General features: G+C 70.5%; 112 protein-coding genes (2 of these 112 running past the window's edge). 33 read left to right on the top strand and 79 right to left on the bottom strand.

The window, feature by feature from the left end; genetic code table 11:
- Positions 1 to 727: the 5' portion of a thioesterase family protein gene (locus ASH01_RS02570; RefSeq protein ID WP_056770975.1), read on the bottom strand. The gene continues 122 nt to the left of window position 1, outside the view; the window shows 727 of its 849 coding nt (coding positions 1–727); it begins with the start codon at positions 725 to 727; the stop codon falls past the left edge of the window.
- A gap of 141 nt (positions 728 to 868) precedes the next feature.
- Here ASH01_RS02570 and ASH01_RS02575 point away from each other — a divergent pair, with 141 nt between their 5' ends.
- Positions 869 to 2,128 (top strand): DNA recombination protein RmuC, encoded by a 1,260-nt coding sequence (locus ASH01_RS02575; protein ID WP_056772601.1) that lies wholly within the window; start codon positions 869 to 871, stop codon positions 2,126 to 2,128.
- Positions 2,129 to 2,309: 181 nt separating this feature from the next.
- Positions 2,310 to 4,016: a substrate-binding domain-containing protein gene (locus ASH01_RS02580; protein ID WP_056770978.1), complete on the top strand. Its 1,707-nt coding sequence runs from the start codon at positions 2,310 to 2,312 to the stop codon at positions 4,014 to 4,016.
- Positions 4,017 to 4,048: 32 nt separating this feature from the next.
- On the opposite strand, the gene ASH01_RS02585 is transcribed toward ASH01_RS02580, so the two are convergent.
- The gene (locus ASH01_RS02585; protein WP_056770981.1) at positions 4,049 to 5,083 is read right to left on the bottom strand and encodes a 4-hydroxy-3-methylbut-2-enyl diphosphate reductase; all 1,035 of its coding nucleotides are present in this window, start codon (positions 5,081 to 5,083) and stop codon (positions 4,049 to 4,051) included.
- Positions 5,084 to 5,231: 148 nt separating this feature from the next.
- Complete coding sequence (locus ASH01_RS23825; protein ID WP_268807393.1) at positions 5,232 to 5,354, bottom strand: hypothetical protein; 123 nt, start codon at positions 5,352 to 5,354, stop codon at positions 5,232 to 5,234.
- 95 nt (positions 5,355 to 5,449) lie between these two features.
- Between ASH01_RS23825 and xseA the strand changes: the two genes are divergently transcribed.
- Together xseA and ASH01_RS02595 are read left to right on the top strand one after the other, a co-directional pair.
- Entirely contained in the window at positions 5,450 to 6,838 is a 1,389-nt protein-coding gene (xseA, locus tag ASH01_RS02590; RefSeq protein ID WP_056772604.1) for an exodeoxyribonuclease VII large subunit, read from the top strand.
- Between the two features lie 10 nt (positions 6,839 to 6,848).
- Positions 6,849 to 7,139: an exodeoxyribonuclease VII small subunit gene (locus tag ASH01_RS02595; protein WP_056770982.1), complete on the top strand. Its 291-nt coding sequence runs from the start codon at positions 6,849 to 6,851 to the stop codon at positions 7,137 to 7,139.
- Positions 7,140 to 7,191: 52 nt separating this feature from the next.
- Here the strand turns inward: ASH01_RS02595 and ASH01_RS02600 are convergent, their stop codons facing one another.
- Positions 7,192 to 7,869: a DUF4245 domain-containing protein gene (locus ASH01_RS02600; RefSeq protein ID WP_056770984.1), complete on the bottom strand. Its 678-nt coding sequence runs from the start codon at positions 7,867 to 7,869 to the stop codon at positions 7,192 to 7,194.
- A gap of 96 nt (positions 7,870 to 7,965) precedes the next feature.
- Here ASH01_RS02600 and glpX point away from each other — a divergent pair, with 96 nt between their 5' ends.
- From glpX to ASH01_RS02640, 8 genes are all read left to right on the top strand, one after another.
- Positions 7,966 to 8,958: a class II fructose-bisphosphatase gene (glpX, locus tag ASH01_RS02605; protein ID WP_056770987.1), complete on the top strand. Its 993-nt coding sequence runs from the start codon at positions 7,966 to 7,968 to the stop codon at positions 8,956 to 8,958.
- 11 nt (positions 8,959 to 8,969) lie between these two features.
- Positions 8,970 to 9,917, top strand: a complete 948-nt coding sequence (locus tag ASH01_RS02610; RefSeq protein WP_056772607.1) for a carbohydrate kinase family protein — start codon at positions 8,970 to 8,972, stop codon at positions 9,915 to 9,917.
- Between the two features lie 127 nt (positions 9,918 to 10,044).
- A complete protein-coding gene (locus tag ASH01_RS02615; RefSeq protein ID WP_056770991.1) occupies positions 10,045 to 11,772 on the top strand; it encodes a substrate-binding domain-containing protein in 1,728 nt (575 codons plus the stop codon).
- 241 nt (positions 11,773 to 12,013) lie between these two features.
- Positions 12,014 to 13,375: an ABC transporter substrate-binding protein gene (locus ASH01_RS02620; protein WP_056770993.1), complete on the top strand. Its 1,362-nt coding sequence runs from the start codon at positions 12,014 to 12,016 to the stop codon at positions 13,373 to 13,375.
- The gene (locus ASH01_RS02625) at positions 13,372 to 14,532 is read left to right on the top strand and encodes a carbohydrate ABC transporter permease (protein ID WP_327191899.1); all 1,161 of its coding nucleotides are present in this window, start codon (positions 13,372 to 13,374) and stop codon (positions 14,530 to 14,532) included. Before ASH01_RS02620 ends, ASH01_RS02625 begins: the two co-directional genes overlap by 4 nt.
- Positions 14,529 to 15,392 (top strand): carbohydrate ABC transporter permease, encoded by an 864-nt coding sequence (locus tag ASH01_RS02630; protein ID WP_200958933.1) that lies wholly within the window; start codon positions 14,529 to 14,531, stop codon positions 15,390 to 15,392. Before ASH01_RS02625 ends, ASH01_RS02630 begins: the two co-directional genes overlap by 4 nt.
- Before the next feature lie 146 nt (positions 15,393 to 15,538).
- Positions 15,539 to 17,251 (top strand): fumarate hydratase, encoded by a 1,713-nt coding sequence (locus ASH01_RS02635; protein WP_056771001.1) that lies wholly within the window; start codon positions 15,539 to 15,541, stop codon positions 17,249 to 17,251.
- A 14-nt stretch (positions 17,252 to 17,265) separates the two neighbouring features.
- The gene (locus tag ASH01_RS02640; protein ID WP_056771004.1) at positions 17,266 to 17,781 is read left to right on the top strand and encodes a beta-class carbonic anhydrase; all 516 of its coding nucleotides are present in this window, start codon (positions 17,266 to 17,268) and stop codon (positions 17,779 to 17,781) included.
- Between the two features lie 18 nt (positions 17,782 to 17,799).
- On the opposite strand, the gene ASH01_RS02645 is transcribed toward ASH01_RS02640, so the two are convergent.
- From ASH01_RS02645 to glmM, 3 genes are all read right to left on the bottom strand, one after another.
- The gene (locus tag ASH01_RS02645; protein WP_200961743.1) at positions 17,800 to 18,969 is read right to left on the bottom strand and encodes a low temperature requirement protein A; all 1,170 of its coding nucleotides are present in this window, start codon (positions 18,967 to 18,969) and stop codon (positions 17,800 to 17,802) included.
- Positions 18,970 to 19,008: 39 nt separating this feature from the next.
- Positions 19,009 to 21,060: a M3 family metallopeptidase gene (locus tag ASH01_RS02650; RefSeq protein WP_056771006.1), complete on the bottom strand. Its 2,052-nt coding sequence runs from the start codon at positions 21,058 to 21,060 to the stop codon at positions 19,009 to 19,011.
- An 81-nt stretch (positions 21,061 to 21,141) separates the two neighbouring features.
- Complete coding sequence (gene glmM / locus ASH01_RS02655; protein WP_056771011.1) at positions 21,142 to 22,488, bottom strand: phosphoglucosamine mutase; 1,347 nt, start codon at positions 22,486 to 22,488, stop codon at positions 21,142 to 21,144.
- 258 nt (positions 22,489 to 22,746) lie between these two features.
- Between glmM and ASH01_RS02660 the strand changes: the two genes are divergently transcribed.
- Positions 22,747 to 23,913, top strand: a complete 1,167-nt coding sequence (locus tag ASH01_RS02660; RefSeq protein WP_056771015.1) for a hypothetical protein — start codon at positions 22,747 to 22,749, stop codon at positions 23,911 to 23,913.
- Positions 23,914 to 24,058: 145 nt separating this feature from the next.
- Here ASH01_RS02660 and rpsI read toward each other — a convergent pair whose 3' ends face one another.
- Positions 24,059 to 24,562, bottom strand: coding sequence for a 30S ribosomal protein S9 (gene rpsI, locus ASH01_RS02665; RefSeq protein WP_020143190.1), 504 nt, complete (start codon positions 24,560 to 24,562; stop codon positions 24,059 to 24,061).
- A gap of 34 nt (positions 24,563 to 24,596) precedes the next feature.
- Entirely contained in the window at positions 24,597 to 25,040 is a 444-nt protein-coding gene (rplM, locus tag ASH01_RS02670) for a 50S ribosomal protein L13 (RefSeq protein ID WP_020143191.1), read from the bottom strand.
- A 265-nt stretch (positions 25,041 to 25,305) separates the two neighbouring features.
- On the opposite strand from rplM, the gene ASH01_RS02675 reads away from it, so the two are divergent.
- Both ASH01_RS02675 and ASH01_RS02680 read left to right on the top strand, forming a co-directional pair.
- On the top strand, positions 25,306 to 25,947 hold the full coding sequence (locus tag ASH01_RS02675) for a winged helix-turn-helix domain-containing protein (protein WP_056771019.1): 642 nt from the start codon (positions 25,306 to 25,308) through the stop codon (positions 25,945 to 25,947).
- A 5-nt stretch (positions 25,948 to 25,952) separates the two neighbouring features.
- Positions 25,953 to 27,266 carry an MFS transporter gene (locus ASH01_RS02680; protein WP_056771022.1) on the top strand — a complete coding sequence of 438 codons (1,314 nt, stop codon included), beginning with the start codon at positions 25,953 to 25,955 and terminating at the stop codon, positions 27,264 to 27,266.
- Positions 27,267 to 27,444: 178 nt separating this feature from the next.
- Here the strand turns inward: ASH01_RS02680 and ASH01_RS02685 are convergent, their stop codons facing one another.
- From ASH01_RS02685 to ASH01_RS02695, 3 genes are all read right to left on the bottom strand, one after another.
- The gene (locus ASH01_RS02685; protein ID WP_056771024.1) at positions 27,445 to 28,386 is read right to left on the bottom strand and encodes an aldo/keto reductase; all 942 of its coding nucleotides are present in this window, start codon (positions 28,384 to 28,386) and stop codon (positions 27,445 to 27,447) included.
- A 119-nt stretch (positions 28,387 to 28,505) separates the two neighbouring features.
- Entirely contained in the window at positions 28,506 to 34,310 is a 5,805-nt protein-coding gene (gene pulA / locus ASH01_RS02690; protein ID WP_056771027.1) for a pullulanase-type alpha-1,6-glucosidase, read from the bottom strand.
- Positions 34,311 to 34,470: 160 nt separating this feature from the next.
- Positions 34,471 to 35,457 carry a B12-binding domain-containing protein gene (locus tag ASH01_RS02695; protein WP_162263857.1) on the bottom strand — a complete coding sequence of 329 codons (987 nt, stop codon included), beginning with the start codon at positions 35,455 to 35,457 and terminating at the stop codon, positions 34,471 to 34,473.
- 287 nt (positions 35,458 to 35,744) lie between these two features.
- Between ASH01_RS02695 and ASH01_RS02700 the strand changes: the two genes are divergently transcribed.
- Positions 35,745 to 36,026 carry a WhiB family transcriptional regulator gene (locus tag ASH01_RS02700; RefSeq protein WP_020143197.1) on the top strand — a complete coding sequence of 94 codons (282 nt, stop codon included), beginning with the start codon at positions 35,745 to 35,747 and terminating at the stop codon, positions 36,024 to 36,026.
- Between the two features lie 8 nt (positions 36,027 to 36,034).
- Here ASH01_RS02700 and ASH01_RS02705 read toward each other — a convergent pair whose 3' ends face one another.
- The 6 genes from ASH01_RS02705 to ASH01_RS02730 all read right to left on the bottom strand — a co-directional run bounded on the left by ASH01_RS02705 (position 36,035) and on the right by ASH01_RS02730 (position 41,776).
- Positions 36,035 to 36,565 (bottom strand): YbaK/EbsC family protein, encoded by a 531-nt coding sequence (locus tag ASH01_RS02705; protein WP_056772612.1) that lies wholly within the window; start codon positions 36,563 to 36,565, stop codon positions 36,035 to 36,037.
- A gap of 168 nt (positions 36,566 to 36,733) precedes the next feature.
- The gene (locus ASH01_RS02710; RefSeq protein WP_056771032.1) at positions 36,734 to 37,783 is read right to left on the bottom strand and encodes a nitronate monooxygenase; all 1,050 of its coding nucleotides are present in this window, start codon (positions 37,781 to 37,783) and stop codon (positions 36,734 to 36,736) included.
- Between the two features lie 73 nt (positions 37,784 to 37,856).
- Positions 37,857 to 39,539, bottom strand: a complete 1,683-nt coding sequence (locus ASH01_RS02715; protein ID WP_020143200.1) for an ABC-F family ATP-binding cassette domain-containing protein — start codon at positions 39,537 to 39,539, stop codon at positions 37,857 to 37,859.
- Between the two features lie 65 nt (positions 39,540 to 39,604).
- Positions 39,605 to 40,231: a hypothetical protein gene (locus ASH01_RS02720; RefSeq protein WP_156415388.1), complete on the bottom strand. Its 627-nt coding sequence runs from the start codon at positions 40,229 to 40,231 to the stop codon at positions 39,605 to 39,607.
- 16 nt (positions 40,232 to 40,247) lie between these two features.
- Positions 40,248 to 40,856 (bottom strand): hypothetical protein, encoded by a 609-nt coding sequence (locus tag ASH01_RS02725; RefSeq protein ID WP_056771040.1) that lies wholly within the window; start codon positions 40,854 to 40,856, stop codon positions 40,248 to 40,250.
- A gap of 62 nt (positions 40,857 to 40,918) precedes the next feature.
- Positions 40,919 to 41,776 carry a tRNA pseudouridine synthase A gene (locus tag ASH01_RS02730; protein ID WP_056771043.1) on the bottom strand — a complete coding sequence of 286 codons (858 nt, stop codon included), beginning with the start codon at positions 41,774 to 41,776 and terminating at the stop codon, positions 40,919 to 40,921.
- A 127-nt stretch (positions 41,777 to 41,903) separates the two neighbouring features.
- On the opposite strand from ASH01_RS02730, the gene ASH01_RS22805 reads away from it, so the two are divergent.
- A complete protein-coding gene (locus ASH01_RS22805) occupies positions 41,904 to 42,449 on the top strand; it encodes an AMIN-like domain-containing (lipo)protein (RefSeq protein ID WP_056771046.1) in 546 nt (181 codons plus the stop codon).
- 90 nt (positions 42,450 to 42,539) lie between these two features.
- Here the strand turns inward: ASH01_RS22805 and rplQ are convergent, their stop codons facing one another.
- From rplQ to infA, 7 genes are all read right to left on the bottom strand, one after another.
- Positions 42,540 to 43,238, bottom strand: a complete 699-nt coding sequence (rplQ, locus tag ASH01_RS02740) for a 50S ribosomal protein L17, sunset domain variant (protein WP_056771050.1) — start codon at positions 43,236 to 43,238, stop codon at positions 42,540 to 42,542.
- Positions 43,239 to 43,310: 72 nt separating this feature from the next.
- The gene (locus tag ASH01_RS02745) at positions 43,311 to 44,342 is read right to left on the bottom strand and encodes a DNA-directed RNA polymerase subunit alpha (RefSeq protein WP_020143206.1); all 1,032 of its coding nucleotides are present in this window, start codon (positions 44,340 to 44,342) and stop codon (positions 43,311 to 43,313) included.
- Positions 44,343 to 44,500: 158 nt separating this feature from the next.
- Complete coding sequence (rpsD, locus tag ASH01_RS02750) at positions 44,501 to 45,109, bottom strand: 30S ribosomal protein S4 (RefSeq protein WP_045191881.1); 609 nt, start codon at positions 45,107 to 45,109, stop codon at positions 44,501 to 44,503.
- 31 nt (positions 45,110 to 45,140) lie between these two features.
- A complete protein-coding gene (rpsK, locus tag ASH01_RS02755) occupies positions 45,141 to 45,536 on the bottom strand; it encodes a 30S ribosomal protein S11 (protein ID WP_020143208.1) in 396 nt (131 codons plus the stop codon).
- Positions 45,537 to 45,592: 56 nt separating this feature from the next.
- On the bottom strand, positions 45,593 to 45,967 hold the full coding sequence (rpsM, locus tag ASH01_RS02760; protein ID WP_020143209.1) for a 30S ribosomal protein S13: 375 nt from the start codon (positions 45,965 to 45,967) through the stop codon (positions 45,593 to 45,595).
- A gap of 225 nt (positions 45,968 to 46,192) precedes the next feature.
- A complete protein-coding gene (gene rpmJ, locus ASH01_RS02765; protein ID WP_006592630.1) occupies positions 46,193 to 46,306 on the bottom strand; it encodes a 50S ribosomal protein L36 in 114 nt (37 codons plus the stop codon).
- A gap of 155 nt (positions 46,307 to 46,461) precedes the next feature.
- Positions 46,462 to 46,683 (bottom strand): translation initiation factor IF-1, encoded by a 222-nt coding sequence (infA, locus tag ASH01_RS02770; protein WP_013493543.1) that lies wholly within the window; start codon positions 46,681 to 46,683, stop codon positions 46,462 to 46,464.
- Positions 46,684 to 46,943: 260 nt separating this feature from the next.
- Between infA and ASH01_RS02775 the strand changes: the two genes are divergently transcribed.
- From ASH01_RS02775 to ASH01_RS02795, 5 genes are all read left to right on the top strand, one after another.
- On the top strand, positions 46,944 to 48,266 hold the full coding sequence (locus ASH01_RS02775; RefSeq protein ID WP_056771053.1) for a sensor histidine kinase: 1,323 nt from the start codon (positions 46,944 to 46,946) through the stop codon (positions 48,264 to 48,266).
- Positions 48,263 to 48,916, top strand: a complete 654-nt coding sequence (locus tag ASH01_RS02780; protein ID WP_369793445.1) for a response regulator — start codon at positions 48,263 to 48,265, stop codon at positions 48,914 to 48,916. Before ASH01_RS02775 ends, ASH01_RS02780 begins: the two co-directional genes overlap by 4 nt.
- Before the next feature lie 127 nt (positions 48,917 to 49,043).
- Positions 49,044 to 50,228, top strand: a complete 1,185-nt coding sequence (gene alr / locus ASH01_RS02785; RefSeq protein ID WP_082619359.1) for an alanine racemase — start codon at positions 49,044 to 49,046, stop codon at positions 50,226 to 50,228.
- Positions 50,225 to 51,343 carry a D-alanine--D-alanine ligase family protein gene (locus tag ASH01_RS02790; protein ID WP_056771055.1) on the top strand — a complete coding sequence of 373 codons (1,119 nt, stop codon included), beginning with the start codon at positions 50,225 to 50,227 and terminating at the stop codon, positions 51,341 to 51,343. Before alr ends, ASH01_RS02790 begins: the two co-directional genes overlap by 4 nt.
- Positions 51,340 to 52,137: a M15 family metallopeptidase gene (locus ASH01_RS02795; protein WP_200958935.1), complete on the top strand. Its 798-nt coding sequence runs from the start codon at positions 51,340 to 51,342 to the stop codon at positions 52,135 to 52,137. The genes ASH01_RS02790 and ASH01_RS02795 overlap by 4 nt, the downstream gene beginning before the upstream one ends.
- Here the strand turns inward: ASH01_RS02795 and ASH01_RS02800 are convergent.
- Positions 52,106 to 52,450, bottom strand: a complete 345-nt coding sequence (locus ASH01_RS02800; RefSeq protein ID WP_056771057.1) for an iron chaperone — start codon at positions 52,448 to 52,450, stop codon at positions 52,106 to 52,108. The genes ASH01_RS02795 and ASH01_RS02800 overlap by 32 nt on opposite strands.
- A 119-nt stretch (positions 52,451 to 52,569) precedes the next feature.
- On the opposite strand from ASH01_RS02800, the gene ASH01_RS02805 reads away from it, so the two are divergent.
- The gene (locus ASH01_RS02805) at positions 52,570 to 52,791 is read left to right on the top strand and encodes a hypothetical protein (protein ID WP_056771060.1); all 222 of its coding nucleotides are present in this window, start codon (positions 52,570 to 52,572) and stop codon (positions 52,789 to 52,791) included.
- Positions 52,792 to 52,827: 36 nt separating this feature from the next.
- The gene (locus ASH01_RS02810; protein WP_056771065.1) at positions 52,828 to 53,568 is read left to right on the top strand and encodes a hypothetical protein; all 741 of its coding nucleotides are present in this window, start codon (positions 52,828 to 52,830) and stop codon (positions 53,566 to 53,568) included.
- A gap of 75 nt (positions 53,569 to 53,643) precedes the next feature.
- Here ASH01_RS02810 and ASH01_RS02815 read toward each other — a convergent pair whose 3' ends face one another.
- From ASH01_RS02815 to ASH01_RS02955, 29 genes are all read right to left on the bottom strand, one after another.
- Positions 53,644 to 55,059, bottom strand: a complete 1,416-nt coding sequence (locus ASH01_RS02815; RefSeq protein ID WP_235509536.1) for a DHA2 family efflux MFS transporter permease subunit — start codon at positions 55,057 to 55,059, stop codon at positions 53,644 to 53,646.
- A 295-nt stretch (positions 55,060 to 55,354) separates the two neighbouring features.
- Positions 55,355 to 56,788 carry a serine hydrolase domain-containing protein gene (locus ASH01_RS02820; protein WP_056771068.1) on the bottom strand — a complete coding sequence of 478 codons (1,434 nt, stop codon included), beginning with the start codon at positions 56,786 to 56,788 and terminating at the stop codon, positions 55,355 to 55,357.
- A gap of 63 nt (positions 56,789 to 56,851) precedes the next feature.
- Positions 56,852 to 57,706, bottom strand: coding sequence for a type I methionyl aminopeptidase (gene map, locus ASH01_RS02825; RefSeq protein WP_056771070.1), 855 nt, complete (start codon positions 57,704 to 57,706; stop codon positions 56,852 to 56,854).
- A gap of 61 nt (positions 57,707 to 57,767) precedes the next feature.
- Positions 57,768 to 58,337, bottom strand: coding sequence for an adenylate kinase (locus ASH01_RS02830; RefSeq protein WP_056771072.1), 570 nt, complete (start codon positions 58,335 to 58,337; stop codon positions 57,768 to 57,770).
- The gene (gene secY / locus ASH01_RS02835; protein WP_056771074.1) at positions 58,337 to 59,659 is read right to left on the bottom strand and encodes a preprotein translocase subunit SecY; all 1,323 of its coding nucleotides are present in this window, start codon (positions 59,657 to 59,659) and stop codon (positions 58,337 to 58,339) included. Before secY ends, ASH01_RS02830 begins: the two co-directional genes overlap by 1 nt.
- A 178-nt stretch (positions 59,660 to 59,837) precedes the next feature.
- The gene (rplO, locus tag ASH01_RS02840; RefSeq protein ID WP_020143225.1) at positions 59,838 to 60,314 is read right to left on the bottom strand and encodes a 50S ribosomal protein L15; all 477 of its coding nucleotides are present in this window, start codon (positions 60,312 to 60,314) and stop codon (positions 59,838 to 59,840) included.
- 2 nt (positions 60,315 to 60,316) lie between these two features.
- The gene (gene rpmD / locus ASH01_RS02845; RefSeq protein WP_020143226.1) at positions 60,317 to 60,499 is read right to left on the bottom strand and encodes a 50S ribosomal protein L30; all 183 of its coding nucleotides are present in this window, start codon (positions 60,497 to 60,499) and stop codon (positions 60,317 to 60,319) included.
- On the bottom strand, positions 60,499 to 61,155 hold the full coding sequence (rpsE, locus tag ASH01_RS02850; RefSeq protein ID WP_020143227.1) for a 30S ribosomal protein S5: 657 nt from the start codon (positions 61,153 to 61,155) through the stop codon (positions 60,499 to 60,501). The genes rpmD and rpsE overlap by 1 nt, the downstream gene beginning before the upstream one ends.
- A 40-nt stretch (positions 61,156 to 61,195) precedes the next feature.
- A complete protein-coding gene (rplR, locus tag ASH01_RS02855; RefSeq protein ID WP_056752819.1) occupies positions 61,196 to 61,570 on the bottom strand; it encodes a 50S ribosomal protein L18 in 375 nt (124 codons plus the stop codon).
- Between the two features lie 3 nt (positions 61,571 to 61,573).
- Entirely contained in the window at positions 61,574 to 62,110 is a 537-nt protein-coding gene (gene rplF, locus ASH01_RS02860) for a 50S ribosomal protein L6 (RefSeq protein ID WP_028785452.1), read from the bottom strand.
- A gap of 12 nt (positions 62,111 to 62,122) precedes the next feature.
- Entirely contained in the window at positions 62,123 to 62,521 is a 399-nt protein-coding gene (rpsH, locus tag ASH01_RS02865) for a 30S ribosomal protein S8 (RefSeq protein WP_020143230.1), read from the bottom strand.
- 133 nt (positions 62,522 to 62,654) lie between these two features.
- Entirely contained in the window at positions 62,655 to 62,840 is a 186-nt protein-coding gene (locus ASH01_RS02870; protein ID WP_020143231.1) for a type Z 30S ribosomal protein S14, read from the bottom strand.
- A 1-nt stretch (position 62,841) separates the two neighbouring features.
- Positions 62,842 to 63,402 (bottom strand): 50S ribosomal protein L5, encoded by a 561-nt coding sequence (gene rplE, locus ASH01_RS02875; RefSeq protein WP_056752812.1) that lies wholly within the window; start codon positions 63,400 to 63,402, stop codon positions 62,842 to 62,844.
- A 2-nt stretch (positions 63,403 to 63,404) separates the two neighbouring features.
- Complete coding sequence (gene rplX, locus ASH01_RS02880; RefSeq protein WP_056771076.1) at positions 63,405 to 63,785, bottom strand: 50S ribosomal protein L24; 381 nt, start codon at positions 63,783 to 63,785, stop codon at positions 63,405 to 63,407.
- A gap of 2 nt (positions 63,786 to 63,787) precedes the next feature.
- Complete coding sequence (gene rplN, locus ASH01_RS02885) at positions 63,788 to 64,156, bottom strand: 50S ribosomal protein L14 (protein WP_020143234.1); 369 nt, start codon at positions 64,154 to 64,156, stop codon at positions 63,788 to 63,790.
- Between the two features lie 75 nt (positions 64,157 to 64,231).
- A complete protein-coding gene (gene rpsQ / locus ASH01_RS02890) occupies positions 64,232 to 64,522 on the bottom strand; it encodes a 30S ribosomal protein S17 (RefSeq protein ID WP_020143235.1) in 291 nt (96 codons plus the stop codon).
- The gene (gene rpmC / locus ASH01_RS02895; protein ID WP_056771079.1) at positions 64,519 to 64,887 is read right to left on the bottom strand and encodes a 50S ribosomal protein L29; all 369 of its coding nucleotides are present in this window, start codon (positions 64,885 to 64,887) and stop codon (positions 64,519 to 64,521) included. Before rpmC ends, rpsQ begins: the two co-directional genes overlap by 4 nt.
- Entirely contained in the window at positions 64,887 to 65,306 is a 420-nt protein-coding gene (gene rplP / locus ASH01_RS02900) for a 50S ribosomal protein L16 (protein WP_020143237.1), read from the bottom strand. Before rplP ends, rpmC begins: the two co-directional genes overlap by 1 nt.
- A 2-nt stretch (positions 65,307 to 65,308) precedes the next feature.
- Positions 65,309 to 66,133: a 30S ribosomal protein S3 gene (gene rpsC, locus ASH01_RS02905; RefSeq protein ID WP_020143238.1), complete on the bottom strand. Its 825-nt coding sequence runs from the start codon at positions 66,131 to 66,133 to the stop codon at positions 65,309 to 65,311.
- Complete coding sequence (gene rplV / locus ASH01_RS02910; RefSeq protein WP_020143239.1) at positions 66,133 to 66,501, bottom strand: 50S ribosomal protein L22; 369 nt, start codon at positions 66,499 to 66,501, stop codon at positions 66,133 to 66,135. Before rplV ends, rpsC begins: the two co-directional genes overlap by 1 nt.
- 26 nt (positions 66,502 to 66,527) lie before the next feature.
- The gene (rpsS, locus tag ASH01_RS02915) at positions 66,528 to 66,809 is read right to left on the bottom strand and encodes a 30S ribosomal protein S19 (protein ID WP_020143240.1); all 282 of its coding nucleotides are present in this window, start codon (positions 66,807 to 66,809) and stop codon (positions 66,528 to 66,530) included.
- A gap of 15 nt (positions 66,810 to 66,824) precedes the next feature.
- The gene (rplB, locus tag ASH01_RS02920; protein ID WP_020143241.1) at positions 66,825 to 67,661 is read right to left on the bottom strand and encodes a 50S ribosomal protein L2; all 837 of its coding nucleotides are present in this window, start codon (positions 67,659 to 67,661) and stop codon (positions 66,825 to 66,827) included.
- Positions 67,662 to 67,689: 28 nt separating this feature from the next.
- On the bottom strand, positions 67,690 to 67,989 hold the full coding sequence (gene rplW / locus ASH01_RS02925; protein ID WP_056771080.1) for a 50S ribosomal protein L23: 300 nt from the start codon (positions 67,987 to 67,989) through the stop codon (positions 67,690 to 67,692).
- The gene (gene rplD / locus ASH01_RS02930; protein ID WP_056771084.1) at positions 67,986 to 68,621 is read right to left on the bottom strand and encodes a 50S ribosomal protein L4; all 636 of its coding nucleotides are present in this window, start codon (positions 68,619 to 68,621) and stop codon (positions 67,986 to 67,988) included. The genes rplW and rplD overlap by 4 nt, the downstream gene beginning before the upstream one ends.
- Positions 68,618 to 69,271 (bottom strand): 50S ribosomal protein L3, encoded by a 654-nt coding sequence (rplC, locus tag ASH01_RS02935; protein ID WP_056771087.1) that lies wholly within the window; start codon positions 69,269 to 69,271, stop codon positions 68,618 to 68,620. Before rplC ends, rplD begins: the two co-directional genes overlap by 4 nt.
- A gap of 13 nt (positions 69,272 to 69,284) precedes the next feature.
- A complete protein-coding gene (gene rpsJ, locus ASH01_RS02940) occupies positions 69,285 to 69,593 on the bottom strand; it encodes a 30S ribosomal protein S10 (protein WP_009775966.1) in 309 nt (102 codons plus the stop codon).
- Between the two features lie 329 nt (positions 69,594 to 69,922).
- Positions 69,923 to 70,321 carry a thiol-disulfide oxidoreductase DCC family protein gene (locus ASH01_RS02945; RefSeq protein WP_200961744.1) on the bottom strand — a complete coding sequence of 133 codons (399 nt, stop codon included), beginning with the start codon at positions 70,319 to 70,321 and terminating at the stop codon, positions 69,923 to 69,925.
- A gap of 127 nt (positions 70,322 to 70,448) precedes the next feature.
- On the bottom strand, positions 70,449 to 71,753 hold the full coding sequence (locus tag ASH01_RS02950; RefSeq protein WP_056771089.1) for a M18 family aminopeptidase: 1,305 nt from the start codon (positions 71,751 to 71,753) through the stop codon (positions 70,449 to 70,451).
- 68 nt (positions 71,754 to 71,821) lie between these two features.
- Positions 71,822 to 72,553 carry a hypothetical protein gene (locus tag ASH01_RS02955; RefSeq protein ID WP_056771091.1) on the bottom strand — a complete coding sequence of 244 codons (732 nt, stop codon included), beginning with the start codon at positions 72,551 to 72,553 and terminating at the stop codon, positions 71,822 to 71,824.
- A 181-nt stretch (positions 72,554 to 72,734) separates the two neighbouring features.
- Here ASH01_RS02955 and ASH01_RS02960 point away from each other — a divergent pair, with 181 nt between their 5' ends.
- From ASH01_RS02960 to ASH01_RS02975, 4 genes are all read left to right on the top strand, one after another.
- Entirely contained in the window at positions 72,735 to 73,484 is a 750-nt protein-coding gene (locus ASH01_RS02960; RefSeq protein WP_056771093.1) for a DUF2785 domain-containing protein, read from the top strand.
- A gap of 108 nt (positions 73,485 to 73,592) precedes the next feature.
- On the top strand, positions 73,593 to 74,741 hold the full coding sequence (locus ASH01_RS02965) for a WXG100 family type VII secretion target (protein WP_056771095.1): 1,149 nt from the start codon (positions 73,593 to 73,595) through the stop codon (positions 74,739 to 74,741).
- The gene (locus ASH01_RS02970; protein ID WP_056771099.1) at positions 74,738 to 75,229 is read left to right on the top strand and encodes a hypothetical protein; all 492 of its coding nucleotides are present in this window, start codon (positions 74,738 to 74,740) and stop codon (positions 75,227 to 75,229) included. Before ASH01_RS02965 ends, ASH01_RS02970 begins: the two co-directional genes overlap by 4 nt.
- Positions 75,230 to 75,291: 62 nt before the next feature.
- On the top strand, positions 75,292 to 76,122 hold the full coding sequence (locus ASH01_RS02975; RefSeq protein WP_056771102.1) for a class I SAM-dependent methyltransferase: 831 nt from the start codon (positions 75,292 to 75,294) through the stop codon (positions 76,120 to 76,122).
- A gap of 274 nt (positions 76,123 to 76,396) precedes the next feature.
- On the opposite strand, the gene tuf is transcribed toward ASH01_RS02975, so the two are convergent.
- The 8 genes from tuf to rpoB all read right to left on the bottom strand — a co-directional run bounded on the left by tuf (position 76,397) and on the right by rpoB (position 91,106).
- The gene (gene tuf / locus ASH01_RS02980) at positions 76,397 to 77,593 is read right to left on the bottom strand and encodes an elongation factor Tu (protein WP_020143252.1); all 1,197 of its coding nucleotides are present in this window, start codon (positions 77,591 to 77,593) and stop codon (positions 76,397 to 76,399) included.
- A gap of 104 nt (positions 77,594 to 77,697) precedes the next feature.
- On the bottom strand, positions 77,698 to 79,815 hold the full coding sequence (fusA, locus tag ASH01_RS02985; RefSeq protein WP_056771105.1) for an elongation factor G: 2,118 nt from the start codon (positions 79,813 to 79,815) through the stop codon (positions 77,698 to 77,700).
- Between the two features lie 133 nt (positions 79,816 to 79,948).
- The gene (gene rpsG, locus ASH01_RS02990) at positions 79,949 to 80,419 is read right to left on the bottom strand and encodes a 30S ribosomal protein S7 (protein ID WP_020143254.1); all 471 of its coding nucleotides are present in this window, start codon (positions 80,417 to 80,419) and stop codon (positions 79,949 to 79,951) included.
- The gene (gene rpsL, locus ASH01_RS02995) at positions 80,419 to 80,793 is read right to left on the bottom strand and encodes a 30S ribosomal protein S12 (RefSeq protein WP_020143255.1); all 375 of its coding nucleotides are present in this window, start codon (positions 80,791 to 80,793) and stop codon (positions 80,419 to 80,421) included. Before rpsL ends, rpsG begins: the two co-directional genes overlap by 1 nt.
- 384 nt (positions 80,794 to 81,177) lie before the next feature.
- Positions 81,178 to 81,807, bottom strand: a complete 630-nt coding sequence (locus ASH01_RS03000; protein WP_082619361.1) for a hypothetical protein — start codon at positions 81,805 to 81,807, stop codon at positions 81,178 to 81,180.
- Positions 81,808 to 81,841: 34 nt separating this feature from the next.
- Positions 81,842 to 83,398, bottom strand: a complete 1,557-nt coding sequence (dacB, locus tag ASH01_RS03005; protein ID WP_056771108.1) for a D-alanyl-D-alanine carboxypeptidase/D-alanyl-D-alanine endopeptidase — start codon at positions 83,396 to 83,398, stop codon at positions 81,842 to 81,844.
- 207 nt (positions 83,399 to 83,605) lie between these two features.
- A complete protein-coding gene (locus ASH01_RS03010) occupies positions 83,606 to 87,502 on the bottom strand; it encodes a DNA-directed RNA polymerase subunit beta' (RefSeq protein ID WP_020143258.1) in 3,897 nt (1,298 codons plus the stop codon).
- Between the two features lie 121 nt (positions 87,503 to 87,623).
- The gene (rpoB, locus tag ASH01_RS03015) at positions 87,624 to 91,106 is read right to left on the bottom strand and encodes a DNA-directed RNA polymerase subunit beta (protein WP_056771111.1); all 3,483 of its coding nucleotides are present in this window, start codon (positions 91,104 to 91,106) and stop codon (positions 87,624 to 87,626) included.
- Between the two features lie 499 nt (positions 91,107 to 91,605).
- Between rpoB and ASH01_RS22810 the strand changes: the two genes are divergently transcribed.
- Positions 91,606 to 92,118 (top strand): DUF4282 domain-containing protein, encoded by a 513-nt coding sequence (locus tag ASH01_RS22810; RefSeq protein WP_156415389.1) that lies wholly within the window; start codon positions 91,606 to 91,608, stop codon positions 92,116 to 92,118.
- Between the two features lie 105 nt (positions 92,119 to 92,223).
- Here ASH01_RS22810 and ASH01_RS03025 read toward each other — a convergent pair whose 3' ends face one another.
- From ASH01_RS03025 to ASH01_RS03085, 13 genes are all read right to left on the bottom strand, one after another.
- Positions 92,224 to 93,234, bottom strand: coding sequence for an agmatine deiminase family protein (locus tag ASH01_RS03025; protein ID WP_056772626.1), 1,011 nt, complete (start codon positions 93,232 to 93,234; stop codon positions 92,224 to 92,226).
- A 62-nt stretch (positions 93,235 to 93,296) separates the two neighbouring features.
- The gene (locus ASH01_RS03030) at positions 93,297 to 94,259 is read right to left on the bottom strand and encodes a nitrilase-related carbon-nitrogen hydrolase (RefSeq protein WP_056771115.1); all 963 of its coding nucleotides are present in this window, start codon (positions 94,257 to 94,259) and stop codon (positions 93,297 to 93,299) included.
- A 160-nt stretch (positions 94,260 to 94,419) separates the two neighbouring features.
- Positions 94,420 to 95,235 (bottom strand): hypothetical protein, encoded by an 816-nt coding sequence (locus tag ASH01_RS03035; protein ID WP_056771118.1) that lies wholly within the window; start codon positions 95,233 to 95,235, stop codon positions 94,420 to 94,422.
- Entirely contained in the window at positions 95,219 to 95,890 is a 672-nt protein-coding gene (locus ASH01_RS03040; RefSeq protein ID WP_056771121.1) for a hypothetical protein, read from the bottom strand. Before ASH01_RS03040 ends, ASH01_RS03035 begins: the two co-directional genes overlap by 17 nt.
- 24 nt (positions 95,891 to 95,914) lie before the next feature.
- The gene (locus ASH01_RS03045) at positions 95,915 to 97,213 is read right to left on the bottom strand and encodes an MCE family protein (protein ID WP_056771124.1); all 1,299 of its coding nucleotides are present in this window, start codon (positions 97,211 to 97,213) and stop codon (positions 95,915 to 95,917) included.
- Entirely contained in the window at positions 97,210 to 98,448 is a 1,239-nt protein-coding gene (locus ASH01_RS03050) for an MCE family protein (protein ID WP_056771127.1), read from the bottom strand. The genes ASH01_RS03045 and ASH01_RS03050 overlap by 4 nt, the downstream gene beginning before the upstream one ends.
- Positions 98,445 to 99,635, bottom strand: a complete 1,191-nt coding sequence (locus ASH01_RS03055; RefSeq protein WP_056771128.1) for an MCE family protein — start codon at positions 99,633 to 99,635, stop codon at positions 98,445 to 98,447. Before ASH01_RS03055 ends, ASH01_RS03050 begins: the two co-directional genes overlap by 4 nt.
- Before the next feature lie 23 nt (positions 99,636 to 99,658).
- Positions 99,659 to 100,690 (bottom strand): MCE family protein, encoded by a 1,032-nt coding sequence (locus ASH01_RS03060; protein ID WP_056771131.1) that lies wholly within the window; start codon positions 100,688 to 100,690, stop codon positions 99,659 to 99,661.
- Positions 100,687 to 101,718 (bottom strand): MCE family protein, encoded by a 1,032-nt coding sequence (locus ASH01_RS03065; protein ID WP_056771134.1) that lies wholly within the window; start codon positions 101,716 to 101,718, stop codon positions 100,687 to 100,689. The genes ASH01_RS03060 and ASH01_RS03065 overlap by 4 nt, the downstream gene beginning before the upstream one ends.
- On the bottom strand, positions 101,715 to 103,046 hold the full coding sequence (locus ASH01_RS03070) for an MCE family protein (RefSeq protein WP_082619362.1): 1,332 nt from the start codon (positions 103,044 to 103,046) through the stop codon (positions 101,715 to 101,717). The genes ASH01_RS03065 and ASH01_RS03070 overlap by 4 nt, the downstream gene beginning before the upstream one ends.
- On the bottom strand, positions 103,043 to 103,900 hold the full coding sequence (locus tag ASH01_RS03075; protein ID WP_056771139.1) for an MlaE family ABC transporter permease: 858 nt from the start codon (positions 103,898 to 103,900) through the stop codon (positions 103,043 to 103,045). Before ASH01_RS03075 ends, ASH01_RS03070 begins: the two co-directional genes overlap by 4 nt.
- A 10-nt stretch (positions 103,901 to 103,910) precedes the next feature.
- On the bottom strand, positions 103,911 to 104,681 hold the full coding sequence (locus tag ASH01_RS03080; protein WP_056752740.1) for an MlaE family ABC transporter permease: 771 nt from the start codon (positions 104,679 to 104,681) through the stop codon (positions 103,911 to 103,913).
- Position 104,682: 1 nt separating this feature from the next.
- Complete coding sequence (locus tag ASH01_RS03085) at positions 104,683 to 105,651, bottom strand: ABC transporter ATP-binding protein (RefSeq protein ID WP_056771142.1); 969 nt, start codon at positions 105,649 to 105,651, stop codon at positions 104,683 to 104,685.
- 150 nt (positions 105,652 to 105,801) lie between these two features.
- Here ASH01_RS03085 and ASH01_RS03090 point away from each other — a divergent pair, with 150 nt between their 5' ends.
- Complete coding sequence (locus ASH01_RS03090; RefSeq protein WP_056771144.1) at positions 105,802 to 106,278, top strand: DUF4178 domain-containing protein; 477 nt, start codon at positions 105,802 to 105,804, stop codon at positions 106,276 to 106,278.
- Here the strand turns inward: ASH01_RS03090 and ASH01_RS03095 are convergent.
- Entirely contained in the window at positions 106,254 to 107,468 is a 1,215-nt protein-coding gene (locus ASH01_RS03095; RefSeq protein ID WP_156415390.1) for a hypothetical protein, read from the bottom strand. The genes ASH01_RS03090 and ASH01_RS03095 overlap by 25 nt on opposite strands.
- Positions 107,469 to 107,601: 133 nt before the next feature.
- Between ASH01_RS03095 and ASH01_RS03100 the strand changes: the two genes are divergently transcribed.
- From ASH01_RS03100 to ASH01_RS03110, 3 genes are all read left to right on the top strand, one after another.
- Positions 107,602 to 107,970 carry an RNA polymerase sigma factor gene (locus tag ASH01_RS03100; RefSeq protein ID WP_056771150.1) on the top strand — a complete coding sequence of 123 codons (369 nt, stop codon included), beginning with the start codon at positions 107,602 to 107,604 and terminating at the stop codon, positions 107,968 to 107,970.
- A gap of 105 nt (positions 107,971 to 108,075) precedes the next feature.
- Positions 108,076 to 109,467, top strand: a complete 1,392-nt coding sequence (locus ASH01_RS03105) for an FAD-binding oxidoreductase (protein WP_443081028.1) — start codon at positions 108,076 to 108,078, stop codon at positions 109,465 to 109,467.
- Positions 109,467 to 110,594 carry a pyridoxal-phosphate-dependent aminotransferase family protein gene (locus tag ASH01_RS03110; RefSeq protein ID WP_056771155.1) on the top strand — a complete coding sequence of 376 codons (1,128 nt, stop codon included), beginning with the start codon at positions 109,467 to 109,469 and terminating at the stop codon, positions 110,592 to 110,594. The genes ASH01_RS03105 and ASH01_RS03110 overlap by 1 nt, the downstream gene beginning before the upstream one ends.
- 312 nt (positions 110,595 to 110,906) lie before the next feature.
- Here ASH01_RS03110 and rplL read toward each other — a convergent pair whose 3' ends face one another.
- Entirely contained in the window at positions 110,907 to 111,293 is a 387-nt protein-coding gene (gene rplL, locus ASH01_RS03115) for a 50S ribosomal protein L7/L12 (RefSeq protein WP_056771157.1), read from the bottom strand.
- 69 nt (positions 111,294 to 111,362) lie between these two features.
- A protein-coding gene (rplJ, locus tag ASH01_RS03120) for a 50S ribosomal protein L10 (protein WP_056771162.1) crosses the window boundary here: on the bottom strand, positions 111,363 to 111,537 show its 3' portion. 413 nt of this gene lie beyond the right edge of the window; the window shows 175 of its 588 coding nt (coding positions 414–588); its start codon lies beyond the right edge, outside the window; the stop codon is at positions 111,363 to 111,365.

The raw sequence follows: 111,537 nt of genomic DNA on the forward strand, positions 1-111,537 counted from the left end.
CGAGCGTCACCTGCAGCCAGCCCGGCTCGGGCCGACGACGCACGTGGCCGGTGAACTCGAGCGTCGGCGTCCACCCGAACAGGCCGAGCTCGAAGGCCACGGGGGGAAGGGCGTCGAGCGCCATCATGAGCATCGTCGTGTCGGGCTCGCGGCCGTCGCGCAGCCGCAGCCAGCCGCGCATGACCCCGCGCATCGAGGGCTTGCCGAGCGCCCACCCGGCCGTGCTCGGGTCGAGCCGCAGGTCGAGACGCTCGAGGAACTTCGCGTTGGCGAGGAAGTCGGGCGGCGCCTGCTCGGCCGAGACGCACTGCTCGGGCGGCGGCATCTCGGGCGGGCTCGCCTGGCGCTGCACGTCGAGGTCGGTGAGGTTGCCGAACGAGCCGATGGCGCGCATCCGCTCGACGGGCCGGCCGTCGTCGCCGGTCTGGTGGATCGTCATCTGCCCCGTCGAGAGCTTCCGGCCGCACCGCATCACCTCGGTGGTGACGGTGAACGGCCCGGGCTGCGAGGCGGTCATGAAGTACGCCGACAGCACGACGGGGTCGACGTGCTCGGTCGTCTCGGTCGGGTCGGAGGCGAGGTGCTCGCCGAGCGCCCGGAGGGCGGTCGTCATGACGAGGCCGCCGTTGACGGCGTTGCCGATCATCCACTCCTCGTGGAAGGTGCCGTGCCGCTGCGTGGGGTCGTCGCCGGTCTCGAGCCGGGTCGCGTCGTCGTACTCGCTCACGGACAAGGTGTAACAGACGTCCCCGACGCGCCGCCCACCCCGGGCGTATGCCGTCCGCCACGTCCCGCCCGCCGCAGCCGTCTGGGACGTGGCCGGGTGTCGCGTCCCCACGGTGTCGGCGCCGTCTGGGACGGTGCTCGCATGGACCTCACCGCTCTGCTCGTCGGCCTCGTCATCGGGGCACTCGTCGGGGGCCTGCTCGCCTGGCTCTCGGCCCGCTCCGCCCTGCTGGCCCGGTCGGCCGGCGCCGAGGCCGAGCGTGACGTGCTCCGGGAGCGCGTGGCCGACCTCGAGGCCGCCCGCGACGTCGACGACACGACCGCGAGCCTGCTCGCCCCGCTGCGCGACACCATCGGCCGGGTCGAGCGCCAGGTCGGGGCGCTCGAGCGCGACCGGTCGCTCCAGTTCGGCCAGCTGGGCGAGCGCCTCACCGAGGTGAGCCGCTCGACCGAGTCACTCCGCTCCGAGACGGCGACGCTCGCGAGCGCCCTCAACGCCTCCACCGTCCGCGGCGCCTGGGGCGAGGTCCAGCTGAGGCGCGTGCTCGAGCTGGCGGGCCTCATCGCCCGCTGCGACTTCGACGAGCAGGTGACGCGCGTCAGCCGGCACGGCGCGACGGTGCGACCCGACGCGGTCATCAACCTGCCCGGCTCCCGTCACGTCGTCGTCGACTCGAAGGCGCCGATGGCGCACTTCCTCCAGGCCCACGGCGACACCGTGTCCGAGGTCGAGCGTGCCGAGCTGCTCGCCGCCCACGCCACCTCGCTGCGGCGGCACGTCGAGGGCCTGGCCGCCAAGGCGTACTGGACGGCCTTCACCCGCTCCCCCGAGGTCGTCATCTGCTTCGTCCCCGGCGAGGCGATCCTCGCGACCGCCCTCTCCGACGACCCCGGCCTCTACGAGCACGCCCTCTCGCGCAAGGTCGTCCTCGCCTCCCCGGGCACGCTCTTCGCCGTGCTGCGCACCATCGGGGCGATCTGGCAGCAGGACGCCCTCGAGCAGAACGCCCGCGAGCTGCTCGTCATCGGCCAGGACCTCTATGCGCGTCTGACGACCCTCGGCGGGCACGTGACGACGATGGGCCAGTCCCTCTCGCGCTCCGTCGAGCAGTACAACCGGTTCGTCGGCACCCTCGAGTCGCGGGTGCTCGTCACGGCGCGACGCATGCACGAGCTGCACCTGACCACCGACGCGCCCCCGACCCTCGAGCCGCTCGAGGTCGCGCCGCGCTCGCTCAGCGCGGCGGAGCTGACCGACGACCTCGGGCGCACGGCCCGGGACGACGCGTTCCTCGGCCATGCCGTCGGGCGCAGCGGGGCAGTTGGCCAGGGGGGCACAGGCGCCGCCGGCGTCGACTCCCGTCAGGGGTCCGACGACGACCCCCGCGAGCAGTCCGCCTGAGCCGGACCGTCCGGCGCGGCCGGTCGACGCGGGAGCGTGGTCGTCGGCTCGTCGGGGTGGCAGCCGTGGGCGCCCCTGTGCGGCAGGCAGTTCGGGTCGCGGACGGCGATGTCCGATTTGTCCGGGAAGTGGACACCTGCTACGGCGCCGCGGACAATACGCGCGTGGGATTGGGTAGATCGTGACCGGGGCGGGGGGCCCGGGTCCGGAGGACTCCAGCGCGCCGACCCGGCGCATCGGTCCGTACGAGCAGAGCCTGCGCGAGTCGCGGGAGCGTCTCGAGGCGGCCGAGCGCGAGCATGCCCGCCGGCGCCGTCGCACGCGCGTCATCGCGGCCGTCGCGACCCTCGCGGTGGTCGCCGGCGTCGGCTACGGCGCCTTCCGCTACGTCGGACTCCGTGAGGTCCCGACCGCCCTGCCCACCACCGCTGCCCAGCCGACGTCGTGCGCCGACCCGGTCAAGGTCCGGGTGTCCGTGGCCCCGGCCATCGCGCCCGCCGTGGCCGCCGCCGCCGACTCCCTCGCTGCACGGTCGGACGGCCCGTGCGCGGCCTACACGATCGACTCCGAGGAGCCCTTCTCGGTCGCAGGGTCGCTCGGTGGTGCGGGGCGCCCCGACGCCTGGATCACCGACTCGTCCGTCTGGGTCGGGCGTGCGAACGCTGTCTCCGGTTCCCCGGTCACGCCCGGCGAGCCCTTCGCCTCGAGCGCCGTCCTCGTGGCGATGAAGGACGAGACCGCGTCCGGCCTCGGCAGCCGCCTGCGCTGGGCCGACCTGCTCGGCGGTCCGGTGCCGATGCGCATCCCCGACCCGAACCGGTCGGCGATCGCCCGGATCGCGCTCGGCGTCGCGTCGACGTCGCTCCCGGACGCCCGGCTGCGCGCGCTCGCGGCGACGTCCGCGCCCACGGGCACCGGCGGCGTGTCTCTCGCCGGCATCGCGACGGCCGGGCGCAGCGTCGGGGCCGTCGTCTCGCAGGCGCAGCTCGTCGCGTGGAACACCGCCCACCCCGACCAGGCGCTGGCGGCCGTGGCGCCGTCCGAGGGAGCCCCGGCCCTGGAGTACTCCCTCGTGTCGCTGACGAAGGATCCGGACAAGACCGGTCCCGTCACCGCGCTGGAGCACTACCTCACATCGGCGGACACGCGGAAGGTCCTGCAGGACAGCGGATTCCGCACGGCCGATGGCGACCCCAAGGATCCGTCGCCGCTGTACGGCGAGATCCACGTGGCCGGTGAGGCCGAGGGCGCCTCGCTCACGAAGGCCGCCGGCCTCTGGAATGCCGCAGCGAAGAAGACCCAGGCCCTGCTCGCCGTCGACGTCTCCGGCTCGATGCTCGAGCGCACCGACAACGGCACCCGTCTCGCGATCGTGCAGAAGTCGACGGCCCGCGCCGTGGCCGCCGTCTCCCCGACGACGATGGCGTCCCTGTGGATCTACTCGCTCCACGTCGGCAGCCGCGCCGACGACTACCGGCAGCTGACCGACTACGGCAGGCTCGGCGTCAGCAAGAGCCTCGGCGCGCTGGACGACGCCGTCGCACGGCTCGACACCTACGTCGGCGGCGGGAGCGGGCTCTACGACACCATCGCCGCCGCCTACGACCGCGCTCGGTCCGCGTGGCGGCCCGGCTACGCCAACACCCTCGTCATCGTCGCCGACGGCCCCAACGAGGACGACTACGGCCTGACCCTCGAGCTGCTCAAGAAGCGTCTCGCCGCCGCGAAGGACCCGAAGCGGCCGGTCCGGGTCGTCGTGCTCGGCATCGGCGGTCGCGCGGACGCGGCAGCGATGCGCCAGGTCGTGGCGATCACGGGTGGCCAGTACGTCTCGACCGAGACGGTCGAGGACCTCCAGCCGGCCCTGACCACGGCGCTCGGCGGCTGACGGGGCGGCGGGGACGCGAGGGCGTCATCGCGTCAGTGGAGCGAGCCGGAGTCCTCGAAGGCGGCGTCGTGGCGCACCGTGCCGGCGTCCTCGCCCTTGGCGGCCTTGAGGTCACGGCGCAGCTCGTTGGGCAGCGAGAAGAGCAGCGACTCCTCGGCGGCGATGACCGCCTCGACCTCGCCGTAGCCCCGCTCCGCGAGCCACGTCAGCACGTCACGCACGAGCACCTCCGGCACGCTGGCACCGGAGGTGACACCCACGGTCGAGACACCGTCGAGCCACGCCTCGTCGATCTCGTCGGCGAAGTCGACGAGATGCCCGTCCCGGGCGCCGTGCTCGATCGCGACCTCCACGAGGCGCACCGAGTTGGACGAGTTGCGCGACCCGACGACGATCATGAGGTCGGTGTCCTTGGCCATCTGCTTGACGGCGAGCTGGCGGTTCTGGGTGGCGTAGCAGATGTCGTCGGAGGGCGGGCTCTGCAGCGCCGGGAACTTCTCCTTGAGGCGAGCGACCGTCTCCATCGTCTCGTCGACCGACAGGGTGGTCTGCGAGAGCCAGACGACCTTCTCCGGGTCGCGCACGGTGACGTTGTCGACGTCGGCGGGACCGTCGACGAGCGTGATGTGCTCGGGGGCCTCGCCCGCGGTGCCCACGACCTCCTCGTGCCCCTCGTGCCCGATGAGGAGGATGTCGAAGTCGTCGTCGGCGAAGCGGACGGCCTCGCGGTGCACCTTCGTCACGAGGGGACAGGTCGCGTCGATCGTCTTGAGGCTGCGGACCCGCGCCTCCTCGTGCACGACGGGGGCCACCCCGTGGGCCGAGAAGATGACGGTGGCACCCTCGGGCACCTCGTCGGTCTCGTCGACGAAGATCGCGCCGCGCTTCTCGAGCGTGGTGACGACGTGCTTGTTGTGCACGATCTGCTTGCGCACGTAGACCGGCGGCCCATAGAGCTCGAGGGCCTTCTCGACGGTCACGACCGCCCGGTCGACACCGGCGCAGTAGCCGCGTGGCGCCGCGAGGAGGACCTTCTTGGCGGACGTCTGGTCGGCTGGCTCGCTCATGGGCCCATCGTACGGTGGCGCACCGCTCGCCCCCGATTCGCCGCCCGGGCCGCGAGGACGCCGCAGCGGGCGAGGACCGGCCAGGCACCGCTCGACGAACGACCTCGACGCGGGCCCTGGACTCGACCACGTCGTCAGGGTCCTCACGTCAGAAGGCCCGCTTGACGGCATACGCACCCGGGTCCGTGACGAGCCGGTGGACCTCGCCCATGGCGCCTCGTGCGACCCACTCCATCGAGCGGACCGAACCGAGCGCGTAGCGGTCGGCCACCCAGCGCGCAGTCTCGTCAGGCTCGGGGATCACCCGCGCCGACGCCAGGTGCGTCACATCGACCCGGCAACACCTTTAGGGTGACGCGGGTGAGCATGACGAGCCCGCTGCCCGACAAGGCCGCCGACACCACGGCCGAGCAGCCGTGGCCGGTGCGGGTGCTCAGCCTCAAGATCTCCGACTACATCGACCGGATGAGCCAGCTGTGGGTCGAGGGCCAGGTCGTCCAGTTCAACCCACGCGGCGGCACGGCGTTCCTCACCCTGCGCGACCCCGACGTCGACATGTCCCTGTCGGTCTCCGTGCCGATGAACGCCGTCAACGCCATGCCGATCCCGCTCGCCCAGGGCGCCCGGGTCGTGCTCCAGGCCAAGCCGACGTTCTGGACCAAGCGCGGCACCCTCCAGCTCGAGGCACGCCAGATCCGTCCCGTCGGCATCGGCGACCTCCTCGCCCGCGTCGAGATCCTCAAGCGCACGCTGGCTGCCGAGGGCGTCTTCGACGCGGGACGCAAGCGACCGATCCCCTTCCTCCCGCACCGCGTCGGCCTCATCACCGGACGCAACTCCGCGGCCGAGAAGGACGTCGTCGAGAACGCCCGGCGCCGTTGGCCCGCCGTCGTCTTCGAGATCCGCGAGGTCGCCGTGCAGGGCACGTCGGCCGTCACCGAGGTCGTCGAGGCGCTGCGCGAGCTCGACGCGATGCCGTCCGTCGACGTCATCGTCATCGCCCGCGGTGGTGGTGCGCTCGAGGAGCTGCTCCCCTTCTCCAACGAGGCGATGGTCCGTGCGGTCGCCCAGGCCCGCACCCCCGTCATCAGCGCCATCGGGCACGACGTCGACACCCCGCTGCTCGACCTCGTCGCCGACTGGCGGGCCTCGACACCGACCGACGCCGGCAAGAAGGTCGTCCCCGATGCCGCCCACGAGCGCGCCCTCGTCGACGCGGCACGCGACCGCGTGCGCCGCGCGCTCGTGCGCCGGGTGGAGGCCGAGCGGTCCGGGCTGCGCTCCCTCGTCTCCCGCCCCGTCATGGCCGACCCGGTCGCCCTGGTCCGCGCGCGTCGTCAGGAGGTCGCCGCCCTCCGGGCGCGGGCCACGACGCGCGTCGAGGCCCGACTGCACCGCGCCGCCGACCAGGCCGAGCACCTCCGTCGCCAGGTCGTGGCCCTCTCCCCCCAGTCGACCCTCGAGCGCGGGTATGCCGTCGTGCAGCACCGCGACGGCCGGATCGTCATGGACCAGGACGACGTCGGGGTCGGCGAGCTGCTCCGGGTCCGCGTCGCTCGCGGCGACTTCGGCGTACGCCCCGTGACCGCCGGCGCCGAGGACGCCCCGCCGAAGGCCTCGACGCGCAGGACCGCGGCTCGGAAGACGACGAGCGCCCCTGCCAGGAAGGCGGCCTCACCACGCACGCCCCGGGCGGGCAAGCGGCCCGACACCCCGCCGGAGCCGACCGGCGGCGGCGACGCCACGACGCCGTAGGGTGGCGCCCATGGCTGACGCGACGACCACCGACGGCTTCCCTGACATCGCCGGGATGCGCTACGAGGACGCCCGTGAGGAGCTCATCGCGATCGTCGCCCAGCTCGAGGCCGGGCAGGCCCCGCTCGAGGACTCGATGCACCTCTGGCGTCGCGGTGAGGCGCTCGCCGCGCACTGCGCGACGTGGCTCGACGGTGCCCAGGCCGAGATCGAGCGGGCGACGCGTCCGACGTCTCCCGCAGCACCGACCGGCGAGCTGCACGCCGACGACGAGATCTTCGACGAGGACGACGAGTCCTGACCGACCGCCCCTGACCGACGGGCCTCGACCGACGGGCCTCGACGGGGTCGGGTCAGCCGGTCGTGGTCGACGGCGCGGGGGTCACGCCGGGCGCGGGCGTCACGGGCGCGAGGGCCGCGACGAACGCCTTGAGCTCGTCCTCGGGCGCGGTGCCGCTCGCCACGAGCGTCAACCCGCGAGCGCCGTCACCGCGGGCGACGTAGGCGACCTGGCCCGCATCGTTCGCGACGAACTTCTCGAACGTGCGCCCCGAGACCGTCACGGTGCCGGCGGCGTCCCCGTCGTCGACCGAGCGGGCGACCCAGCCCTGGGTCGCGCCCGCCGCCTGCTTCAGGGCGATGTCCTTGCCGCTCGGGGTCGTCCAGACCGTCGTGAAGGTCTGGACCTTCTCGGTGCCCGGCGTAAACGTCGCCACGGTCGGCACCCAGCCGTCGCCGAGGCCCTTCGGCAGCTGGACCGGCCACGACGTCTGCGCCGCGACCTGGCTCGCCTTGCCGGCCGCGTCGACGGCCGGGCGCTGCACCTGGGTGATGCGGGGGACGATCGCGACGAGCGCGAGCACGAACAGCCCGATGACGAACATCGAGCGGAACATGTTGGGGAAGGTCCCGAGCGAGTAGCGGCTCGGCGGAGCGGCCGGCGTGGTGGGGCCTGCGGCCTCCGGTGACTCGGTCGCCGGAGCGGGGGTGGTCTCTGCCGGGGGTGTCGACGGCGTCGACGGGGTGTTCATGCCCCCATGGTCCCCGACTCCCGGACGCGGTCCAAACGCGGGTGTGGCCACCGATAGGCTGGCGCCGACTCGTTCTGCGCCGACGGAGGACCTTTGATGAAGCACAGCCAGCCGGATCGCAACCTCGCTCTCGAGCTGGTCCGGGTGACCGAGGCAGCGGCCATGGCCGGGGGCCGCTGGGTCGGCCGCGGCGAGAAGAACAAGGCCGATGGTGCCGCCGTCGAGGCGATGCGCGCCATGATCTCGACCGTCAGCATGCGCGGCGTCGTCGTCATCGGCGAGGGCGAGAAGGACAACGCCCCGATGCTCTTCAACGGTGAGCAGGTCGGTGACGGCACCGGCCCCGAGGTCGACGTCGCCGTCGACCCGATCGACGGCACGACGCTGACGGCCAAGGGCATGAACAACGCCGTCGCCGTCATGGCCGTCGCCAACCGGGGCGCGATGTACGACCCCTCGGCCGTGTTCTACATGGACAAGCTCGCGACCGGTCCCGAGGCGGCCGAGGTCGTCGACATCCGGCTCCCCGTCGCCGAGAACATCCGGCGCATCGCCAAGGCCAAGAAGGAGACGCCGGCCGACGTCACGGTCGTCATGCTCGACCGGCCGCGCCATGAGCACCTCGCCGAGCAGATCCGCGACACGGGCGCCCGCATCCGCTACATCGTCGACGGCGACGTCGCCGGCGCCGTCATGGCCGCCCGCCCGGGCACCGGTGTCGACCTGCTCCTCGGCATCGGCGGCACCCCCGAGGGGATCATCGCCGCCTGTGCCATCAAGTGCACCGGCGGCGTCATCCAGGGCCGGCTCTGGCCCAAGGACGACGAGGAGCGCCAGAAGGCCCTCGACGCCGGTCACGACCTCGAGCGGGTCCTGTCCACCGACGACCTCGTCGTCGGTGAGTGCTTCTTCGTCGCGACCGGCATCACCGACGGCGAGCTGCTCCGAGGCGTGCGCTACGGCGCGAAGTCGGCGCGCACCAACTCCCTCGTCATGCGCTCGCGCAGCGGCACCATCCGCACCATCGACAGCGAGCACCGCTTCGACCGCCCGGGCTGGTTCGGCAGCACCGACATGATCGAGGAGTGAGGACCGCCACGATGTCCGACCCGACGCCCCCCTCGTCGCCCGTCCGCACCCTCGTCGTCGGCGAGGCCCTCGTCGACGCGGTCACGACCGCCGGCGGCGACACGGCCGAGCACGTCGGCGGCAGCCCCGCCAACGTCGCCTTCGGCCTGGCGGCCCTCGAGCACCCCGTCGACCTCGCGACGTGGATCGCGACCGACGAGCGCGGTCGCCGCATCGAGGACGTATGCCGTGAGCGCGGCGTCGCCCTGACGGCGGGCTCGCAGGGTGCACCCTTCACCTCCGTCGCGCACGCGACGCTCGACGCCACGGGTGCCGCGACGTACGTCTTCGACCTCGAGTGGCAGGTGGCCGCGGTCCCCGGCCTCACGGCATACGGCCACGTCCACACGGGCAGCATCGCCGCCGTCCTCGAGCCCGGGGGCGGTCAGGTGCGCGAGATCCTCGCCGCGGGCCGCGAGCTGGGCGCCACCGTGTCCTACGACCCGAACGCGCGGCCGTCGCTCATGGGGCGTCCCGAGCAGGCCCGTCACACCATCGAGAGCTCGATCGCACTGTCCGACGTCGTCAAGGTCAGCGACGAGGACATCGAGTGGCTGTGCCCCGGCGAGGCCATCGACGACGTCGTCCGCGCATGGGGTGAGCTCGGACCCTCCCTCGTCGTCGTGACCCGCGGGGGCGAGGGCACGGTCGTCCGCGTCACCCGCACCGGCGAGCAGCAGGCGCTCCCGGCGCCCACCGTCACCGTCGTCGACACGGTCGGGGCCGGTGACTCGTTCATGGCGGGGCTCGTGTCGGGCCTCATCGATGCCGGGCTGCTCGGCGGACCGGACGCGCGGACCCGTCTGCAGGCGGCGTCCCTCGCCGACGTCGTGCCCGCGGTGGAGCGCGCGCTGCGCACCGGAGCACTCACCGTCGAGCGCGCCGGGGCCCATGCGCCGACCCGAAACGACATGGCCTGAGGACAATTCGGGCATTCGACAAGAAGGCCAGCAGTCGGGCACCATTCTGCGCGACTCGCCGGGTAGTTTTGGCCGGTGGTTCACCCTGACGCCCCGGTGCCGGGGCGTCCTCATGTGAGGAAACCTCGTGTCCAACCCCACCCCTCCACAACGCCCCGTCGGCCCGTACGAGCAGAGTCTCATCGAGAGCCGCGCCAACCGTAAGGCCCTCGAGGCCAGGATCGCCGCGGCTCGCCGCAACCGCATCATCGCCGCCGTGCTCGGCGTCGTGCTGCTCGCCGGGGCCGGCGTCGGCGGCTTCGTCTGGTGGAAGGGCCGGGAGGTGGCTCCCGTCGCCGCCCTCACGGCTACCCCTGGCAAGTCGTGCCCCGACCGCACCCCGGTCTCCGTCTGGGTGTCCGAGGCGGCCCAGCCCGCGGTGCTCGCGCTCGCCAAGGAGTACCAGGCCGACCCGGACTCCCCGTGCGTCGACTACGTCGTCAAGGGCAAGGCACCGATCGAGGCCATGATCGGTCTGGGCCAGGGGCAGCCGGACCGGCCCGACGCCTGGATCCCCGACTCCCCGCGCTGGGTCGAGCGCGTCAACGAGGCCGCCAAGCTCAACGCCAAACCGGCGGGCGCCTTCGCCAAGAGCCCCCTGGTCATCGCGATGGATCCCGCCCAGGCCGACAAGCTCGGTGACCAGCCGAAGTGGCTCGAGCTCGTCGCGTCGGACAGCCCGATCCGGATGAGCGACCCCCGTTCGACCACGGCCGGCATGCTGACGCTCGCCTCGGCCCTGCCGGAGCTGTCCAACGAGCAGGGACGCGTCGTCATCCCCAAGCTCGCCAAGGGTGCGGCCGCCTCGGTCGACGACCTCTTCAGCGCCTACAACGCCGACCCCGCGACCGCGGCGGCCTTCCCGGTGTCCGAGGCCGACCTCATCGACCACAACCGCCTCTACCCCGACCACAAGATGGTGTCGGTCACCCCGAACGAAGGCACTCCGGCCTTCGAGTTCTCCCTCGTCAACGTCGCGACCGACCCGGTCCGCGACCAGGCCGTGGAGCTGCTCCGTGCCTACCTCATGACGCCGACCGCCGCCAAGATCTTCGCGCAGTACGGCATCCGCTCGACGGCCGTCCCCGTCACCATGCCGACGCCGGCGGGCAGCGTGGGCGACGTCAAGATCGGGCCGAGCCCCGACGCACAGACCGTCACCGCCGCCACCAACGTCTGGCAGTCGGCGACGACCGACTTCTCGATCCTGTCCGTCTTCGACGTCTCCGGCTCGATGAACGACAAGGTCGGCGACACGACCCGCGTCGCCATCACGCAGGAGGCGGCCGGCATCGCCCTGGCGGCCCTGCCCAAGACGACGAAGCTCGGGCTCTGGATCTTCTCCATCGACAAGGGGGGCAAGGGCCAGGACTGGCGCGAGCTCGCGCCCATCGGTCGCCTCGACGACGACTCCCACCGGGCCGTCGTCGCGACCGCGGCGAGCACCCTCGCCAAGAACGTCGGCGGCGGCACCGGGCTCTACGACACGATCTGGGCCGCCTACCAGAAGGTCAAGCAGCAGTACGACCCCAACCGGGTCAACGCCGTCGTCATCCTCACGGACGGCCGCAACGAAGACCCGAAGGGCATCTCGCTCGAGCAGCTCAAGGCCAACCTGCGCGCTGCGAGCGACCCGTCCAAGCCGATCGCCATCACGACCATCGGCATCGGGCCCGACGTCGACCCCAAGGCGCTGTCGCAGATCTCGAAGATGACCTACTCCGACTTCTACGCGGCGCCGTCCCCGGCCGACATGACCACCGTCCTCGCCCGGGCGCTCTTCGACCACGAGTGCAAGAACGGCCGCTGCGTCTGACCCAACGGGCCAGACGACGCCGTCGCCACACCTTTCACAGCAGAAACACGCACGACCCCCGGCCCGCCGGGGGTCGTGCGTGTTTTCCGGCCGTCCAGAGACGGCGTGTCGCGGGTAGGTCACGGGCAGGTCACCCCACTAGACCCGCCTGCGGTGACGCGGTAGGAATGAGGTGTTCCACGTGACCATGGTCACGTTGATCGGTGGGGATCGACGCACAACTCAACGACGAGGAGCGACCATGAGCGGTATCCCAAGACGTGCACTGAGGGCTGGCGGGGTGGTCGCAGCCGCTGCACTCGTGCTGACCGGCTGCCTCCAGAACCCCAACGCCTCCGGCGGCTCCGGCGGGGCAGGAGGAGCCGGTGGCGGGTTCGCTGACGGCGGATCGGCCGACGGCGACAAGGTCGTGACGATCCTCGGCGCCTTCGGCGGTGACGAGGAGAAGAACTTCAACGCCTCGCTCGCGGAGTTCGAGAAGGCCAGCGGCATCGACATCAAGTACACCTCCGACCAGGACTTCACGACGACGATCAAGCAGAAGGTCAGCTCGGGCGACTCCCCCGACATCGGTCTCTTCCCGCAGCCCGGCGGCATGATCGAGATGGCAGCCCAGGGCAAGGTGCAGCCGATCGACACCTACCTCGACTATGACAAGCTCCAGGGCACGCTGCTCCCCGGCTTCCTCGACGCGGGTCGCTACAAGGGCCGCGTCTACGGCGCCCCGATGCGCAACGCCGTCAAGAGCATCGTGTGGTACCCGAAGGCTGCCTACGAGAAGGGCGGCTACAACCAGTCGCCCGACACCATCCAGCAGCTCCGGACGGACGTCGCCGACAAGATTGCCGCCACCGGCATCACGCCCTGGTGCATCGGCTGGGAGTCCGACCAGGCCACCGGCTGGGTCGGGACCGACTGGGTCGAGGAGCTCATGCTCCGCATGTACGGACCCACCGTCTACGACGACTGGACCTCGCACCGGATGCCGTTCAACGACCCGAAGGTCGTCAAGGCCCTCGACGAGGCGGCCAAGTTCAACAAGGACCCGAACATGGTCCTCGGCGGCACGAAGGGCGTGCTCAACACCGCGTTCGGCGACGCCATGACCCCGGCCTTCGCAAACCCGCCGAAGTGCATGCTCCACCGCCAGGGCAACTTCGCCACGACGTTCTACCCGAAGAACGTCCAGGCGGACCTCGACAACCAGGTCGGCATCTACGTCTTCCCGAAGTTCGCCGGCGGCTACGACGGTCAGGCGATTCTCGGCGGCGGTGACCTCGCAGCCCTCTTCAACGGCAACGACCCTGACGCCCAGAAGGTCATGGCGTTCCTCACCTCCGACAAGTTCGGCGGCCCGTGGGCCAAGGCCGGCGGGTGGCTCTCGCCCCACAAGACCTTCGACCTCAGCAACTACCCCAACGAGACGACGAAAAAGATCGCGCTCATCGCCAACAAGGCGAGCGTGCTCCGCTTCGACGGCTCCGACCTCATGCCCAAGTCCATCGGCTCGGACGTCTTCTGGAAGGAAATGGTCAAGTGGGAGAACGGTCAGTCCTCTCAGCAGACGGCTGACAACATCGAAGCGGCTTGGCCCAAGTCATGACCGCCGACACCAGCGCGGCAGCGCCGCGACAGCGAATGCGCACCGGGGACGACCCTGACGCCCACCTGCGGACCAACCCGGCCAAGCTCGTGCTCGGCCTCGTGGGGATGATCGCGATGGTCTGGGGCCTGGCCAACCTCTTCCTCGCCTTCGCCTACTACCCGCAGTGGTTCGGGAACAACAAGTTCATCATCGGCGTGCTCGCCATCATCGGCGGCGTCGGCGGTGCCGCCCTACTGTTCTTCTTCCTCAACATGTTCGTCGAGTCGCTGCCGCGGCGGCTGTCGGAGGGCGCGATCCCCTACGCCTTCCTGCTGCCGGGGCTGCTCCTCGTCGCGCTCATGCTCATCTACCCGACGTTCCAGACGATCAACTACTCGTTCGCCAACTCCGACAGCACGGCCTACGTCGGGTTGCAGAACTACAAGACGATCTTCGCCGACCCCGAGTTCTGGAGCTCGATCGGCAACAACGTCCTGTGGCTGCTCATCGTGCCCGCGATCGTCGTCGCCTTCGGCGTCATCGTCGCGGTCCTCGCCGACAAGCTCTCCGCGACCGGTGAGAAGACGGCCAAGAGCCTCGTCTTCCTGCCGATGGCGATCTCCTTCGTCGGCGCGTCCGCGATCTGGGGCCTCGTCTACGCCTACAACAACCCGGGGCAGACCCAGACCGGACTGCTCAACGCGATCTGGGTCGGTCTCGGCGGCGACCCGCAGACGTGGCTCGCGATCTCGACCGCCAAGCTCAACTCGATCCTGCTCATGGTGATCCTCATCTGGCTGCAGGTCGGGTTTGCCATGGTGCTGCTCTCCTCGGCCATCAAGGGTGTCCCCGAGGACACCATCGAGGCGGCGCGCATCGACGGGGCCGGTGAGGTGCAGATCTTCTGGCGCGTCGTCATCCCGCAGATCCGCGGCACGATCATCACGGTCTTCGTCACGGTCTTCATCACCGTCCTCAAGGTCTTCGACATCGTCTACGTCACGACGAACGGCGCCTATGGCACCAACGTCATCGCGAACCTCTTCTTCAACAAGCTGTTCGCAGCGAGCGAGGCCGGACAGGCGACGGCCATCGTCGTCGTTCTGCTCATCGCGGTGACACCGCTCATCTGGTACCAGATCAAGCACTTCCGCGACGAGGAGGCCAACCGATGAGCCGCTCACTGATGAAGGACGGGCGGCCTCGTAGCCCGTTCTCGATGGTCACGATGGGCGTCCTCGCGCTGCTCTGGACGATCCCGACCATCGGCCTGCTCGTCACCTCGTTCCGCACCCGCGACGACGCCGCGGGCTCGGGCTGGTGGACGGCGCTCTTCAACCCGTTCAGCGCCGACTGGACGACGAGCAACTACTCGGGCGCCTGGACCGGGGCCGACCTCAGCTCGGGCTTCATCAACAGCATCGTCGTCGCCATCCCGGCGACGGTCATCCCGATCATGTTCGCGGCGTTCGCCGCCTACGCGTTCACCTTCATGGACTTCCGGTTCAAGGAGTTCTTCTTCCTGCTCATCATCGCCGTCATGGTGGTCCCCATCCAGGTGGCCTTCCAGCCGATGCTCAACCTCCTCGGGCCGCGCGGCCTCGGCATCAGCGGGGAGTACATCTCGGTGTGGCTGCTGCACACGGGCTTCGGCATGCCGCTGTGCATCTACACCCTGCGCAACTACATGAGCACGCTCCCGCGCAGCGTCGTCGAGTCGGCCAAGATCGACGGGTGCAGCCACTTCCAGACCTTCTGGAGGCTCGTCGCGCCGATGTCGATCCCGGCCATCGCGGCGTTCGCGACGCTGCAGTTCCTCTGGGTGTGGAACGACCTGCTCATCGCCAAGCTGTTCCTCAAGAGCGAGAACACGACCGTCATCGTCAAGCTCCAGCAGCTCCTCGGCACCCAGGGCCAGGGCCAGGAGCTCCTGACGGCTGGCGCGTTCATCTCGATCGTCGTCCCGATGATCGTGTTCTTCACCCTGCAGCGGTTCATGGTCCGCGGCATGACCTCCGGCGCCGTCAAGGGCTGAGGCACCCGCCTCGGCGCTCGCGCACCGACCTGCTCGCCAGTCCCCTCCCGGCCGTCACTAGGCTGGGAGGGGACTGTCGTATGCCGTGGGGCTCGGCGGCATACGCCCGACCAGCTCGAGCCCACCTGTATCGCAAGGAGCGTTTCGTGGCCGACTTCGCCTACGAGGACCTGCTGCCCATCGGCGCCGACGAGACGCCCTACCGGCTGCTGACGACCGAGGGCGTGCGCGCCGTCGACGGGCCGGGGGGGCGCACGTTCCTCGAGGTCGACCCGGAGGCGCTGCGGCTGCTGACCGAGACGGCGATGCACGACATCGCCCACTACCTGCGCCCGGCGCACCTGCAGCAGCTGCGCAACATCCTCGAGGACGACGAGGCCAGCAACAACGACAAGTTCGTCGCGCTCGACCTGCTCAAGAACGCCAACATCGCGGCCGGTGGCGTGCTGCCGATGTGCCAGGACACCGGCACCGCGATCGTCATGGGCAAGCGGGGCCAGCACGTGCTGACGCCGGGCACCGACGAGCAGGCGATCAGCGAGGGCGTCTACGACGCGTACACCCGCCTCAACCTGCGCTACTCGCAGATGGCCCCCCTCACGACGTGGGAGGAGAAGAACACCGGCTCCAACCTGCCGGCGCAGGTCGAGCTCTACGCCGACACGCTGCCCGGCCACGAGGCGCAGTACAAGTTCCTCTTCATGGCCAAGGGCGGCGGCTCGGCCAACAAGAGCTACCTCTACCAGGAGACGAAGGCGATCCTCAACGAGGACGCCATGATGCGCTTCCTCGACGAGAAGCTCCGCTCCCTCGGCACGGCGGCCTGCCCGCCCTATCACCTCGCCATCGTCATCGGCGGCACGAGCGCCGAGTTCGCCCTGAAGACAGCCAAGTACGCGTCGGCGAAGTACCTCGACACGCTGCCCACCTCAGGGTCGCTGACGGCCCACGGCTTCCGCGACACCGAGCTCGAGGAGAAGGTGCTCGAGCTGACCCGCCAGTTCGGCATCGGAGCCCAGTTCGGCGGCAAGTACTTCTGCCACGACGTGCGCGTGGTCCGCCTCCCCCGACACGGCGCGAGCCTCCCGGTGGCCATCGCCGTCTCGTGCTCGGCCGACCGGCAGGTGCTCGGCAAGATCACCGCCGAGGGCGTCTTCATCGAGCAGCTCGAGACCGACCCGGCACGCTTCCTTCCCGACGCCGGCGCCGTCGACCTCGGCGAGCACGAGGACGACGCGATGGGTGTCAGCTCGATCAGCAAGAACGTCGTCGTCAAGGTCGACCTGACGCAGCCGATGGACGACATCCTCGCCGAGCTCGCCCGGCACCCGGTCAAGACCCGGCTCTCGCTCACCGGGCCGCTCGTCGTCGCGCGCGACATCGCGCACGCGAAGATCAAGGAGCGGCTCGACGCGGGCGAGGAGATGCCGCAGTACCTCAAGGACCACCCCGTCTACTACGCCGGCCCCGCCAAGACGCCAGAAGGTATGCCGTCCGGCTCGTTCGGGCCCACCACCGCCGGGCGGATGGACTCCTACGTCGACCAGTTCCAGGCCGCCGGCGGGTCCAAGGTGATGCTCGCCAAGGGCAACCGGAGCAAGCAGGTCACCGAGGCGTGCGATGCACACGGCGGCTTCTACCTCGGCTCGATCGGCGGCCCGGCGGCCCGGCTGGCCCAGGACTGCATCAAGCACGTCGAGGTGCTCGAGTACGAAGAGCTCGGCATGGAGGCGGTGTGGAAGATCGACGTCGAGGACTTCCCCGCCTTCATCGTCGTCGACGACAAGGGCAACGACTTCTTCGCCGAGGTGAGCAAGCCGATGGCCTTCACCATCTCGAAGCGACCCGGACTCCAATGACCGAAAGGACAGATATGAGCGAGAACGCCTCTGCGGGAGCGGGATTCGACGACCTCCTCGCCGCCAACCGCGCCTATGCCGACCGTTTCGAGATGGCCGGCTTCGACGGCATCGCCCAGGCCGGCGTCGCGATCGTCACGTGCATGGACTCCCGCATCGATCCCCTCGGCCTCGTCGGCCTCAAGCCGGGCGACGCCAAGATCTTCCGCAACCCGGGCGGGCGCGTGGCCTCCGAGGCCCTCGAGGCGCTCGTCCTCGCCACCCACCTGCTCAATGTGGACCGCATCCTCGTCGTGCCCCACACCCGGTGCGCCATGGCGTCGAACAGCGAGGCCGAGCTGCGCGAACGTGTCGGTGCGAGCGCCGGCAAGGACGCGTCGTGGATGACGTTCCACGCCATCGCCGACCAGGAGCGCGCCCTGCGCGAGGACCTCGCCAGGGTGCGCACTCACCCGCTCATCGCCGAGGGCGTCGAGGTCGCCGGCTTCATCTACGACGTCGACTCCGGACTGCTCCGGCCCGTCGCCTGACCCGCTCCCGGTCGTGGGTCAGGTGACCGCGCGCGTGGTCCAGACGTGGTGCGCGACGGCGGCGGCCAGCACGAGCCCCGTCGTCAGCACCGTCAAGCCCACCGGCGGGCCGATGGCGGCGACGCCCAGCAGGACGAGCCCGACGACGACGCCCACCCGGGTCTCGACGACGGGCGCTCCCGCCATCGCGTGCATGGCCGTCAGGCACCACACGTAGACGGCCACCGCACCGGCGAGCGCCACCCCCACGACACGGTCCGTCGTGTGCGCCTCGCCCTGGACGAGGTCGACGGCGGCCGCGAGCGCCGCCCCGGTCGCCGCCACCGAGACGAAGACGAGGTAGTGGCCGTAGCCGGTGACGAACGTGCTCCGGATGCCGCCCTCGAAGAGACCCGCGTGCTCGCGCTTGAAGTAGAGCCACCACATGGAGAAGACGATGAGCAGCCCGCCGACGACGATGGCGAGCAGCCCGGCCTCCGCGCCCTGCTCCAGCGCCCCCTGGACCGCCTGCACCGAGGCGAGGATGACCTCGCCGAGCACGATGATCGTCAGCAGGGCGTAGCGCTCGGCGATGTGGTGCGGGTGGAACGGCGTGATGCCGTGCCGCTCGGCCACGATGGGCACGAGCAGCTCGAGGACGACGAGGGCGAAGAACGACACGAGCAGCGCCGTCTGCCCGTTCAGGAGCAGCCGGGCGATCCACAGCACCTGCACGATCGCGATGCCCGACGCATACGTCAGCGCGGTGCGCCGCCCCTCGGGGTGGCCGGCCGCCGCGCGGAGCCACATGGCCACCATCGCGAAGCGCATCACGGCGTAGCCGCCGACGACGAGTCCCGACTGCTCCGTGCTGAAGAGCTCGGGGATGCCCGCGGCGAGCATGAGCGAGCCGGCCATGATGGCGAAGGTCAGCAGGCGGTACGTCACGTCGTCGCAGTCGTACGACGAGGCGAACCACGTGTAGTTCATCCACGCCCACCAGATGGCGAAGAAGACCATGACGAAGTTGACGAGGTCGCCGAGATGTCCTTCTGCGAGGCCGTGGTGCCACTGCGCGGCGGCACTCGCGATCGCGACGACGAAGACGAGGTCGAAGAGCAGCTCGAGCGGGGTCGCGACGCGATGCGGCTCGTGGGGGTCACGGGGCTGCATGCGCCGCGACAGGGGCACGACGTTGACGTGGCTCACGGGCCGAGTCTGCCAGCAGCGCGCCGGCCGGTGCCCCCGTCAGCCGAGACCGCGCCGCTCGATGAGGTGCCGGATGTCGGCGTCGGCGCCCCGGAACTCGCGGTAGGACTCGAGCGGGTCGGCCGCGCCCCCGATCCCGACGACGTGCCGGCGGTAGTGGTCGCCGTTGGCGCGGGTCAGGCCGCCGTTCTCGCGGAACCACGCGACGGTGTCGGCGTCGAGCACCTCGCTCCAGATGTAGGCGTAGTACTGCGCGTCGTAGGCGTACGAGAAGGTGTGCGCGAAGTACGTCGACCGGTAGCGCGGCGGCACGAGCGGGTTCGCGAGCCCGACCGCGGCCAGGGCGGACGCCTCGAAGGCCTCGACGTCCGTGACGCGCGAGGCCTCCTCGACGTCGATGGCATGCCACGCCTGGTCGAGCAGCGCTGCAGCGAGGTACTCGCCCGTCGCGAAGCCCTCTCCGAACGTCTGCGCGGCGACGAGCCGGTCGACGAGCTCCTGCGGCAGCGGCTCCCCCGTCTCGTGGTGGACGGCATAGCTCCCGAGCACCTCGGGCCAGAGCATCCACATCTCGTTGACCTGGCTCGGGTACTCGACGAAGTCGCGGAAGACGCGGGTCCCGGCGAAGTGCGGGTAGGTGACCCGGGCGAGCAGGCCGTGGATCGCGTGCCCGAACTCGTGGAAGAACGTGCGGGTCTCGTCGTAGGTGAGCAGCGTCGGCTCACCCGGACCGGGATTGGGGACGTTGAGGTTGTTGCACACGACGGCGCTCGTCCGGCCCAGCAGGGTGTTCTGGTGGACGAGGCTGTTCATCCACGCCCCACCCTTCTTCGTGTCGCGGGTGTGGAGGTCGAGCAGGTAGAGCCCGAAGGGCGTCCCGTCGGCGTCGTGCACCTCGAAGACGCGGACGTCGGGGTGGTAGCCCTCGAGGTCGTCCCGTTCGTCGAAGGTCAGGCCGTAGAGCAGCCCGGCCGCGTGGAAGATCCCGTCGTGGAGCACCCGCTCGGCCTCGAAGTAGGGCCGCATCGCCGCGAGGTCGACGGCATACCTCGACGCACGGACCTTCTCGGCCCAGAAGGCCCAGTCGTGCGCCTCGACCGGATGGCCCGCCTCGTCCTCGAGCAGCGCCCGCTCGGCCTCGATGTTGCGGGCCGCGGCCGGGGCGAGGCGCCCCAGCAGGTCCATGACGCGCTCGGGGGTGCGCGCCGTGGAGTCGGCGAGCGCCGCGGCGGCATGCGTGTCGTAGCCCAGGAGCCGGGCCCGCTCGGCCCGGAGCCGGACGGTCTCGAGGACGAGGGCCTTGGTGTCGTTGGCGTTGTCGCGGTTGCCGCGGGAGCCCTGCGCCTCGTGGAGCCGGCCGCGCAGGTCCCGGTCGGTGAGCGAGGCGAGGTGCGGGTGCCCGGTCGGCAGGACGAGCGTGAGCAGCCAGGCCCCCTCGTGCCCGTGCTCGGCCGCAGCCGCCGCGGCGGCCGAGATCTCGCCGGCGGTCAGCCCGTCGAGCGCCGCCACGTCGTCGACGAGGACGGCGAGGTCGTTGGAGTCGGCCAGCAGGCGCTTCTCGAACTGGGTGCCGAGGCTCGCAAGCCGCCCGTTGAGCTCACGCAGGCGGTCCTTCGCGCTCTCGTCGAGCCCGGCCCCGGCGACGGTCATCTCGGTCAGGTGCCGCTCGACGAGCCGTCGCGACTCCGGGTCGAGGGCGGCCATCGCCACCTCGTCGTCGTGGACGGCCCGGATCCGGGCGTAGAGGCGCGGGTCGAGCCGGACCGCGTCGGCGTGCGCGGTGAGACGCGGCGCATACTCCTCCTCGATCGCCTGCACGGCGTCGGTGGCGAGGGAGCTCGACGTCCCGAAGAAGGCCAGGCTCGTCCGGCTCAGCGTCTGCCCCGAGCGCTCCAGCGCGACGAGGGTGTTCTCGAAGGTCGCGGGCGCCGGGTCGGCCGCGATCGCCTCGACCTCGGCGAGGTGCTCGGCCATGCCGCGGTCGAACGCCTCGCGGTAGTGCCCGTCACGGATCAGGGCGAAGGGCGGCAGCCCGTGGGGCAGCGGGCTCGGGGCGAGCAGCGGGTTGGCGGCCGGGGTCTCGTCGGGCATGGCCTGAACCCTACGCAGCAGCGGCTCCGCCCTCGACCCGGTTTCGACCGGAAACCCGAGGGCGTATGCCGTCCGGCGGGCTCAGAGCGACAGCTCGGCCCTGACGACCCCGACGAGGCGGTCGGCGAGCGTGCGGGCCTGGTCGCCGTCGGCGGCCTCGACCATGACGCGGACGACCGGCTCGGTGCCGGACTTGCGCAGCAGGACCCGACCGCTCTCCCCCAGCTCTCCCTCGGCCGCACGCACGGCGTCGGCGACGGCCGTGTTGGCCTCGAGGGCCGACTTGTCGACGTCCTTGACGTTGACGAGCACCTGCGGGAAGTGGGTCATGATGCCGGCGAGGTCGGCGAGCGTCCGGCCGGTCGCAGCGACCCGTGAGGCGAGCATGAGCCCGGTGAGGGTGCCGTCGCCTGTCGTGCCGTGGTCGAGCATGACGACGTGGCCGGACTGCTCGCCGCCGAGCGCGTAGCCGCCGGACTTCATCCCCTCGAGGACGTAGCGGTCGCCGACAGCGGTCTGCAGCACCTTGATGCCGGCGCCGCCGAGAGCCTGGATCATGCCGAGGTTGGACATGACGGTCGCGACGAGCGTGTCGCCGCGCAGCACGCCCTGCTCCTTCATGGCGAGCGCGAGGATCGCCATGATCTGGTCGCCGTCCACCTCGTGGCCGGCGGCGTCGACGGCGAGGCAGCGGTCGGCGTCGCCGTCGAGGGCGATGCCGAAGTCGGCGCCGACCGAGACGACGGTCTCCTTGAGGTGCTCGAGGTGCGTGGAGCCGTAGCCGTCGTTGATGTTGAGCCCGTCGGGTTCGCCGCCGATGACGGTCACCTGCGCGCCGGCCTCGCGGAAGGCGCGCGGGGCGACCTCCGACGCAGCCCCGTGCGCGGCGTCGACGACGACGTGCAGGCCCTCGAGCCGGTGCGGCAGCACCGAGAGCAGGTGCGCGACGTAGCGGTCCGCGCCGTCGAGCAGGGGCGTGATGCGGCCGACGTCACCGCCCGTGGGACGCTGCCACTCGTCGCGCAGCCGGGCCTCGATGCGGTCCTCGAGGTCGTCGGCGAGCTTGTGCCCGCCCCGGGCGAAGAACTTGATGCCGTTGTCGGGCATCGGGTTGTGCGACGCCGAGAGCATGGCACCGAGGTCGGCGTCCTGCTCGCCCACGAGGTAGGCGATCGCCGGCGTGGGCAGCACGCCCGCGTCGCGCACGTCGATGCCCGCCGATGCGAGGCCGGCCACCGTGGCGGCCGCGAGGAACTCGCCGGACGCCCGGGGGTCGCGGCCGACGACGGCGACGGGGCGGTGACCGTTGAAGGCGCCCACCTCGCCGAGGACGTGCGCCGCGGCGACGGAGAGGTCGAGCGCGAGCTCGGCGGTGATGTCCTTGTTCGCCACACCACGGACGCCGTCCGTGCCGAAGAGTCGAGCCACGCTTGTGTGCCTTCCCGATGGGTCCGACCCACTGGGCCGGCTGATGTGCTCGCACGACGATACCGCCCCCACGGCATACGGCCATCCGGCGGAGCCCGAAACGGTCACAACGGACATACCCGCTCTGATCGTGCCGGAAAGTGGCAGGGAACTGGCAGGTGGCTCCCATCCACTTCACAGACGCACCCCGCGACGATGTGGCCATCCCGGGGCCCGACACCCGCGGGCCTTCCCGGGTCCTTCCCAGAGAGGCACTCGATGAGCACTCGACGTTCACGGCGACTGGTCGCCGCCACCGCCACCGCCGCCACCGTCCTCAGCGTGGCGACGGCGCTCGGCGCGTCCGCCGCGGCACCGAGCACGTCCGCGCCCGCTGCCGGCGCGTCCGGCGCAGGGGTGACCAACCCGTACTCTCCGGCCTACGGCCACCCCTACCGCCACGGCGCGGTGCCGACCCGCGAGCTCAACACCCAGATGCACCGGTGGGAGGCCCAGACCAAAGGGGCGCGGCCCACACAGGCCAAGACGCTCTCCTACGGCGGCGGCGTCGACGGGATCGGCGTCACGAGCGGCGGCGCCGAGAAGGTCTACCTCGTGTTCTACGGCAGCCAGTGGGGCAGCCAGGGCACCGACGCCGGCGGCAACCTGACCTTCACCGGCGACCCGAAGTCAGGGGCCCCGGTCGTCCAGAAGCTCTTCAAGGGCCTGGGGACGGGCGGCGAGGCCTGGTCGGGCGTCATGACGCAGTACTGCGACGGTCCGCTCGTGGCCAAGGGCGCGACCTCCTGCCCGTCGAGCGCTGCGCACGTGCGCTACCCGACCGGTGGGGCCCTCGCCGGCGTGTGGTTCGACCCGTCGGTCGCGGCGCCCGCGAACGCCACGGCCAAGCAGCTCGGCGACGAAGCCGTCCGCGCCGCAGGGCATTTCGGCAACACCACCGACGCCAGCAACCGCGACGCGCAGTACGTCATCCTCTCCCCGACCGGCACGCACCCGGACGGCTTCAACACCTCGTCCGGGCAGTTCTGCGCCTGGCACGACTACAACGGTGACCCCTACGTCGGGTCGACCAGCCCGTACGGCGACATCGCCTTCACGAACATGCCCTACGTCATGGACATGGGCACGAGCTGCGGGCAGAACTTCGTCAACACCGGCGTCGCGGGCACCGACGACGGCTACTCCATGGTCGAGGGCCACGAGTACGCCGAGACGATCACCGACCAGAACCCGGCCGGCGGATGGACGAACACGACGTCGCGCACCTACTCCGGTCAGGAGAACGCCGACGAGTGCGCGTGGATCGCACCGGGCAGCGCGGGCGGCGCGGGCAACGTCTCGACGACGTCCGGCAGCTTCGCGATGCAGGCCACGTGGTCCAACGACACCAACCGGTGCGACCTCAGCCACGCGACGGTTGGCTGACGCGTCACCGACCCGCCCGGCGGCATACGCCCTCGGGAACGACGAAGGCCCCCGAGGAGTGCTCGGGGGCCTTCGTGCAACCAGCTGAGGCAGCCAGATCAGCGCGACTGGAGCCAAGCGGTGATGCTCGGCGCCAGCCGAAGCATCAGCGCTTGGAGTACTGGGGAGCCTTGCGGGCCTTCTTGAGACCGGCCTTCTTGCGCTCCGGGACGCGGGGGTCACGGGTGAGGAAGCCGGCCTTCTTGAGGGCGGGACGGTTGAGCTCCTCGTCGATGCCGTTCAGCGAGCGGGCGACGCCGAGGCGGACCGCGCCGGCCTGGCCGGAGGGGCCACCGCCGTGCACGCGGACGAGCACGTCGTAGGAGCCGTCGAGCTCGAGGAGCGTCAGGGGCTCCTTGACGATCTGCTGGTGCACCTTGTTGGGGAAGTAGGCGTCGAGGGTGCGGCCGTTGATCTTCCACTCGCCGGTGCCGGGGACGATGCGCACGCGGGCGATGGCCTGCTTGCGGCGACCGGTCGCAGCGCCGGGGGTCGAGACCTCACGGGCGCGCTTCGGCTCGCCGGCGACGGAGCCGTCGGACTCCGAGGTGTACTCGGTCAGCTCGGGCTCGTCGGTGTCGAGGACTTCCTCGTTCACGATGTCAGTCACGTGTCTTGTCGCTTTCTACGCAGCAGCCGGGGGCTTACTGCGCAACCTGGGTGATCTCGAAGGGGACGGGCTGCTGGGCCGCGTGCGGGTGCTCGGCACCGCGGTAGACCTTGAGCTTGGAGAGCTGCTGGCGGGCCAGCGAGTTCTTCGGGAGCATGCCGCGGATGGCCTTCTCGACGGCCTTCTCGGGGCTCTTGGCGAGCAGCTCGGTGTAGGAGGTCGACCGCAGGCCGCCCGGGAAGCCCGAGTGGCGGTAGGCCTTCTTCTGCTCGAGCTTGGCGCCGGTCAGGGCAACCTTGTCGGCGTTGATGATGATGACGAAGTCACCGGTGTCGACGTGCGGTGCGAACTGCGGCTTGTGCTTGCCCCGGAGCAGGACAGCGGCCTGGCTCGCGAGACGGCCGAGCACGACGTCGGTCGCGTCGATGACGTGCCACGTGCGAGTGACCTCGCCGGGCTTCGGGGTGTACGTGCGCAATGGAGTCTGCCTTCGCTTCTGAAAATGGTGGAGCAGTGAATGCCGCTGGGCTCGGTCCGCGTCGCCCGTCTCGTCCACGAGGTGGGGATGACGGGTTCGCCTGACGGCCCGGTGCACAACTTCATCCATGTTACGGGGTCGCGTGCCTGCGCCCAAATCACGGGCACGGACACCGAAAACAGGGCCTGACCTGCACGGATGGCAGATCGAGACCTCCATGCATAGATCTTGTGCACATGAAGTGTGCAGAGGTATTGTGCACACTATGGCTGCACAGGATCCCTCGAACCCCTCCCCGACCGCGTCGTCCGGGCCCTCGGAGGACGAGAACGTCTGGCTCACGCCGGAGAGCGTGCGCGTCCTCGCCCATCCGCTGCGGTCACGCCTGCTCGGGGCGCTGCGCCGAGGCGGCCCGTCGACCGCGACCGATCTCGCCACGCTCCTCGGCACCAACTCCGGCGCCACGAGCTACCACCTGCGCAAGCTCGAGTCGGTCGGGCTCGTCCACGACACCGAGGAGGGCGAGGGCAAGCGCCGGCTGTGGCGCGCGAGCTCCGAGTACCACTCCTGGCACCCGAGCGACTTCGAGGGTGACGAGGACTCCGAGACCGCCCTCAACTGGCTCACGCGCGACTACGCCCGCCACTTCAGCGAGCAGTACGACAAGTGGCTCGACGTCTCGACGACGTGGCCCACCGCGTGGCAGGACGCTTGCGGCTCGAGCGACGCGGCCGTGCTCGTCACCGCCGAGTCCCTCGAGGCGATGCGGGAGGAGATGTGGGACCTCATCGAGCGCTACCGCCGCGTCGGACAGGGCAACCCGCAGGCGCGGCGGATCGCCGTCTACGCCTTCGCCTACCCGCTCGACCTCGACCGACCCCCGACGACGACGACGACGAAGGACTGAGCCCGATGAGCCCACGGGACACCCTGCTCTCCCCCACTGCGGCCCGCCGCGTCTTCCTCGCCCTGAGCTTCACCCGGTGGTTCCCGGTCGGCCTCGTCGTCGGCCTACTCACCCTGTGGCAGCTGGAGCGAGGCCTCACCGTGGCGCAGGCGATGACCATCTCGTCCGCCGCCGGGCTGACGATCTTCGCGCTCGAGCTGCCGACGAGCGGCTTCGCGGACGCCTTCGGCCGCCGGCCGGTCTTCGTCGTCTCGGCCGTCGTCAACGTCCTCGCGAGCAGCATCCTGCTCGTGGCGCACTCCTTCTGGGCCTTCTTCGCGGCCGCCGTGCTCACCGGCATCTTCCGCGCCCTCGACTCCGGCTCCCTCGAGGCGTGGTTCGTCGACACGGTGCACGCCACGACTCCCGGCGCCGACGTCGACGGTGCCCTCGCGGCCCAGGGCACCGTGCTCGGCGGGGCGATCGCCTCTGGGGCCCTCGTATCCGGCGGCCTCGTCTGGTGGCACCCGTTCGCGGGTGCGTCGGCGCTCGTCCTACCCGTCGCCGTCTTCGTCGCCCTCAACGTCGTGCACCTCGTCGCCGTCCTCGTCCTCCTGCGCGAGCCGCGCGGCGCCGAGCACCTCGACGCCTCGGGTGCCCGCCGCGCCCTCGCCTCCGCGAAGGAGGCTCCCGCCGTCGTGCGCGACGGCCTGGGCCTGCTGCGGAGCAACCGCGCGCTGCGCGGCGTCGTCTGCGTCGAGGTGTTCTGGTCGGTGGCGATGATCGTCTTCGAGACCTTCCAGCCGATCCGTCTCGCCGAGCTCGTCGGTGGCGAGGAGCGCGCCGGCGCGATCATGGGCCCGGTGGCCGCCGCAGGATGGGCCGTCTTCGCCCTCGGCGCGGCCCTCTCGGGATGGTCGAGCCGCCGCATCGGCGTCACCCGCACCGCGATCGCCGCCCGCGTGCTCAACGGCCTCGGCGCGGTCGTCATGGGACTCGTCGCGGGGCCTGCGGCGCTCATCGCCGCCTACGGCGTCACGTACCTGCTGCACGGCGCGGCCGGTCCGGCCCACTCCGCGCTGCTCCACCGCGAGGCCCAGGCCCGCAACCGCGCCACGGTCCTGTCGATGAACTCCATGGTCGCCTCCGTGGCCTTCGGCGTCGCGGCCCCGCTCCTGGGCCTGCTCGCCGAGCGCACCTCGACACAGGTGGCCATGGTGACCGCAGGAGCCGTCAGCATCCTCGGCGCCTGGTTCTACCGGCACGCCCTGCACGCCGAGAAGGCCCGCGCGGCCGAGGGCGTCACGACCGGGCCTGCGCTCCACCCCGCCGTCGACTGAGCCGCCCTCAACCCCCACGCGAGTGACCCCGCCGCCACACCCGCCTCCCGGGCCTGTGACGGCGGGGTCACTCGTCGATCGCGGGCGTGCGCCCGGTGGGACGGGGCCACTCGACGGAAGGGTGGGACGGGGCGCTCACTCGAGTGGGACGGGGCGCTCACTCGATGTGAAGCGGGGGTCAGGCGGGCGGGGTGGTGACGGCGTCGAGCTCGGCGAGGTCCTCGGCGGTGGGCTCCCACAGGCCGGCCCGGACGTTGTCGACGACCTGCTCGGGGCGCGTCGCCCCCGCGATCACCGAGGCGACGGCCGGCTGGGCCGCGAGCCCGCCGATCGCGACGTCGATGGGGCGCAGACCGCGCTGGGCGGCATACGCCTCAAGGGCCTCGATCGTGTCCCAGTCGGCGCCGTCGAGCCGGTCGGCCATCCCGGCCAGGCGCGTGCCCTCGGGGGCCGGCTCGCCCCGACGGTACTTCCCGGTGAGCAGGCCGGAGGCGAGCGGGAAGAACGGGAGCAGCCCGACGCCGACGTGCTCGCACGCGGGGACGACCTCGTCCTCGACGTCACGCTCGAGCAGGGAGTACTCGTTCTGCGCCGAGACGAACCGCGAGGAGCCCGCGTCCCGCGCCGTCCAGTCGGCGTCGACGACCTGCCATCCCGTGAAGTTGCTGCTGCCGAGGTAGCGCACCTTGCCCTCGCGGACCAGCTCGTCGAGCGCCGCGAGCGTCTCGTCGATCGGGGTCTGCGGGTCGGGTCGGTGCAGCTGGTAGAGGTCGATCCAGTCGGTGCCGAGGCGCCGCAGGCTCGATTCGACGGCCTTGCGCACGTAGCGGCGCGACCCACGCACACCCCAGTCGGGGCCGTTGGCGCCCTGCATGTCCATGCCGAACTTCGTTGCCACCACGACGTTCTCGCGCTCAGATCCCAGAGCGAGGCCGAGCATCTCCTCGCTGGCGCCCTGGCCGTAGATGTCGGCGGTGTCGAAGAGCGTGATGCCGCTGTCGAGGGCCTGGCGCACCACGGCGTTCGTGCCGTCCTGGTCGAGGCGCCGACCGAAGTTGTTGCAGCCGATGCCGACGGTCGAGACGGTGAGCCCGCTGTCGCCGAGCTGCCGGTAGGTCATGTCAGGAGTCGCAGTCACCCGTCCAACCTATGCCCGGGCCCGGCCGGTCGGCAGGTCCCGCACCCATGACGAAGGCCGGCCCCCGCGTGGCGGGACCGGCCTTCGAAGACGCTGCGTGGTCAGTTCGGCTGGACGAAGACCGCGACCGTGCGGGCGGGCACCGAGAACGAGCTGCTGCCTGCGTCGTATGCCGCCTGCTTGACGACGCTGTCGGCGCCGTTCGCCTGGACCGGGCTCAGCGAGACCGCGCCGCTGAGGCCGGGGACCTTCTGGGTCACGGCGCCGGGGGTCGCGTTGAAGACGACGACCGCTCCGCGCAGCGCCGGGTCGACGTCGACTCCCTTCGTGTCGTCGATCCGCATGACGATGACACCCTGCTTCGCGTCGGCCGTGCCGGAGACCGGGAAGGTCACCTTGGCGTTGATGGCAGCCGCGTTGCCGAGACGGAACAGCTTGGTGCTGAAGCGAAGTCGCAGCAGGTCCTGCGCCATCGCGTCGGCGCTGCGCACATCGGCGGCGGACGGCTTGAGCGCCGGGTTGGCGAGCAGCGGCTTCATGAACGGCCACTTGGCGGAGTTCTGCTCCTGCGGCGGCAGGCCGTGGCCGAAGCCGTTGTCGGCGCCGGTCCAGTCGAGCCGGTTGAACCAGTCACCGCTGTCGTACGAGTCGCGGTTGAGCGACTTGCTGCGGAGCAGGTCGGCGCCGGCGTGCCAGAACGACGGCGTCTGCGCCAGAGCGGTCGTCGCGAGGGACAGGGTGTTCATCCGCACCCGGTCCTGCATCGACGTCGCGACCGGCAGCTTGTACGTCAGCGAGTCGAAGAGCGTCTCGTTGTCGTGGGCGTCGACGTAGCTGACGACCTCGTCGGGCTGGTCGGCGTAGCCGGCCGGGGACCCGTTGTAGTCGACCTGTGTGCCGTTGACGACCGTCCCGGTCTTCTGGCTGCGGAAGGTGAACGTCTTGAGGTTGCCGGCCAGCCCGAGCTGGACGAGGTCGGTGTCGCTGCCGAGGCGGGTGGCCGCGTCGGCGTTGATCGCGGCACCGTTCGGGTCGGTCGCCTCCCCGGAGCCGAAGCCCTGACGACGCGGGTCCTCGTCGAACGGTCCGCCTCCACGCACGCCGTCACGCAGGCGGTCGGAGAAGGTGCCGATGCCCGTGCCACCGAGCTGGCCCTGCGTCGCCTGCACGAAGAGCTTGTTGTCGGCGACCTCGCCGAAGTTCCAGCCCTCGCCGTAGAGGTAGATCGACCTGCCGTCGACGCCGTCCTTCGAGAGCGTCAGGGCGTCGAGGGCCGAGCGCACGGCGAGCATGTTGGCCTTGCTGTGGTGGCCCATGAGGTCGAAGCGGAAGCCGTCGACCCGGTAGTTGCGGGCCCACGACACCACGGAGTCGACCATGAGCTTCTGGCCCATGGCGTGCTCGGTGGCGACGTTCTGGCAGCACGTCGAGGTCTCGACGGCGCCACTCGCGTTCAGGCGGTGGTAGTAGCCGGGCACGACCTTGTCGAGCACGGACTTGTCGCCCTGGCCCGACTGGGCCGTGTGGTTGAAGACCTGGTCGAGCACGACCCGGAGGCCGTCCTGGTGCAGGGCTCCGACCATCGTGCGGAACTCGGCCACGCGGGTCCCGCCGTCCGCCGCAGCGGTGCTCGACGCGTACGAGCCGTCGGGAACGCTGTAGTGGTAGGGGTCGTAGCCCCAGTTGAAGGCGTCCTTGGCCGCGACGGCCCCGACGCACTTCTGCTGCTCCTCGCTGTCGGGCGCGTAGGAGGCGAGGTCGCACTGCGGCGTCTGCTGCTTGGCCTTGTCCTCCTCGATCGAGGCGATGTCGAAGCTCGGCAGCAGGTGCACGGTGTTGAGGCCGGCCTTGGCGAGCGCCTTGAGGTGCGCCCTGCCGTCACCGTCCGCGGCGAAGGCGAGGTAGCTGCCACGCAGGGCCGCCGGGACCTTGGCGTCCGACATGGAGTAGTCGCGGATGTGCAGCTCGTAGATCGTCGAGTCGACGTGCTGGGCGAGCTTCGGCGACGGGGTGCGGCTCCACATCGAGGGCATGAACGCCGGGCTCGTCAGGTCGACGGCGACGGACCGCGTGGAGTTCAGCGTCAGCGCCACCGAGCTCGGGTCGGTGACGATGTTGGTCTCGACCGTGCCCGTCGTCGGCGCCCACACCTTCACCTCGTAGAGGTAGCGGGCGTTGAGCGCCGTCGAGGTGCTGAGGCTCGTCGTCCACGCCCCGTCGGACGAGCGCGTCATCGTCGTGCGTCGGGCCGTGTCGACCGGACGGTCCGCCGAGCGGGCCGGCCAGGTGAGCAGGGTGACCTGCTGCGCCGTGGGGGCCCAGAGGCTGAACGTCGCGCGGCTGCGCGTGAAGCCGACACCGTAGCTGCGAGCGGCCGCCCTGGCGGCGTAGATCGCATCGAGGGCGATGGCCGTCTGCGCGCCCGTCGCGTCGAGCAGCTGGCCCGTGGAGGCGTACATCGCGACGGCGACCTGGCCCTTGAGGATCTCGGGCATCAGTGCGGCGGTCGTCTTGCCGAGACGCAGGGCCACGGCCCCCTTGAGCTCCGGGTGGGCGGCCACGAGCGAGGCGGGCAGCCCTGCCGGGTCGCGCGTCAGGCTCGCCACGGAGCCGCCGGTGACGGCCTCCGCGTCGACGGCGAGACCGCCGTCGGCCGACCAGTGCAGGCGCCAGTCGAGCGTCGCGGGGTCGGTGCCGGCCGGCAGCGCCGACGCGGGCCAGGCGACGAGGTCGGGACCCACGACGTAGGCCTTGGACTTCGTCAGGTCGGGCGCGGCGCCCGCCTTGGACGTCTTGACCGTGACCTCGTGCGTCGAGGTCTTGTAGGTGAAGGTGGTCAGCACGCCGTCGGCCGGGACCGAGAAGGCGACGTTGTTGGCCGGGTAGGCCTCGGTCCAGGACAGACCCACGGCGACCTTGAACTCGTACGAGCCCGCGGGGATCTGGTCGGTGGTGAAGACGTACGTGCCGTCACCGTCGGGGTCCTGCAGCCACGACCGCATGCAGTCGGGCGCCCAGTCTCCCGGGCAGCCGAGCTCGCTCTGGAAGCTGCCGGGAGCCGTGATGATCGGGCCCGTCGCGTCGTTGGTCACCCAGTGGGTGCGGTGGTCGTAGTAGAAGGCGACGGGCTTGCCGGCGGCCGTGTAGGCGATGTTGCCGCCGCCCTTGACCGCTCCGGCACCGTAGTTCTCGTCCCACGACTTGTCGATCGCGGCCTTGTACTCGTAGTCGCCGGCCGGGATGGCGTCGAAGGTGCCCTTCCAGATGTCGTCCTTGGCGTCGAGGGCGAGCTGCGCCGCCGCACAGTCGGGCTGCCAGTCGCCCGGGCAGCCCATCTCGGAGTTGTGGTTGCCGGGGACGCTGACGTTGTCGGGCTGGGTGACGGGGCCGACACCACCGCCGCCACCGCCGCCACCGCCGCCGGACGTCTCGGGCTCACCCACGATGCCGTAGGTGGAGGTCGCCGAGACGTGGCCGGCGATGTCCTTGGCCACGATGCGGTACTCGACGAGCGTTCCCTTGGCGAGGCCGGACACGTCGTGGAAGACGCGGTAGGGCGCGTTGTCGTCCGTTCCCAGCGGCGTCCAGGCGGCGGTGCCCACCGGGCGCTGGAGGAAGGAGACCTCCGCGAACGTGTTACCGGGCAGGGCGGCGCCGATCTCCGCACGACCACCCACGACACCACCCGCGCTGGGCGACGTCGGGTAGATCGCGGGAGCTGACTTCGGCTGCGCCATGGTCGAGTTCGCCCGATAGACCGCCACCGACAGTGGCGGGACGGTCACCGTGACGCGCCCGTCGGCCGCGGCGCGCAGGTCCGAGGTGGCGCCGAGGAGCGGCACGAGCTTCGAGCCGGCGGAGTAGGTCGAGAAGGTCGCGGTCTTCGCCGTCGTGGCGTTGTTGGCGACGACGACGTACTCGCGCTTGGCCGCCTTGTCGATGCGGCTGATCGCGTAGATGCCGGCCGCGTCCGAGGCGTAGCGGTGCACCTGCGCCCCGTCCGCGAGGGCCGGGTTGGCCGCGCGGAGGGTGGAGAGCGCCTTGATCTCCCGGTAGAGCGGTGCGGACGTGTCGTAGTGCGAGCCGGAGCCGGCGGGCTCGCTGCCCCCGACGACGACGTCGTCCTGGTAGATCGGCGTCCGGCTGGCGAACATGTCCTGGCGCGCACGCTTGTCGCCGAAGTCGCTCTTCGGACCGGTTAAGCCCTGCTCGTCGCCGTAGTAGACGACCGGGTTGCCGCGCGTCAGGAACATCAGGGACGTCGCGAGCCGGTCGCGGGCCAGCAGGTCGTCACCGGTGGCGCCGCCGGCGAGCAGCATCGCGCCGACGCGACCCATGTCGTGGTTGCCGAGGAACGTCGGCAGCTCGTACGCGTTCGAGTCCGTGTCGGTGTAGTAGTCGTCACCCGCGAAGAGGTCGCGGATGCCGGTGGTCGCCTTGCCCTGGGCGAAGCCGAGCGCCGCACCCTGAAAGCCGAAGTCGAGGGTCGCCGGCAGCGCACCCTTTGTCGTGAACTGGCTCGTGTAGGCGGGGTTGCCGTCGTAGACCTCGCCGAACATGAAGAAGTCGTCGTTGCCGATCGCCTTGGCATGGCTGAGGATCGCCGGCGAGAAGGCCTGCCAGAACCGCATGTTGACGTGCTTGACGGTGTCGATGCGGAAGCCGTCGACGCCGAAGTCGACCCAGGAGTTGTAGATGTCCTCCATGCCCGTGACGACCTTGGGGTTCTCGGTGAAGAGGTCGTCGAGACCGGAGAAGTCACCGTAGGTCGACGACTCGCCGGCATACGTGGAGTCACCGCGGTTGTGGTAGAGCGTCGTGTCGTTGAGCCACGCCGGGACCTTGACGTCCTTGTCGGCGTCGGCGACCTTCGGCACGTACGGGAAGGACGTGCCCGCCGTCATCTTCGGGAAGCAGTCCGGCACGGTGTCGCCGGCGCAGGCCGGCTTGCCGGCGACAGCGGCGTCGTCGAAGGCTTTGCCGCGGGCGTCCTCGTAGGGGCTCGTCTCCTTGTTGACGTAGGTGTAGGAGCCGCCCCCGTAGGAGATGACGTCGGCCGTGTGGTTGGTGATGATGTCGAAGTAGACCTTCATCCCCTTCGCGTGGGCGGCCGAGATGAGCGCCTTCATGTCGGCGTTCGTGCCCAGGTGCGGGTCGATCCGGGTGAAGTCGGTGATCCAGTAGCCGTGGTAGCCGGCGCTCGCGTCGGAGCCGCTGCCCTGCACGGGGCGGTTCTTGAACGACGGCGTGAGCCAGATCGCGGTCGTGCCGAGTCCCTTGATGTAGTCGAGCTTGCCGGTCAGGCCCTTGAGGTCACCACCGTGGTAGAACCCCTCGTTCGCCGGGTCGAAGCCGGTGGAGAGCGGTCCGCCTGTCAGGCCGCCCTGGTCGTTGGCCGTGTCGCCGTTGGCGAAGCGGTCGGCCATGACGAAGTAGAAGCGCTCCTTCGTCGCGAGCGAGCGCAGCGACGAGGCGGCCAGCTTCGTGTCGGCCTTCGTGGCGGCACCGGGCAGGTCGGTGGGGGCGATGCCGATGGCGTGGGTCGTGTCGTCGTAGGTGAAGCGCAACGTGGCCGGGCCGGCGAGGACGAGCGGCACGTTGCCGCCGCCCTGGCCGTAGCTCTCGTCCCACGAGTGGTTGATGGCCACCTTGAGCTCGTAGCTGCCCTTGGGCAGACGGAACTCGGCGGCATATGTCGTCGTGCCCGGCTCGAGCGCGAGGTCGGTGGCGCTGCAGTCCGGCGTCCAGTCGCCGCTGCAGCCGAGCTCGTCCTGCAGGGACCCGACGACCGTTGCGGTGCGCGGAGCGTCCGCCCGGGCGGTCGGTGCCCCGGCCAGCGGGACGGCGAGTCCCGCCATGACCAGGGCCGAGATGCTGGCGACGGACAGGGCCGGGCGACGGCGCATGCGCACTCCTTTGTGGGCTGGGTCGCTCACGCCCGCGTCTGGACGCTCGACCACCGGGGGAGAACTTAGCGCCCGAATCGGACACCACGCCAGACCTGGACTGCAAAATCTTGCACTCAGGCTCAGGATGTTGCGGTTTCTTGCGCCGAACGACAGCCGTTCAGCCCACCGAGGCACCCGGGCGCGGTACGAGGGCAGTCACGGCCGCGCCGAAGTCGGCGGCTCGCGTCACGGTCACCGGCCCCTCGGGCGCGGCGATCCCGTCGGGCCAGCCGGGCCCGCCGATGACGACCTCGAGCGGCCAGTCGATGATCTCGAGGTCGCGCCAGAACGGCTCGGCCTGCGGGCGCGCGAGCGAGGCCCAGAGGAAGACGGCCCGCGGCTGCGACTCACGCAGCGCCGACACGAGGGCGTCGGACGGCACGCGCGGGCCGAGGAAGAGGCTCGCCACCCCGTGGCACGCGAGCTCGGCCTCGAGCGCGAGCAGCGGGAGGTGGTGCTGCTCGTCGTCGGCGCTGGCCAGCACGACGGGCAGACCTGCGACCCGGAGCCGGTTGGCCCGCACGACCGCGCGCAGCTCGGACTGGAGCAGCTCGCTCGTCAGGTGCTCGGACTGCACCCCGAGCCGCCCCTCCTCCCAGAGGTCACCGACGCGGCGCAGCGCCGGCGCAAAGACCTCGACCCAGGCCCGACCGACGTCGCGGCGGCGCATGACCTGGCGGTAGAGCAGCGCCATGGTGCGGGGGTCGAGAGCCCGGGCCGCGCCCACGATGGCCTCGACGAGGTCGGTCGCATCCTGCTCGGAGCCCTCGACCTCACCCGCGCGCGCACCACCGACACCGGGCTCGCCGGGCTCGCCGGGCTCGCCGGGCAGGCGACCCAGCCCGTCCCCCTCGCCCGGGGCTGCGGACCCGCGGTCCCCGTCGAGACGTTCGGCGATCGCCCCAGAGTCCATCGCCAGCACCGAGTCCGCGGCGCTCTGCGCGGGCACCCCCTGGGCGGTCAGGCGGGACATCAGCAGCACGCGCCGGATGTCGAGCTCGGTGTACCGGCGGTGGTTGCCCCGGGTCCTCAGGCTCGGTCCGATGCCGTGGCGGCGATCCCAGGACCGGAGCGTCGGCGCGGCGATGGCGAGTCGCTCGGACACGACTCCCACGGGCCAGCCCAGATCGGGCGCCCGCTCCCCCGGCTCGGGGTGGTCAGGCTCCGTCTGGCCAGGCTCCCTCGAGGCTGCCGACTGCGGGTTCATGTCGATCATCACCGTTTCACGTTGGTCACCCGCGTCGGGCGGAGCGGTCCGAGATTCCCGTCATGGACCGCTCCAGCGCCGATCGGGCTCCCCAGATCATAAACTTATGCAGACCTCTTGTGCAATGCATAAGTTCTGCGTAGGTTCTGCATCAGATCGCTCGACCGGACCCGACGGAGGAAGCCATGACGATCACTCGCCTTCCGCGCCCCACCTACTCCTCGTACGAGTGGCAGGAGCAGGGTCGTTGCCGCACCAAGGCCGTCGAGCAGTTCTTCGCCGACGACCAGGAGCTCGACCAGCGCGAGCGCCGCGAGCAGACCGAGGCCGCCCGCATGGTGTGCGCCTCGTGCCCCGTCCGTGAGCGGTGCCTCGACCATGCGCTCCGGGTTCCCGAGACCTTCGGCATCTGGGGCGGCACGACGCCGACCGAGCGCGCCCAGATGCTCTGGGACGTCGCCGGCTGACCGAGCCGTCAGCGCACGGCGAGGGCGATGACCTGCGCCGTCGGCAGTCCGGCGAGGGACGCCCCGTCGAGCAGCAGCTTCGCGCCGCGGACGCCGGCGCCGATGACGACCGGACCTGCCGCGACGACGGCTTCGTCGACGAGCACCGGCCAGCCCGCCGGCAGCCCGACCGGCGTGATGCCACCCTGCTGCATCCCGGTCAGCTCCTGGGCCTTCGCCTGGTCGGCGAAGGAGATCTTGCGGGCGCCGAGGTGCTTGCGCACGACGCGGTTGATGTCGGCCCGGTCGGTCGCGAGCACCATGACGGCCGCGAGGGTCGTGTCGTCACCGCGGCGTGCCTCGACGACGACGCAGTTGGCCGACGCCTCGGGTGCGACGTCGTAGGCCTCGCAGAAGGCCGCCGTGTCGGCGAGCGTGGCGTCGATCGGGGCGACCCGGACCCCCGGCACGTGCTCGAGTGCCGCCGCGACGGGCGGGGCGAGCAGGTCGGGGCGCTCGGAGGCGGCCACCCACGTCAGGTTTCCTTCGGCGCTCGGCATGGCCCGAGCGTATGCCGCCCGCTCCCGCACCGCCCAGAGGGCTCGTATGCCGTCGGCCCGCCCGACGGCATACGGTCTGCGCTCAACTGCACGAACGTGCGGCAGTCAACCGCCGCGGCCGGTCCCTCGCAACGCGAAACCGGCGCTCTCACGCGGCCGACGCCCGGGTCAGTGCGAGAGCAGGGCGACGACCGTGGCCGCGGGCACCGGCCGCGCCGACCTCCAGCCCGAGCCGGCCCACAGGGCGAGCAGGTCCGAGCGCTCCGCCCGTGCCGACGCGCGCCGCAACGGCACCGTGAGGTGGTGGACCTCCGGGTAGGCGGCCGGGGCGTGGCCGTCGTGCCGACGCAGGAACTCGGTCTCGAGACCGCGGGCGAGGCGGCCCGAGTAGGCCCGGGTCACGGCGGTGCGCTCGTAGGAAGGGTCGGCGAGCGCGCGGCGGTAGGCGAGGCCGGTCCCGGCCTCAGGAGTGAGGAGCAGGGCGGTCCCGACCTGGACGGCGTCAGCCCCGGCGGCCCGCACCTGCGCGGCTCGCTCCGGGGTCGCGATCCCGCCGCCGGCGACGATCGGCACGTCCGTCTGCGACCGCACGGCGGCGACGAGGTCCAGCAGGTCGGACGCCGACGGCTCCTTGGCCGGATCGAGGGTGCCACGGTGTCCGCCGCCCTCCGGTCCCTGGAGACAGAGCCCGTCGACGCCGGCACCGAGGGCCGCTGCCGCCTCGTCGACGTCGGTGACCGTGGCGACGGTCTCGATGCCGGCACGGCGCAGCTCACCGAGCACCGCCGTGCTCGGCAGCCCGAACGTGAAGGACACCAAGGGAACTCGCTCCCGCACGACGAGGTCGAGCTTGCGTTCCCAGTCGTCGTCGTCGCCGGGCCTCGGCTCACCGGGCTCCACGCCGACGGACCGCGCGTCGTCGCCCAGCGTCTCGCGGTAGGCGGCCACTGCGTCCGCGCGCTCGGCGCCGGTCAGCTCGCCCGGCCCGACGGCATACGCGTTCGCCTGGGCGGGCACGAAGAGGTTGACGCCGAAGGGGCGCGAGCTCGCGTCCCACACCTCGGCGATCGCCGAGGCGAGCTGAGGTGCGGTGAGGTATCCGGCAGCGAGGAAGCCCAGACCACCGGCCTCGCCGACCGCGGCGACGAGCTCGGGAGAGGTCGGGCCTCCCGCCATCGGGGCGCCGACGACACCGGTCTCGAGCGTTCGCAGCAGCATGCCCCGACGCTACTCCGCTCCCCCGCCCCGGGCACCGGGCCGTGCGGCCGACGTGTGCGGAGTGTGGGCGGGGTCACCGCGGCCGGACGACCCGCCCCTCGTCCCACACCGGCTCGGTCGACTCGTAGACGCGGCCGTCGGCGCCGAAGACGAGGAAGCGGTCGAAGCCGCGCGCGAACCACCGGTCGTGGGTCACGGCCACGACGGTCCCCTCGAAGCGGTCGAGCCCCTCCTCGAGCGCCTCGGCCGACTGGAGGTCGAGGTTGTCGGTGGGCTCGTCGAGCAGCAGCATCGTCGCGCCCGAGAGCTCGAGCAGCAGGATCTGGAAGCGGGCCTGCTGCCCGCCCGACAGCGACTCGAACTTCTGCTCGCCCGAGCGCGCCAGCTCGTAGCGGTCGAGCGCGCGGGCGGCCTGCTCGCGCGGGCGCCCCTCGCGGTGCTCGTCACCCCGGTGCAGGATCTCGAGCAGCGTGCGTCCCATGAGCGAGGGGTGCTCGTGCGTCTGCGCGAACCATCCCGGACGCACGCGCGACCCCAGCCGCACGACGCCGGAGTGATCCACGGGCACCGGCCGCACGTCGCCGACGGGCTGGTGCTCGCGCTCGGGGTCGGTGCCACCGCACGCGAGCAGCCGCAGGAAGTGCGACTTGCCCGAGCCGTTGCTGCCGAGGATCGCGACGCGCTCGCCGTACCAGACCTCGAGGTCGAAGGGCTTCATCAGGCCGGTCAGCTCGAGCCCCGTCGCGACGATGGCCCGCTTGGCCGTGCGACCCCCGGTGAGGCGCATCTTGACCGACTGCGTCATCGGCGTCTCCTCGGGCGGCCCGGCCTGCTCGAACTTCGCGAGGCGGGTCTGCGCGGCCTGGTAGCGCGAGGCCATGCCGTCGTTGAACTTGGCCTTGACCTTGAGCGTCTGCACGAGGGTCTTGAGCTTGACGTGCTCCTCGTCCCAGCGGCGGCGCAGCTCCTCGAGGCGGTCGTTGCGGTCGGTGCGGGCCTGGGCGTAGGTCGCGAAACGGCCGGGGTGCACCCAGAGGGTGGCGCCGGCGGCTCCGGGCTCGAGCGTCGCGACGCGGGTGGCGACCCGGTCGAGCAGCTCGCGGTCGTGGCTGATGAAGAGCACCGTCTTGGGCGAGGCGACGAGCGCCTCCTCGAGCCAGCGCTTCGTCGGCACGTCGAGGTAGTTGTCGGGCTCGTCGAGGAGCAGCACCTCCTCGGGTCCGCGCAGCAGCGCCTCGAGCACGAGCCGCTTCTGCTCACCGCCGGAGAGCGTCGTGACCGTGCGCCACTGCGCCTGCTCGTACGGGATGCCGAGGGCCGCGACGGTGCACTGGTCCCAGAGCGTCTCCTGCTCGTAGCCACCCGCCTCGCCCCACTCGACGAGCGCGTGGGCATAGGCCATCTGGTCGTCCTCGGAGTCGCGCTCCATCATGAGCAGCTCGCTGCGGTCGATCTCCTCGGCGGCGGCGCGGATGCGGTCGGGCGCCACCGAGACGAGCAGGTCGCGCACGGTCGTGTCGTCGCGCACCTTGCCGATGAACTGGCGCATGACGCCCAGACCGCCCGAGCGCGTCACCGCGCCCTCGTGGGCCGCGATGTCGCCGGCGATGATCCGCGTCAGCGTCGTCTTCCCGGTCCCGTTGGGGCCGATGAGCGCGACCTTGGCGCCCTCCCCGACCCGCACGGAGACGTCGTTGAGCAGCGGCCTGCCGTCAGGCAGGCTGAACGAGACGGAGTTGACGTCGACATGGCCCACGAGGGTCAAGCCTGACGTATGCCGTGTGGCCGCGTCACCCGGTTAAGCATCCGGTCGCGCACGCGTCACCCCCACGCCCAGGAGTCGAGCACGGCGCGGTAGACGTCGAGCGCCTCCGGGTGGGCAGGGTCGTAGGTGAGCCGGATCGCGAAGGCCTGCTCCGTGTAGGCGACGACGTAGTAGACGTGGCGCACCTGCTCCGACTGGTCGACGACGATGCCCATCGCCCGGTAGCCGGCGATCTCACGCTCGGGGGCCGCCATGGGCGTCAGGCCCTTGGCCTCGAAGCCCTGACGGATCCCGTCGACGACCTCGGCCAGCGAGTGCGAGCCCACCTTGATCGGCCGCTCGACCGCGATGAAGGCCGGCACGCCGTCGTCGTCGGGCTGCACGAGGGTGTCCGGCGGCGGGTCGAGGTCGCGCTCGGCCCGGCTCCACCCGGCGGGCTGGAGGTAGCTGTAGTCCACGCCGCGGACACGGTCCTCGGTCATCGCCACGGGGCCGACCGCGGTGGGGAGCGGCTCGATGCGGTGGCCGCCGCTGTCGGTCGTCGGCGCCGCGGACGTCGGCAGGTGGACGACGCCGACGTCGGTCGGCGTCGGCGCCACCGGGGCGGGGTCGGCGGAGCAGCCGGCGAGGCACGGGGCCACGACCAGGGCGATCGCCGGAAGCAGTGCCGCCGACGTCCTCACGCGAGACGCCATGGGGCTACGTCCACGCCCAGGTCGAGAGGAGCTCGTCGAACTCGGCCATCGCGTGCGTCGCGTCGGCCTGGGAGGAGCTGAGGGTGAGCAGGTAGATGCGGCCGCCGCGCGACACGCCGTAGGAGCGGGCGAGCACCTTGATGCCCTGCTGTTCGAAGGTCGTCGTGAAGCCGGCGGCCGCGGAGCCGGACACGCTCTTGCCGGGGGCCGAGGACACGGTGCGTCCGGCGGCCCCGAGCTGCTGGCGCCCCTTGGCCAGCTCGTCGTCGAGGACCGACTGGTCGCCGGCGGCCGAGGTGACCACGAGGTTGTTGGCGAAGGCACCGACCTTCTTGGACGAGAGGAGCACGAGGTCGATGTCGGCCACGCCGGTGGCCTTGTCGGTCGCCTCGGTCCACCCCTCCGGAGGCACCACGGTGAAGGCACCCGAGCGGCCCCGGACCTCGTCGCCACCTGCCGTCGTGGCCGAGCCGGTCGCCGTGGACGTCGCACCCGACGCGGAGGCGGGGCTGCTCGCCGGCGGCGAGGCGGTGGTGTCCTTCGAGCAACCCGTGAGCACCAGGGCGCAGGTGAGGACTCCCACCGAGACGACACGGGTCGGGCGGGCCTTCATGCGGACGATCCAACCACAGGTCGCTGGTGGCCGCCGGTCCGGTCTCGGGCCTGAGACACCGCTCAGACGGCAGAACGGCGTGCCCGCGTGGCCACGGCCCGCGCGGCGAGGTCGTCGTCGTCCGGGTAGACGACCTCCTCGAGGCTGAGGCCGTGCGGCGGCATGACGTGGATTCCCGCGGTGCGCTCGGCCCGGTCCCGGAGCGCCCGCGGCCAGTCCACAGCGCGACGGCCCTCGCCGACGGGCACGACGGCACCGACGAGCGACCGCACCATCGAGTGGCAGAACGCGTCGGCCCGCACCGTGGCGGCGAGCACGCCGTCGGGAAGGCGGACCCATGAGAAGTCGAGCAGCGTTCGCACGGTCGTCGCACCCTCCCGCTGCTTGCAGAACGCCGCGAAGTCGCGCAGCCCGACGAGCGAGCGCGACGCCTCGTCCATGGCCGCAACGTCGAGGGGCCGGCGCCACCAGACCGTGTCGTGGCGTCGCAGCGGGTCACGGTCCGCGTCGGGGTCGGCGAGGCGGTAGAGGTAGCGCCGCTCGACGGCTGAGAAACGTGCGTCGAAGCCAAGGGGGGCCACCACCGCACGGCGCACGACGACGTCCGTGCCCAGCAGGCCCCCGAGACGACTGACGAGGGCGACCCCCGGCTCCCGGTCGGAGCGACCCGGCAGGGCAGCCCAGGCGTGGGCGTCGAGGTCGATGTGGGCGACCTGACCGCGCGCGTGGACGCCGGCATCGGTGCGGCCGGCCACGGTGACCCGGACGGGCTCGGGGCTGCGCAGCACCGTCGACAGGGCAGCGGTCAGCTCGCCCTGCACCGTGCGCAGCGCCGGCTGGGCGGCCCACCCCGAGAAGGCTGTCCCGTCATAGGCCAGGTCGAGGCGCACGCGCAGCGTGGACCCACTCGACTCGCTCATGGCGCCCGAGCCTAACGGGATCCGATGGGCCCGTGACCAGCGCCCGTCAACCGCGCCGGGGCCCTGCACGTCCTATGAGTGGGACACCGGACGACCCGGTCCGGGCCCGCCAGAAGGGGGAACCTCCATGCACACCGTCACCCGCCGCATCCTCGTCGCCGCGTGCGCGGCCGCACTCACCGCCCCGGTCGCGTCCGCCGGCACCATCACCCCCGCGACCGCCTCGACCGCGCCGTCCTGCGGCATCACGTGGGGATCCGGTGCGAAGGCGACGAGCCCCACCCAGCTCTGGACCGGCGCCGTCACAGCGGTCCTGGCTGGCCGGCACGCCTGCTACGACCGGCTCGTCATCGACCTCGCCCATGGCCGTGGCACCCTCGGCTACGACGTCCGCTACGTCGGCGCCGTCACCGCGCCGGGCAGCGGCCTCCCCGTCCCCGTGAGCGGTGGCGCGAGGATCCAGGTCACCGTCGACGCGCCGTCGGTCCTCGGCCGGACCACGACGACCTTCTCCGGATGGACCACCTTCCGGCAGCTGCGGGGCGTCGGCAGCTTCGAGGGCTACACCGACTACGGGCTCGGCGTGCGGGCGCGGCTGCCGATGCGCGCCTTCGTCCTGACCGACGCCGACGGTGGCCGCCGTCTCGTCGTCGACGTCGCCCACCGGTGGTGAACGAGAAGGGCCCCGCACCACTGGTGCGGGGCCCTTCTCGTCGCGCCGGAGCGCGAGGTCACTCTGGGTGGCTCAGGTGGCTCAGGTGGCTCAGGAGCCGGAGCCGGCCTTCGTGAAGCCGGCGGCCTCGGCGTCCTCGGCGGACTTGAACCAGAACTCGGCGATCGTCTGGTCGTACCACTGACCGTCGGCCTCGTGGTACTTGCCGGAGTCGGCGTTGCCCTTGACGGTGTAGCCGTCCTCGGGCGACGAGCCGTCCTCGTTCGCGGCGACGGCGCCCTTCGGCAGCTCCACAGCAGCCTCGGTGGCCTCGGCCTTCTCGGCGTCCTCGGCGGCCTTCGTCTCGGCAGCCGCCTGCTTCGACTCGCTCTGCTTCGCAGCGCGCTTCGTGGCAGCCTCGGCCTCCTTGACCGTCGCCTTCTTGGCCGACAGCGGCTCGCGGACGAGCTCGATGACGACCATGGGGGCGTTGTCGCCCTTGCGGGCGGCGATCTTCGTGATGCGGGTGTAGCCACCGTCGCGGGCCGCCATGTCAGGGGCGATCTCGGCGAACAGGCGGTGGACGACACCCTTGTCGCGCACGACCGTGAGGACGCGGCGACGGGCGTGCAGGTCGCCGCGCTTGGCGAACGTGATGAGACGCTCGGCGAGCGGGCGCAGACGCTTGGCCTTGGCCGCGGTCGTCGTGATCTTGTCGTGCTCGAAGAGCGACGTCGCGAGGTTGGCCAGGATCAGCCGCTCGTGGGCGGGGCCGCCACCGACGCGGGGACCCTTGGTGGGGGTGGGCATTTCGTTTCTCCTAGAAGTCCGACCAGGCCGTTCTCGAGCAGTTCGCCGAGGGCTCGGTCAAGAAGCGGTTGGTCAGAGACGCTCGTCCTCGACGAACGACTGGTCGTCGTCGTCGCTGTAGTCGTCCTCGCCGTAGCCGTCGACGAGGGCAGACGGGTCGAACCCGGGCGGGCTGTCCTTGAGGGCCAGACCCATGCCGACGAGCTTGGCCTTGACCTCGTCGATCGACTTCGCACCGAAGTTGCGGATGTCGAGCAGGTCGGCCTCGCTGCGGCCCACGAGCTCACCCACGGTGTGGATGCCCTCGCGCTTGAGGCAGTTGTAGGAACGAACGGTGAGGTCGAGGTCCTCGATCGGCAGGGCGAGGTCGGCGGCGAGCGCGGCGTCCGTCGGCGACGGGCCCATGTCGATGCCCTCGGCCTCGACGTTGAGCTCGCGAGCCAGACCGAAGAGCTCGACCAGCGTCTTGCCGGCCGAGGCCATGGCGTCACGCGGGGTCATCGAGTTCTTCGTCTCGACGTCGACGATGAGCTTGTCGAAGTCGGTGCGCTGCTCGACACGGGTCGCCTCGACCTTGTAGGTCACGGTGAGCACCGGGCTGTAGATCGAGTCGACCGGGATGCGGCCGATCTCCTGGTCACCGGACTTGTTCTGCTGCGCCGAGACGTAGCCACGGCCACGCTCCACGGTCAGCTCCATCTCGAGCTTGCCCTTGTCGTTGAGCGTCGCGATGTGCAGGTCGGGGTTGTGCACCTCGACACCAGCCGGAGGCGTGATGTCGGCGGCGGTGACCGCACCCGGACCCTGCTTGCGCAGGTACATGACGACCGGCTCGTCGTGCTCCGAGGAGACGACGAGGCCCTTGATGTTGAGGATCATCTCGGTGACGTCCTCCTTCACGCCCGGAACGGTCGTGAACTCGTGGAGCACGCCGTCGATGCGGATGGAGGTGACCGCCGCGCCCGGGATGCTCGAGAGCAGGGTGCGACGGAGGGAGTTGCCGAGCGTGTAGCCGAAGCCGGGCTCGAGCGGCTCGATGGTGAAGCGGCTGCGGTTCTCGACCACGACCTCTTCGGAGAGCACGGGACGCTGTGCGATGAGCACTGTTCATTTCCTTCCCACGGGCGACCGCAATATGACGCCTCGTGAAACTGCCCGGTCGTGATCCGGGCGGGCCGGCTCGGCTCTGTCTGCGAGCGCGACCCCAGGCACAAGGGTCCCCGTATGCCGTGAAGCGGGCTTCACGGCATACGGGGCCTTGATCAGTTCTTCGAGTAGAGCTCGACGATCAGCTGCTCGGTGAGCTGCGAGTCGATCTGCGCACGCACCGGGAGCTGGTGGATGAGGATCTGCAGCGAGCCGTCGACGACCTGCATCCACGCCGGGACGGGACGCTCGCCGAACGTCTGGCGGGCCAGCTCGAACGGGAAGCTCTCGACGGACTGCTTGCGGACCGTGATGATGTCGTACTGCTCGACGCGGTAGCTCGGGACGTCGACGCGCACGCCGTTGACCTCGAAGTGACCGTGCGTCACGAGCTGGCGGGCGTGGCGACGCGTGCGGGCCAGGCCAGCGCGGTAGACCACGTTGTCCAGACGCGACTCGAGGATCTGGAGGAGGTTCTCACCGGTCTTGCCGGGGCGCTTCGCCGCTTCCTTGTAGTAGCGGACGAACTGCTTCTCCATGACGCCGTACTGGAAGCGGGCGCGCTGCTTCTCCTGGAGCTGGGTGAGGTACTCCTTCTCCTGGATCCGGCGACGGCCGTGCTGGCCGGGCGGGAAGGGACGGAGCTCGAAGTTCTTGTCGCCGCCGACGAGGTCCATCTTGAGGCGGCGGGACTTCTTGGTGATCGGGCCGGTGTAACGAGCCATGTTTCTAGTTCTCTCTCTCGCTCAGGCCGGATCAGACGCGACGGCGCTTGGGCGGGCGGACACCGTTGTGCGGCGTGGGCGTGACGTCGCTGATCGCGCCGACCTCCAGGCCGGTGGCGGTGAGCGAACGGATCGCCGTCTCGCGGCCCGAGCCCGGGCCCTTGACGAAGACGTCGACCTTGCGCATGCCGTGCTCCATGGCGCGGCGGGCAGCAGCCTCGGCGGCCATCTGGGCGGCGAACGGGGTGGACTTGCGCGAGCCCTTGAAGCCGACCTGGCCGGCAGAGGCCCACGCGATCACGGCGCCGGTGGGGTCCGTGATCGAGATGATCGTGTTGTTGAACGTGCTCTTGATGTGAGCGTGCCCGTGGGCGACGTTCTTCTTCTCCTTGCGACGAACCTTCGTCACACGAGCCTTGGGAGGCATTTTTCTCCTACGTCAGAACTGAATGTCGGTGAGACGTGATCGCGAGGCGATCAGCGTCACTTGGCCTTCTTCTTGCCGGCCACGGTGCGCTTCGGGCCCTTGCGGGTGCGCGCGTTGGTCTTGGTGCGCTGACCGCGCACGGGCAGACCACGACGGTGACGGAGACCTTCGTAGGAGCCGATCTCGACCTTGCGGCGGATGTCGGCCTGCACCTCACGGCGAAGGTCACCCTCGAGGCGGTAGTTGCCCTCGAGGAAGTCACGAAGCGCAACGAGCTCGGTCTCACCGAGGTCCTTGACGCGGGTGTTGGGGTCGACGCCGGTGGCAACCAGCGCCTCCTTGGAACGGGTGCGACCCACACCGAAGATGTAGGTCAGGGCGACCTCGACGCGCTTCTCGCGCGGAAGGTCGACTCCAACAAGACGAGCCATGTTGGGTTGTCTCCTGATTTCTGTGACGCGGAGGTCTGGAGCAAGGCACCGATCCGGGGTCACGGTCCGCCACTCAGAAGGACGGGCCACCGGTCCCCGGCCTCCGTGCCGGGGGTGACGTCCTGCGCCGACACGACGGTCGGTCATCAGGGGCCGGGTGCTGCTTTCATTCACTTGTCTTGCGTGCTGTCGAAGTTCTGTCGACGGCGAGGGTGGTGTTTCTGCTCAGCCCTGGCGCTGCTTGTGGCGCAGGTTCTCGCAGATCACCATGACCCGACCGTTGCGGCGGATCACCTTGCACTTGTCGCAGATCTTCTTGACGCTCGGCTGAACCTTCATCTGCCTGCTGTCTTCAGATCGCGCGCCTGCCATCGCGGGCCCCGGAGGGCACGTGACGATCAGGTGCTTGGTTGTGTAATCGGGAGTTGGTGCCTCGCACTCGTCCCGGCCTGACATGCCCGCTCTCGCGGACCGGTCGCGGCCGACCCTGGTGCTCAGCGGTAGCGGAAGACGATCCGACCGCGGGTCAGGTCATAGGGCGAGAGCTCGACCACCACACGGTCCTCCGGGAGGATCCTGATGTAGTGCTGTCGCATCTTGCCCGAGATGTGTGCGAGCACCTTGTGACCGTTGGAGAGCTCCACCCGGAACATCGCGTTCGGGAGAGCCTCGACGATCGTGCCCTCGATCTCGATGACACCGTCCTTCTTGGCCATATCCTCCGTCTATCTGTTGGTGGCCGACCCGGACTGAACCGGCCTTTGGGACGTGCCTGGGTGCCGTGCTCGTCGCACAGCGAGAACTCAGGCGCCGAGGCACACGACACCCAACGCACAAGACTACGCCACGGGGGCCCGTTCCCCGAAATCGTGGCCGGAGGCGACGACCCCGCCCGAACCATCCCCCGTGGGGGGCCCCGCGGAAGGTCCTCCCACGGGAGGATCCCGTATGCCGTCGCCTTGGGTAGCGTGCTCGCGTGACCGTCCGGCCCGCACCCCAGGCTCCCGCTGCGCCGGCCGCACCCGGCGGGGCGGCCCGGCCGCTAGTCGACCGCGTCGGGGCGATCATCGCCTTGCTCTACTTCGTCACGTCGATCACGGTCGCCGCCGGGCTGGGCCGCAGCGCCTGGTGGGTCAACGTGCGGGACCAGCCTGCGGTCCTCGGCTACGTCGGCATCGGGCTCGGCGCCCTCGCCCTGCTCCTGCTCCCCCGCTTCCCGCGCGCGACGTTCGCGGCGTGCGGGGTGCTCGCCTACCTGCTGTACGCCGTCGGGGCCATGCTCGGGCTGCCGACGGTGCTCATGGCCCTGGTCGCGCTCTTCGGCGTCACCCTCTGGACCGACCGGCGCGGCGGGCTGTGGGCCCTCGCGGCGGCGCTCGGCTCGATCGGCCTCGCCACCGTGCTGCTCCTCCTCCGCTTCGGCTACCTCCTCCCGCCGCTCGAGACCTTCCTGTCCGACCGGGTCGCGGTCTTCCTCTTCAACAGTGCCGCCGTCGTCGTGCTCACCTGGGCCGTGGCCGACCAGGTGCGCGCCGCCCGGGAGCGGGCCGCGCTCCAGGACGAGTCCGCGTCGCACGCGGCCGACGCGGCCGCCCACGAACAGGCCGAGCGCGCTGCCGTGAGCCGCGCTGACGGCCTGGCCGACCGGCAGCGGATCGCCCGCGAGATGCACGACGTCGTGGCGCACGGACTCTCGGTCATGATCGTGCAGGCCGACGGTGCGCGTTTCGCGGCCGCCTCCGACCCGGACGCCGCGACGACCGCGCTCGCGACGATCGCCGCGACCGGGCGGGCCTCGCTGGCCGAGATGCGGCGGCTGCTGGGCGTGCTCCGCGACGACACGACCGGCGTCCCGGAGGCGCCGCAGCCGGGACTGGCCGACATCGAGACGCTCGTGGCGGGCCTCACCGCGGGCGGGAGGGTCGTGCACCTGCGCCAGGAGGGCGAGCTGCTGCCCCACGACGCGACCGAGGGTGACGCCGCGACCGGGCTGACGGCATACCGGATCGTCCAGGAGGCCCTGACGAACGTCATGAAGCACGCCGGCGAGGACGCGACGGCCTGGGTCAGCGTGACGGTCGGACCGAGCCGCGTCGTCGTCGAGGTCGTCGACGACGGCGACGGCGGGAGCCACGTCGACGGCGGTGTGGGCCACGGCCTGCGTGGCATGGCCGAGCGGGTCGAGGTGCTCGGCGGCTCGCTCGTCACCGGACCTGATCCTCGCGGGGGCTACCGCGTCGTGGCGACACTGCCCCGTCTCGCGGCCGGGGCGACCCGACCCATCGAGGTCGCGCCGTGATCCGCGTCATGATCGTCGACGACCAGGCGCTGGTGCGGGCGGGCTTCGCCATGCTCGTGCGCTCGCAGCCCGACCTCGTCGTGGTCGCCGAGTGCGCCGACGGGCAACAGTGCCTCGACACCCTCTCGACGGTGCCGGTGGACGTCGTCCTCATGGACGTCCGGATGCCACGGATGGACGGCATCGAGGCCACCCGCCTGATCGTCGAACGCGACTGCGCCACAAGAGTTCTCGTGCTGACCACCTTCGACCTCGACGAGTATGCCTTCACGGCCCTGCGTGCCGGCGCCTCCGGCTTCCTCCTCAAGGACGCGCCACCCGAGGACCTCCTCGCGGCGATCCGGACGGTGCACGCCGGCGACGCCGTCATCGCGCCGTCGACGACGCGCCGGCTCGTCGAGACGTATGTCCGGAGCGCTCCCGTGGCGCCGGCCCTCATCGACCGCACGACGGCCCTGACCGACCGGGAGCGCGAGGTCTGGGTGGCCATCGCCAACGGCCTGACGAACTCCGAGATCGCCGAGGCGCTCTTCGTGTCCGAGACGACGGTCAAGACGCACGTCGGCCACATCCTGGCCAAGACCGGTGTCCGCGACCGCGTCGCGCTCGTCGTGCTGGCCTACCAGACGGGCGCCGTGGCGCTGTCCTGAGCCGGGCGAGGGCGCGTCCACAGCCGCGTTCTCCACCCGGGCTGCGCCGCGCTCCTCCCTGAGGAGGATGCCGAGCTCGGTCCACGGCCCGATGCGGGCCTCGGGCTCGCGCTCCTAGCGTCGAGTCATGATCGAGACAGACCCGTCGGCCACCGCCGCGCTCGCACCCCCGGGGCCCACCTCGCTGGCCGGCGAGCTCGCCGAGGCCGTCGTCGACCACGGGGCGATCGCGGCGAACGTCCGCGCCCTCCGCGCGACCGCCGGCACCCGGCTCATGGCCGTCGTCAAGGCCGACGCGTTCGGGCACGGTGCCGTGCCGGTCGCCCGCACCTGCCTCGCCGCCGGCGCGTCCTGGCTCGGGGTGACCCGCGTCGGCGAGGCGCTCGAGCTGCGTCGGGTCGGCATCACGGCTCCGGTCCTCGCGTGGCTCTTCGAGCCGTCCCGCGCCGAGGAGGCGGTCGCCGCAGACGTGGACCTCTCGGTGAGCAGCCCCGGTGACCTCGCAGCGGTCGCCCGCGCGACGGGACGCCCCCGCCTCCACCTCAAGCTCGACACCGGCCTGCACCGCAGCGGCTGCCCCGGCGAGGACTGGGCCGGGCTCGTGTCGGCCGCCGCGGCACTGGAGTCGGCCGGTCGGGTCCGGGTGGTCGGCCTGTGGTCCCACCTGTCGCACGGCGGCGAGCCGGACGCGGTGGCGACCCACCGCCAGCTGCTCATGTTCCGCGTCGGCGTCGACCTCGCCCGTGCCGCCGGACTGCGCCCCGAGGTCGTCCACCTCGCGAACACCGCTGCAGTGCAGGCAAACTCACGCCACACGGCATACGACCTCGTCCGGGTCGGAGCCGGGATCTACGGGATCGGCGACGGACTGAGCCCAGCGCTGACCCTGCGCACCCGGGTCGTGCAGGTGCGTCGTGTCGCGACGGGTCGCGGGGTCGGCTACGACCACGTCGGCCGCACGACGCGCGACACCCATCTGGCGCTCGTCCCGCTCGGCTACGCCGACGGGCTGCCACGCGCCGCGACGGGCCGGGCGAGCGTGTGGGTCGGCGGGCGACGGGCCCCGCTCATCGGCCGGGTCTGCATGGACCAGGTCGTCGTCGACGTGGGCCCGGAGCCGGTCCCGGTCGGCGCCGAGGTGCTCGTCCTCGGAGCGGGCGAGTGCGGCGAGCCGACCGCCCGCGACTGGGCGCGCTGGGCCGGCACCAACGAGCACGAGATCTACACGGGCATCGGCGCACGCGTCGAGCGCCGGCATGTCGGGCTCGCCCGGGGCATCCAGGTGCCCGGCGTCGGAACGGAGGAACGATGAGGGTCGCGGTCATCCACGGAGGCACGAGCACCGAGCACGACGTGTCCGTCGCGAGCGGTCAAGGGATCATCGCCGGCCTGCGCAGCGCCGGCCACGACGTCGTTCCCGTCCTCCTCGAGCGGTCGGGCGAGTGGCGGACCGGCACCGGCTCGGGCGTGCGGCACGCCGCCGAGACCCTGCTGGGCTGTGACGTGGCGGTGCCCGCGCTGCACGGGGTGCTCGGCGAGGACGGAACGGTGCAGGGGTTCCTCGAGATCCTCGGGGTGCCCTACGTCGGCTCGCCCGTCGCGGCGAGCGCCGTGTGCCTGGACAAGCAGCTGACGAAGCTCGTCGTGGCCGCCGCCGGGGTGGCGGTCGCGCCGGGACTGTTCGTCCCCTCGGAGCGGGCGGTCGCCGCAACGCGCTCGGCCGCCGAGCTCCAGCGCCTCGTCGACGACGTGCTCGGGGCCGGGCTGCGCGGCCCGCTGTTCGTCAAGCCGGTGCACGGGGGGTCGAGCGTGGGGGTCACCAGGGTCGACGCGAGCGCCGACGGCGGTCGCCGCCGGACGCCCGGGGCCCCGTCGGGTGCTCTGCCGGGCGCTCTGTCGGGCGCCCTGCCGGGCGGCGGTCTGTCGGACGCCCTGTCGCGGGCGCTCTCGACCGCTCTCGAGCACGGGACGGACGGAGTCCTCGTCGAGGCAGAGGTGGCCGGCCTCGAGGTCGACGTGCCGTTGCTCGAGCTGCCCGACGGGCAGGTGCGGTGCGGGCCCGCCCTGCTCGTCGAGAGCGACCCCGACGAGCCGTTCTTCACCGAGGCCGCCAAGTACGCCGGGGCCGGGACGAGGTTCACCGTGCCCGCTCCGCTCCCCCCGGAGCAGACGGCGCGCCTCGGTGAGTTGGCGACGACGGCGTACCGGGCGCTCGGGTGTCGCGGTCTCGCCCGTGTCGACTTCCTCGTGGGACCGGACGGGCCGGTGCTCAACGAGGTCAACACCTTCCCCGGTTTCACCCCGGCGTCGCAGTTCCCGCGGATGTGGGCCGCCGCCGGTCTGACCTACCCGGCGCTCGTCGACGTCCTCGTGCGCACCGCCGCCGGCCGGCCGGTCGACGCGCCCCGTGGTGTGGTCGTCGGATGAGCGCGTCGCCGAGCCGGACGTCGATGGGCAGCTCCACGAGCCCGCTGCTGCTCGCCGACCCACGGGTCAGCTCCATCCCCGTCGTCGAGGACGGATCCCCGCTGGTCGACCTCGCGAGCGTCGGGGTGCGGGTCGAGCACCAGCCCCCGCCACCACCACCAGGTCTCGGTCTGCCGGGCTCTGCACCGGACCGGGCGACCGCGCCCCCGCCCGGACCGCACCGGCTGGTCCGACGCACGCTCGCCGACCGTCTCGGCGAGGCCGGGGCCCTGCTCCCCGACGACCTGCACCTGCTCGTCGTCGAGGGACTTCGTCCGCTGGACACCCAGCGGATGATCCACGCCGCCTACCGGGCGCGCCTCGCGACCGAGCAGCCCGGGCTCGACGCTCACGCCCTCGACCGGCTGGCGAGCCGGTTCGTGGCCCCACCGGCCACGGCCCCGCATGTCAGCGGGGCCGCCGTCGACCTGACGCTCTGCGACGACGACGGGCGCCGGCTCGACCTCGGTTGCCCCGTCGACGCGACCCCCGAGGAGAGCGGCGGGGCGTGCTACTTCGACGCCCCGGGTCTCGACGACGAGGCACGCCACCTGCGGCGCGTGCTCGCCTGCGCCCTGGGCCCGGCGGGCCTCGTCAACTACCCGACCGAGTGGTGGCACTGGTCGTTCGGGGACCGCTACTGGGCCCACGTCACGGGCAGTCCGTTCGCGGTCCACGGACCGGTGGCTGCCCCCGACCACGCCTCGGACGCTGCCGCGACGCTCAGCCCTCGAGCTCGGCCCGGCGCAGGGTGACGATGCGCTCGATGACCTCGTCGGGGATCGGCTGGTCGACGGCGAAACGGATCGTGCCCTTGCTCAGGGAGTGCCCCGTGAGGTCGGGCGCGACGGCTTCGACGACGGCCGGGCTGAACGGGAAGACCGAGAGGTGCTTGGCCGCCGCCGTGATCCCGAGGAGCGGGCGGCCGGCGAGGCGCAGCGCCGGCATCCCGTAGCTCGTGCCCTCGTCCGCCTCGGGTGCCACGCGACGCGCGACGTCGACGACGTGCTGGAGGGCTGCGCGCTGGGCCGGCTCGAGTCCGCCGAGGTAGTCGCCGATCGTTCCCACCCGGCCATGGTCGCACCACCGTCGCCGCCACGGGCGGGTTCGCCACCCCCGGTCGCCCGGGTATGGGTGGGCGACCCCTCCACGGTCGTCGTCGTGACGACCCTCCACGAAAGGCCACCATGAGCGCTCGCACCCGCACGCGCACGCAGACCTCCACCGTCGTCGTGCTGCTCTGGCTCCTCATCGGCGTCTTCGCCGCCTTCCAGCGCGGCTACTTCGGCTCGTCCGACCCCAGCTGCAGCCGGCTGGCCACGACGGCCGTGACGATCGTCGCCGGACCGCTCAACTACATCGGGCTCGACCCGCGCATCGGCTGCTCGACGCCTCAGCCCTCGAAGTAGCCGGGAGCCGGCGGGTGGGAGCGGCATACTGGCCGGGTGACCGAGCCCGGCGCTGACGCCACCGTCCCACCCGCCACCTCCACGCCGTCACCGGCTCAGGAGACGCCGCCTGACCGCACGGACGCGGTCACGGCGCCCCCGTCGGCCGCGGAGAGCGTGGAGGACTACTACGCACGCATCGCGGCCGCGGCCGGCGCGGACGGTCGTCTTCCCGTCGCCGTCGAGGAGATGCCCGGCTGGGACATCTACCCCTACGAGATCGAGGGCCTGCGCCTCAAGCCGGTGCAGCCTCCGGCCGACGAGGAGCCGGCCCGGCGGGGCGAGCAGGCCCGCGACTGCTGGTGCGCCGACGGCTTCGGGGACGCCGACGACCGGCTCGTCTGGTCGAACGCCCGCTGGCGCCTCACCCTCTCCGTCGATACCGGCCTGCCGGTGATGCTCATGCTCATGCCGCTCGCGCACCACGACCTGCCCTCCCTGCCGGGCGACCTCGCCGCCGAGATGGGCCAGCTCGTCGTGGCGGTCTCCGACGCCGTCGAGCACGTGCCGAGCGTCGGCCGGGTCCAGCTGGCGAAGTACGGCGACGGCGGCGCGCACCTGCACCTGTTCTTCCTCGGCCGTCCCGCGCGCATGCTCCAGTTCCGCGGGTCACCCCTCATCGACTGGGAGGAGAACCTCCCCCGGGTCCCCCTCGACGTGCTCCGGGCGAACGCGCGCGTCGTCGCCGAGCGGATGGTCGTCCACGTCGGCGGCACGCCCGGGGGCCTCGGCCGCTAGAGCGCTCGCCGCTGGGCGGTAGGCCGGCGACCGCCGCGCCGTGCCGGCCCGGGTCGACGGCGCCTCGTGCCTTCCTCAGGCCCGGTTGATCGCGGGTCGCTCGAAGAAGAGGACGGCGACGACGCCGATGAGCAGGACCGCAGCGGGCAGCATCATCGACTCGGCCATCGCATCGGCGAAGCCGCTCGCGACCTGCGCCGGCATCGTCGCCCCGGACCCCTGCAGTCCGCCGAGCTGGCCGGAGATCCCCGGCAGGTCGGCGGCGAGCCGGGCCTCGATGAGGGCCGCGATGGCTGCGCTGCCGAGGACCGCACCGACCTGGCGGGTCGTGTTGTAGACGCCCGACCCGGCACCGGCCGACGACAGCGGCAGGTTGCGGGTGGCGGTCGCGCCGAGCGGGCCCCACATGAAGGCGTTGCCGACTCCCATGAGGGCCATGGGCAGGAGCAGCACCCACGTCTCGGTCTCGGGGTGCATGACGAGGGCGAGCCAGAGCAGCGACAGTGCCGTGAGGCCGATCCCGGCCGCGGTGATGCCGCGCGGGTGGACCCGGTCGGCGAGCCGGCCGGACACGGGGGCCAAGCCACCCGAGATGACGGCCATCGGCGCGAGCAGGAGCGCCGAGGCGGTCGGCGACATCCCGCGCACCGCCTGGGCGTAGAGCATGAGGGGGAAGCCCATCGCCGTGATGGAGAAGCCGATGGTCGTGATCGCGACGTTGGCGAGCGAGAAGTTGCGGTCGTCGAAGAGGCGCAGCGGCAACAGCGGCTCGCGGGTGTTGTGCGCCTGCCACCAGATGAAGACGCCGAGCACGAGCAGGCCGACGCCGATGAGGAGCGGCACGGAGACGAACCCGGAGATGGTCCCCCAGTCGTAGGTCTCGCCCTCCTGGACGCCGAACACGACGAGGAACATCCCGACCGCCGAGAGCGCGACGCCGATCCAGTCGAAGCTGTGGCTGTGCGTCTCGAGCCGCGGCACGAGCCGGGCGGCGAGCGCGAAGGCGACGACACCGACGGGCACGTTGATGAAGAAGATCCACTCCCACCCCGGACCGTCGACGAGCAGGCCGCCGACGACGGGACCCACGAGGATCGCCACGCCGGCCGTGGCACCCCACAGCGCCATGGCCTGACCGCGGGAGGCCGCGGGGAACGTGCGGGTGATGACGGCCATCGTCTGCGGCGTCAGCATCGAGGCGCCGAGTCCCTGCACGACGCGGGCGAGGATGAGCCCGGTGATCGTGCCGGTGAGCCCGCACCACAGGGAAGCGAGCGTGAAGACCGTCAGCCCGACGAGGTAGAGGTTCTTCGGTCCGTAGCGGTCGCCCAGCCGGCCGGTGATGAGCAGCGGCGTGGCGTAGGCGAGCAGGTAGGCGCTCGTGACCCAGATGACGCTGTTGACGTCGGTGTCGAGTCCCCTGAGGATCGCGGGGGTCGCCACCGACACGATGGTGGAGTCGACGAGGATCATGAAGAACCCGATGACCATCGCCCAGAGGGCCGGCCACGGGTTGTGCCCGTCGGGCACCCCGCCCAGCGGCGCCACGGGGGCGGCCCTGGGCGCCACGACCTCTCCCGTCGCGTCGCGTCCGGTCACGTCGGTGGTGCTGTCCTCACCGGCCACGATGGCCCCCTTCCGCTGCCTGACGCAGCACCTCTGATTGTCCACCCGGGCACCGACAGCCGTCAGGCTCCCGTCGAGGGTCCGTCCGTGGGTCCGTCCGTGGGTCCTTCGAGCGGCCCGGGACGGGCGCCCGACCGGCCCATGACGGCGCGGGCCCGCCTCAGGCGTACGACCAGCGCGTCGCCAGCCACAGCGGGTCGTTGCCGGTGAGCGGCACCATCCGCCAGGTCAGATCGGCGTCGGCGCCGCGCAGCCGCGCCTCGATGCGGAAGCGGTGGGGCGTCTCGACGGCGATGACCTCCGCGCGGAAGGTGTCCTCGTCGACCCAGCCGCCACTCGAGACGACCGGCAGGGTCGCGCCCGCGGCCACGAGCTCCCCCTCACGCCACAGCCCTCGCCCCACAGGGACGCGCAGCCACTCACCGCGCCGGCTGAGCCCGAGCACGACGTCGGGGCCGTCGCGCGTCACGGAGACGGCGGTGTAGTCGGCCGACAGGTCGGAGCCCTCCGAGCGGGTGAACTCGGCGTACTCCGGACCGAGCGCGTCCCCGGACATCGCGGGGATCTCGAGACCGGCGAGGCGCTCGGTGAGGGCACGGTCGGAGTCGGCGGAACCGCTCCCGCCGATGGCCGGCACGACGTGGGCCCACAGCCCGTCGAGGGTGGACTGCATGCGCGACTGCTCGGCGGTGATCGCCACGACCGTGTCGTGCTCGGGCAGCACGACGAGGAACTGGCCGTAGGCACCGTCGCCGCGGTAGCCGTGGCGCTGCATCCAGAACGAGTAGCCGTAGCCGCGGCGCCAGTCGTCGTCCGCGTCGGGGTCCTCGCTGACCGGTCCGAACCCCCGGGTGGCCTCGGCGACCCACGCCTCGGCCAGCAGCTGGCGCCCCTCCCACCGGCCGCGGTCGAGGTAGAGCTGGGCGATGGAGGCGATGGCCTCGGTGGTCAGGTGCGACCCGGTGAACCCGAGCTCGCGCCCGAGCGGGTCGCGGTGCCAGGGGATGTCGGGCAGCCCGAGGGGCGCGAGCAGCCGCGGTCGCAGCATCTCGACCAGGCTGACCCCGACGACACGCCGCACGATGACGGCGAGCAGGTAGGTCGCCACCTGGTTGTAGGCGAAGACCGTCCCCGGCTGCCGGGTCGGCCGGGTCGCGAAGACGCGCGGGACCCAGTCGTCGCCGTCGCCGCCCTCGCTGCCGCTCAGCCGGTCGAAGACGTGTGCCCACGCATCCTCCTCGTGCCCGACGGTCATCGAGAGGCAGTGCGTGATCCGCACGTCCTCCCAGCCGTCGGCCACCAGGGCGCGGTCGAGCTCGGGGAAGTGGTCGAGGACCCGGTCGTCGAGCGACAGGCGCCCCTCCTGCACGAGGAAGCCGACGGCCGTGGCCGTCACCGTCTTCGAGAGGGAGTACGCGAGGTGGACGCGGCCGGCGGCATACGGCCTCCACCAGCCCTCCGCGACGACGTGTCCGTGACGCACGACCATGAGGCTGTGCAGCCCGAGGTGGTCACGCTCGGCGGCGTCGACGAACGCGTGGATGCCGGCGGCGTCGACGCCCTGCGCCGACGGGGTGCTGCGGGGAAGGCTCACGAGCGTGAGGCTACGCGTCCGGAGCCCGTAGGTGGGTCGGTGACGGCCCCGAGTCGCGCGCGGTCAGGCGGTGACGTCGAGGGGGGCGTATGCCGCCCCGGCGGCCGCGAGGGCAGCCTGGCCACCGTCGACGGCCGTGAGGATCCACAGGCCGTCGTCGCGGACGGCGACCGAGTGCTCCCAGTGCGCGGCCCGCGTGCCGTCGAGCGTCACCACGGTCCAGTCGTCGGCGAGCACCTTGGTGTCGATGCCGCCGAGGGTGACCATCGGCTCGATGGCACCGGTGAAGCCGTCGACGAGCTTGGGGCCCGTCTCGCGCACCGCGTAGTTCGGGATCTGGGGATCCATGTGCATCTGGGTGCCGATGCCGTGGCCGACGTACTCGTCGATGACGCCGTAGGTGCGACCGTCGCGCTCGGCGGCAGCCTCGATGCTCGCCTCGACGGCGTCACCGACGGCGTAGAGACGACCGCCGACCTGCATCGCGGCGATCCCGGCGTAGAGGCTGGCCTCGGTGGCGTCGATGAGGGCGAGGTCCTCGGGACGACCCGCCTCGCGCCCGCCGACGACGGCGGTGAAGGCCGCATCGCCGTTCCAGCCCTTGACCTCGGCGCCGCAGTCGACCGAGACGATGTCGCCGGCCTCGAGGACGCGCGGACCCGGGATGCCGTGGACGACCTCGTCGTTGACGCTCGTGCACAGCGTGTGGCTGTAGCCGGGGACGAGCTGGAAGTTGGGGATGCCGCCGTTGCTGCGGATGAAGTCCTCCGCGAGGCGGTCCAGCTCGAGCGTCGTCAGGCCCGGACGCAGCTCGCTCGCGAGCAGCTCGAGCGTGCGCCCGACGAGCAGGCCGGCCTCACGCATGAGGCGGAGCTGCTCGTCGGTGCGGCCCTGGAGCCGGTTCCGGCGTCCGAACATCGGTGGTCCTTGTCGGTGACGACACCCGACGACGCCTGACGGCGGCGTCGCTGCGGTGTGCTCAGGCGTGCTGCGGCAGGGCCGCGATGACACGGTCGGTGACGTCGTCGACGGCACCCATGCCGTCGACCTTGACGAGGAGGCCGGCGACCTCGTAGTGCTCCGCGAGGGGCGCGGTCTCCTTGCGGTAGATCGCCTGGCGCTCGCGGATGACGTCCTCGGTGTCGTCGGCGCGACCCTCGGTCTCGGCGCGCTTGAGCAGTCGCTCGACGATGGCGTCCTCGTCGACCTCGAGCTCGAGGACCGCGTCGAGCGCGTGCCCGTGCCGCGACAGCATCTCGTCGAGCGCGTCGACCTGGCCCGCGGTGCGCGGGTAGCCGTCGAGGAGGAAGCCGTGGGCGGCGTCGTCCCAGGTGAGCCGGTCCTCGACGATCTCGTTGGTGATGTCGTCGGAGACGTAGCCGCCGGACGTGATGATCTCGTGGACCTTGACGCCGAGCGGGGTCTGGTCCTTGATGTTGGCGCGGAAGATGTCGCCGGTCGAGATGGCCGGGATGCCGAGGCGCTCGGCGATCCGGGCGGCCTGCGTGCCTTTACCGGCGCCGGGCGGGCCGAGGATGATCAGTCGCATTAACGGAGGAACCCTTCGTAGTGACGCTGCTGCAGCTGCGCCTCGATCTGCTTCACCGTCTCCAGGCCCACACCGACGACGATGAGGATCGAGGTGCCACCGAACGGGAAGTTCTGGTTGGCGCCGACGAGGACGAGGGCCACGAGCGGGATGAGCGAGACGATCGCGAGGTAGATGGCACCCGGCACGGTGATTCGGGTCAGGACGTAGTTGAGGTACTCGGCCGTGGGTCGCCCGGCCCGGATACCCGGGATGAAGCCGCCGTACTTCTTCATGTTGTCCGCGACCTCGGTCGGGTTGAACGTGATGGACACGTAGAAGAACGTGAAGAAGAGGATGAGCGCGACATAGGTCGCCATGTAGAAGGGGTGGTCACCCTTGACGAGGTTCTCCTGCACCCACGAGACCCAGCCCGGGTTGTTGCCGTCGGCGCGGGTGTTGAACTGCGCGACGAGACCCGGCAGGGCGAGCAGGGAGCTGGCGAAGATGACCGGGATGACGCCGGCCATGTTGACCTTGAGCGGGATGTACGTGGACGTGCCGCCGTACATCCGGCGTCCGACCATCCGCTTGGCGTACTGCACCGGGATGCGGCGCTGGGACTGCTCGACGAAGACGACCGCGGCGATGACGAAGACACCGAGGATGAGGATGCCGAGGAAGGTGCCCCAGCCCTTGTTCTCCTTGATGGCCCAGAGCGAGGCGGGGAAGCCGGCGGCGATCGAGGTGAAGATCATGAGGGACATGCCGTTGCCGACGCCCTTGTCGGTGATGAGCTCGCCGAACCACATGATGAGGCCGGTGCCGGCCGTCATGGTCAGGACCATGATGAGGATCGTGACCATCGACTGGTCGGTCATGATCGAGTCGCAGGAGCCGCCGAAGAGGCTGGACGGGTTGCGCGCGAAGGTGACGAGGGTCGCCGACTGGAGGATCGCGAGACCGATCGTCAGGTAGCGGGTGTACTGCGTCAGCTTGCTCTGCCCCGACTGGCCCTCCTCCTTGAGCGCCTCGAAGCGCGGGATGACGACCGTGAGCAGCTGGATGATGATGCTGGCCGTGATGTACGGCATGATCCCGAGCGCGAACACGGACAGCTGCAGCAGCGCACCGCCGCTGAAGAGGTTGGCCAGGTTCAGGAAGCCGCTCTGGTCGCCGCTCTGACCCTTGGTGGCCTGCAGGCAGTCCTGCACGAGGCCGTAGCTGATGCCCGGCGTCGGCACGTGTGATCCGAGCCGGAACAGCACGATGATGCCGAGCGTGAAGAGCAGCTTCTTGCGCAGGTCCGGGGTACGGAACGCGCGTGCGAAGGCGGCGAGCACTGGGTCCTCCTGGGGGGCCGCGCGGTGGCGCGGCGTAAGTCATGCAATCCGTGGAAGGTTAACGCAAAGGCGCAACGCCCCGGGCTCCCACCGCGGTGGCCGACGTCACGTCGGCTCGCGGGTCGGGCGCCCGGGGCGCTGCTCACACGAGATGTGTGGTGTTCACTGAAGCCTGGTCTCAGCCGGCGAGGGCCGTGACCGTGCCGCCGGCGGCCTCGATCTTCTCCTTGGCGGAGGCCGAGAACTTGTGTGCCTCGACCTCGACCTTGACGGAGATCTCGCCCGTGCCGAGGACCTTCACGGGGAAGCCGTCACGGACGGCACCCTTGGCGACGAGGTCGGCGACGGACACCTGACCACCCTCCGGGAAGAGCAGCTGCAGGCGGTCCAGGTTCACGACCTGGTACTCCGTGCGGAACGGGTTCTTGAATCCGCGGAGCTTCGGGAGGCGCATGTGCATCGGCATCGAGCCGCCCTCGAAACGCTCCGGGACCTGGTAACGGGCCTTCGTGCCCTTGGTACCACGACCAGCGGTCTTGCCCTTGGAGCCCTCACCACGACCGACGCGGGTCTTGGCGGTCTTGGCTCCGGGGGCCGGACGCAGGTGGTGGACCTTGAGGGCGGACTCGCCCGACTTCTTGGCGTTGTCGGCCATGGTCAGTCAACCTCCTCGACGGACACGAGGTGCGTGACCGTCTTGACCATCCCGCGGATCTCGGGACGGTCCTCCTTGACGACGACGTCGCCAATGCGCTTCAGACCGAGGCTGCGCAGCGTGTCACGCTGGTTCTGCTTGCCACCGATCTCGGAACGGGTCTGGGTCACCTTGAGACGAGCCATCACGCACCAGCCTTCGCAGCCTGGGCCTCAGCCATACCGGCGGCACGGGCCTTGAGCATGGCCGCCGGAGCGACCTCCTCGAGGGTCTTGCCACGACGGGCAGCGACCGACTCGGGGCGCTCGAGCTCGCGCAGGGCCTGGGCCGTGGCGTGCACGATGTTGATGGCGTTGTCGGAGCCCAGCGACTTGCTGAGGACGTCGTGGACGCCGGCGCACTCGAGCACCGCACGCACCGGGCCACCGGCGATGACACCGGTACCGGGGGCGGCGGGGCGGAGCATGACGACACCAGCGGCGGCCTCACCCTGGACGGGGTGCGGGATGGTGCCCTGGATGCGGGGGACCTTGAAGAAGTTCTTCTTGGCCTCCTCGACACCCTTGGCGATGGCCGCGGGAACTTCCTTGGCCTTGCCGTAGCCGACGCCCACCGTGCCGTCACCGTCACCGACGACGACGAGGGCGGTGAAGCTGAAGCGACGACCACCCTTGACGACCTTGGCGACACGGTTGATGGTCACGACGCGCTCGACGTACTGGTTCTTGTCGTCACGGCTGTCGCGGTTGTCGCGGCCGCCGCGGTTGTCACGGCGGTCTCCGCGCTCGGTGCGCTCGCCGCCACCGGCGGGGCCGGTGCCTCGACGCTGCTGTCCGGGCATCAGATGTTCCTCATCTCAACAATTGCGTTCACGAAGTTGCTCACAGGGACAGACCGCCTTCGCGGGCGCCCTCGGCGATCGCCGCGACACGGCCGTGGTACTTGTTGCCACCACGGTCGAACACGACGGCCTCGATACCGGCGTCCTTGGCACGGGCGGCCACGAGCTCGCCGACCTTCTTGGCCTTGGCCGTCTTGTCACCGTCGAAGGAGCGCAGGTCGGCCTCCATCGTCGAGGCCGAGGCCACGGTCTTGCCGACGGTGTCGTCGACGACCTGGACGAAGAGGTGACGGCTCGAGCGCGACACGACGAGGCGGGGACGCGCCGCGGTGCCGGCGATCTTCTTGCGACCGCGAACCTGGCGACGGATGCGGGCGGCAGCCTTGGACTTACCGCGCTTGATGATCATTGCCATGGCTTACTTACCGGCCTTTCCGACCTTGCGACGGATCTGCTCGCCCGCGTAGCGAACGCCCTTGCCCTTGTACGGGTCGGGCTTGCGCAGCTTGCGGATGTTCGCCGCGACCTCACCGACGAGCTGCTTGTCGATGCCCTGCACCGAGAAGCGAGTCGGGTTCTCGACGGCGAAGCTGATGCCGGCGGGAGCCTGGATGAGGATCGGGTGCGAGTATCCGAGCGAGAACTCGAGGTCCGAGCCCTTCGCGGCGACACGGTAACCCGTGCCGTGGATCTCCATCTTCTTCTCGTAGCCCTCGGTGACACCGAGGACCATGTTGTTGATGAGCGACCGGGTCAGGCCGTGGCGCGAGCGCGAGTCGCGCTCGTCGTTGGGGCGCTTGACCTCGAGGTTGCCCTCGCCCAGCTCGACCGTGATCGGCTGCACGACGGTCAGGGAGAGCTCACCCTTGGGGCCCTTGACGATGACGTCCTGGCCCTCGACCTTGACGTCCACACCCGAGGGGATGGAGACCGGAAGTCGTCCGATTCGCGACATGTCAGTGTCTCCTTACCAGACGTAGGCGAGGACTTCCCCACCCACGCCCTTCTCGTGTGCCTGGCGGTCGGTCAGCAGACCGTTCGACGTCGACAGGATCGCGACGCCGAGGCCACCGAGAACCTTGGGCAGGTTCGTCGACTTGGCGTAGACGCGCAGACCGGGCTTGCTCACGCGACGCACGCCGGCGATGGAGCGCTCGCGGTTCGGGCCGTACTTGAGGTCGATGGTCAGCGTCTGGCCGACCTCGGCCTCCTCGATCTTCCACGAGGCGATGTAGCCCTCGCTCTGGAGGATCTCGGCGATGTTCTTCTTCAGCTTCGAGTACGGCATGGAGACGACGTCGTGGTGCGCCGAGTTGGCGTTCCGGACGCGGGTCAGCATGTCCGCAATCGGGTCAGTCATGGTCATGTGGGCTCTCCGCCCTTCCTCACCGGGGTTTCGACCGGGGCTATCTGCCCGGCGACGGCTGGGCCGTCGTGTGGCCGACCTACGGTGTCAGAGGTGTGTTGGTCTTGGGGTTGCTCTGGGCTCGGGGAGCCGATTACCAGGAGCTCTTGGTCACGCCCGGCAGCTCGCCCGCGTGAGCCATCTCGCGAAGGCAGATGCGGCAGAGGCCGAACTTGCGGTACACCGAGTGCGGGCGACCGCACTTCTGGCAACGGGTGTACGCGCGGACCTTGAACTTCGGCTTCCGGTTCGCCTTGTTAACGAGCGCGGTCTTGGCCATGTCAGTTCTCCTTGAAGGGGAAGCCGAGCTGCTTGAGCAGCGCGCGACCCTCGTCATCGTTGGTCGCCGTGGTGACCACGGTGATGTCCATGCCTCGCACGCGGTCGATCCGGTCCTGGTCGATCTCGTGGAACATCGACTGCTCGGTCAGGCCGAACGTGTAGTTGCCGTTGCCGTCGAACTGCTTCGGCGAGAGGCCACGGAAGTCACGGATGCGCGGGAGGGCGATCGTCACGAGACGGTCGAGGAACTCCCACATGCGGTCACCGCGAAGCGTCGTGTGGGCGCCGATGGGCATGCCCTCACGCAGCTTGAACTGGGCGATCGACTTGCGAGCCTTCGTCACGACCGGCTTCTGACCGGTGATGGCGGTGAGGTCGCGGACGGCACCCTCGATGAGCTTGCTGTCCTTGGCCGCGTCGCCGACACCCATGTTGACGACGACCTTGACGACGCCGGGAACCTGCATGACGTTGGCGTAGCCGAACTGCTCGAGCATCGAGCTCTTGATCTCGTCCTGGTAGCGCTGCTGAAGGCGCGGCTTGGTGCTGGTGTCAGTCATTCTCAGAGGTCCTTGTCCGACTTGACCGCGACACGGACGCGGGACGCCTTCTGACGGCCATTGCGCTCGACGGTCTCGACACGCGTCTTGACGCGGGTCGGCTTCTTCGACTCGGGGTCGACGATCGCCACGTTGCTCACGTGGATCGCGGCCTCGGTGTGCGTCAGGCCACCGGTGCGGGTGCCACGGGCGGTCGCGCCGGCCTTGACGTGCTTGGTGACGCGGTTGATGCCCTCGACCAGCACACGCTGGGTCTCGGGGTAGACCGCGATGACCTTGCCCTGCTTGCCCCGGTCGCCGCCGTTCTTCTGGCTGCGGCCGGAGATGACCTGGACGAGGTCACCCTTCTTGATCTTCATCTTGCTGATGGTGGTCTTCGCCATGTTCACAGCACCTCCGGCGCGAGCGAGATGATCTTCATGAACTTCTTCTCGCGCAGCTCGCGGCCCACCGGGCCGAAGATGCGGGTACCACGAGGGTCACCGTCGGCCTTGAGGATCACCGCAGCGTTCTCGTCGAACTTGATGTAGGAACCGTCGGCGCGGCGACGCTCCTTGACGGTGCGGACGATGACGGCCTTGACGACGTCACCCTTCTTCACGTTGCCGCCAGGGATCGCGTCCTTGACGGTGGCGACGATGGTGTCGCCGATGCCGGCGTAGCGACGGCCCGAGCCGCCGAGAACACGGATGCAAAGGATTTCCTTGGCACCGGTGTTGTCGGCGACGCGCAGCCGCGACTCCTGCTGAATCACTGTCTAACTCCTGTCGTCGTGCTGGTTCTCACCGGTTGCCCGGATGAGCCTTGCCGAACGGAAATGGGGGGTGGCTTACTTGGCCTTCTCGAGGATCTCGACAATGCGCCAGTGCTTCGTCGCGGAGAGCGGACGCGTCTCCATGATGAGCACGCGGTCGCCCACGCCGGCCTCGTTCTGCTCGTCGTGCGCCTTGACCTTGCTGGTGCGGCGGATGACCTTGCTGTAGAGCGCGTGCTTGACGCGGTCCTCGACCTCGACGACGACGGTCTTGTCCATCTTGTCGCTCACCACGTAGCCCTGACGGGTCTTGCGGTAGTTGCGCTCACTCGCCTGGTCGCTCACGACCTTCTCCTGCTCGCTCATGCGTCAGCCTCCTGCGCCTTGTCAGCCTTCTTGGCCTTCTTCTCGGCCTTGTCAGCCTTCTCGGCCTTGTCGGCCTTCTTGTCGGCCTTGGCAGCCTTCTTCTCGACCTTCTCGGCCTTCTCGGGCGCCTTGGGGGCGGCGGGGGCCGAGCCGATGCCGAGCTCGCGCTCACGCATCTCGGTGTAGATGCGCGCGATGTCCTTCTTGACGGCGCGCAGACGGCCGTGGTTGTCCAGCTGGCCGGTGGCCGACTGGAAACGCAGGTTGAACAGTTCTTCCTTGGCCTTCTTCAGCTCGTCCGCCAGCTTCGTGTCGTCCAGACCACGCAGCTGCTCGGGAGCCAGGTCCTTGGTTCCGACTGCCATCAGATGTCACCACCCTCACGCTGAACGAAGCGGCACTTCATGGGGAGCTTGTGCATCGCGAGGCGCATGGCCTCACGCGCCACCGGCTCCGCCACGCCCGAGATCTCGAACATGACGCGACCCGGCTTGACGTTGGCGATCCACCACTCCGGCGAACCCTTACCGGAACCCATGCGGGTCTCGGCGGGCTTCTTGGTGAGCGGACGGTCGGGGTAGATGTTGATCCACACCTTGCCGCCACGCTTCATGTAGCGGGTCATCGCGATACGAGCGGACTCGATCTGACGGTTGGTCACGTAGGCCGGCTCGAGAGCCTGGATGCCGTAGTCACCGAAGGCGATCGTCGTGCCACCCTTGGCCGCACCGTGGCGGTTCGGGTGGTGCTGCTTGCGGTGCTTGACTCGACGGGGAATCAACATGGTCAGGCCTGCTCATTCTCGGTGCTGGCCGCGGCGGGGGCCTCGGCAGCAGCGGTCTCGTTCACTGCCGGAGCAGCGGCGGTCTCGTTGCGGTCACCACGACGGGCGCGGTTCGGACGGTCACCGCCGTCACGACGCGGACCACGCGACGGGCGCGGAGCGGCGGCCTGCTGGGCAGCGAGCTCCTTGGCCGTCATGTCGCCCTTGTAGATCCACACCTTGACGCCGATGCGGCCGAACGTGGTGCGGGCCTCGTAGAAGCCGTAGTCGATCTGCGCACGCAGGGTGTGCAGCGGGACGCGGCCCTCGCGGTAGAACTCGGTGCGGCTCATCTCGGCGCCGTTGAGACGGCCGGAGACCTGCACGCGGATGCCCTTGGCGCCGGCGCGCTGGGCGGACTGCATGCCCTTGCGCATGGCGCGACGGAACGCGACACGGGCCGAGAGCTGCTCGGCGATGCCCTGGGCGACCAGCTGCGACACGATCTCGGGGTTCTTGACCTCGAGGATGTTGAGCTGGACCTGCTTGCCCGTGAGCTTCTCGAGCTCACCGCGGATGCGGTCGGCCTCGGCGCCGCGGCGACCGATGACGATGCCGGGGCGGGCGGTGTGGATGTCCACGCGGACGCGGTCACGGGTGCGCTCGATCTCGACCGATGCGATGCCGGCGCGCTCCATGCCCTTCTCCATCAGGCGACGGATCGAGACATCTTCCTTGACGTAGTCGCGGTAGCGCTGACCCGACTTCGTCGAGTCTGCGAACCAGCGGCTCTTGTGGTCGGTGGTGATGCCCAGACGGAAGCCGTGCGGGTTGACCTTCTGACCCATCAGCGGGCTCCCTTCGTGTTCTCCGGCTGCGTGACGACCACGGTGATGTGGCTCGTGCGCTTGTTGATGCGACCGGCGCGGCCCTGGGCGCGCGGCCGGAATCGCTTCATCGTCGGGCCCTCGTCCACGAACGCGGCCGTGATGACGAGGTTGCGCTCGTCGAAGGCGACCGACTCGCGGTCAGCCTTGACCCGCGCGTTGGCGATGGCGCTCTCGAGCACCTTCTTGACCGGCTCGGAGGCCGACTGCGGGGCGAAGGTGAGCACCGTGACGGCGTCGGTGGCGGCCTTGCCGCGGATCAGGTCCACGACACGGCGAGCCTTCTGCGGGCTGACACGGACGTGCCGCGCCGAAGCCTTGGCTTCCATGACTTCTTCCTTGGATTCGGTGGCCATCAGCGACGACGACCCTTCTTGTCGTCCTTCACGTGACCCTTGAACGTGCGGGTCGGTGCGAACTCGCCGAGCTTGTGGCCGACCATCGACTCGGTGACGAACACCGGGACGTGCTTGCGGCCGTCGTGGACGGCGAAGGTGTGGCTCAGCATGTCCGGGCTGATGACCGAACGACGCGACCAGGTCTTGATGACGTTCTTGGTGCCCGCTTCGTTCTGGGCGTCCACCTTCTTCTGAAGGTGGTCGTCGATGAAGGGGCCCTTCTTCAGGCTACGAGGCATTCCAAAGGCTCCTTATCAGCGCTTCTTGCCAGTACGGCGGCGACGAACGATGAGCTTGTCGCTTTCCTTGTGTCCCTTGCGGGTCCGGCCCTCGGCCTGACCCCACGGGCTGACGGGGTGACGTCCACCGGACGTCTTGCCCTCACCACCACCGTGCGGGTGGTCGACCGGGTTCATGGCGACACCACGGACGGTCGGGCGCTTGCCCTTCCAGCGCATGCGGCCGGCCTTGCCCCAGTTGATGTTGCTCTGCTCGGCGTTGCCCACCTCGCCGACGGTCGCGCGGCAGCGCGCGTCGACGTTGCGGATCTCACCGGACGGCATACGCAGCTGGGCGTAGGGGCCGTCCTTGGCGACGAGCTGCACGCGAGCACCCGCGGAGCGGGCGATCTTCGCGCCACCACCGGGCTTGAGCTCGATCGCGTGGACGACCGTACCCACCGGGATGTTGCGCAGCGGAAGCGAGTTGCCCGGCTTGATGTCGGCCGCGGGGCCGTTCTCGATCGGGTCGCCCTGCTTCAGCTTGTTCGGAGCCAGGATGTAGCGCTTCTCGCCGTCGGAGTACTGGACGAGCGCGATGCGCGCGGTGCGGTTGGGGTCGTACTCGATGTGAGCGACCTTGGCCGGCACGCCGTCCTTGTCATGGCGACGGAAGTCGATGACGCGGTAGGCACGCTTGTGGCCACCACCGATGTGACGCGTGGTGATGCGGCCAGCGTTGTTGCGGCCACCCGTCTTCGACAGGGGGCGGACGAGCGACTTCTCCGGGGTGGAACGCGTGATCTCGACGAAGTCGGCGACCGACGAGCCACGACGGCCCGGCGTGGTCGGCTTGTACTTACGGATACCCATGTTCGTGTGTCCTTATTCTTCGTCGATCTCAGGCGCCCGCACCGAAGATGTCGATCGTTCCCTCGCGGAGGGAGACGATCGCACGCTTGGTGTCCTTGCGCTTGCCGAGGCCGAAACGGGTGCGACGGGTCTTGCCCTGACGGTTCAGGGTGTGGACCTTGTCGACCTTGACGTTGAAGATCTGCTCGATGGCGATCTTGATCTCCGTCTTGTTCGCACGGGGGTCGACGATGAAGGTGTACTTGCCCTCGTCGAGCAGACCGTACGACTTCTCGGAGACGACCGGCGCGATCAGGATGTCGCGGGGGTCCTTGGTGTGGATGCTCACTTGGTGGCCTCCTTGTCGGCCTTGTCAGCCTTCACGGGACCGGCGACGAACGCGTCGAGGGCGGCCTGGGTGAAGACGATGTCGTCGGCGCACAGGACGTCGTACGTGTTGAGCTGGTCGGCGACCAGGACGTGGACGTTCTGCAGGTTGCGGACCGACTTGAACGCCACCCCGTCACCGCGCTCGAGCACGACGAGCAGGTTGGGGCGCTCGGTCAGACCGGCGAGCAGCGCGGCGGCGTCCTTCGCCGAGGGCAGGTCGCCCGAGACGATGGAGTCGACGACGTGGATGCGGTCGAAGCGGGCCCGGTCGGAGAGGGCACCGCGCAGGGCGGCGGCCTTCATCTTCTTGGGGGTGCGCTGCGAGTAGTCACGCGGCTGCGGGCCGTGGACGACGCCACCGCCGGCGAACTGCGGGGCGCGGGTCGAGCCCTGACGGGCGCGACCGGTGCCCTTCTGGCGGTAGGGCTTGCGCCCACCGCCGCGGACCTCGCCGCGGGTCTTCGTCGAGTGCGTGCCCTGACGAGCGGCCGCGAGCTGCGCCACCACGACCTGGTGGATCAGCGGGACGTTGGTCTGGACGTCGAAGATGTCAGCGGGAAGCGTGGGGGTCTTCGTGGCCATGTGGATCATGCACCCTTCGCAGCCGTACGGATCAGGACGATGCCACCGCGGGGGCCGGGAACGGCACCCTTGATGAGCAGGAGGCCCTTCTCGGCGTCAACGGCGTGGATCTGGAGGTTCTGGGTCGTCTGGCGAACGCCACCCATGCGACCAGCCATGCGCATGCCCTTGAAGACACGGCCCGGGGTCGAGCAGCCGCCGATGGAGCCCGGCTTGCGGTGGTTGCGGTGCGAACCGTGGGAGGAGCTGACGCCGTGGAAGCCGTGACGCTTCATGACACCGGCGAAGCCCTTGCCCTTGGTCGTGCCCGTCGCGTCGACGCGCTGGCCGGCCTCGAAGGACTCGGCCGTGATCTCCTGGCCGAGCTCGTAGGCGGCGGCGTCGGCCGTGCGGAGCTCGACGAGGTGACGGCGCGGCGTGACGCCGGCCTTCTCGAAGTGGCCGCTCATGGGCTTGTTCACCTTGCGCGGGTCGATCGCACCGAAGGCGATCTGGACCGCGGAGTAGCCGTCGGTCTCGTCGGCACGCACCTGCGTCACGACGCAGGGGCCGGCCTTGACCACGGTCACGGGGACGAGCTTGTTGTCTGCGTCCCACACCTGGGTCATGCCGAGCTTCTCGCCGAGCACGCCCCTGACGTTCTTCTGAGCAACAGTCATCTCTACAACCGCCTCAGAGCTTGATCTCGATGTTGACGTCCGCCGGCAGGTCGAGACGCATCAGCGAGTCGACGGCCTTGGGCGTCGGGTCGATGATGTCGATGAGGCGCTTGTGCGTGCGCATCTCGAAGTGCTCGCGGCTGTCCTTGTACTTGTGCGGCGACCGGATGACGACGAAGACGTTCTTCTCCGTCGGCAGCGGGACGGGTCCCACCACGGTCGCGCCGGCGCGCGTCACTGTGTCAACGATCTTCCGCGCCGAGTTGTCGATGACCTCGTGGTCGTACGACTTCAGCCGGATGCGGATCTTCTGTCCCGCCATCTGATGAACGTCTCTCTCTCGCTTCTGACTACCGGTTCCCTTGGCCATCCGACCCCCGAGGTCGGGCGTGTCGCGCCCGCTTCGCGGTGAAAGGTGCGCACCTGAGTGCCACTTTCGTGTGGATTGCCCGGCCGAACCGGGTAACTTGCGCTTCCCTCGGGCCTCCGAGAGGAGTCCGGGCGAGTCCCCGTCAGGAGGCTCTCAAGGGGCGGCGGCACCGACATGGGTCAGCGACGCGCGTCAAGCAACCTGAACAGTGTGCCAGAGCGCGCACCGCACTATCAAATCGAGCCGGGCCGTCACTGCAGGGCCGTGCACGTGGCGCGTCGTCAGGCGGCAGGGCGGGCGCACGCGGCGGTGCCACCCGGCAGCTGGTGCCGGTGCGCGGCAACCCAGCGGTAGGCCTTGGCGGCCACCCACGAGATCCCCGGCGCCATGAGGAGGTGGCCGGCAGGTCGCCAGGCCGGGGCGCCGTGGGTCGCGGCGCTCGCGATCGCGCGGTGACCCGACAGGACGCGGCCGTCGGCGGTGATGAACTGGGCCGCCTCGTCACAGTCCTGCGCGGTGAGTCCCACTGCGGCGAGGTCGAGCGACTGCCAGGGACGCACGTCGTAGCGCTGGCGCCGGTCGACCCATCGCTCGATGAACCGCACGCTGCGCGTGCAGAACCCGCAGTCGGCGTCGTAGACGAGGGTCGGCCGGTCCGGCACGACGAGCGTGGTCTCCACGCCTTGATCATCGCACCCCGCAGCAGCAGGTCCGCACGGAGCCACCCCGGCCGAGGACGTATGCCGTCGCGCCCGGGTGGCCACGGACCGTCCCGCGGGAGCGTGCTGCGACTCCCCCGCCGCGTGCTCAGGCGGGGGCGAGGAACGCGCTCAGCGCTCCGGCATACATCGCCGGGTCCTCGGCCCCCATGAGCTCGCGCGTGCTGTGCATCGACAGGGCCGCCGCCCCGAAGTCGACGGTCGTCGCGCCCGTCAGGGACGACGTCACCGGCCCGACCGTCGACCCGCACGGCAGGTCGCTGCGGGTCACGAAGGTCTGCATGGGGACGCCGGCCTGCTCGCAGGCGAGGCGGAACGCCGCCGCACCGACCGAGTCGGTCGCGTAGCGCAGGTTGGTGTTGACCTTGAGCACGGGTCCGCCGTTGACGCGGATCTGGTGCATCGGCTCGTGGCGGTCGGCGTAGTTGGGGTGGGTGGCGTGGCCCATGTCGCCGGACGCGATGACCGTCGCTGCCAGGGCGCGCCAGTAGTCGTCGCGGGTGCCGCCGCCGGCCGTGACGATGCGTTCGAGCACCGAGGGCAGCAGCGTCGAGGTGGCGCCGCGCTCGGACGTGCTGCCGATCTCCTCGTGGTCGAAGAGCACGAGGACCGGCACGTGGGCGGGCTCGGTGGCCACGGCGTCGAGCAGCGCCCGCACACCGGCATACGACGTCGCGAGGTTGTCGAGGCGCGGGGCCGCGATGAGCTCCCGCGCCCGACCGAGGCGGGTGGACGGCTGGACCGGGTGGGTCATGACGTCCCACGACAGCACGTCCTCGCGGTCGACCCCGACCTGCTCGGCGAGGTAGCCGACGAAGTCGCCGGGCTCGTCGCCGACGCCCCAGAGCGGCTCCATGTGGGCCTGCTTGTTGAGGGTGAGCGCCTCGTTCTGGGTGCGGTCGAGGTGGATGGCGAGCTGCGCGACGCGCAGCAGCGCGTCCCGCCCGTGGAAGATCCGCGACTCGACGCCGTCGGCGCCGCGCACGGCGACCCGGCCGGCGAGTCCGAGGTCGCGGTCCAGCCACGAGCTGAGGATGAGGCCGCCGTAGGGCTCGATGCCGAGCATCTGCCAGCCGGCGCGCGCGTGGTCCGGGTTGGGCTTGACGCGCAGGTTGGGGCTGTCGGTGTGGGCCCCGACGACGCGGAAGCCCGCCGCGGGACCGGCCCCGGCCCCGTGCGCGCCGGTGGTGTCCCAGGCGATGAGCGACCCGCCCCGCACGAGGTAGCGCCGGCCCGGCTCGGTGGGCCACGGCTCGGTCTCGACGACCTCGGTGAAGCCCTCCGCGACGAGCCGCGCCGCCGCCTGCTCGCACGCGTGGAACGGCGTCGGTGAGGCGTCGACGTAGTCGATGAGGCCCTGGGCTTCGGTGTCGGTGTCGAACGAGTGCGCCATGGCTCCCGACCCTATCCGCCGGTCGGCCGGCGGCTCGGGTCGGGCCGGGCCGGAGGGGGCGCGCGGGGTCAGGCGCGGCGCAGGGTCCGCAGGATGCCGTCGGCGATGGCGTCGGCGGCATCCCAGTCGGAGGCCGAGACGGTGATGTAGGTGACGTGCCCGTCCAGCTGGACGGCGAGGGACCGGCTCGCGACGATCATCGTCGCGAGGGGCACCCGCGACTTCGCGACGAGGGCCTCGCCGACCGCCGTCGTCGTGCGGTCGACGCGGTCGACCGAGGCGCCGGCCAGCTCCAGCTGGGAGCGCAGGTCGGCGGCACTCGGCAGACGGGTGCCGGGTGTCGGGATGACGGACACGTTGTCGGCGAACCCGTGGCGCGGGCGGCCCATGACCATGACGTCGATGGCGGTGCCGACCCGCCTCATGAACTCGTCCGCGGTCATCCCGGACTGCTCGGCGAGCGTCCGGAACGAGTCCGGCAGCACGGAGGCTCCGGCGCGAGTGGCGGACGACGGGTCGATGGCCTGCCACCCGTCCGGCACCTCGAAGGACAGGCCCGCCCTCCGAGCCATGACGCGACCCGCGACGACCACCGGCGCGGCAGGGTCCGACGTCGCCGTGGCCACGGTCGCGGCCGGCGTGGCGGGCGAAGGGGTGGTCGGGCCCGGGTCGGTCGGTGCCCGGGGCGTCAGGTCACCGGTCGACGGACCTGCTGGCGATCCCGCCTGAGGCAGGGTGAAGGCGGAACCGCCGTCCTTGGCGCACCCGGACACGGAGAGCGCCAGCACGACGCCGAGCACCGAGGCCCACCGGCTCCCTCTCCCACGGCCGGATCCCCTGCCACCTGCCGGACGGCGGGTGCGGCGCGCCGACACCCTCTCCCCTGTCGAGACCCTGCGGCCAGTCATACGGCATCGGCGCACCGGCGGCAACGAACGTCGGCGCGGCCACGCCGTGGGGGCGAGTGGCAGGATCGCCCGCATGCCCGAGACCACGCTGCGTTCCCTCGTCGACGACCTGGCCTCCCCCGACCCCGCGGTGCGGGACGACAGGGCGTATGCCGCCCTGGCGCGCCTCGTGCAGGAGGGCGCCCTCGGCGCGGACGACCGCTCGTGGCTCGCCGTGGAGATGCTCGAGCGGCTCGACCACTCACGGGTGGAGGCGCGCGCCTTCGCGCCGCTCGTCCTCGCCGCGCTCGTCTCCGCCGGCGACTTCGAGCAGGGCTGGGTCGAGGACGTCACCCGGTGGTACGTCTCCGAGCAGGACCTCCGGGGGCACGACCCCGTCCTCGGGTGGGTGCACGCCGTCGCGCACGGCGCCGACTTCTTCGGGGCGTGTGGCGCCGCCGGTGTCGGCGACCCCGCGGCCCTGCTCGACGCCCTGGGTCTTCGGCTCGTCGCACCGACGACGTCCGTGTGGCGCGACCAGGAGGACGATCGGCTCGCCTGCGCGATCGCCCTCGTGCTGACCCGCGACGACGTCGACGAGGCCACGGCCATCGGGTGGCTCGGTCACTCCCGCGCGATGTTCGCAGCGGGATCTCCGGGCCCGGTGCCCGCCGAGGCGAGCAACACGATGCGGACGCTGCGCTCGCTGCACGTGGCCCTCGATGAGCAGGTGCTCCGGGACGGTGAGCCGGTCGCCGTGCCGCACGCGGAGCCGGTCCGACGCGAGATCGCCTCGCTCCTGGCCGATGTGACGCCGTGGTTCTGGCGGCCGCGGACCGCCTGAGACGGGGAGAGCTCCCCATTGGCCGAGCCGGCCCACCCTGCCTAGGGTTTGGGGAGCGGCCACGCCTCGGTCGCCACGGACGCCGACAGCTCGGGGAGGGCATCAGCCGTGGTCGTGTACAAGAAGGGCGCCGATCCTGACGTCCTCGATCGCAGCGCCGGCGAGCTCGACCGCTTCGCGGGCGAGTGCCGGGCGGTACGCAACGCCGTCGACCACGCGTTCGGCGCGCTCGGAACCGCTTGGGGCGGAAGGGACTTCGACTCCTTCCGTGGCGACTGGCGGTCGTCCGCCCCCAGCATCGACGCACTGGAGCGCGCCCTGCACGGCCTCGGCGCGAAGCTGCGCGAGAACGCCGCGAAGCAGCGCGGTACCAGCGGGAACGGCGGTGGGACAAGCGGATCCGGCGGCACCGCAGGCGGAGTTCCCTTCGGCGCCGGCGTCCCGATGTCGTTCGGTCCCACGCCCTCACCGTCGCCGGGACCCGCGCCCACCCCGTCCTCTCCTCCGCCACCTGCCACGACGGGCACGGGTGGCCCCGTCGACGGCTACGACTTCGGTGAGCCGACGAAGCCCGACATCGACTGGGACGAGGGGTTCGAGTACGGCTCCAAGGACTCGAACTGGCACGACCACATCGCCAAGCTCGAGTGGATGGCGAAGCTCGAGGGTGGCCGCATCGTCAAGTCGGACCTCGACGACGCGACGGCGATGTATGCCCACTACTGGGACAACAACGGCGAGCCGATGCGGTTCGACTACGAGGAGGGCTACCAGGAGGACCCGTCGATCGCGGCCAACGTCAACTCGGAGGTCGCCCGCACCGCCGCGGCCGTCGACGAGATGGTCCGCAACGGCAACTCGCACTTCAGCATCACCGGGGGCGCCCACCCGGCGACCGCCTACCCGACGACCGAGAACTGGCAGAAGACGATCGGCGGCTACCAGCAGTGGAGCAGCGCCGACGTCACCGCCCTGAACGGCCAGGTCTCGATGCAGGTCACCGTGCACGCCGAGGACCACTACAACTTCAACCCCGACCAGTCCGACATCGCGAGCGGCGCCGGCGACAACGAGAACGGGCGTTTCACCGAGATCGGCTGGGCCAAGCCCTTCCCGTCGAGCGGCGACGTCACGCGTACGATCACGTGGCCGGTCGGCTCGCCGCCGCCGAGCATCGACGTGGGACCGGGGGATGTCGAGCGCACCCCGGGCCTGGGTCGGGAGGACCGAGCCGACGAACGAGGGAGCAGCCGATGAGGACCCGCCCCGCCCTGGCCGCGCTCGCGGCCGCACTGACCGTCACCGTCACCGCGGGGTGCAGCACCGACCCCACCCCCGCCACCGACCGCACGAGGAGCACCGTGAGCAGCGCGACCAAGACCGGCACCGGAGACGTGCGCACCGACCTCGAGCCGCTGACCAGGCGCTTCAGCGCGCTCGGCACGCCGGTTTCCGCGACGTGGATGTCGGGGACCCTCGGCGGCGACGCACCGGGACCGTCGACGTACTGGATCGACGCCGTCGTCGAGGTCACTCCCGAGACGGCGACCACCCTCCGCGCAGCCTCCCCGGAGCCCACCACGGAGACCCCCGACGTCGAGGACGGCGTCCGCTCCGCCCTGCCGTCGGGTCAGCTGCTCCGCTCTACCTCGCTCGACGCGCTCTTCGCCCAGGGATCCTTCCGCGCCAAGGCCTACCTCGCCGCCGACTCCGACACCGTCGTCCTCGTCGCCCTCGGCCAGTAGCTCCTCCGGATCGGCGGCCGCGCAACCTGCCGGCCGGCCCCCGCGAGGAGGACCATCGGGCCATGGACCCCTCCGAACGCCGCGCCGGCGTCGCCGCGCTCTTCGACCAGCTCGCTCCCGGCTACGACCGCAGCGGCGTGCCGTGGTTCGGGCCCATCGGTGCCCGCCTCGTCGAGCTGACCTCGCCCCGCCCCGGTGACCGCGCCCTCGACGTCGGCGCGGGTCGCGGAGCCGCGACCTTCCCGCTCGTCGACGCCGTCGGGCCAACCGGCCACGTCACCGCGGTCGACCTCTCCGCCGCGATGCTCGACCAGCTGCGCACCGAGGCCGAGACCCGAGCGGTCAGCACCCTCGACACCCGGACGGGTGAGGCCACCCCGGACACGATGCCGCCCGACACCTTCGACGTCGTCACCGCGTCTCTCGTGCTCTTCTTCGACCCCCAGCCCGCCGAGACCCTCGGCGGCTGGATCGCCCTCCTGCGCCCCGGCGGTCGTCTCGGCCTGTCGACCTTCGGTCCCACCGACCCTGCCTGGACGGCCGCCGAGGCCGTGCTCATGGCGTATGCGCCGCCCCAGGTGCTCGACGCCCGCACCACCGGTCGGACCGGCCCCTTCGCCACCACGGACTCGGTGACCGCGCTCCTCGAGTCCGCAGGAGCCACCGACGTCGACAGCCACGACGAGCCGCTCGACGTCACCCTCCCGGACGCCGCCGCCTGGCGCGCCTGGACGATGACGCTCGGCATGCGCCAGTTCTGGGCCTCCGTCCCCGACAGCGAGCTCCCGGACGCCATGGCCCTGATCGCAACCGCCCTGGAAGCGGACCGGGGCGACGACGACCAGCTGCACCTCACCCAACAGGTCCGCTACACCACCGCCACCAGACCCTGACCTCCGAGCGAGAGGCAGCCGTGCGCGCCCGAGGGTGCCCGCGGCATACGGAACCGAGGAGCGGGACGCTCGACGGCGCGAGCGGCATCGGCGGCGGCCGACGGCCGACGGCATACGAAAGCGCAGTGACGCTGGTAGCGGCCGCCGACGCTCCACGCCGCTCCGGCCGTCGGGCGTTCCGCGACCGCGTGCCCTCGGGACAGCGGTAGGGCCCGCCCCGCCGAAGCGGAACGGGCCCTACCGGAACTGCAGGTGAAGCTGGTGCTGCGTCAGATCACTTGATGATCTTGGTGACGCGACCGGCGCCGACCGTGCGGCCACCCTCACGGATGGCGAACTTGAGGCCGTCCTCCATGGCGATCGGCTGGATGAGCTCGACCGTCATGTCGGTGTTGTCGCCGGGCATGACCATCTCGGTGCCCTCGGGCAGGTGCACGACACCCGTCACGTCCGTCGTACGGAAGTAGAACTGCGGACGGTAGTTGTCGTAGAACGGCGTGTGACGGCCGCCCTCGTCCTTCGAGAGGATGTAGACCTGAGCCTCGAAGTCCGTGTGCGGGGTGATCGAGCCCGGCTTGCAGATGACCTGCCCGCGCTCGACGTCCTCGCGCTTCGTGCCACGAAGGAGCAGACCGACGTTCTCACCGGCGCGACCCTCGTCGAGGAGCTTGCGGAACATCTCGACGCCCGTGACGGTCGTCTTGGCCGGCGGACCGGTGTGGATGCCGACGATCTCGATCTCCTCGTTGACCTTGAGGATGCCGCGCTCGATACGACCGGTGACGACGGTGCCACGACCGGTGATCGTGAAGACGTCCTCGACGGGCATGAGGAACGGCTTGTCGACGTCGCGCTCGGGCTCCGGGATGGAGTTGTCGACGGCGTCCATGAGGTCGAGGACCGACTGGCCCCACTTCTCGTCGCCCTCGAGCGCCTTGAGCGCCGAGACCTGCACGACCGGGAGGTCGTCGCCCGGGAACTCGTACTGCGACAGGAGCTCACGGACCTCCATCTCGACGAGCTCGAGGATCTCCTCGTCGTCGACCATGTCGGCCTTGTTGAGCGCCACGACGATGTAGGGGACGCCGACCTGGCGGGCCAGGAGGACGTGCTCCTTCGTCTGCGGCATGGGGCCGTCGGTGGCGGCGACCACGAGGATCGCGCCGTCCATCTGAGCCGCACCCGTGATCATGTTCTTCACGTAGTCAGCGTGGCCCGGGCAGTCGACGTGGGCGTAGTGACGACCCTCCGTCTGGTACTCGATGTGCGCGATCGAGATCGTGATACCGCGCTGGCGCTCCTCGGGAGCCTTGTCGATGTCCTCGAACGCGAACTGGGGGTTCAGGTCGGGGTACTTGTCGTGCAGAACCTTGGAAATCGCAGCCGTCAGCGTCGTCTTGCCGTGGTCAATGTGACCGATGGTGCCGATGTTGACGTGCGGCTTGGTCCGCTCGAACTTTGCCTTCGCCACTGTGGTCCTCCTCAGGACTATCTCGTGTTACGCCGTACGACCAGGGCAGGACGTGGCGCTGTTGGGGTGGTTTCCGATGGAAGAGACTACGGGATGTCCCGCAGTCACTCCCCGCGGGTCTTCTTGATGATCTCCTCGGCAACGGCCTTGGGGACCTCTGCGTAGGAGTCGAACTCCATGGAGAAGCTCGCGCGGCCCTGCGTCTTGGAGCGCAGGTCGCCGACGTAGCCGAACATCTCGGACAGCGGGACGAGGCCCTTGACGACCTTGGCGCCGCTGATGTCCTCCATGCCCTGGATCTGGCCACGGCGGGAGTTGATGTCACCGATGACGTCGCCCATGTAGTCCTCGGGCGTACGGACCTCGACGGCCATCATCGGCTCGAGCAGGACGGGGTCCGCCTGCCTGATGGCCTCCTTGAGGACCATCGAGCCGGCGATCTTGAACGCCATCTCCGAGGAGTCGACGTCGTGGTAGGCGCCGTCGTTCAGGGTCGCCTTGATGCCCACGAGGGGGTACCCGGCGAGCACGCCGTACTGCATGGCGTCCTGGATGCCGGCGTCGACCGACGGGATGTACTCACGCGGGACGCGACCACCGGTGACACCGTTGACGAACTCGTACATCGAGCCGTCCTCGGTCTCGCCCAGGGGCTCGAAGCTGACCTGGACCTTGGCGAACTGGCCCGAGCCACCGGTCTGCTTCTTGTGCGTGTAGTCGTACTTGAGCACGGCGCGGCGGATCGTCTCGCGGTAGGCCACCTGCGGCTTGCCGACGTTGGCCTCGACCTTGAACTCGCGCTTCATGCGGTCCACGAGGATGTCGAGGTGCAGCTCGCCCATGCCGGCGATGATCGTCTGGCCGGTGTCCTCGTCGTGGTGGACCTGGAAGGTCGGGTCCTCGGCCGAGAGCTTCTGGATGGCCGTGCCGAGCTTCTCCTGGTCGCCCTTGGTCTTGGGCTCGATGGCGACCTGGATGACGGGGTCCGGGAAGGTCATCGACTCGAGCACGATCTGCTCGTTGATGTCCGACAGCGTGTCGCCGGTCGTCGTGTCCTTGAGGCCGATGGCCGCGTAGATGTGGCCGGCGAGGGCCTCCTCCACGGGGTTCTCCTTGTTGGCGTGCATCTGGAAGAGCTTCCCGATGCGCTCCTTGCGGCCCTTGGTCGAGTTGATGACGCTCGTGCCCGAGCTGATGTGGCCCGAGTAGACGCGGATGAAGGTCAGCGTGCCGAAGAACGGGTGCGTCGCGACCTTGAACGCCAGCGCGGAGAAGGGCTCCTCGGTGGACGGCGCACGGGTCAGCTCGACGGCCTCGTCGCCCGGCTTGTGACCGATCATCGGCGGCACGTCGAGCGGCGACGGGAGGTAGTCGACGACGGCGTCGAGCATCGGCTGGACGCCGCGGTTCTTGAACGCGGAGCCACAGAAGACCGGGTAGAGCTCGGAGTTGACCGTGAGCTTGCGGATGCCGGCCTTGAGCTCCTCGGGGGTCAGCTCCTCGCCACCGAGGTACTTCTCCATGAGCTCGTCGTCGGACTCGGCGACGCGCTCGACGAGGGCCATGCGGTACTCCTCGGCCTTCGCCTGGAGGTCGGCAGGGATCTCGGCGATCTCGTACTTGGCACCCATGGTCACGTCGCCCTTGGCGTCGCCGGGCCACACGAGGGCACGCATGTAGACGAGGTCGATGACACCGAGGAAGTCGTTCTCGGCACCGATCGGCAGCTGCATGACGAGCGGCTCCGCACCGAGGCGGTCCTTGATGGTCGCCACGGTGAAGTAGAAGTCGGCGCCGAGCTTGTCCATCTTGTTGACGAAGCAGATGCGCGGCACGTCGTACTTGTCGGCCTGACGCCACACCGTCTCGGACTGCGGCTCGACACCCTCCTTGCCGTCGAACACGGCGACGGCACCGTCGAGGACGCGCAGCGAGCGCTCGACCTCGACCGTGAAGTCCACGTGTCCGGGGGTGTCGATGATGTTGATCTGGGTGCCCTCCCAGAAGGAGGTCACGGCGGCAGACGTGATCGTGATGCCGCGCTCCTTCTCCTGCTCCATCCAGTCGGTCGTCGACGCACCGTCGTGGGTCTCACCGATCTTGTGGTTGACACCGGTGTAGAAGAGGATGCGCTCCGTCACCGTGGTCTTGCCAGCGTCGATGTGCGCCATGATGCCGATGTTGCGGACCTTGTTGAGGTCCGTCAGGACGTCGAGTGCCACGTCAGGTTTCTCGTCTCATTCGTCGTGGAGTGAAAATCGTGGGCGCCGTGGGCCCCGTCATGTGACGGGGCGGGCGCGTGCCCGGCGGTATGCCGTGGAGCGAGCTCCCCGGCATACCGACCGGACCGCTGGGTCACCAGCGGTAGTGCGCGAAGGCCTTGTTGGACTCGGCCATCTTGTGCGTGTCCTCGCGGCGCTTGACAGCGGCACCGAGGCCGTTGCTCGCGTCGAGGATCTCGTTCATGAGGCGCTCGGTCATCGTCTTCTCGCGACGCTGCCGCGAGTAGCCGACGAGCCAGCGGAGGGCGAGCGTGGTCGAGCGGTTCGGCTTGACCTCGATCGGCACCTGGTAGGTCGCGCCACCGACGCGACGGCTCTTGACCTCCATGGCCGGCTTGACGTTGTCGAGCGCACGCTTGAGCGTGGCGACGGGGTCGGTGCCGGTCTTCTGGCGAGCACCCTCGAGGGCGCCGTAGACGATCATCTCGGCGATCGACTTCTTGCCGTCGAGGAGGATCTTGTTGACGAGCTGCGTGACGAGCGGGCTCTGGTAGACCGGGTCGACGACGAGCGGGCGCTTCGGAGCGGGTCCCTTACGAGGCATCAGCTCTTCTCCTTCTTCGCGCCGTAACGGCTACGAGCCTGCTTGCGGTTCTTGACACCCTGGGTGTCGAGCGTGCCGCGGACGATCTTGTAACGCACACCCGGGAGGTCCTTCACACGACCACCACGCACGAGCACGATCGAGTGCTCCTGCAGGTTGTGGCCGACGCCGGGGATGTAGGCCGTGACCTCGATGCCCGAGCTGAGGCGCACGCGGGCGACCTTGCGGAGGGCAGAGTTCGGCTTCTTGGGGGTGGTGGTGTACACGCGGGTGCACACACCGCGGCGCTGGGGCGAACCCTTGAGCGCCGGGGTCTTGGCCTTGCTGGCCTTGTCCTGGCGGCCCTTGCGGACCAGCTGGTTGATGGTAGGCAACCTGGTTACTCCATAACGTTGCTCGTGGTCAGTCGCCCTGGCGGGCGGCTCCTTGACTGTTCGGCCCCTCGACCCCCGAGGTCGGGTGTGTCGGAACCGGTACTTCCCCCTGCACTCCCCTGCTTCACGACGGCCGGGAGGCCGTCGGTGGGAAGGGTTGCCCGGCGAAAGGTGTGCTCTGGACCGCAGTGATGTCACGTCCCGCGGTGAGCGGGCGGACAGGGCACCGAGGCCGTCATCGCGCATGCCTGAGTACGTGCCTCAGACACAGTGTTCAAGCGTACCGGGGCGCGGCACGCCGACCAAATCGGTTAGACCGGCCCCCACGGGGCCGATGCGGTATGCCGTCCGGCGCGCACCTCGGCACGGCACCGACGCGCCCGGTCAGCCCAGACGCCAGTCACCGGCGTACATGTGCAGCACGGGCACGCCGAGGGCCTCCCGGGCCCGGGAGGCCCAGTCGGTGTGGAAGGTGTCCTCGACGGCGTGCGGCTCGGTGACGACGACGACCTCGAGGGCGCCGAGGCGGGCCACCTCCTCGACGAGCGTCGGCATGGGGTCGTCGGCGGTGATCTCGCCGGTCGCGACGACGTCGTGGCCCCCGAACTCGGCCAGCGTCGTCGACAGCGCGGTGTCGGCATCGGTGTGGGCCTCGCTCCGGTCCACAGGCCGCAGCGAGTCGAGCGCCTCACGCATCTCGAAGAGGCTGAGGTGGTTGAGGAAGGAGCTGAGCAGGTTGCGCTCCGTGTCGGCGGGCACGAGGACCCGGTAGGTCGGCGCGTCGTCCTCGTGCAGCCCGATGATCTTGTCGACGTCGACGGGCTTGAGCGCCTCCTCGGTGAGCACGATGATCGTCGGTGCGGGACCGCTGTCGCTCTCGTCCGTGCGACGGTCGGCCGGGCCGGCAGCGGGCTCCGCGGCAGACTCGACACCAGGCGCGTCGGTGGTGGGCTCGGTCGCCGCGGGCTCGGCGGTCTCGGGCGCGTTCGGCACGTCGGCCGTGGGCTCGGTCATGCGACCACCCTACCGAGGCAGCAGGTCTCGCGGCTCAGCGGTTGGTCATGCGCCAGCGCGCGAGCAGCACGCCGAGACGGTCCTCGACCGGTCGCGGCGAGGTGGCGGAGTAGTTGCTCATCATGACGAAGACGTAGCGGCGGCCGTCAGCGCCCGTGACGTAGCCCGCGAGAGACGTGACGCCGGTCAGGCTCCCGTTCTTGGCGCGCAGGTTGCCCGCAGCCGCGGTTCCCCGCATGCGGCTCGCCAGGGTCCCGCCGGTCCATCGGACCGGGTCGGCCCCCGCGACCGGCAGCGCGGCACGGAAGGCGGGCCACCACGACGTGCGCTGGACCTTGTCGAGGAGGCTCGCGAGCTGGTTGGGGGTCAGGCGGTCGGCCCGGGCGAGTCCCGAGCCGTCGACGAACCGCAGGCCCGCGATGGGGATCCCGATGCGAGCGGCGTAGTCGCGCAGCGCCTTCGTGCCGTCGGCCCAGCTGCCCGGGCGCCCTGACCGGGCCCCGAGGGTCTTCGTGATGGCCTCGGCATGACCGTTGTTGCTCAGCTTGAGGAACGGCACGAGCAGCTGCCCCAGGGTCATCGACGCGTGCCGTGCCAGCAGCGCCTGACCGACCGGCGTCCTCCCACGCACGGCGGTCCCGTCGACCCGGATGCCAGCGGCCACGAGCCGCGCGCGCAGGGCACGCGCGGTCATGAGGGCGGGGTCGTCGACGGTGACCCACTTCTTGGCCGCCGAGTGCTCGAGCGGCACCTGGCCGGTGACGGTCAGCGTGTTGGTGCCTGCCGTTCGGGCGACCGAGATCGTGGTCGCGGACCCGGTGGCGGAGGTGCGCGACCTGTTGACCAGGCGCACGTGGGAGGCCGCGGACGCCGGCGTCACGGTGAGCCGCGGCGCGCTCGCGGTGCTCGTGCCGGGCGTCGCGGTGACGATGACGGTGCCGGCGTCGTAGTCGGTGTCGGGTGCCAGCGTCAGGGCCGACACCTGCGCGGCGTAGTAGCCCGACGCGTACGACGTCGACCAGTAGGGGTTGTAACGCACCTCGTCGAAGGCGGACGCGTCGCCGACGACGTCACCCGTGACCCGCGTGACCCCCTTGGCCCGCAGTGAGCTCGCCAGCGACGTCAGGTCGCGCTCGAGCAGCGTCGGGTCGCCGCTGCCCTTGAGGTAGAGCCGTGAGACCACTCCCCCGTTCGGCGCCGACGGGGCGTAGACGTCGGTGCGCCAGCGGTAGCCGCTGCCGAGGGTGTACATCGCCGCCGCGGCGGTGAACGTCTTCTGCGTCGACGCCGGCGCGAGCGGGGTGTTGGCGTAGCGGACGTAGACCGGCGTACGCGTGGAGGCGTCGGCCACCACGACTCCGACGTGCGCCGTCGAGGCCGTCACGCTCGGGTCGGTCATGAGCCGGCCCACCTCGCGGCGCAGGGCGGCGTCGCGCGCTGAGTAGACGGTGGCGCCGGAACCCGGTGGGGCCGTCGCCACGAGCGCGGCCACGGCGAGCATGACCACCGCGAGGAGGAACGGCCAGCGCACCGCCCGACGCGGGCCGGTTGAGCCGCGGACGACCTTGAGCGAACGAGGAGCTCCGAACATGACGACCTCCCGAGGGTGTCGCCGGCCGGCCCTGGCGCCGCCGGACTCTCACCTCGCCCGAGAGACTAGTCCGATTTGTCCGTTTCCGGCGCGCTGAAACCAACCGCCCGTCCCGGATACGCCGAGGGCCGGCTCCCCGGTCGGGGAGCCGGCCCAGCGGCATACGTGGTGGTCGTCGTCCGCCGCTCGCGCGGCGGACGGGACCGGTCAGAACTGGTCGAGACCGAGAGCCTCGTCGTCGAGACGGATGGCCTCGCCGGTGCCCGAACCGAAGCCTGCGTAGTCGTAGGCGTCGTAGTTCGGCAGCGAGTACATCGCGGCCTTGGCTTCCTCGGTGGGCTCGACCTTGACGTTCCGGTAGCGGGGCAGACCCGTGCCGGCAGGGATGAGCTTTCCGAGGATGACGTTCTCCTTGAGGCCGAGCAGCGGGTCGGACTTGGCCTCCATGGCGGCCTGCGTGAGCACGCGGGTCGTCTCCTGGAAGGACGCGGCCGACAGCCACGACTCGGTCGCGAGCGAGGCCTTGGTGATGCCCATGAGCTCGGGACGACCGGCAGCCGGACGCCCACCCTCGGCCATGACCTTGCGGTTCTCCTCCTCGAAGCGACCACGCTCGGCGAGCTCGCCGGGCAGCAGGTCGGCGTCGCCGGCCTCGATGATCGTCACGCGACGCAGCATCTGTCGGACGATGACCTCGATGTGCTTGTCGTGGATCGACACACCCTGCTGACGGTAGACCCGCTGCACCTCGTCGACGAGGTGCTTCTGGGCGGCACGCGGGCCGAGGATGCGAAGGACCTGCTTGGGGTCGATCGCGCCCTGGACGAGCTTGTCACCCACGGTCACGTGGTCACCGTCGCCGACGAGCAGGCGCGAACGCTTGCTCACCGGGTAGGCGTGCTGCTCGGAGCCGTCGTCCGGCGTGAGCAGGACGCGACGCGCCTTGTCGGTGTCCTCGATCTCGACGCGGCCGGTGGCCTCGGCGATCGGGGCGACACCCTTGGGCGTCCGCGCCTCGAAGAGCTCGACGACACGCGGCAGACCCTGGGTGATGTCGTCGGCGGCGGCCGCACCACCGGTGTGGAAGGTACGCATCGTCAGCTGCGTGCCGGGCTCACCGATCGACTGGGCCGCGATGATGCCGACGGCCTCGCCGATGTCGACGAGCTTGCCCGTCGCGAGCGACCGGCCGTAGCAGGCCGCACACGTGCCGACCTTGCTGTCGCAGGTGAGGACCGAACGGATCCGGACCTCGTCGACACCCGCCGCGTACAGCGCGTCGATGACGACGTCACCGAGGTCGATGCCGGCCACGGCGAGCGTCTCGCCGTCGACGACGACGTCCTCGGCCAGCGTGCGGGCGTAGACCGAGGCCTCGACGACCTCGCTCGGCGACCGGGTGCCCGTGGTCTCGTTGACCTGGGCGATCGGCAGCTTGAGGCCGCGCTCGGTGCCACAGTCGTCCTCACGGATGATGACGTCCTGCGACACGTCGACGAGACGACGCGTGAGGTAACCCGAGTCGGCGGTACGAAGAGCCGTGTCGGCCAGACCCTTACGGGCACCGTGCGTCGAGATGAAGAACTCGAGCACCGTGAGGCCCTCACGGAAGTTCGCCTTGATCGGGCGCGGGATGATCTCGCCCTTCGGGTTGGCCATGAGGCCACGCATACCGGCGATCTGACGGATCTGGAACCAGTTACCACCAGCACCCGAGGACACCATCCGGTAGATGGGGTTCGTGCGCGGGAAGTTGGTCTCCATCTCCTTGGCGACCTGGTTGGACGCCTGCGTCCAGATCTCGACGAGCTCCTGACGACGCTCGTCGTCGGTGATGAGACCGCGCTCGTACTGCGTCTGGACCTTGGCGGCCTTCGTCTCGTAGCCCTCGAGGATCGCCGTCTTGTTGTCCGGCGTCGTGACGTCGGAGATGGCGACGGTGCAGCCCGAGCGGGTGGACCAGTGGAAACCGGCCTCCTTCAGGGCGTCGAGGGACGCGGCGACCTGGACCTTGGAGTAGCGCTCCGCGAGGTCGTTGACGATCGCCGAGAGGCGCTTGCGGTCGACCGGGCGGTTCTCGAACGGGTAGTCGAGCGGCAGCGTGTCGTTGAAGATCGCGCGGCCGAGCGTCGTCTCGAGCGTGATGCTCTTGACGATGCCGTCCTCGCCGGCCTCGACACCCTCGGGCAGCTCGAAGCCGGCCGGGGGCACCGCGTCCGTCAGGCGCAGCTTGATCGCCGAGCCGAGCAGGATCTCGCCACGGTCGAAGGCCATGCGGGCCTCCGAGGGGGACGAGAACGCGCGACCCGCACCGATGCCGCCACCGTCGACCGCGTCGGTCAGGTGGTAGATGCCGGTGATCATGTCCTGGGTCGGCATGGTCACGGGGCGACCGTCAGCCGGCTTGAGGATGTTGTTGCTCGACAGCATGAGGATGCGGGCCTCGGCCTGCGCCTCTGCCGACAACGGCACGTGGACGGCCATCTGGTCACCGTCGAAGTCGGCGTTGAAGGCCGAGCAGACGAGCGGGTGGATCTGGATGGCCTTGCCCTCGACGAGCTGCGGCTCGAACGCCTGGATGCCGAGACGGTGCAGCGTGGGTGCGCGGTTGAGCAGCACCGGGTGCTCCGTGATGACCTCTTCCAGGACGTCCCACACGACCGGGCGAGCACGCTCGACCATGCGCTTGGCCGACTTGATGTTCTGCGCGTGGTCGAGGTCGACCAGACGCTTCATCACGAACGGCTTGAAGAGCTCGAGCGCCATCTGCTTGGGCAGACCGCACTGGTGCAGCTTCAGCTGCGGGCCGACGACGATGACCGAACGGCCGGAGTAGTCGACGCGCTTGCCGAGAAGGTTCTGGCGGAAACGACCCTGCTTGCCCTTGAGCATGTCGGACAGCGACTTGAGCGGACGGTTGCCGGGGCCCGTGACCGGGCGACCACGACGGCCGTTGTCGAAGAGGCTGTCGACGGCCTCCTGGAGCATGCGCTTCTCGTTGTTGACGATGATCTCGGGGGCACCGAGGTCGAGCAGGCGCTTCAGGCGGTTGTTGCGGTTGATGACGCGACGGTAGAGGTCGTTGAGGTCCGAGGTCGCGAAGCGGCCACCGTCGAGCTGCACCATCGGGCGCAGGTCCGGGGGGATGACCGGGATCGCGTCGAGGACCATGCCCGACGGGTGGTTCGTCGTCATCTGGAAGGCGTTGACGACCTTGAGGCGCTTGATCGCACGGGTCTTCTTCTGGCCCTTGCCGGTGGCGATGATCTCCTGGAGGAGGTCCGCCTCGGCGTCGAGGTCGAAGGACTCGAGGCGCTTCTGGATCGCCGCGGCGCCCATGCCGCCCTCGAAGTACAGACCGAAGCGGTCACGCATCTCGCGGTAGAGGATCTCGTCGCCCTCGAGGTCCTGGACCTTGAGGTTCTTGAAGCGGTCCCAGACCTGCTCGAGGCGCTCGACCTGCTGGTCGGCACGCTTGCGGATGTTGTTCATCTCGCGCTCGGCCTGGTCGCGGACCTTGCGCTTCGCGTCGGCCTTGGCACCCTCGGCCTCGAGCTCGGCGACGTTGCGCTCAAGCAGCTGCGCGCGCGACTCGACGTCGGCGTCGCGGCGGTTCTCGATCTCCTTCTTCTCGACCTGGATCTGCGCCTCGAGCGACGGCAGGTCAGCGTGACGCTGGTCCTCGTCGACGGACGTGATCATGTAGGCCGCGAAGTAGATGACCTTCTCGAGGTCCTTCGGGGCCAGGTCGAGCAGGTAGCCGAGGCGGCTCGGGACACCCTTGAAGTACCAGATGTGGGTGACGGGGGCGGCGAGCTCGATGTGGCCCATCCGCTCACGGCGCACCTTGGCGCGCGTGACCTCGACGCCACAGCGCTCACAGATGATGCCCTTGAAGCGGACACGCTTGTACTTGCCGCAGTTGCACTCCCAGTCCCGGGTGGGGCCGAAGATGCGCTCGCAGAACAGGCCCTCCTTCTCGGGCTTGAGCGTGCGGTAGTTGATGGTCTCGGGCTTCTTGACCTCGCCGTGGCTCCACTGGCGGATGGATTCCGCGGTGGCGAGGCCGATGCGCAGCTCGTCGAAGAAGTTGACGTCGAGCACGTGGTTCCTTCTCTCGTAACTCTCGTTAAGTCTTTGGTCTGAGTGGTGTTCGTTGACGAGGGGGCGTATGCCGCTGAGCGGGCCCAGCGGCATACGCACCGCTTGTCGTTAGGTGGCCTTCTCAGACCTCTTCGACGCTGGACGGCTCACGCCGGCTCAGGTCGATGCCGAGCTCCTCCGCCGCGCGGAAGACCTCCTCGTCGGACTCCTTCATCTCGATCGTGGTGCCGTCGCTGCTCAGGACCTCGACGTTGAGACACAGGGACTGCATCTCCTTGAGGAGGACCTTGAACGACTCCGGGATGCCCGAGTCGGGGATGTTCTCGCCCTTGACGATGGCCTCGTAGACCTTCACGCGGCCGGGAACGTCGTCCGACTTGATCGTCAGCAGCTCCTGGAGCGTGTAGGCGGCGCCGTACGCCTCGAGGGCCCAGACCTCCATCTCACCGAAGCGCTGGCCACCGAACTGGGCCTTACCGCCGAGCGGCTGCTGGGTGATCATCGAGTACGGACCGGTCGAACGAGCGTGGATCTTGTCGTCGACGAGGTGGTGGAGCTTGAGGATGTACATGTAGCCGACCGCGACGGGCTCCGGGAACGGCTCGCCGGAGCGGCCGTCGAAGAGGCGCGTCTTGCCCGAGGCGTCGATGAGGCGAACCCCGTCGCGCGTCTTGAGCGTCGAGTCGAGCAGACCCGTGACGACGTCCTCGGAGGCACCGTCGAAGACCGGCGTCGCCACGCGCGTGCCCGCAGGGGCCTCGTGCGCGTCGGGCGCGATCTCCTTGGCCCACTCCGGGCTGCCCTCGATCTTCCAGCCGCGCGAGGCGGCCCAGCCGAGGTGCAGCTCGAGGATCTGGCCGAGGTTCATACGACGGGGAACACCGTGCGGGTTGAGCACGACGTCGACCGGCGTGCCGTCCTCGAGGAAGGGCATGTCCTCGACCGGGAGGATCTTGGAGATGACACCCTTGTTGCCGTGGCGGCCGGCGAGCTTGTCACCGTCGGTGATCTTGCGCTTGTTGGCCACGTAGACGCGGACGAGCTGGTTGACGCCGGGCGGCAGGTCGTCGCCCAGGTCGGCACGGAACTCCTTGACGCCGATGACCGTGCCGGTCTCGCCGTGGGGCACCTTGAGCGACGTGTCGCGGACCTCGCGGGCCTTCTCACCGAAGATGGCGCGCAGCAGGCGCTCCTCCGGCGTCAGCTCGGTCTCGCCCTTGGGCGTGACCTTGCCGACGAGCAGGTCGCCGTCACGGACCTCGGCGCCGACGCGGATGATGCCGCGCTCGTCGAGGTCGGCGAGGACCTCCTCGGAGACGTTCGGGATGTCCCGGGTGATCTCCTCGGGGCCGAGCTTCGTGTCGCGGGCGTCGACCTCGTGCTCCTCGATGTGGATCGAGGAGAGGACGTCGTCCTGGACGAGACGCTGGCTGAGGATGATCGCGTCCTCGTAGTTGTGGCCCTCCCACGACATGAACGCCACGAGCAGGTTGCGCCCGAGCGCCATCTCGCCACCCTCGGTCGCGGGACCGTCGGCGATGACGCCACCGGCCTCGAGACGGTCGCCCTCGTTGACGACGACGACCTGGTTGTAGCTCGTGCCCTGGTTGGAGCGCGCGAACTTGGCGATGCGGTACGTCTGGTACGTGCCGTCGTCGTTGGCGACGGTGACGAGGTCGGCCGACACCTCCTGGACGACACCGGCCTTCTCGGCACGGACGACGTCGCCCGAGTCGAGGGCGGCGCGGAACTCCATGCCGGTACCGACGATGGGCGCCTCGCTCTTGACGAGCGGGACGGCCTGACGCTGCATGTTGGCGCCCATGAGGGCACGGTTGGCGTCGTCGTGCTCGAGGAACGGGATCATCGCGGTCGCGGCCGAGACCATCTGGCGCGGCGACACGTCCATGTAGTCGACCTCGTCGCCGGGGACGAGCTCGACCTCTCCACCCTTGGTGCGCACGAGCACGCGGTCCTCGGTGAAGTTGTTCTGCTTGTCGAGCGGCGCGTTGGCCTGGGCGACGACGTAGCGGTCCTCCTCGTCGGCGGACAGGTAGTCGACGTCGTCGGTCACGTGACCGCCGGTGACCTTGCGGTACGGCGTCTCGATGAAGCCGAACGCGTTGATGCGACCGTAGGACGCGAGCGAGCCGATGAGGCCGATGTTCGGGCCTTCCGGCGTCTCGATCGGGCACATGCGGCCGTAGTGCGACGGGTGGACGTCACGGACCTCCATCTGGGCGCGGTCACGGGAGATACCACCCGGGCCGAGCGCGGACAGGCGACGCTTGTGCGTCAGACCCGCGAGCGGGTTGTTCTGGTCCATGAACTGCGAGAGCTGCGACGTGCCGAAGAACTCCTTGATCGAGGCCACCACGGGGCGGATGTTGATCAGGGTCTGCGGGGTGATCGCCTCGACGTCCTGCGTCGTCATGCGCTCGCGGACGACACGCTCCATGCGCGACAGGCCCGTGCGGACCTGGTTCTGGATGAGCTCGCCGACGGAGCGGAGGCGACGGTTGCCGAAGTGGTCGATGTCGTCGACCTCGACGCGGACGTCGATCTCCTCGGCGTTCTTGACGCCCTTCATCGAGTCCTGGCCGTCGTGCAGCGTGACGATGAACTTGATCGTCTTGACGATGTCGTCGATCGACAGGGTCGAGTCGTTGATCGAGGCGTCGAGACCGAGCTTCTTGTTCACCTTGTAGCGGCCGACCTTGGCGAGGTCGTAGCGCTTGCCGTTGAAGTAGAGGTTGTCGAGCAGGGTCTGCGCGGCCTCCTTGGTCGGCGGCTCGCCCGGGCGCAGCTTGCGGTAGATGTCGAGCAGCGCGTCGTCCTGGCCCTGGGTGTGGTCCTTCTCCAGGGTGAGGCGTATCGACTCGAACTCGCCGAACTCCTCGAGGATCTGGGCCTCGGTCCAGCCGAGGGCCTTGAGGAGGACGGTGACCGACTGCTTGCGCTTGCGGTCGACGCGGACGCCGACCATGTCGCGCTTGTCGATCTCGAACTCGAGCCAGGCGCCGCGGCTCGGGATGATCTTGGCCGTGTAGATGTCCTTGTCGGACGTCTTGTCGGGCGTGCGCTCGAAGTAGACGCCCGGGCTGCGGACGAGCTGCGAGACGACGACACGCTCGGTGCCGTTGATGATGAAGGTGCCGCGCTCGGTCATGAGCGGGAAGTCGCCCATGAAGACCGTCTGGCTCTTGATCTCACCCGTCTGGGCGTTCATGAACTCGGCGGTGACGAAGAGCGGTGCGTCGTACGTCTGGTCGCGCTCCTTGCACGACTCGATCGTCTTGCGGGTCTCCTCGAAGCGGTGGTCGCGGAACGACAGCGACATCGAGCCGCTGAAGTCCTCGATCGGGGAGATCTCCTCGAAGATCTCCTCGAGCCCGGACCGGTCCGGGACGTCGGTGCGTCCCTCGGCCTTGGCCGCGGCGACGCGAGCCTGCCAGCGCTCGTTGCCGAGCAGCCAGTCGAAGCTCTCCGTCTGAAGCGCCAGGAGGTCGGGGACCTCGAGTGGTTCGCGAATCTTCGCGAAGGACAGACGTCCCGAAGGGGTCTGTGCGGTGGACATGTTCGTCGCAGTACGCGAGGCAGCCAAGGAGGGTCCTTCCACGGGCCTTTTTCGAATCTTCAGATCCGCGTTGCCGCATGGCTCCGCTCGCGGGTCCCGAGGTCATACCGGATGCCGGATGGCATGGTGTTGGGCCTGACCGAGGTCGCGAAGGGTGGGCATGGGCAGCGCAAAGGCCTAGCCTACCGGTAAAGGGCAGGAGTGTCCAGCCGGGTCAAGGGACGGAGATCGTCTCCCGAGGTGCCCACCCGGTCTCGAACGACCGGGCGCCCTCGACGTGACCTGCCACGCCCCCCGGACCGGGAGCTCGCGATGCGAACGCGACGAATATGGCCCTCCGCGGGCCGGACGTCAAGACCCTCGCCCTCGCAGGCGCGTCGCGACACGCCGCCGAGGACCGCCCGGAACCCCGCTGACCTGCACGAACACGGCGGCGGCCGGCCTCGATGAGGACCGTCAGGAGGGCCTCCGCCCTAGCATGGAGCACGCCAGAGATCCGTTGACGTCTCCTTCCGAGAGGGAAGCCATGTCCGATCCGAACCCGCCCGAGCAACCGTCCTTCAACCAGCCCGCCGGGAGCGACCCCACCACGCCGATCCCGAGCAGCCAGCCCGCCTCGCCCGGACCGGGGGCACCTGGCGCACCCGGCGCCGCCGGCGCACCTGTGGGCGGCAGCACGCCTCCCCCGCCGCCGCCCGTGGCGCCGGCGGGTGGACCGAGCGGGATGTCGAGCATCCCCGACCCCGCGCGGGAAGGGGCCGGCTTCTTCACGGCCCTCTTCGACTTCAGCTTCACGAACTTCGTCACGCCGATCCTCGTGCGCTTCGTCTACCTGCTGGCGACCGTCGCGCTCGTCGCGAGCTGGCTCATCTTCGTCTTCGCCGGCTTCGCCAACAGCGTCGGGACCGGTCTCGCCGCGCTCATCCTCGGTCCGATCTTCGTGATCATCTACCTCGCCGTCATCCGCATGACCCTGGAGTTCTACCTGTCGGTCGTCCGGATGAGCGAGGACATCCACAAGCGCCTCCCCCAGGCCTGACCGCCCGGGCGACGGCCGCACCACCACGTCGAGTGGGCACGTCCCCGTGGGGACGTGCCCACTCGGCGTTCCGGGGCTCCCGTCGGACGGGAGTGTGCACCCGCCTCAGAGGGAGGGCTGCTGCTGGGTGATGCAGTGGATGCCGCCGCCACGGTCGAAGAGCGGTCGCGCGTCGACGCCGACCACCCGTCGGCCCGGGTACGCGTCGGCGAGCACACCGAGGGACACCTCGTCCTGCTCGTCCCCGAAGGTGCAGGCGATGACGCCGTCGTTGACGACGAGGTGGTTGATGTAGGACCAGTCGACGGGCCCCTCGGCGTCGGCCAGGGTGCGCGGAGCCGGCACGCCGACGACCTCGAACCGCTCGCCACGAGCGTCCCGCGCCTCCTCGAGCAGCTCGCGCAGGGTGCGCGACACCGCGTGGTCGGGGTGTGAGGGGTCCTGCTGCTCGTGGAGCAGCACGATGCCCGGACTCGCGATGGTGGCCACGATGTCGACGTGGCCCCGGGTGCCGAACTCGTCGTAGTCGCGGCTCAGGCCCTGCGGCAGCCAGATGCACGTCGTGGCGCCGATGGTGCGGGCGAGCTCCGCCTCGACGTCGCTGCGCGCCAGCCCCGGGTTGCGGCCAGGGTCGAGCTGGACGGTCTCGGTCAGCAGCACCGTGCCCAGCCCGTCGACGTGGATGCCCCCGCCCTCGTTGACGAGGGACGAGCCGACGACCTCGGCCCCGGACAGGCCGCCGACGAAGGCACCGATCCGGGCGTCGTGCTCCCACGTGGCCCAGGACTGCGCGCCCCAGCCGTTGAAGACCCAGTCGACCGCCCCGAGCCGCGAGCCGTCGGCCGAGCGGACGAAGGTCGGGCCGATGTCGCGCATCCACGCGTCGTCGAGGGCGGCCGGGACGAGCTCGACGTCGGGGTGCAGGTGGCTGGCGGCCACCTCGAGGTCGGCGGGGACGACGACCATGCGCACGGGCTCGAACTCGACGACCGCGTTGGCGACCGCGGCCCACGTGCGCCGCGCCGCGGCCACCTCCTCGGTGGTCTCGCCGAGCGTGTAGCCCTGGCTCGGCCACGCCATCCACGTGCGGTCGTGCCGGGCGGTCTCGGACGGCATCACCCAGCCGGGCCCTCCCCCACCGGCTTCCGCCGCAGAAGCGTCGGTCACGGCGGTGTCGGTCACGGCGTCACCTCGCGACGGTGCTCCTCGCGCACGGGGGCGGTCAGGGCGGCATACGAGTCGGGACGACGGGTGGCGAGGAAGGGGAAGAGCTCGAGCCAGTCGCGACGCTGCGCGAGGTCGAGGTCGGCGACGAGGACGGCGGCCTCGTCGCGGGGGGCCTGGACGAGGACGCGGCCGTACGGGTCGGAGATGAACGAGCTGCCGTAGAAGGTGATGAGCCCCTCCGTGCCGAAGCGGTTGGGCACGACCATGAAGAGGCCGTTGGCGATGCCGTTGCCGACGATGACCTGCTGCCACAGGGGCTGGGTGTCGAAGTCCGGGTGGTCGGGCTCGGAGCCGATCGCCGTGGGGTAGCAGAGCACCTCGGCGCCGCCGAGCGAGTAGAGACGGGCGACCTCGGGGAACCACTCGTCCCAGCAGGTCGGCAGACCGAGCTTGAGCGACGGGTCGCCCAGTGCCACAACCGGATACGCATCCTCGGAAGGGCCGGGACGGAAGTACTTGTCCTCGTAGTAGCCGGCCGTGACGGGGATGTGGGTCTTGCGGGTGCGGGCCACGACCTCCCCGCTCGGGGCCACGACGACCGCGGTGTTGAAGCCGAGGCCGTCGCCCTCGTCGGCACGCTCGTAGAGAGAGGCGTGGACGTGGACGTCGAAGTCACGGGCCGCGTCGCGGGCGAAGGTCACCGTGGGACCCGTCTCGAGGTCCTCGGCCGTCGCGGACGGTGTGCCCTCGGGCAGGGTGTCGGCCGGGTAGCGCGACAGGGTCAGCTCGGGCAGGAACACGATGGTGGCGCCGGCCTCGGCGGCCGTACGGATGCCGTCGCGGAGGGTCTCGACGAGGGCCGCGGGGTCGTCGACCCACTCGTGCTGCACGACGCCGACGCGCACGGGCGTGGCCTCCGGCTGGTCGACGCGGGCGAGGGACTCTGGGACGCCATTGGCCTGGATGAGCTTCACAGCGTGCAGTATGCCGCAGCGCCCAGCGGGCGGTCCGGGCCACGACGCCCGGTGCCCGTCCCCGGCACCTCCCGGGGTGCAGCGTCGCGCACGCCGCCGTGGGCCGCTCGGTCCCGGACGACCTCTCGGGCGCCCGGGACCTTCCCCCCTCGTTCCCCCGTCAGAAGGCGGACAGCTCGCTGACGAGCCAGCGGTCGCCCACCTTCCGCATCGTGGCGATGACCCGGTTCTGGTCGATCGCAGGTGCCTGCTGGGCCTTGGTGGTCGTGGCCTGGTTGACGAACGCCATGACCCGCACGGTCGTCCCCTCGCCGCCGTCGCCGTCGGCATCCATGACGCCTGCGTCGTAGACCTTGGCCTGGACGGTGGCGTCGTTCTTGACGGCCATCGGCTTGATGTCGGTGGCGGCGACCTTGGCGAACTGGTCCTTGAAGGGGGAGGCCAGCTGCGGGGTGACCTCCCCGATGTGCTTGTCGAACGCGGAGCCGCTGTAGCTGAGCAGGCTCTCCAGAGTGGTCCGCGCCGAACCCACCGCGGCCGTCCGGTCGGTGTCGGACACCCCGGGGCGCAGGCCGTAGACGAGCGAGGCCGCGAGCAGGGCGAGCGCCAGGGTGGCGCCGATGGCGGACGCCCAGAGCCCGGCGGAGCCGCGCGAGCGCGAGGCGGCCTCTGTCTGCGCGTCGTCCGCGTCGACCTCCTGTGCGCCGGTCGGGCCCACCCGGCGCTCGACGGCCACTGCCTCCCGGTCGCCGGTGCTGGTGGTGGTGGTCGTGGTGGTGCCGGCGGTGTCACCTGCGAAGGGACCGGCAAGGCTCTCGTCGGTGGTGGACGGGCCCCGGTCGAGGACGATCGTCGAGGTCGCGGGGGCTCCGGCGCCGGAGGACCGGCGGCGGGCACCTGCTACGCGCTTGCGCGGGCTCGCGGCGGATGCGGCCGACGCTGCGAGGGGACGGCGGGGGTCAGCTGACGAAGTCAAGGGTGCTCACCTTCCAGGCGTCGCCGACCTTCACGAGGTCGAGGCGGAGCCGGTACGTCTTCTTCTCGGCCTTGGGGGTCGAGGCGTTCGAGGTCGGCGCGACGACCCCGACGATGACCTTGGCCGAGTCGTCGTCGCCTGACACGAGCGAAGCCTCGGCCCGCTCGACGGTCGAGACGGTCTTGTTGGCGGTGACGACGGGCTTGAGCTGGGCCAGCGTGGAGGCGTACTCCTTGCGGAAGGCCCCGGTCGAGTCGTCGAGGACGCGCTGGGTGTCGGCGTCGAACGTCGTGGCGTTCATCGTCACGAAGTTGACGGCGATCTGGCGCCCGGCGGCCAGCGCAGCGGCGCGGTTGTCGGCGTCGCGCTGCTGCTGCCACGCGGTGCGCCCCAACGTCGCCGCGACGGCGACCGCCGCGAGCAGCAGCACGGCCGTGACGATCCACAGCAGGCGCGGGGTGGGGCGCCACGTGCGGACACCCCTAAGGCCCGCACGTGGCGCGTCGGGGGGACCGGAGCCCACCGCGGCGTCAGTGGGGTCATGAGGCTCGTGGCGCTCGTCGAGCTCATCGGGCTCGCGGTCGGTGGAGCTCTCGGGCGACCGCTGGGATCGCGGCGGTCGCTCGGTCTCCGATCGGGTGGTGACCATCGTCATCGAGGGGTTTCCTTCCGTCACCGGCTAGCGGAGCGCCTCCTGCATCATCCAGAGCCAGCTCGTGCCGTTGTCGGTCCGTTCGTCGCCACCGGCCGGAGCGACCGGCGACTGGACTGACAACGACTCAGGGCTGCCGGAGGTCACGGCCCGGTTGCCGAGGGCGACCGGTGTCGCCCCGAAGGACATCGGGTAGCTCTGCCCGCTCTGCCCCCCTCGGGTGGGTTTGGGGGCGTTCTGGGCCCCGCGCACGTTGACGCCCGAGCCACGAGAGGCCGCGCAGTGCGCGTCGAGGTTGACGGGCGGCAGGCCCGTCGTGCGGTGCGGGTCGACCTTCGTCGTGCCCTCGTAGCCCGCCTCGCACGCCTTGGGGTCGTCGACGTTGAGCACGAGCCCGAAGTGCGCGGTGCCGTCGCCGGGCACGACGCTGAAGCCACCCGTCACGACGTCGGGGTAGGTGACGAGCAGCTGCTCGATGCCGTCGAGCCGGGCCGTCGTCACGTTGCCGATGGTGATGAAGTTGGCGAGGAGCGCAGCCAGGCTCTGCTTGTTCTCCGAGATGAGGGCGTCGAGCTGCTCGACCGCGACGGACCCTCGGTCGAGGACGACGCGCAGGTCGGGGTCGGCCTGGCGGAGCGCGTCGGCGACGTTCGCGAAGCCGGACACGCTGGTGCGGATGTCGTCGCCGCTCTTGACCTGCGTGTCGAGGACGATCCGTCCGTCGTCGATGAGACGGGTCGTCTCGGGGAGCGCCTCGGAGGCGGCCGTGGTCAGGGCGTCACCCGAGTCGATGAGCCGCTGCAGGTCGGAGCCGCCACCCTTGAACGCCTCGGCCAGCTCGTCGACCGTGGTCACGAGGGCGTCGCGCGGCACCGACGACACGGTGTCGTCGACGTGCTGGAGCAGCTGGTCGATACGGAGCGGGAACGCGGTCCGGTCGCGCGGGATGACGTCACCGGCGGCGAGGTAGGGCGCCCGAGGCGTGCGGGGCTGGAGGTCGAGGTACTGCTCTCCCACCGCCGAGCGGTTCTCGACGACGGCCTTGGTGTCCTTGGGGACCTCGGTGCCGCGGTCGAGGCGCGCGTCGACGACGACGCCGTCGCCCGACAGGCGCATCCCGTCGACCTTGCCGACCGTGACGCCCCGGTAGGTGACCTCGGCGCCGACGAAGATGCCACCCGACTGGGCGAGGTCGGCGGACACGACGTAGCTGCCGCCGGCGATCTTGTCGGTGAGACCGACGTAGTTGGCCGACAGGATCGCGACGAGGGTGATGGACAGCAGGGCGAAGGCGGCCAGCTGGAGTCGGACGGTGCGGGTGATCATCGGGAGCCTCCCGTGGGGAAGAGCGTGGACCACGACGCCGCGTCGGCGGTGCCGGCTCCGGCGCCGGGCCGGCTCGAGCCGAGCAGGCCGCCCGGCAGCGTCGTCGGCAGGGGCACCCCGGGCACCGAGGGGACGGTGACGCTCGGGAGCGGGACCGAGGGCACCGGCACCGACGGCAGTGGCACGGAGGGCAGCGGCACCCCCGGGATGCCCGGGAGGTTCGGGAGCTTCCCGACGCCGAGGTTGCCGGCGATGGTGTCGAGGTTGGTGTCGAGGGTGGCCCAGAGGTTCGTGAAGTCACCCTTGATCGTGTTCTGGGCGTTGTTGGGGAAGGGGTAGGTCAGGAGCAGCTGGTAGCTCTTCGGCAGGTCGTCACCGGCCTTGTTGAGCTGGCGCAGGATCGGGCTCACGGCCCGGAGGTTGGCCTCGAGGTCGGCGCGCGACCCTCGGATCACCCGGGTGCCGACCTCGCCGAGGTCGCGCAGCGCCGTCAGCATCGCGGTCAGCTGCCGACGCTGGTCGGCGAGGATCTTCAGGCCCTTGGGCAGCTCGTCCAGTGCCGCGGCGATCTTGGCCTGGTTCCGGGCCAGGGTCGACGAGAGCCGGTCGATGCTGTCGATGGCCCGGACGATCTCGCCCTTCTGGGCGTCGAGTCCCCCGACGAACGTGTTGAGCTGCGTGACGAGGTCCTTGACGTCGCCGGTGCGACCGCGGAGGGCGTTGTTGAGCTCGGCCTCGATGGTCTTCAGCTGTGCGACACCACCACCGTTGAGCAGCAACGACATCGCGCCGAGGACCTCCTCGACCTCGGGGTTACGGCTCGTGCGCGACAGCGGGATGCGGTCGCCCTGCCCGAGGCGGCCCTGGGCCGGCACGTCGGTGGGGGCTGCCAGCGCGACGTACTTCTCGCCGAGCAGCGAGGTCTGCTTGAGCTCGGCCGTGGCGTTGTCGGGCAGCACGACGTTGCCGGGGAGCCGCAGCCGGACCGTCGCGGTCCACCCGGTCACCTGGATGTCCTCGACGGACCCCACGGTCACCTGGTTGACCTTGACCGACGACTGCGGCACGAGGTCGAGCACGTCGGCGAACTCGGCGGTGACCGTGTAGGAGTCGTCGCCGGTGCCGGCGCCACCCGGCAGCGGGAGGTCGTAGGCGCTGCAGCCCCCGAGAGCGAGGGAGGCCAGCACGACGACGGCGGACCGACGTCGGGAACGGGAGCGGACGGCATACGTCATCGGGAGCCTCCGAGCAGTCCGCCGAGGGTGGGGTCGGCGCCGCGCAGGTTGACGAGGCCGCTCGACTGCGGAGTGCCCTGCAGCGCAGTGCCGCTCGGCAGCGACGGCAGGGTGGGCAGCTTCGGCAGCAACGCCTTCTTGAGGGAGTCGCACAGCTTGGTGTTGCCGGTGTGCGTCGGGCCGGTGAGGATCGAGCACACGAGCAGCAGCGGGTCGTCGAAGCCCTTGGCGTTGTTGCGGGTGTCGAGGGTGCCGGTCTCGGGGTGGTAGGCGTTCTGGAGGTTCGACAGCGCGACCGGGGCGTTCTCGAGGAGCTGGGCCAGGGCCTGACGGTTCTTCGCGAAGGCGTTGGTGACGGTGACCGCCCGGTCGAGGTTGCTCTTGAGCAGCGCCCGGTTGTCGGAGACGAAGCCCGACACCTCGTCGACCGCGACCCCGAGGCTCTCGAGCGTCGCCTTGAGGTTCTCCCGCTCCTCGCTCAGCTGGGTCGCCACGGTCGCGAGGTCGGTGTTGAGCCGCCGCACCTGCGCGTTGTTCGTCGCGAGCATCGAGGTGAAGGACTGGAGGTTCTTCACCGTGCCGAAAAGGTCGTCGCGGCTGCCGGACAGGGTCGAGAGCGCGGTCGAGAGGTCGTGCACCGTGCCGTTGATCTTGTCGCCGTTGCCGTCGAGGTTGGCGGCAGAGGTGCGCAGCAGCTCGTTGAGCGCACCGTCCTTGTTTGCCCCGTCGGGACCGAGCGCCACCATGAGGTCGTCGAGGCTCTGCGACACCCGGTCGAGCTCAACCGGAACTGCCGTGCGCTCCAAGGGGATTCGCGTCCCGGCAGCCAGCGCCGGGCCCGCCTCGTAGACGGGGAGCAACTGGACGTAGCGGTCCGAGACGAGCGACGGCGCGACGATCGCGGCCTTGGCCGAGGCGGGAACGCGGTACTTGTCGTCGTAGCTGAAGGTGACGTGCACGTGGTCGCCCTCGGGCGTCACGGTGTCGACCTGGCCGACCTTGACCCCGAGGATGCGCACGTCGGATCCGGGGTAGAGACCGACGGCGCGCGTGAAGTCGGCGCTGACCGACGTCTGGCCCTGGCGGGGCCAGAAGACGATGCCGGCCGCGACGAGCGCGACGACGACGAGGCCGCTGACGACCTTGCCGAGCACGGTGGCGGGGCCGTGCAGCCGGCCGAACGGCATACGGGATCCTTGGCGCGCAGGCATCAGCGACCACCTCCGGAGGTGCCGGGAAGGAGCAGGTCGGGCAGCTTCGTGCCGGGCAGGGCGAGCCCGGGCGTGCCGACCGGCACGACGAGGTTGGAGACCCACGTGTCGAACCAGCGTCCGGTGCCCAGGGTGTTGGCGTAGACCCGCGTGAAGGGCGCCATCGCCTGAATCGTCTTCTGGAGGTCGGCGTCGTGCTTCTGGAGCATGGCGAGCGTCGTGTCGAGCTGGGCGAGGGCCGGCTTCAGCTGTGCCCGGTTGTCGCGGGCGAGGCCGGTCAGCTGCTTGGCGAGCGCCGAGGTGTTGCGGAAGAGCGTGCGGATGTCGTCGCGGCGCTTGACGAGCTCGACCATGAGCAGGTCGGCGTCCCGGATGAGCGTGCTGACCTGCTCGTTGCGGCTGCGGACGAGGCCGGTGACGCTGTTGGCCCGCTGGAGCAGCGAGCCGAGCTCGGCGTCGCGGCTCGCCACCGTGCGGGAGAGGCGTGAGAGGCCGTCGAGCGTGGCCTTGACGTACTGCGGGCTGTCCTTGAACTCCGTCGCGATGACCGTCAGGGACTTCGCGAGCTGGTCGGTGTCGATGCGCTCGGTCGTCGTCGTGAGGTCCTGGAAGGCGTTGATGACGTCGTAGGAGCTGACGGTGCGCGAGACCGGGATCTGCGCGTCGGCGTCGAGCTGGCCCTGCCCCTTGGGGTCGAGCGCGACGTACTTCTCCCCGAGGATCGTCTTCATCCGGATCGAGGCACCGGTCTGCTGGCCGAAGCTCGCGTCCTCGGTGATGGTGAAGTCGACGCGGACGTGGCCGTCCTCGAGGTCGACGCCGGTCACCTTGCCGACCTTGACCCCGGCGATGCGCACGTCGTCGTCGGGCTTGATGCCGCCGGCCTCCGAGAAGGCCGCGCTGTAGGCCGTCCCGCCGCCGATGAGCGGAAGGCTGGAGGCGTTGAACGCCAGGTACAGCACCACCGCGATGACGAGCAGGCCGATCGCACCGATCGGGACCGGGTTGCGCTCTCGGAAGGGGATGCTCATGACTCGCACCTCGCTGACGAGACGTCGTAGGTGGGGCTCACGCCCGGGAGGATCGGGCTCTTGGTGTCGAACTTGCAGAGGTAGAAGTTGAACCACGACCCGTAGGTCGCCGTGCGCGTCAGCGTGGCGATGCGCCCCGGCGCGCCGGTGATGAAGTCCTCGAACTCCTTGACGTTGGCCGGCTTGTTGAGCGTCGTGGCCAGCGTGCGCAGCTGGGAGACGTCGTCCTTGATGAGCGGGCGCGTCGAGACGAGCAGGTCGGCGGTCTCGGCCGAGAGGGTGTTGATCCCGGACAGCGAACGGCCGATCGTCTCGCGGTCGGCCGCGAGCCCGCTCGTGAAGCGCTGGAGCTGGTCGATGAGCGAGAGCAGCTGCTGGTCGTGGGCGTCGACGGTGCCGAGCACGGTGTTGAGGTTGTCGATGGTGCGGCCGATGACGGCGTCGCGGTCGGCGATGGCGGACGTGAGGCTGGCCGTCTTGGCGAGCAGGGTGTTGACGTCGCCACCCTCCCCCTGCAACGTCTGGATGAGCAGGCCCGAGAGCTCATTGACGTCGCTCGGCGACAGCGCGGCGAAGAGCGGCTTGAAGCCGTTGAAGAGGACGGTGAGGTCGAGCGCGGGGTGGGTGCGCGAGAGCGGGATCGTCGAGCCGTCGGCGAGCGGGGCGGGGGCGCCGGTGCCCTGGCTCAGCGCGAGGTAGCGCTGGCCGACGAGGTTGCGGTACTTGACCGTCACCTCGGTGCCCTGCGTCAGCACCGAGCTCTTGAGCACCGAGAAGTCGATCTCGGCCGTGGCGCCCTCGGACGTCGCGTCGTGGGCGACGCGGACGTCGGTCACCTCGCCGACCCTGACACCGGCGATGCGGACGTCCTGCCCGGCGATGACACCCGTCGCGTCGGTGACGACGGCCGTGTAGGTCGCCTTGGAGCCGAGCTGGATGTTGGCGATCGTCAGCGCGAGAATGCTCGTCGCGAAGAGCGTGACCGCCGCGAAGACGATGAGCTTGATGAGTGAGCCCTTGACCTTCATCGGGTGCTCACCACCGTGCCGCGCATCATCGGCCCGGCGAGCAGGGTCTGGATGCCGCTCTCGCCGCCGTCGGACGGCTGTCCGCCATGGCCCAGCAGCGCCCCGACGACGCGCTGCTCGTCGACCGTGCCGGCGCTGCCGGAGTCGGCCGCGGAGGCGTCGCCGAGCAGTGCCTGGGGCACGGCCGAGAAGGGCGTCGCGTCGCTCGCGGGCTGGGTGCCGTCGTCGAAGTGGTTGCCCGCGAAGGGGTTCGCCTGAGAACCGTCGGGCGTGGGCAGGCCGTAGCAGTGGGGTCCGCGCTTGTCATCCCAACGGGGCTCCTCACCCGGCCTGTACGGCTGTCGGGGAGGCACGACCTCGAGGGTGATGTGGAAGGTTCCGCCGGCGAAGGCCGCGTTGGCGCGCGGCAGCCAGTTGACCAGGCCCGAGGCCACGCACGGGTAGATCGGGGAGTACTCGGCGAGCAGCTGGAGCGTCGGCTTGCTGACCTGGCCGACCTGGATGATGCGCTGCTCGTTGTCGCGCAGGAAGCCGGCCGCCTCGTTGGCGAAACCTGCGGTGCCGACGAGGAAGGCCGCCAGCTGCTGGTCCTTCTCGACGATGGTCTTGTTCGTGACGCGCAGCGACTCGGTCAGACGGAAGAAGTCGGGCGCGACGCCGGCGTAGAGGTCGGCGGTGTCGGCGAGCAGCGAGATGTCTTGTCGGATCGTCGGCATGCTGGGGTTGAGCGCCTTGAGGTAGCGGTCGACGAGCACGAGGTTGCGGCCGATCTGGTCGCCGCGACCGTCGAGCGTCGTCGACAGGGCGTTGAGGGTGGTCGCGAGCTTGGCCGGCTGCACGGTGCGCAGCAGCGGGTAGAGGTTGTCGAGGACCGTCTCGAGCTCGATGGACACCCGGCTGCGGTCCTGCGGGATGGTGTCCCCCGCCTCGATGGGCCGGGCGTTCGACGTGGCCGTCACGAGGTCGACGTAGCGCTCGCCGAAGAGCGTCTTGGGCAGCAGCCGTGCACTGACGTTGGACGGGATCTTGGCAACCTCGTCGGGCTGGAGCGCCAGCTCCAGACGCGCTCCCGTGGGGGTGGCCTCGACGTGGCGCACCTCGCCGACGAGCAGGCCGCGCAGCTTGACGTCGGAGCTCTCCTGCAGCTGGCTGCCGAGGCGGTCGGTCTCGAGCGTGACCATGACGACGGGCGTGAAGCGCTTCTGGAAGGACGCGATGGCCAGGCCAACGAGCAGCGCCAGCACGAGGAGGAAGACGATGCCGTAGGCCTTGACGCCGATGCGCCACCGCGTCAGCTGGGTGAGCGGGCCGGGACTGGTGTCGCTCATCCGGCGATCCTCACGCTCGTCGTCGCGCCCCAGATGGCCAGGGAGAGGAAGAAGTCGACGATGTTGATGGCGACGATCGACGTGCGCACCGCGGTGCCGACGGCGACGCCGACCCCGGCCGGGCCGCCCGACGCGGTGTAGCCGTAGTAGCAGTGGATGAGGATGATGACGACCGCGAAGACCATGACCTTTGCGAACGACCAGAAGACGTCACCCGGTGGCAGGAACAGGTGGAAGTAGTGGTCGTAGGTGCCCTCCGACTGCCCGAAGTACGCCGTCGAGATGAAGCGTGTGGCGGCATACGAGCTGAGCAGCCCGAGGACGTAGAGCGGGATGACGGCGATGAAGCCGGCGATCATGCGGGTCGTGACGAGGAACGGCAGCGACGGGATGCCCATGACCTCGAGCGCGTCGACCTCCTCCGAGATGCGCATGGCGCCGAGCTGGGCGGTGAATCCGCAGCCGACCGTGGCCGCGAGCGCCAGTCCCGCGACGAGCGGGGCGATCTCACGGGTGTTGAGGTAGGCCGAGAAGAAGCCCGTGAAGGCCCCGGTGCCGAGCTGCTCGAGCGAGGAGTAGCCCTGCAGGCCGACCTCGGTGCCGGTGAAGAAGGCGAGGAAGGCGATGACACCCACCGTGCCGCCGATGACCGAGAGCGCACCGGTGCCGAGGGAGACCTCGGCGAGCAGCCGGATGACCTCCTTCTTGTACCGGCGGATCGTGCGTCCGCTCCACGCGAGGGAGCGCACGTAGAAGCGCATCTGCTCGCCGAGCGAGTCGAGCGCGCGGGAGGGCCGGCTCGCGAGGTGGAGCAGCCGCTCCGAGCCCGGTCGAGTCTGGGTCTTGGTCGCCATCGCCCTCTCCTCAGATCTTCTGCGGGACGACTTGGAAGTACACAGCCGTGATGACGAAGTTGACGACGAAGAGCAGCATGAACGTGATGACGACGCTCTGGTTCACCGCGTCGCCGACGCCCTTGGGACCACCGCCCGCGTTGAGCCCCTTGTAGGCCGCGACGACGGCCGCGATGGCACCGAAGATCAGGGCCTTGATCTCGGCGGTCCAGAGGTCGGGCAGCTGGGCCAGCGCGGTGAAGCTCGCGATGTACGCGCCCGGCGTGCCGCCCTGGACGATGACGTTGAAGACGTAGCCGCCGACGACGCCGACGACCGACACGAGCCCGTTGAGCAGGACCGCGACGAGCATCGAGGCGAGCACCCGGGGCACGACGAGGCGCTGGATCGGGCTGATGCCGAGCACCTCCATGGCGTCGATCTCCTCGCGGATCTTGCGCGAGCCGAGGTCGGCACAGATGGCCGAGCCGCCCGCGCCGGCGATGAGCAGGGCCGTGACGATCGGGCTGGCCTCGCGCAGCACCGCGAGGACGCTCGCAGCGCCGGTGTAGGACTGGGCGCCGAGCTGGCGGGTCAGCGTGCCGAGCTGGAGGGCGATGACCGCGCCGAACGGGATGGAGACGAGGGCGGTCGGCAGGATCGTCACGCTCGCGATGAACCACGCCTGCTGGATGAACTCCTTGACCTGGAACGGGCGCTTCGGCAGGGCCCGGAACACGTCGAGGGCGAGCGCGAAGAGCGAGCCGGACTGGCGCAGGGCGCCCGTGAGGGGTGCGGCCACGTCAGCTCACCCCCGCCCGGACACCGGGGATGCCGGCGTTGCGCGACTCGAAGGAGCCGGGCGGCGGCGTGATGCCGTTGTCGCGGCACCAGCCGCCGGCAGGCCGCTCCGCGCGACGCGGCTTGCCGTCGCTCGTCGGGAGCTGGAGGGCGATCGGCGGCAGGGGCGGCAGCTCCTGACCGGACTCGGCGGCGAGCTCGTCGGCGTCCTTCTCCTCCGACATGCCGATCGGGCCGATCGTCTGTGCGTTGAGGAACTGCCGCACGACGGGCTCCTCCGAGCTGAGCAGCATCTCGCGCGGCCCGAACATCGCGAGGTGCTTGTGGTAGAGCAGGCCGATGTTGTCGGGCACCGTCCGGGCCGTGTTGATGTCGTGCGTGACGATGAGGAACGTCGCGTCGATCTGAGCGTTGAGGTCGACGAAGAGCTGGTTGATGTAGCTCGTGCGCACCGGGTCGAGACCGGAGTCCGGCTCGTCGATGAGGAGGATCTCGGGGTCCAGCACGAGCGCCCGGGCCAGCCCGGCGCGCTTGCGCATGCCGCCGGAGATCTCTCCCGGGAGCTTGCCCTCGGCACCGGACAGACCGACGAGGTCCATCTTCTCGGTCACGATGCGCTTGATCTCGGCCTCGGTCTTCTTCGTGTGCTCGCGCAGCGGGAAGGCGACGTTGTCGTAGAGGGTCATCGAGCCGAACAGGGCGCCGTCCTGGAAGAGGACGCCGAAGAGCTTGCGCACCTCGTAGAGGTCGGCCTCGCGCAGGCGGGTCAGGTCACGTCCGTTGATGACGATCGACCCAGCATCCGGCTTGAGCAGGCCGACGAGCGTCTTGAGGAAGACGGACTTGCCGGTGCCCGAGGGCCCGAGCATGACCGAGATCTCTCCCGCGGGAAGCGTGAGGGTCACGTCCCGCCAGATCGTCTGCGAACCGAAGGTCTTGGTCAGACCTTGCACCGCGATCTCCACACCCATGTGGCATCCACCTATGTCTTCCTGGCCGTCTCGACTCGGCTACGGGGGAAACGAGGGCGCCGGGCGGAAGTTACGCGCCAGTCGGGTTCTCCCGGTCAGGCGGCTCCCCCGCGGTTAACCTGTGCGAGTCATGTGGAGCCAGGAGGATGCATGCGCGCAGAACTGCGGCCGTCACAGGTCGCACCGGGGGCTCTGCTCGAGGTCGAGGGCAGCACGTACCGGGTCGTCGGGACCGTCCGGTTCGACCTCGGCGGCACTCGGTGGGGCGAGCACTGCATCACCTCGTCGGGCCCGCGGGAGTGGCTCTCTCTGCAGCCGCGCGGCGCCGGGTGCGTCATCCACTGGCGGACCCGGGACGACCTCTTCGGCGACCCGGACCACGGGGGCATGAGTCTCGACGGCCGCGACTGGACGCTGCTCGAGGCCGGGTCGCTCACCTACACGGCCGAGGGTGACACGGGTCTCGGCGTCCGGGGCACGTGCGATTTCGTCGAGTTCGTCGCGACGGACTCACCCGATGCCGTCCTCGTCTACGAGAGCTTCGACGGCGGCATGTGGGAGATCAGTGTCGGTCGACTCGCCGACCCGGCACGCGTGCGCGGCTACCGCGAGGTCGCCGGCGACTGACCTCCGTCGTGCGTGGCCGTGACCTCGTGGGCCACGAGGTCCCCGTCGACGCGCAGGGTGACCGCGGCGACGCGGTCGGCCCCCTCGAGGTCCGCGAGGCGGGCGAGCACGTCGGCGATCCGGCCGAAGGTCTCGGGGCTGGGCACGGGTGCCTGGCCGTCGGCGTTGCCCGACAGCCCGGTCAGTCGGTGGTCGGCGTCCATCGTCAGGGCTGCGGTCATCCGCTGGACCGGCGCGCCCCGCTGCGCCTCGACGCCGCGGCGCAGGGTCGTCGCCAGCTCGTCGAGCAGCCCGTCGAGCCGCGTGGGTGGCGTATGCCGTCCGCCCGCCGCTGCGCCCGACGTGACCGGCGGGGTCGGCGGGGTCGGCTCCGTGGCGAGCTCGGTGACAGACTCGGTGACCGGCTCGTCCACGGGATCGGTGACGGGATCGGTGACGGGATCGGTGACGGGCGTCGACGGGGCCTCGCTGGCCGGCTCTGCCGTGGCTCGCGGGGCGTGGCCCTCGCTGAGAAAGCCGATCGCGGCGAACTGGATCTTGGCGAAGTCGACCTCGGCGTCGCGGGCCAGCGAGTTGTCGATGACATAGGCGAGGTTGACGGCGAGGTCGGCCATGCCCGGGTGCAGCTGCTGGCCGACGAAGCGCGCACACAGCAGCAGCGCGTGCACGCGCACCATCGTCCGACCCTTGCGGTCCTGCACCTGCTGGTCCGGCTCGACGCGACGCAGGTCGAACCCGTCCCGGGGGTAGAAGTGCAGCGGGCGTTCGAGGACGAGCAGCGAGTAGTCCGGCCGGTCGGAGCCCGGCATGAGCCGGTACAGCTCGCCGTTGAGCGGCAGCTGCCACTCCAGCTCGGCGGGCGCGCTGTCGAAGCGCGTCACGCACACGAGGGGCCCGTAGCGTCCTGTCGGGCTCGAGGCGTCGGCCGTCGGGCTCGAGGCGTCGGCCATCGGGGCCGCCGTCGGGGTCGGAGGCGCCGTGGTGGTCGAGGCGGTCGGTGCCCCGAGAGGGCTGGTTGCCGCAGCAGGGCCGGGCGCGGCGGCCGGGCTGTGCGCTTGGGCGGCCATCGTCGGCGCCGCGGGCACCGCTGCAACCTCGGGCGCGTTGGGGTCAACGGGGGGCGCCTGCTCGGCAGCGGTGTCCGCGTCGTCGTCAGCAGCGGGCCTGAAGGTGCGCGACAGCCATCCCATGCGGGCAAACCTACCGGGACCGGTCGACCGATCGACGGATCGGCGGGGTGTGGCCGCAGCAGATCCGGCCCCTCGGTGCGTCACAGTGTCGGAGGAGCGTGGGCCGAGCACGCGCCGGACAGGGAGGCAGGGCGTGGAGGCGTCGTTCGAGGACTTCGTGCGCAGCCGAGGGCCGGCGCTGCTGCGCTACGCCCACCTGCTCTGCGGTGACGGCGCCCGGGCCGAGGACCTCGTCCAGGATGCCCTCGTCAAGGTGCACCGCCGCTGGGCCGGTGGCGCCGAGGTGTCCGCGCCGTTCGCGTACTGCGCCGACAGCCGCGACGTCGTCGCCTCGCTGACCCTCACGATCACCGGCGCCGACGTGTCGACCACGACCTCCACCCCGTCGCTCATGTCGACCGTCACCTACACCGTGGGCGCGACCGTGACGAGCACGACCGTCGTCGCCCTGTCACCCGGTTCCCACGGCGCCGCGACCGAGACCGTCACGGTGAGCCGGTGAACGAGCCCGCGCGACAGGGTCGCTGACGCGCGAGCCGGCGGGACGGCATACGCCATCTCCTCGCCCGGGACGCCCGCGCCGGCCGGTCGTGGTTACGGTGGACCGGTGACGACAGTGAGCAAGGACGCTCCGGACCTGCGCGCCCTCGAGGGGCTCGCCGAGTCCCTGACGCCCGGCGCGTTGCTGACCGACCCCGACAGCGTGGCGGCCTACCGCTTCGACTACACGGCTGACGCCGGAGCCGGTGTGCCGCTCGCCGTGGTCCGCGCGTCGAGCGCGGCCGACGTGCAGGCCACCGTGCGCTGGGCCGGGGAGCACGAGGCCCCCGTCGTGCCCCGCGGTGCCGGCAGCGGGCTCTCAGGGGGCTCGAACGCCGTCGACGGCTGCATCGTGCTGAGTCTCGAGCGGATGCGGGCCGTCGAGATCGACCCGACCACGCGCACGGCGGTCGTCGAGGCCGGAGCCCTCAACGTCGAGGTCAAGCAGGCGGCCGCCGAGCACGGGCTCTGGTACCCGCCCGACCCGTCGTCCTTCGAGATCTGCTCGATCGGCGGCAACGTCGCAACGAACGCGGGCGGCCTGTGCTGCGTCAAGTACGGCGTGACGACCGACTACGTGCTCGGCCTCGACGTCGTCCTCGCGGACGGGACGCTCGTGCACCTCGGCGGCCAGCGCGTCAAGGACACCGCAGGCCTCTCGCTCGTCAAGCTCTTCGTCGGCAGCGAAGGGACTCTGGGCGTCGTGACCCGGGCGACGCTGCGGCTCGTCCCCGCGCAGGCGCCGCCCGCCACCCTCGTGGCCACCTTCGACACCGTCGAGGACGCCGCGCGGGTGGTCGTCGCCATCGGCAATACCCTCCGCGCGTCGATGATGGAGCTCATGGACCGGGCGTCGGTCAACGCCGTCGAGGACCACCGCAGCATGGGGCTCGACCGCGAGGCCGGTGCCATGCTGCTCGCGCAGTCCGACGCCCCCGGTGCGGCCCGCGGCGAGGAGATCGCCGTGATGGAGCGGCTGTGCCGGGACGGCGGCGCGCGCGAGTGCTTCACGACGACGGATGCCGCAGAGGGCGAGATGTTCGTCGCGGCCCGTAGAGCCGCCATCGTCGCCATCGAGCGGCGAGGCGCGATCATGCTCGAGGACGTCGGCGTGCCGGTGCCGCGCCTCCCCGACCTGCTGACCGGCATCGCCGACATCTCACGCAGATACGACCTCGAGATCCCCGTCGTGGCCCACGCCGGCGACGGCAACACGCACCCCGTCATCGTCTATCCGCCGGGCGACACGGACGCCGGTTCCCGTGCGGCACAGGCCTTCTCGGAGGTCATGAGCCTCGCGATCGGGCTCGGCGGCACCATCACCGGCGAGCACGGCGTCGGCCGGCTCAAGCGCGCGGCCCTGCCCGAGCAGCTCGGGCCCGACGTCATGGCCCTCACCCACCGCATCAAGAACGCCCTCGACCCGCAGGGCATCCTCAACCCCGGAGCAGGATTCTGATGACCACGACCCCGCCCGTCACGACCCGCCGCTCGATCGCCGACCGGCACCTCTTCGGTCCCGGTCCGTGCAACCCCTACCCCGAGGCGACCCTCGCCCTCGCAGCACCTCTGCTCGGACACCTCGACCCGGACTTCCTCGCGATCATGGACGAGACGTGCGACCTGCTCCGGTACGCCTGGGGCACCGACAACCGCCGCACCCTCCCGCTCTCGGCCACCGGGTCAGCGGGCATGGAGGCCGCCTTCGTCAACACCGTCTCCCCCGGCGACGTCGTCGTCGTGGCCGTCAACGGGCTCTTCGGGGAGCGCATGGTCGACGTCGCGGGCCGCCACGGCGCCGAGGTGGTCCGCGTCGACCACGAGTGGGGCACACCCGTCGACGCGGAGCGGGTCTCCGCGGCCCACCCGTCGCCGAAGATCATCGCCGCAGTCCATGCCGAGACGTCCACCGGCGTCCGCTCCGACATCGCCGCCCTCGGCGCGGTCAAGGGCGACGCCCTGCTGCTCGTCGACGCGGTCACCAGCATCGGCGGGATCGAGCTGCGCGCCGACGACTGGGGCATCGACATCGGCTACGCCGGCACCCAGAAGTGCCTCGGCGTCGCGCCCGGCCTCGCTCCCTTCACCATCAGCGACCGCGCCTTCGAGCGCCGCGTCGAGAAGCCGTCGTCCTGGTACCTCGACCTCGGCCTGCTCGGCGGCTACGTCGGTGAGGCCTCCGGCTCGGGCAAGCGCACCTACCACCACACGGCGCCGACCGCGATGGTCGCGAGCCTCCATGCAGGCCTCCAGCGCATCGCCGACGAGGGCCTCGAGAAGGTCTGGGACCGCCACGCCGAGGCCGGCCGCCTCCTCCAGGACGGCCTCGAGGAGATGGGCCTCGCCCTCTTCGCCGCCGAGGGCTCTCGCCTGCCCGAGCTGACGACGGTCCGCGTACCCGACGGGGTCGACTCCGCCGCCGTCCGCGCCTACCTCCTCGAGCGCCACAACCTCGAGATCGGAGCCGGCGTGGGCGAGTTCGCTTCCACCGTCTGGCGCATCGGCCTGATGGGCCACAACGCGCGCCCCGACCGCGTCGCCCTCGTCCTCGCCGCCCTGAAGGACGCCCTGGCCCACGCCACCTGACGCAGCCTCCCCCGGTTCGAGGGGCGCGGGGCGTGGCGGTGGTCGCGGCATCGGCGGCGGGCGCTGACGCTGGGAGCGAGCGTGCACAAGGGCGCGGGGCGTGGCGGTGGTCGCGGCATCGGCGGCGGGCGCTGACGCCGGGAGCGAGCGTGCCGGCATACGCCCGCCGACGCTCCACGCCGCGAGCGCCGTCGCGCCCCACGACCGCCCAACCAGCAACCCCCGCAAACCGGGACAGCGAAAGGCGGGCCCGACCGTGTGGTCGGACCCGCCTTCGCGGTAGAGCAGTGATCCCGGCAGAGCCGGGTCAGATCACTTGAGCTCGACGGACGCGCCGGCGCCCTCGAGCTGCTCCTTGGCCTTCTCGGCCGCAGCCTTGTCGACACCCTCGAGGACGGGCTTGGGGGCGCCGTCAACGAGGTCCTTGGCCTCCTTGAGGCCGAGGCTCGTGAGCGCGCGGACCTCCTTGATGACCTGGATCTTCTTCTCGCCCGCGGCGGTGAGAACGACGTCGAACGAGTCCTTCTCCTCCTCCTCGACGGCGGCAGCGCCGCCACCGGCAGCGGCGGCAACCGCGGCAACGGGGGCAGCAGCGGTGACCTCGAAGGTCTCCTCGAACTGCTTCACGAACTCGGAGAGCTCGATGAGGGTCATCTCCTTGAAAGCGTCAAGGAGCTCGTCGGTGCTGAGCTTCGCCATGGTGGCTTCCTTCCTAGATATTGCCGTGAGTGGCGTGTTGTTGAATCGAGCTGGTGCGCAGGAGCGCAATCAGCTCTCGTCGCCACCCTCGGCGACGTCGGTGGTTGCCTCGGCGGCCGGAGCGGCCTCCGTGGCGGGACCCTGCGCCTCGACCTTCTGGCGCAGGGCGTCGACCACGCGGGCCGTCTGCGACAGAGGAGCGACGAAGAGGTAGGCGGCCTTGTTGAGGGAGCCCTTCATGGCG

The organism is Terrabacter sp. Soil811, from assembly GCF_001429655.1.
Classification (GTDB): Bacteria; Actinomycetota; Actinomycetes; order Actinomycetales; family Dermatophilaceae; genus Terrabacter.

What these genes read in the sequence shown, in the direction of transcription:
- ASH01_RS02575 (WP_056772601.1), top strand. Translation starts at nt 869, where the DNA reads ATGGACCTCACCGCTCTGCTCGTCGGCCTCGTCATCGGGGCACTCGTC.
- ASH01_RS02585 (WP_056770981.1), bottom strand. Translation starts at nt 5,083, where the DNA reads ATGAGCGAGCCAGCCGACCAGACGTCCGCCAAGAAGGTCCTCCTCGCG.
- xseA (WP_056772604.1), top strand. Translation starts at nt 5,450, where the DNA reads ATGACGAGCCCGCTGCCCGACAAGGCCGCCGACACCACGGCCGAGCAG.
- ASH01_RS02595 (WP_056770982.1), top strand. Translation starts at nt 6,849, where the DNA reads ATGGCTGACGCGACGACCACCGACGGCTTCCCTGACATCGCCGGGATG.
- ASH01_RS02600 (WP_056770984.1), bottom strand. Translation starts at nt 7,869, where the DNA reads ATGAACACCCCGTCGACGCCGTCGACACCCCCGGCAGAGACCACCCCC.
- glpX (WP_056770987.1), top strand. Translation starts at nt 7,966, where the DNA reads ATGAAGCACAGCCAGCCGGATCGCAACCTCGCTCTCGAGCTGGTCCGG.
- ASH01_RS02610 (WP_056772607.1), top strand. Translation starts at nt 8,970, where the DNA reads ATGTCCGACCCGACGCCCCCCTCGTCGCCCGTCCGCACCCTCGTCGTC.
- ASH01_RS02620 (WP_056770993.1), top strand. Translation starts at nt 12,014, where the DNA reads ATGAGCGGTATCCCAAGACGTGCACTGAGGGCTGGCGGGGTGGTCGCA.
- ASH01_RS02625 (WP_327191899.1), top strand. Translation starts at nt 13,372, where the DNA reads ATGACCGCCGACACCAGCGCGGCAGCGCCGCGACAGCGAATGCGCACC.
- ASH01_RS02630 (WP_200958933.1), top strand. Translation starts at nt 14,529, where the DNA reads ATGAGCCGCTCACTGATGAAGGACGGGCGGCCTCGTAGCCCGTTCTCG.
- ASH01_RS02640 (WP_056771004.1), top strand. Translation starts at nt 17,266, where the DNA reads ATGAGCGAGAACGCCTCTGCGGGAGCGGGATTCGACGACCTCCTCGCC.
- ASH01_RS02650 (WP_056771006.1), bottom strand. Translation starts at nt 21,060, where the DNA reads ATGCCCGACGAGACCCCGGCCGCCAACCCGCTGCTCGCCCCGAGCCCG.
- ASH01_RS02660 (WP_056771015.1), top strand. Translation starts at nt 22,747, where the DNA reads ATGAGCACTCGACGTTCACGGCGACTGGTCGCCGCCACCGCCACCGCC.
- ASH01_RS02675 (WP_056771019.1), top strand. Translation starts at nt 25,306, where the DNA reads ATGGCTGCACAGGATCCCTCGAACCCCTCCCCGACCGCGTCGTCCGGG.
- ASH01_RS02680 (WP_056771022.1), top strand. Translation starts at nt 25,953, where the DNA reads ATGAGCCCACGGGACACCCTGCTCTCCCCCACTGCGGCCCGCCGCGTC.
- ASH01_RS02685 (WP_056771024.1), bottom strand. Translation starts at nt 28,386, where the DNA reads ATGACCTACCGGCAGCTCGGCGACAGCGGGCTCACCGTCTCGACCGTC.
- pulA (WP_056771027.1), bottom strand. Translation starts at nt 34,310, where the DNA reads ATGCGCCGTCGCCCGGCCCTGTCCGTCGCCAGCATCTCGGCCCTGGTC.
- ASH01_RS02700 (WP_020143197.1), top strand. Translation starts at nt 35,745, where the DNA reads ATGACGATCACTCGCCTTCCGCGCCCCACCTACTCCTCGTACGAGTGG.
- ASH01_RS02705 (WP_056772612.1), bottom strand. Translation starts at nt 36,565, where the DNA reads ATGCCGAGCGCCGAAGGAAACCTGACGTGGGTGGCCGCCTCCGAGCGC.
- ASH01_RS02710 (WP_056771032.1), bottom strand. Translation starts at nt 37,783, where the DNA reads ATGCTGCTGCGAACGCTCGAGACCGGTGTCGTCGGCGCCCCGATGGCG.
- ASH01_RS02725 (WP_056771040.1), bottom strand. Translation starts at nt 40,856, where the DNA reads ATGAAGGCCCGCCCGACCCGTGTCGTCTCGGTGGGAGTCCTCACCTGC.
- ASH01_RS02730 (WP_056771043.1), bottom strand. Translation starts at nt 41,776, where the DNA reads ATGAGCGAGTCGAGTGGGTCCACGCTGCGCGTGCGCCTCGACCTGGCC.
- ASH01_RS22805 (WP_056771046.1), top strand. Translation starts at nt 41,904, where the DNA reads ATGCACACCGTCACCCGCCGCATCCTCGTCGCCGCGTGCGCGGCCGCA.
- rplQ (WP_056771050.1), bottom strand. Translation starts at nt 43,238, where the DNA reads ATGCCCACCCCCACCAAGGGTCCCCGCGTCGGTGGCGGCCCCGCCCAC.
- rpsD (WP_045191881.1), bottom strand. Translation starts at nt 45,109, where the DNA reads ATGGCTCGTTACACCGGCCCGATCACCAAGAAGTCCCGCCGCCTCAAG.
- rpsK (WP_020143208.1), bottom strand. Translation starts at nt 45,536, where the DNA reads ATGCCTCCCAAGGCTCGTGTGACGAAGGTTCGTCGCAAGGAGAAGAAG.
- rpsM (WP_020143209.1), bottom strand. Translation starts at nt 45,967, where the DNA reads ATGGCTCGTCTTGTTGGAGTCGACCTTCCGCGCGAGAAGCGCGTCGAG.
- rpmJ (WP_006592630.1), bottom strand. Translation starts at nt 46,306, where the DNA reads ATGAAGGTTCAGCCGAGCGTCAAGAAGATCTGCGACAAGTGCAAGGTG.
- infA (WP_013493543.1), bottom strand. Translation starts at nt 46,683, where the DNA reads ATGGCCAAGAAGGACGGTGTCATCGAGATCGAGGGCACGATCGTCGAG.
- alr (WP_082619359.1), top strand. Translation starts at nt 49,044, where the DNA reads ATGATCGAGACAGACCCGTCGGCCACCGCCGCGCTCGCACCCCCGGGG.
- ASH01_RS02790 (WP_056771055.1), top strand. Translation starts at nt 50,225, where the DNA reads ATGAGGGTCGCGGTCATCCACGGAGGCACGAGCACCGAGCACGACGTG.
- ASH01_RS02795 (WP_200958935.1), top strand. Translation starts at nt 51,340, where the DNA reads ATGAGCGCGTCGCCGAGCCGGACGTCGATGGGCAGCTCCACGAGCCCG.
- ASH01_RS02805 (WP_056771060.1), top strand. Translation starts at nt 52,570, where the DNA reads ATGAGCGCTCGCACCCGCACGCGCACGCAGACCTCCACCGTCGTCGTG.
- ASH01_RS02815 (WP_235509536.1), bottom strand. Translation starts at nt 55,059, where the DNA reads ATGGTCATCGGGTTCTTCATGATCCTCGTCGACTCCACCATCGTGTCG.
- map (WP_056771070.1), bottom strand. Translation starts at nt 57,706, where the DNA reads ATGTTCGGACGCCGGAACCGGCTCCAGGGCCGCACCGACGAGCAGCTC.
- ASH01_RS02830 (WP_056771072.1), bottom strand. Translation starts at nt 58,337, where the DNA reads ATGCGACTGATCATCCTCGGCCCGCCCGGCGCCGGTAAAGGCACGCAG.
- rplO (WP_020143225.1), bottom strand. Translation starts at nt 60,314, where the DNA reads ATGGCCGACAACGCCAAGAAGTCGGGCGAGTCCGCCCTCAAGGTCCAC.
- rpmD (WP_020143226.1), bottom strand. Translation starts at nt 60,499, where the DNA reads ATGGCTCGTCTCAAGGTGACCCAGACCCGTTCCGAGATCGGTGGCAAG.
- rpsE (WP_020143227.1), bottom strand. Translation starts at nt 61,155, where the DNA reads ATGCCCGGACAGCAGCGTCGAGGCACCGGCCCCGCCGGTGGCGGCGAG.
- rplR (WP_056752819.1), bottom strand. Translation starts at nt 61,570, where the DNA reads ATGGCAATGATCATCAAGCGCGGTAAGTCCAAGGCTGCCGCCCGCATC.
- rplF (WP_028785452.1), bottom strand. Translation starts at nt 62,110, where the DNA reads ATGTCGCGAATCGGACGACTTCCGGTCTCCATCCCCTCGGGTGTGGAC.
- rpsH (WP_020143230.1), bottom strand. Translation starts at nt 62,521, where the DNA reads ATGACCATGACTGACCCGATTGCGGACATGCTGACCCGCGTCCGGAAC.
- ASH01_RS02870 (WP_020143231.1), bottom strand. Translation starts at nt 62,840, where the DNA reads ATGGCCAAGACCGCGCTCGTTAACAAGGCGAACCGGAAGCCGAAGTTC.
- rplE (WP_056752812.1), bottom strand. Translation starts at nt 63,402, where the DNA reads ATGACTGACACCAGCACCAAGCCGCGCCTTCAGCAGCGCTACCAGGAC.
- rplX (WP_056771076.1), bottom strand. Translation starts at nt 63,785, where the DNA reads ATGGCGAAGACCACCATCAGCAAGATGAAGATCAAGAAGGGTGACCTC.
- rpsQ (WP_020143235.1), bottom strand. Translation starts at nt 64,522, where the DNA reads ATGAGCGAGCAGGAGAAGGTCGTGAGCGACCAGGCGAGTGAGCGCAAC.
- rpmC (WP_056771079.1), bottom strand. Translation starts at nt 64,887, where the DNA reads ATGGCAGTCGGAACCAAGGACCTGGCTCCCGAGCAGCTGCGTGGTCTG.
- rplP (WP_020143237.1), bottom strand. Translation starts at nt 65,306, where the DNA reads ATGTTGATTCCCCGTCGAGTCAAGCACCGCAAGCAGCACCACCCGAAC.
- rpsC (WP_020143238.1), bottom strand. Translation starts at nt 66,133, where the DNA reads ATGGGTCAGAAGGTCAACCCGCACGGCTTCCGTCTGGGCATCACCACC.
- rplV (WP_020143239.1), bottom strand. Translation starts at nt 66,501, where the DNA reads ATGGAAGCCAAGGCTTCGGCGCGGCACGTCCGTGTCAGCCCGCAGAAG.
- rpsS (WP_020143240.1), bottom strand. Translation starts at nt 66,809, where the DNA reads ATGCCTCGTAGCCTGAAGAAGGGCCCCTTCATCGACGACCACCTTCAG.
- rplB (WP_020143241.1), bottom strand. Translation starts at nt 67,661, where the DNA reads ATGGGTATCCGTAAGTACAAGCCGACCACGCCGGGCCGTCGTGGCTCG.
- rplD (WP_056771084.1), bottom strand. Translation starts at nt 68,621, where the DNA reads ATGATCCACATGGCCACGAAGACCCCCACGCTTCCCGCTGACATCTTC.
- rplC (WP_056771087.1), bottom strand. Translation starts at nt 69,271, where the DNA reads ATGACTGTTGCTCAGAAGAACGTCAGGGGCGTGCTCGGCGAGAAGCTC.
- rpsJ (WP_009775966.1), bottom strand. Translation starts at nt 69,593, where the DNA reads ATGGCGGGACAGAAGATCCGCATCCGGCTGAAGTCGTACGACCACGAG.
- ASH01_RS02950 (WP_056771089.1), bottom strand. Translation starts at nt 71,753, where the DNA reads ATGGCGCACTCGTTCGACACCGACACCGAAGCCCAGGGCCTCATCGAC.
- ASH01_RS02960 (WP_056771093.1), top strand. Translation starts at nt 72,735, where the DNA reads ATGCCCGAGACCACGCTGCGTTCCCTCGTCGACGACCTGGCCTCCCCC.
- ASH01_RS02970 (WP_056771099.1), top strand. Translation starts at nt 74,738, where the DNA reads ATGAGGACCCGCCCCGCCCTGGCCGCGCTCGCGGCCGCACTGACCGTC.
- ASH01_RS02975 (WP_056771102.1), top strand. Translation starts at nt 75,292, where the DNA reads ATGGACCCCTCCGAACGCCGCGCCGGCGTCGCCGCGCTCTTCGACCAG.
- rpsG (WP_020143254.1), bottom strand. Translation starts at nt 80,419, where the DNA reads ATGCCTCGTAAGGGACCCGCTCCGAAGCGCCCGCTCGTCGTCGACCCG.
- ASH01_RS03000 (WP_082619361.1), bottom strand. Translation starts at nt 81,807, where the DNA reads ATGACCGAGCCCACGGCCGACGTGCCGAACGCGCCCGAGACCGCCGAG.
- dacB (WP_056771108.1), bottom strand. Translation starts at nt 83,398, where the DNA reads ATGTTCGGAGCTCCTCGTTCGCTCAAGGTCGTCCGCGGCTCAACCGGC.
- ASH01_RS22810 (WP_156415389.1), top strand. Translation starts at nt 91,606, where the DNA reads ATGTCCGATCCGAACCCGCCCGAGCAACCGTCCTTCAACCAGCCCGCC.
- ASH01_RS03025 (WP_056772626.1), bottom strand. Translation starts at nt 93,234, where the DNA reads ATGCCGTCCGAGACCGCCCGGCACGACCGCACGTGGATGGCGTGGCCG.
- ASH01_RS03040 (WP_056771121.1), bottom strand. Translation starts at nt 95,890, where the DNA reads ATGACGATGGTCACCACCCGATCGGAGACCGAGCGACCGCCGCGATCC.
- ASH01_RS03045 (WP_056771124.1), bottom strand. Translation starts at nt 97,213, where the DNA reads ATGATCACCCGCACCGTCCGACTCCAGCTGGCCGCCTTCGCCCTGCTG.
- ASH01_RS03050 (WP_056771127.1), bottom strand. Translation starts at nt 98,448, where the DNA reads ATGACGTATGCCGTCCGCTCCCGTTCCCGACGTCGGTCCGCCGTCGTC.
- ASH01_RS03055 (WP_056771128.1), bottom strand. Translation starts at nt 99,635, where the DNA reads ATGCCGTTCGGCCGGCTGCACGGCCCCGCCACCGTGCTCGGCAAGGTC.
- ASH01_RS03060 (WP_056771131.1), bottom strand. Translation starts at nt 100,690, where the DNA reads ATGAGCATCCCCTTCCGAGAGCGCAACCCGGTCCCGATCGGTGCGATC.
- ASH01_RS03065 (WP_056771134.1), bottom strand. Translation starts at nt 101,718, where the DNA reads ATGAAGGTCAAGGGCTCACTCATCAAGCTCATCGTCTTCGCGGCGGTC.
- ASH01_RS03070 (WP_082619362.1), bottom strand. Translation starts at nt 103,046, where the DNA reads ATGAGCGACACCAGTCCCGGCCCGCTCACCCAGCTGACGCGGTGGCGC.
- ASH01_RS03075 (WP_056771139.1), bottom strand. Translation starts at nt 103,900, where the DNA reads ATGGCGACCAAGACCCAGACTCGACCGGGCTCGGAGCGGCTGCTCCAC.
- ASH01_RS03085 (WP_056771142.1), bottom strand. Translation starts at nt 105,651, where the DNA reads ATGGGTGTGGAGATCGCGGTGCAAGGTCTGACCAAGACCTTCGGTTCG.
- ASH01_RS03090 (WP_056771144.1), top strand. Translation starts at nt 105,802, where the DNA reads ATGCGCGCAGAACTGCGGCCGTCACAGGTCGCACCGGGGGCTCTGCTC.
- ASH01_RS03095 (WP_156415390.1), bottom strand. Translation starts at nt 107,468, where the DNA reads ATGGGATGGCTGTCGCGCACCTTCAGGCCCGCTGCTGACGACGACGCG.
- ASH01_RS03110 (WP_056771155.1), top strand. Translation starts at nt 109,467, where the DNA reads ATGACCACGACCCCGCCCGTCACGACCCGCCGCTCGATCGCCGACCGG.
- rplL (WP_056771157.1), bottom strand. Translation starts at nt 111,293, where the DNA reads ATGGCGAAGCTCAGCACCGACGAGCTCCTTGACGCTTTCAAGGAGATG.